Annotated in this window: 71 protein-coding genes and 1 riboswitch (1 of these 72 running past the window's edge); of the genes, 42 read left to right on the top strand and 29 right to left on the bottom strand. The window is 38.8% G+C overall.

What is annotated here, in order from left to right; translation table 11 throughout:
* Positions 1 to 837 precede the first annotated feature (837 nt).
* The 7 genes from I6F40_RS10715 (at position 838) to I6F40_RS10685 (ending at position 6,918) form a co-directional block, all read left to right on the top strand.
* The gene (locus I6F40_RS10715) at positions 838 to 1,608 is read left to right on the top strand and encodes a DUF3450 domain-containing protein (protein WP_166377645.1); all 771 of its coding nucleotides are present in this window, start codon (positions 838 to 840) and stop codon (positions 1,606 to 1,608) included.
* A 6-nt stretch (positions 1,609 to 1,614) separates the two neighbouring features.
* Positions 1,615 to 2,979 (top strand): MotA/TolQ/ExbB proton channel family protein, encoded by a 1,365-nt coding sequence (locus tag I6F40_RS10710; protein ID WP_166377646.1) that lies wholly within the window; start codon positions 1,615 to 1,617, stop codon positions 2,977 to 2,979.
* Entirely contained in the window at positions 2,979 to 3,503 is a 525-nt protein-coding gene (locus tag I6F40_RS10705; protein WP_002961709.1) for a MotA/TolQ/ExbB proton channel family protein, read from the top strand. The genes I6F40_RS10710 and I6F40_RS10705 overlap by 1 nt, the downstream gene beginning before the upstream one ends.
* 14 nt (positions 3,504 to 3,517) lie before the next feature.
* On the top strand, positions 3,518 to 3,922 hold the full coding sequence (locus I6F40_RS10700) for an ExbD/TolR family protein (protein ID WP_007583867.1): 405 nt from the start codon (positions 3,518 to 3,520) through the stop codon (positions 3,920 to 3,922).
* The gene (locus tag I6F40_RS10695; RefSeq protein WP_007583869.1) at positions 3,922 to 4,539 is read left to right on the top strand and encodes an energy transducer TonB; all 618 of its coding nucleotides are present in this window, start codon (positions 3,922 to 3,924) and stop codon (positions 4,537 to 4,539) included. The genes I6F40_RS10700 and I6F40_RS10695 overlap by 1 nt, the downstream gene beginning before the upstream one ends.
* 11 nt (positions 4,540 to 4,550) lie before the next feature.
* The gene (locus I6F40_RS10690; RefSeq protein ID WP_166377647.1) at positions 4,551 to 5,810 is read left to right on the top strand and encodes a tetratricopeptide repeat protein; all 1,260 of its coding nucleotides are present in this window, start codon (positions 4,551 to 4,553) and stop codon (positions 5,808 to 5,810) included.
* Positions 5,811 to 5,871: 61 nt separating this feature from the next.
* Positions 5,872 to 6,918 carry a hypothetical protein gene (locus I6F40_RS10685; protein WP_166377648.1) on the top strand — a complete coding sequence of 349 codons (1,047 nt, stop codon included), beginning with the start codon at positions 5,872 to 5,874 and terminating at the stop codon, positions 6,916 to 6,918.
* Between the two features lie 16 nt (positions 6,919 to 6,934).
* Here I6F40_RS10685 and I6F40_RS10680 read toward each other — a convergent pair whose 3' ends face one another.
* Together I6F40_RS10680 and I6F40_RS10675 are read right to left on the bottom strand one after the other, a co-directional pair.
* The gene (locus I6F40_RS10680; protein WP_166377649.1) at positions 6,935 to 7,261 is read right to left on the bottom strand and encodes a TraR/DksA C4-type zinc finger protein; all 327 of its coding nucleotides are present in this window, start codon (positions 7,259 to 7,261) and stop codon (positions 6,935 to 6,937) included.
* 61 nt (positions 7,262 to 7,322) lie between these two features.
* Positions 7,323 to 8,303 (bottom strand): tRNA-dihydrouridine synthase, encoded by a 981-nt coding sequence (locus I6F40_RS10675; protein ID WP_166377650.1) that lies wholly within the window; start codon positions 8,301 to 8,303, stop codon positions 7,323 to 7,325.
* A 225-nt stretch (positions 8,304 to 8,528) separates the two neighbouring features.
* Here I6F40_RS10675 and I6F40_RS10670 point away from each other — a divergent pair, with 225 nt between their 5' ends.
* The 10 genes from I6F40_RS10670 to I6F40_RS10630 all read left to right on the top strand — a co-directional run bounded on the left by I6F40_RS10670 (position 8,529) and on the right by I6F40_RS10630 (position 18,146).
* Positions 8,529 to 9,062 carry an HvfA family oxazolone/thioamide-modified RiPP metallophore gene (locus I6F40_RS10670; RefSeq protein ID WP_166377651.1) on the top strand — a complete coding sequence of 178 codons (534 nt, stop codon included), beginning with the start codon at positions 8,529 to 8,531 and terminating at the stop codon, positions 9,060 to 9,062.
* A gap of 67 nt (positions 9,063 to 9,129) precedes the next feature.
* The gene (locus tag I6F40_RS10665; protein ID WP_166377652.1) at positions 9,130 to 9,987 is read left to right on the top strand and encodes an HvfB family MNIO-type RiPP peptide maturase; all 858 of its coding nucleotides are present in this window, start codon (positions 9,130 to 9,132) and stop codon (positions 9,985 to 9,987) included.
* Between the two features lie 36 nt (positions 9,988 to 10,023).
* Positions 10,024 to 10,776, top strand: a complete 753-nt coding sequence (locus tag I6F40_RS10660; RefSeq protein ID WP_166377653.1) for an HvfC family RiPP maturation protein — start codon at positions 10,024 to 10,026, stop codon at positions 10,774 to 10,776.
* A 72-nt stretch (positions 10,777 to 10,848) separates the two neighbouring features.
* On the top strand, positions 10,849 to 10,971 hold the full coding sequence (locus I6F40_RS19815; RefSeq protein ID WP_002962301.1) for a hypothetical protein: 123 nt from the start codon (positions 10,849 to 10,851) through the stop codon (positions 10,969 to 10,971).
* 169 nt (positions 10,972 to 11,140) lie between these two features.
* Positions 11,141 to 11,686, top strand: coding sequence for an adenine phosphoribosyltransferase (gene apt, locus I6F40_RS10655; RefSeq protein WP_007584093.1), 546 nt, complete (start codon positions 11,141 to 11,143; stop codon positions 11,684 to 11,686).
* A 3-nt stretch (positions 11,687 to 11,689) separates the two neighbouring features.
* Positions 11,690 to 14,215: a DNA polymerase III subunit gamma/tau gene (gene dnaX / locus I6F40_RS10650; protein ID WP_166377654.1), complete on the top strand. Its 2,526-nt coding sequence runs from the start codon at positions 11,690 to 11,692 to the stop codon at positions 14,213 to 14,215.
* 60 nt (positions 14,216 to 14,275) lie between these two features.
* Positions 14,276 to 14,602, top strand: coding sequence for a YbaB/EbfC family nucleoid-associated protein (locus I6F40_RS10645; RefSeq protein WP_002962306.1), 327 nt, complete (start codon positions 14,276 to 14,278; stop codon positions 14,600 to 14,602).
* Positions 14,603 to 14,609: 7 nt separating this feature from the next.
* Positions 14,610 to 15,218, top strand: coding sequence for a recombination mediator RecR (gene recR, locus I6F40_RS10640; RefSeq protein WP_008165968.1), 609 nt, complete (start codon positions 14,610 to 14,612; stop codon positions 15,216 to 15,218).
* Between the two features lie 296 nt (positions 15,219 to 15,514).
* Positions 15,515 to 17,416, top strand: a complete 1,902-nt coding sequence (locus I6F40_RS10635) for an MFS transporter (protein WP_166377655.1) — start codon at positions 15,515 to 15,517, stop codon at positions 17,414 to 17,416.
* A gap of 4 nt (positions 17,417 to 17,420) precedes the next feature.
* Positions 17,421 to 18,146, top strand: a complete 726-nt coding sequence (locus I6F40_RS10630) for an RluA family pseudouridine synthase (protein WP_166110715.1) — start codon at positions 17,421 to 17,423, stop codon at positions 18,144 to 18,146.
* Between the two features lie 19 nt (positions 18,147 to 18,165).
* On the opposite strand, the gene agaR is transcribed toward I6F40_RS10630, so the two are convergent.
* The 6 genes from agaR to I6F40_RS10600 form a co-directional block, all read right to left on the bottom strand.
* Complete coding sequence (agaR, locus tag I6F40_RS10625; RefSeq protein WP_166110718.1) at positions 18,166 to 18,936, bottom strand: transcriptional repressor AgaR; 771 nt, start codon at positions 18,934 to 18,936, stop codon at positions 18,166 to 18,168.
* A 289-nt stretch (positions 18,937 to 19,225) separates the two neighbouring features.
* Positions 19,226 to 19,720 carry a TlpA family protein disulfide reductase gene (locus I6F40_RS10620; RefSeq protein ID WP_166110721.1) on the bottom strand — a complete coding sequence of 165 codons (495 nt, stop codon included), beginning with the start codon at positions 19,718 to 19,720 and terminating at the stop codon, positions 19,226 to 19,228.
* On the bottom strand, positions 19,720 to 21,822 hold the full coding sequence (locus tag I6F40_RS10615; RefSeq protein ID WP_166110724.1) for a glycoside hydrolase family 36 protein: 2,103 nt from the start codon (positions 21,820 to 21,822) through the stop codon (positions 19,720 to 19,722). The genes I6F40_RS10620 and I6F40_RS10615 overlap by 1 nt, the downstream gene beginning before the upstream one ends.
* 46 nt (positions 21,823 to 21,868) lie before the next feature.
* Positions 21,869 to 22,963 (bottom strand): amidohydrolase family protein, encoded by a 1,095-nt coding sequence (locus I6F40_RS10610; protein WP_166110727.1) that lies wholly within the window; start codon positions 22,961 to 22,963, stop codon positions 21,869 to 21,871.
* A gap of 16 nt (positions 22,964 to 22,979) precedes the next feature.
* Positions 22,980 to 23,864, bottom strand: coding sequence for a DMT family transporter (locus tag I6F40_RS10605; protein WP_166110730.1), 885 nt, complete (start codon positions 23,862 to 23,864; stop codon positions 22,980 to 22,982).
* Between the two features lie 125 nt (positions 23,865 to 23,989).
* The gene (locus I6F40_RS10600) at positions 23,990 to 26,728 is read right to left on the bottom strand and encodes a TonB-dependent receptor (RefSeq protein WP_197192910.1); all 2,739 of its coding nucleotides are present in this window, start codon (positions 26,726 to 26,728) and stop codon (positions 23,990 to 23,992) included.
* A 311-nt stretch (positions 26,729 to 27,039) separates the two neighbouring features.
* On the opposite strand from I6F40_RS10600, the gene I6F40_RS10595 reads away from it, so the two are divergent.
* The 5 genes from I6F40_RS10595 (at position 27,040) to adk (ending at position 33,815) form a co-directional block, all read left to right on the top strand.
* Positions 27,040 to 28,341: a D-tagatose-bisphosphate aldolase, class II, non-catalytic subunit gene (locus I6F40_RS10595; protein ID WP_166110736.1), complete on the top strand. Its 1,302-nt coding sequence runs from the start codon at positions 27,040 to 27,042 to the stop codon at positions 28,339 to 28,341.
* Positions 28,342 to 28,344: 3 nt separating this feature from the next.
* Positions 28,345 to 29,496, top strand: a complete 1,152-nt coding sequence (locus tag I6F40_RS10590; RefSeq protein WP_166110739.1) for an SIS domain-containing protein — start codon at positions 28,345 to 28,347, stop codon at positions 29,494 to 29,496.
* Positions 29,497 to 29,524: 28 nt separating this feature from the next.
* Positions 29,525 to 30,463 (top strand): N-acetylglucosamine kinase, encoded by a 939-nt coding sequence (locus tag I6F40_RS10585; protein WP_166377658.1) that lies wholly within the window; start codon positions 29,525 to 29,527, stop codon positions 30,461 to 30,463.
* A gap of 589 nt (positions 30,464 to 31,052) precedes the next feature.
* Positions 31,053 to 32,966 carry a molecular chaperone HtpG gene (gene htpG, locus I6F40_RS10580; protein ID WP_166377659.1) on the top strand — a complete coding sequence of 638 codons (1,914 nt, stop codon included), beginning with the start codon at positions 31,053 to 31,055 and terminating at the stop codon, positions 32,964 to 32,966.
* A 204-nt stretch (positions 32,967 to 33,170) separates the two neighbouring features.
* Positions 33,171 to 33,815, top strand: coding sequence for an adenylate kinase (gene adk / locus I6F40_RS10575; RefSeq protein ID WP_010553395.1), 645 nt, complete (start codon positions 33,171 to 33,173; stop codon positions 33,813 to 33,815).
* A gap of 88 nt (positions 33,816 to 33,903) precedes the next feature.
* Here the strand turns inward: adk and tpx are convergent, their stop codons facing one another.
* On the bottom strand, positions 33,904 to 34,485 hold the full coding sequence (gene tpx / locus I6F40_RS10570; RefSeq protein ID WP_166377660.1) for a thiol peroxidase: 582 nt from the start codon (positions 34,483 to 34,485) through the stop codon (positions 33,904 to 33,906).
* A 220-nt stretch (positions 34,486 to 34,705) separates the two neighbouring features.
* Between tpx and I6F40_RS10565 the strand changes: the two genes are divergently transcribed.
* Together I6F40_RS10565 and I6F40_RS10560 are read left to right on the top strand one after the other, a co-directional pair.
* Positions 34,706 to 35,710: a response regulator gene (locus tag I6F40_RS10565; RefSeq protein WP_166377661.1), complete on the top strand. Its 1,005-nt coding sequence runs from the start codon at positions 34,706 to 34,708 to the stop codon at positions 35,708 to 35,710.
* A gap of 3 nt (positions 35,711 to 35,713) precedes the next feature.
* The gene (locus I6F40_RS10560) at positions 35,714 to 36,685 is read left to right on the top strand and encodes a sensor domain-containing diguanylate cyclase (protein ID WP_166377662.1); all 972 of its coding nucleotides are present in this window, start codon (positions 35,714 to 35,716) and stop codon (positions 36,683 to 36,685) included.
* 100 nt (positions 36,686 to 36,785) lie between these two features.
* Here the strand turns inward: I6F40_RS10560 and I6F40_RS10555 are convergent, their stop codons facing one another.
* From I6F40_RS10555 to I6F40_RS10540, 4 genes are all read right to left on the bottom strand, one after another.
* Positions 36,786 to 38,300: a SpoVR family protein gene (locus tag I6F40_RS10555; RefSeq protein WP_166377663.1), complete on the bottom strand. Its 1,515-nt coding sequence runs from the start codon at positions 38,298 to 38,300 to the stop codon at positions 36,786 to 36,788.
* Positions 38,301 to 38,319: 19 nt separating this feature from the next.
* Positions 38,320 to 39,603 (bottom strand): YeaH/YhbH family protein, encoded by a 1,284-nt coding sequence (locus I6F40_RS10550; RefSeq protein WP_197192909.1) that lies wholly within the window; start codon positions 39,601 to 39,603, stop codon positions 38,320 to 38,322.
* Between the two features lie 31 nt (positions 39,604 to 39,634).
* Positions 39,635 to 41,557 (bottom strand): PrkA family serine protein kinase, encoded by a 1,923-nt coding sequence (locus tag I6F40_RS10545; RefSeq protein ID WP_197192908.1) that lies wholly within the window; start codon positions 41,555 to 41,557, stop codon positions 39,635 to 39,637.
* Between the two features lie 210 nt (positions 41,558 to 41,767).
* Complete coding sequence (locus I6F40_RS10540; RefSeq protein ID WP_024611616.1) at positions 41,768 to 42,349, bottom strand: superoxide dismutase; 582 nt, start codon at positions 42,347 to 42,349, stop codon at positions 41,768 to 41,770.
* Positions 42,350 to 42,615: 266 nt separating this feature from the next.
* Between I6F40_RS10540 and I6F40_RS10535 the strand changes: the two genes are divergently transcribed.
* From I6F40_RS10535 to I6F40_RS10520, 4 genes are all read left to right on the top strand, one after another.
* Complete coding sequence (locus tag I6F40_RS10535) at positions 42,616 to 42,954, top strand: Grx4 family monothiol glutaredoxin (protein WP_197192907.1); 339 nt, start codon at positions 42,616 to 42,618, stop codon at positions 42,952 to 42,954.
* A gap of 687 nt (positions 42,955 to 43,641) precedes the next feature.
* A complete protein-coding gene (locus I6F40_RS10530; protein ID WP_166377667.1) occupies positions 43,642 to 44,436 on the top strand; it encodes a 2OG-Fe dioxygenase family protein in 795 nt (264 codons plus the stop codon).
* A gap of 643 nt (positions 44,437 to 45,079) precedes the next feature.
* Positions 45,080 to 49,537 carry a glutamate synthase large subunit gene (gene gltB / locus I6F40_RS10525; RefSeq protein ID WP_197192906.1) on the top strand — a complete coding sequence of 1,486 codons (4,458 nt, stop codon included), beginning with the start codon at positions 45,080 to 45,082 and terminating at the stop codon, positions 49,535 to 49,537.
* Positions 49,538 to 49,546: 9 nt separating this feature from the next.
* A complete protein-coding gene (locus tag I6F40_RS10520) occupies positions 49,547 to 50,962 on the top strand; it encodes an FAD-dependent oxidoreductase (RefSeq protein WP_197192905.1) in 1,416 nt (471 codons plus the stop codon).
* A 60-nt stretch (positions 50,963 to 51,022) separates the two neighbouring features.
* Here I6F40_RS10520 and I6F40_RS10515 read toward each other — a convergent pair whose 3' ends face one another.
* Positions 51,023 to 51,559, bottom strand: coding sequence for a hypothetical protein (locus I6F40_RS10515; protein WP_197192904.1), 537 nt, complete (start codon positions 51,557 to 51,559; stop codon positions 51,023 to 51,025).
* Between the two features lie 348 nt (positions 51,560 to 51,907).
* Between I6F40_RS10515 and I6F40_RS10510 the strand changes: the two genes are divergently transcribed.
* The gene (locus tag I6F40_RS10510; protein WP_197192903.1) at positions 51,908 to 52,846 is read left to right on the top strand and encodes a GGDEF domain-containing protein; all 939 of its coding nucleotides are present in this window, start codon (positions 51,908 to 51,910) and stop codon (positions 52,844 to 52,846) included.
* Between the two features lie 25 nt (positions 52,847 to 52,871).
* Here I6F40_RS10510 and I6F40_RS10505 read toward each other — a convergent pair whose 3' ends face one another.
* The 4 genes from I6F40_RS10505 to nadK form a co-directional block, all read right to left on the bottom strand.
* The gene (locus I6F40_RS10505) at positions 52,872 to 53,192 is read right to left on the bottom strand and encodes a hypothetical protein (RefSeq protein WP_197192902.1); all 321 of its coding nucleotides are present in this window, start codon (positions 53,190 to 53,192) and stop codon (positions 52,872 to 52,874) included.
* 62 nt (positions 53,193 to 53,254) lie between these two features.
* Entirely contained in the window at positions 53,255 to 54,928 is a 1,674-nt protein-coding gene (gene recN / locus I6F40_RS10500) for a DNA repair protein RecN (protein WP_197192901.1), read from the bottom strand.
* Positions 54,929 to 55,003: 75 nt separating this feature from the next.
* Positions 55,004 to 55,561: a hypothetical protein gene (locus tag I6F40_RS10495; RefSeq protein WP_197192900.1), complete on the bottom strand. Its 558-nt coding sequence runs from the start codon at positions 55,559 to 55,561 to the stop codon at positions 55,004 to 55,006.
* Between the two features lie 271 nt (positions 55,562 to 55,832).
* On the bottom strand, positions 55,833 to 56,717 hold the full coding sequence (nadK, locus tag I6F40_RS10490; protein WP_004335384.1) for an NAD(+) kinase: 885 nt from the start codon (positions 56,715 to 56,717) through the stop codon (positions 55,833 to 55,835).
* A gap of 154 nt (positions 56,718 to 56,871) precedes the next feature.
* On the opposite strand from nadK, the gene I6F40_RS10485 reads away from it, so the two are divergent.
* The gene (locus tag I6F40_RS10485; protein ID WP_197192899.1) at positions 56,872 to 57,837 is read left to right on the top strand and encodes an HrcA family transcriptional regulator; all 966 of its coding nucleotides are present in this window, start codon (positions 56,872 to 56,874) and stop codon (positions 57,835 to 57,837) included.
* Between the two features lie 58 nt (positions 57,838 to 57,895).
* Positions 57,896 to 58,507 carry a nucleotide exchange factor GrpE gene (gene grpE / locus I6F40_RS10480; RefSeq protein ID WP_007375833.1) on the top strand — a complete coding sequence of 204 codons (612 nt, stop codon included), beginning with the start codon at positions 57,896 to 57,898 and terminating at the stop codon, positions 58,505 to 58,507.
* Positions 58,508 to 58,541: 34 nt separating this feature from the next.
* Here grpE and I6F40_RS10475 read toward each other — a convergent pair whose 3' ends face one another.
* Complete coding sequence (locus I6F40_RS10475) at positions 58,542 to 59,744, bottom strand: Bcr/CflA family efflux MFS transporter (protein WP_010553412.1); 1,203 nt, start codon at positions 59,742 to 59,744, stop codon at positions 58,542 to 58,544.
* Between the two features lie 197 nt (positions 59,745 to 59,941).
* Between I6F40_RS10475 and I6F40_RS10470 the strand changes: the two genes are divergently transcribed.
* On the top strand, positions 59,942 to 60,739 hold the full coding sequence (locus I6F40_RS10470; protein ID WP_197173854.1) for a M48 family metallopeptidase: 798 nt from the start codon (positions 59,942 to 59,944) through the stop codon (positions 60,737 to 60,739).
* Positions 60,740 to 60,811: 72 nt separating this feature from the next.
* Here I6F40_RS10470 and I6F40_RS10465 read toward each other — a convergent pair whose 3' ends face one another.
* The 3 genes from I6F40_RS10465 to I6F40_RS10455 form a co-directional block, all read right to left on the bottom strand.
* Positions 60,812 to 61,828, bottom strand: a complete 1,017-nt coding sequence (locus I6F40_RS10465; RefSeq protein ID WP_197192898.1) for an alpha/beta fold hydrolase — start codon at positions 61,826 to 61,828, stop codon at positions 60,812 to 60,814.
* 161 nt (positions 61,829 to 61,989) lie between these two features.
* Entirely contained in the window at positions 61,990 to 62,778 is a 789-nt protein-coding gene (locus tag I6F40_RS10460) for a nucleoside-binding protein (protein ID WP_197192897.1), read from the bottom strand.
* 135 nt (positions 62,779 to 62,913) lie between these two features.
* On the bottom strand, positions 62,914 to 64,227 hold the full coding sequence (locus I6F40_RS10455) for a Na+/H+ antiporter NhaC family protein (RefSeq protein WP_007584540.1): 1,314 nt from the start codon (positions 64,225 to 64,227) through the stop codon (positions 62,914 to 62,916).
* Between the two features lie 372 nt (positions 64,228 to 64,599).
* Here I6F40_RS10455 and dapB point away from each other — a divergent pair, with 372 nt between their 5' ends.
* The 9 genes from dapB to grxB all read left to right on the top strand — a co-directional run bounded on the left by dapB (position 64,600) and on the right by grxB (position 76,162).
* On the top strand, positions 64,600 to 65,403 hold the full coding sequence (gene dapB / locus I6F40_RS10450) for a 4-hydroxy-tetrahydrodipicolinate reductase (protein ID WP_024592675.1): 804 nt from the start codon (positions 64,600 to 64,602) through the stop codon (positions 65,401 to 65,403).
* A gap of 362 nt (positions 65,404 to 65,765) precedes the next feature.
* Positions 65,766 to 66,902, top strand: coding sequence for a glutamine-hydrolyzing carbamoyl-phosphate synthase small subunit (gene carA, locus I6F40_RS10445; protein ID WP_007375827.1), 1,137 nt, complete (start codon positions 65,766 to 65,768; stop codon positions 66,900 to 66,902).
* Between the two features lie 16 nt (positions 66,903 to 66,918).
* Complete coding sequence (carB, locus tag I6F40_RS10440) at positions 66,919 to 70,137, top strand: carbamoyl-phosphate synthase large subunit (protein ID WP_197192896.1); 3,219 nt, start codon at positions 66,919 to 66,921, stop codon at positions 70,135 to 70,137.
* A 48-nt stretch (positions 70,138 to 70,185) separates the two neighbouring features.
* Entirely contained in the window at positions 70,186 to 70,662 is a 477-nt protein-coding gene (greA, locus tag I6F40_RS10435; RefSeq protein WP_024610351.1) for a transcription elongation factor GreA, read from the top strand.
* A 334-nt stretch (positions 70,663 to 70,996) separates the two neighbouring features.
* Positions 70,997 to 72,055, top strand: coding sequence for a S66 family peptidase (locus tag I6F40_RS10430; protein ID WP_197192895.1), 1,059 nt, complete (start codon positions 70,997 to 70,999; stop codon positions 72,053 to 72,055).
* Positions 72,056 to 72,135: 80 nt separating this feature from the next.
* Positions 72,136 to 72,313: riboswitch (FMN riboswitch) on the top strand.
* A gap of 247 nt (positions 72,314 to 72,560) precedes the next feature.
* On the top strand, positions 72,561 to 73,214 hold the full coding sequence (gene ribB, locus I6F40_RS10425; protein WP_197192911.1) for a 3,4-dihydroxy-2-butanone-4-phosphate synthase: 654 nt from the start codon (positions 72,561 to 72,563) through the stop codon (positions 73,212 to 73,214).
* A 461-nt stretch (positions 73,215 to 73,675) separates the two neighbouring features.
* Positions 73,676 to 74,167, top strand: a complete 492-nt coding sequence (locus I6F40_RS10420) for a cupin domain-containing protein (RefSeq protein ID WP_007584521.1) — start codon at positions 73,676 to 73,678, stop codon at positions 74,165 to 74,167.
* An 8-nt stretch (positions 74,168 to 74,175) separates the two neighbouring features.
* A complete protein-coding gene (locus I6F40_RS10415; RefSeq protein ID WP_197192894.1) occupies positions 74,176 to 75,312 on the top strand; it encodes an L-dopachrome tautomerase-related protein in 1,137 nt (378 codons plus the stop codon).
* A 217-nt stretch (positions 75,313 to 75,529) separates the two neighbouring features.
* The gene (gene grxB, locus I6F40_RS10410) at positions 75,530 to 76,162 is read left to right on the top strand and encodes a glutaredoxin 2 (RefSeq protein WP_197192893.1); all 633 of its coding nucleotides are present in this window, start codon (positions 75,530 to 75,532) and stop codon (positions 76,160 to 76,162) included.
* Between the two features lie 186 nt (positions 76,163 to 76,348).
* On the opposite strand, the gene I6F40_RS10405 is transcribed toward grxB, so the two are convergent.
* From I6F40_RS10405 to I6F40_RS10380, 6 genes are all read right to left on the bottom strand, one after another.
* A complete protein-coding gene (locus I6F40_RS10405) occupies positions 76,349 to 77,002 on the bottom strand; it encodes a nitroreductase family protein (protein WP_007581884.1) in 654 nt (217 codons plus the stop codon).
* 89 nt (positions 77,003 to 77,091) lie between these two features.
* A complete protein-coding gene (locus I6F40_RS10400) occupies positions 77,092 to 77,868 on the bottom strand; it encodes a glycine betaine ABC transporter substrate-binding protein (RefSeq protein WP_197192892.1) in 777 nt (258 codons plus the stop codon).
* Complete coding sequence (locus tag I6F40_RS10395) at positions 77,865 to 78,419, bottom strand: thioredoxin family protein (RefSeq protein ID WP_165725892.1); 555 nt, start codon at positions 78,417 to 78,419, stop codon at positions 77,865 to 77,867. Before I6F40_RS10395 ends, I6F40_RS10400 begins: the two co-directional genes overlap by 4 nt.
* A 52-nt stretch (positions 78,420 to 78,471) precedes the next feature.
* Entirely contained in the window at positions 78,472 to 79,578 is a 1,107-nt protein-coding gene (locus tag I6F40_RS10390; protein WP_197192891.1) for an L-dopachrome tautomerase-related protein, read from the bottom strand.
* 212 nt (positions 79,579 to 79,790) lie between these two features.
* Entirely contained in the window at positions 79,791 to 80,081 is a 291-nt protein-coding gene (locus I6F40_RS10385) for a putative quinol monooxygenase (RefSeq protein ID WP_007581888.1), read from the bottom strand.
* A 27-nt stretch (positions 80,082 to 80,108) separates the two neighbouring features.
* Positions 80,109 to 81,134: a zinc-binding alcohol dehydrogenase family protein gene (locus I6F40_RS10380; RefSeq protein WP_197192890.1), complete on the bottom strand. Its 1,026-nt coding sequence runs from the start codon at positions 81,132 to 81,134 to the stop codon at positions 80,109 to 80,111.
* 133 nt (positions 81,135 to 81,267) lie between these two features.
* Here I6F40_RS10380 and I6F40_RS10375 point away from each other — a divergent pair, with 133 nt between their 5' ends.
* Positions 81,268 to 82,206, top strand: coding sequence for a LysR family transcriptional regulator (locus I6F40_RS10375; protein WP_197192889.1), 939 nt, complete (start codon positions 81,268 to 81,270; stop codon positions 82,204 to 82,206).
* Positions 82,207 to 82,218: 12 nt separating this feature from the next.
* Here I6F40_RS10375 and I6F40_RS10370 read toward each other — a convergent pair whose 3' ends face one another.
* A protein-coding gene (locus tag I6F40_RS10370; protein ID WP_197192888.1) for a dienelactone hydrolase family protein crosses the window boundary here: on the bottom strand, positions 82,219 to 82,651 show its 3' portion. Its footprint extends 458 nt past the window's final position; only the last 433 of its 891 coding nucleotides appear in the window; its start codon lies off the right edge, out of view; the stop codon is at positions 82,219 to 82,221.

The following is an 82,651-nucleotide window of genomic DNA, read 5'->3' as shown; positions in this document are numbered from 1 at the left end:
CAAACACTTCTTTATATGCTGCGTAAAAATACAGTAATCGATTGAACCAAAATAGGAACTCAGCTATGGTTTGTTTATCAATAAAAACAAATAAAAAACGAGTTAATCTACAGGCTCGTTAGGCTTAATTTATAGTTCATTATTATTAAAGTAGGGCAGCTTTTTTATTAACTTAGTTACTAAATAAATTCAAGTGTTAAATAGTATTAATGAATACCCTAAAGCGGTAAATATAACTCGTCTAATTATTCATATCTATTTAGCTATATTAGGCCTTGCTGAAAGAAACTTATTATTAAGATTATTATTACTATTTATGGGAAACACGTTTTATAAATGGCTTTAGACATTGCGTTCATAAAGTGAGGGGGGGTATTAGAGATTATCCAGTGTTGTTTTTTTGTGCGACAAATGGTTTGTTTTTTCAGATGAAGTGTTATTGGAGAGATAAAATGTGCTGAAATCGTTTAAAAAATAACTTTTGTTATATCTATTTATATTTTTTTTAGTTTTTTTTAAGTAAAAATTCAGCTTTAGCTAAATGTTGCAATAATGTTGTTTTATGTCAGTGCAATGCGAATAAATACACCCCCTAAAAGGCTTTACTTGAAATATTAAGAACAAACTTGGTTGCAATAATGTTAACAGTTGTGTGCTAGTACTTTTGTTTAAGTATAACTTAGCGATTTATTTACTGGGATTAGTAAACATCAAGTTGACAGCGCTAATTGCATTTAGCATTATTGGAAGGTTGATATCTATTAAAAGATATCAGGGTTGTTCTCTTCGGAGGATAATTAAATTATAAAAGTAACATTACTTAATTGGTTGGGAACTATGTCTGTTAAAATCAGAAAGAGTCTTGTAGCAACTGCGTTGGTTGGCGCATTTGCATTTGCAAGCAGCAATGTGATTGCAGATCCTTTGAATGACGTGCAAAAAGCAGGTCAAGAAATTCAAAAGGCTGCGGTTAAGTCTCAAACTAAAATTGACAATGTATACGGTCAAACTCAGGAGTTAATCGCTGAGTACCGTAGCGTCGTTGATGAGACTGAACTTATGAAAGTGTATAACGATCACGTGTCGCGCTTGGTAGATAGCCAAAACGCTTCTATAGAATCGTTTGATCGTCAAATCGCAACGATTGATAGCACTAAACAAAACGTTGTGCCTCTGATGTATCGCATGATCGATACGCTTGAGCAATTCATCAAAGCGGACGTTCCATTTAATCTAGAAACACGTTTAGGACGTGTTGAAAGACTACGTGAAATCATGGTTTCTGCGTCTGTAACGACGTCTGAAAAATTCCGTCAAGTACTCGAAGCTTACACTATTGAAACAGCATACAGCTCACTTGTATCTGCTTCACAAGGTACACTAGAAGTTGATGGCAAAAGCATTAACGTTGATATCGGTCAGTTAGGTCGTATCACTTACGTTGCTCAGTCTTTTGACTTGAAACATGCTTGGGTGTGGGATAACAACACTAAACAGTGGAAAGAATTAGGTGAAGAATACCTAAAACCTGTTAAAGAAGTTATTCGTATGGCGCGTAAGCAAGCGACATTAGAACTTGTTAAACTACCTATCTTTGGCGCGGAGTAATCAATAATGAAGAAACTATTTAAAGGTTTTGCTGTTGCAGCAGTACTAACTGTTTCTGCAGGTACCGCGCTTAATGCACATGCAAATACTGGAGCTCTAGATAAAATACTTGAGCAAGTAAAGCAAGAGCGTATCTCTGAAGGTAAAATTAATAAGCAACGTGAGCAAGAGTTCTTATCAGAACGTGCTGACAAGCAATCTTTACTTAACAAAGCTAAAAGCGAACTTGCTTCAGAGAAGTCTCGTGGTGAAAGCTTAGCTAAGCAGTATGCACAAAATGAAAACACTTTAGCTGAAAAAGAAGCTGCTCTTCAAAGTGCTCAAGGTACTTTGGGTGAGATGTTCGGTGTTGTACGTCGTGCAGCTCAAGACGCTATTGGTTCTATCGAAGCATCACTAGTAAGTGCTGAGAAACCTGGCCGTGCAGAAATCTTACGTTCATTAGCTGCTGCTAAAGAACTTCCAACTGTTCGTGAACTTGAAGAACTTTGGATTTCACTTCAAACAGAAATGACTGAATCAGCTAAAGTTTCAACTTTTGAAACTGAAGTTGCTGGTCTTGACGGTAATCCGTCAATGAAGAAAGTAACGCGTATTGGTAACTTTAACTTAGTTACAGATGATGGTTACTTAATTTACTCACCAGAAACTAAGTCTATTCAGCCTCTAGGTAAACAACCAGATAGTTATATTTTAGACGGTATCGCTGATCTTGAAAATACATCATCAGATAACTACGCTGGTGTTTATATAGATCCGACTCGTGGTGCTATCTTACGTATCAACACTCAAAAAGCGACACTTATGGAATATTTCCATCAAGGTGGCGTAGTTGGTTATATCATTACAGCTTTACTAGCTTTAGGTATGCTAATTACTCTAATTCGTTTTGTTGACCTTACACTTACTACTAGTAAGATTAAGAGCCAGCTTAAAAATGTTGCTACACCGAATACAAATAACCCTCTGGGTCGTATTCTTAAAGTGTACCATGACAACAAGAACCAAGATGTTGAAAACCTTGAGCTTAAACTTGATGAAGCGATTCTACGTGAAACGCCGCGCATCGAAGCTGGTATCAATATAATCAAGATTCTTGCTGCAATCGCACCGTTACTGGGTCTATTAGGTACAGTAATCGGTATGATCTTAACGTTCCAAACAATCACATTGTTCGGTACGGGTGATCCGAAGATCATGGCAGGTAACATCTCTCTAGCACTTGTAACTACAGCGCTAGGTCTAATTGCTGCATTACCACTAATTCTACTTCATGCTCTTGTAGCTGGTCGTAGTAAGTCGGTATTACACATCCTTGATGAGCAAAGCGCGGGTATCGTTGCTACTCACGCGGAGAAGGAGAAAGCCTAATGCTAGTCCTGATGGAGATATGGGAATCTATCAGGGATTTTGTTGGCACAGGCGGCCAGGTTTTATACGTGGTCGCGATAGCACTCTTTCTGATGTGGGTTTTAATGATTGAGCGCTATTGGTTCCTACTTGCAGAATTTCCTCGCACAGCGAAAGAAATTGTAGCAAAGTGGGATGCCCGCCAAGACACTACGTCTTGGTACGCACACAGAATCCGTGAAGCATGGATTTCTGAAGCGTCTGAAAAATTAGATCAGCGTATGTTGTTGATTAAGACATTAGTAGCTGTTTGTCCTTTAATAGGCTTACTTGGTACTGTTACTGGTATGATCTCGGTTTTTGAAACCATGGCCAACCAGGGTACGGGTAATGCACGTTTAATGGCGTCAGGTATTTCAATGGCAACAATCCCAACAATGGCTGGAATGGTTGCGGCATTATCTGGAGTATTTTTTAGCTCACGTCTTGAGACAAAAGCTAAAATGGTGAAAGCCAAACTTATTGATAGTATGCCTCATCACTAGAGAGAGAATTAAATATGGCACGTAAACAACGTTTTCGTGAAGAAGAAGAAGCTGCGGTTGATATGACGCCAATGCTTGACATCGTATTTATCATGCTTATTTTCTTTATCGTAACTACATCGTTCGTTAAAGAGGCTGGTATCGAGGTCAATAAACCAAAAGCTGCCCAAGCTACTAAGCAAAAAAATGCTAACATTTTTATTGCTATTCGTAGTAACGGCGAGATCTGGGTTGATAAACAACAAATTGATGTTGAACGTATTTCAGCAAAAATCGAAAGTTTATTAGCAGAACAACCTACTGAAGTTGTGATTATACAAGCTGATAAAGAAGCTAAACACGGCACAGTGGTTAAAGTTATGGACCAGATTAAAGCGACGGGTGACAACCTTAGAATTTCAATAGCTGGAGATCAGTAATGATTCGTTTTCTGTTTTCACTGATTGCAGGTGGGGCAGTTACTTTCGGCTTGTTCTACTTCATGGCCTTCCTCATCTCTGGTGGGGCTGACCGTAATACGGAACAAAAAGAGCAGATCATAGTCGAAATAATGACGAATCCGCCTGAATCTAAGGTGCAGGAGAGGAAGCGTGTACCGCCTCCTCCACCACCACCGCCAAAGCAGCCGCCTAAGCCGCAGCCGCCACAGCCGGAAAATAATAATCCAAACCCTGGTGCTATGTCATTTAATATGGGTAGCATTGATGTTGGTAGTTCAGCTGGTGGACTAAGTGGTCCTGGTGCATTTGGACGAGATGGTGATGCGACACCTATCGTTCGTATAGAACCAAAATATCCAACGCAAGCAGCACGTGATGGTAAAGAAGGTTGGGTTCAACTTTCATTCACTATCGACGAGTTAGGTGGAGTAACTGACGTTGAAGTAATTGACGCAGACCCGAAACGTATCTTTGACCGTGAAGCTAAACGTGCACTGCGTAAGTGGAAGTACCGTCCTAAGATCATTGACGGAAAACCACAGAAACAACCAGGTTTACAAGTTCAATTAGACTTTAAACTTAACCAAGGCAACTAAGGAGGCGAGTAATGAGAAATTTTTCTAAAGTAACTGCTCTTGCGATTCTTATGTCTGTGACTGGTGCTACTTTAAGTGCATCTGTTTTAGCGGCGCCAGATTACGCAAAGATTGAAGAGCGTAAAAAAGCAAAAACTAAAATCATGGGCGAGCGTACTGGTAAAAAGGTAATTAAAGCATTTGACTTGTACAATGAAGAGAAAGTTGATGAAGCAATTGTTTTGCTTAGAGAGATCGATGCTTCGAATGACTTTGATAAAGCGACTGTAAATCGTTACTTAGGTAGCATGTACGCGCAAAAAGAAAAGTATGACGAAGCAATTAAATATTCTAAACAAGCAGTTGCCCCTGATATTTTAAACTTTGCTGATCAAGAACAAACTTTAAAGCTGTTAGGTGATTTATATGCTGGCACAGAAAAGTATCAAGAAGCCAAAAAAGCTTATGTTACTTGGATGGATTTTACCGGTGAAGAAGATCCTACGGTTTACACGCGTATTGCTCAAGCTAACTATCAGTTAGAGCAATTTCGTGATGTTTTTGAACCAGCAGATAAGGCAATAAAACTTCAAAAAGAACCTAATAAAGGTCCTTACCAACTAAAACTTGGTGCATACTTTGAACTTAAAGATTATGCAAACATGGTTAAAATTGGCGAAGAAATTGTTCGTGTATGGCCTGATGATAAAAAAGCTTGGGTTAGCTTAGGTAAGTATTACCTACAAACCGAGGATTATTCTAAAGGTTTAGCAACTATGGAAGTTGCATATAAGAATGGTTACTTTGAAAATGAAGTTGAATATAAAGTCTTATCTAACTTTTACTCTCTTAATGAGATCCCTTTTAAAGCAGCTGTAACGCTAGAAAAGGCCGTTAAGAGTGAAAAAGTAGAACGTACAAAGCAGAATGTTAGTGCGATTGCTAGTAACTACCATCGTTCTAAGGATCTAGAAAAAGCTGCTAAGTATTATGAAGAAGCTGCTAAATTTGATGAAGATGCTGAACTTTACCGTAAAGCTGGTTCATTACTTTTACAATCTGAAAAATTCAGTGCTGCTGTTGTTCGTTTGAACAAAGCATTAGAGCTTGGCTCTGACAAAAAAGGTACTATTTATTCAGATTTAGCTGAAGCGTATTACTATCAAGGTAAGTATAAGCAAGCATATGCTGCAATTACTAAAGCTATGGATGACCCTCGCACACGTAAGTTTGCAAAGGGTTGGTCTACATATATTAAAGATAAAGCCGCTCGCAACGGTGTTAAAATTTAATTTTAATTAGCTAAAGCAACTTATAAAAAGCCCCTCTGGGGCTTTTTTTATTGGAACTACTATGTATAAAAAGCTCTCTTTTTCATTACTACTGTGCTTATTTTTAGCTGCATGTTCAAAGCAGCCTCAACCTTATGAGTCATTTGAAGACGCACAAGTTGCTTTAAAAACTTTAAACATGGCACTTGTACTACAACCAGACGCTAAAAAAATCGATAGGATTACTAAAGAGCAATTGGTCTTTTCTGATGCGTATTTAGTTAAACGTCATACTATTTATCAGAACTTAATGGGTATGGAGCTTAATCTCAATCAAATTGCACAAGTAAACTACTTGGTTATTGCAGAGCGTTTTCCTGCGCGCTATTTTAGTTGGCCGGCTCAAGTAGACGTATTAAAAAACATGCTTGCTTTTGAGGGGTCAAAAAGTACGCCGGATAATATTATTACTTGGCTTAAGTTAACCCAAGATACGCTAGACAGTGCTAAACAAAGCAATTTAAAGCTGAATAAAATTGAGCTCACACTACTACAAAGCTATGTATTGAGTGCGATAGGTAGTAATGACGTTCAACCAGCGCTTAAGAGTCATATAAGAGCTTTTAGCGATTATTTAGCTAGTTACAAGCCTAGAGGTAGTGTTGGTCTGAGAGGCCTGCCAAATGGGTCACAGTGGTATCAGAGCAAACTTAATTACTTTAGCGGCGAAGTACATTCACCGCTAGAGTGGGTTACTCTTTTAAATGAAAATATAAAAGTATTAGATCGTGTTGCATTCGATAGTAAATTGTCTATTTCTCATAAAAAATCGTTTTTAGTGCAGTATCTATCGGATGAAAAATTAATTGAAGGGCTTGATTGGCAGGCTGATTATCAAGACTTACCTGCAATGGCGAGCAATACGAACATGTCTGATAAAGACAAAACATTGATGCTTGCAATGATGGAATCAGATATTGGCATTCATTACCATGCGTGGACTTTGCCACAGGCGAAGGTAAACCTTATGAAACGCTTAGAAATCACCCAAGAAGAGGCTCAATATTTAGTTGAAGATATAATACTCTACCCAGGGCAATCATTTAGCTTTATACAACAAATTATATAATGATTTGAAAGTGCGCTTATTGTGCGCACTTTGTACACCGTTGAGTTGCGGGGTCTAGTTCAAGTGATTTGGCTGGTATTTTTTCTTCACAGTCGCAGCAGTAGCCATATTGCCCAATTTCTATTTGGCTGACCGCCGCTTCTAATTTAGTCATGCGACTTATCAAAAACGCATACTCAGGACCTAGCTTCTCTGTTGCACAGTCTAACCATTCATTGTTTGCTGTATTATCTAAAACTTGTATTAAATGCTGATGTGTAGGGTAGGCTGATTTAGAAAGCATAGTTAATATATTTAATTTAATTTGTGCTATTTCATCGTTTAGTCTTTTTTGATGATGCATTATCAGTACAACCTTATTAAATTGGCTTCACGTTATACTGATATTATCTAGAGGCTTTAAGTTAGCCGTTATGATTTGAATCAAGTTGCGGTGCTTTGGCGTATTTATTTAATATGCTTGCCACATCTTCTTTACTTTTTAAACGCCTGATTTCATCAAATAAATCGATCGCTTGCGGGTATTGGCGTTTAAGGTAACCTAGCCATTGCTTTGTACGAGAAGCAAAGTACTTTTCATCTTTTGCAGGGTCTTGATGAATAGCAGAGTGAATTAAGTGATAAATAATATGCTCCCATTGAAGGCCATCATATTGTTCATTATTTACATGAGCTTTAATTTTTTTTGCTAAATCAGGGTGCGAAAGGGCACCACGACCAAGCATCAAATCAGTACATCCACTTCGTTTTTGGCAAAGCATTGCGTCCTCAACTTGCCAAATTTCACCATTGGCAACAACGGCAATATTTTTATCTTTTATTATTGGTGGAATTTTTTCCCAATAAGCTGGCGGGTTATAACCATCACGTTTGGTTCTGGCGTGTATAGCTACACTATTTGCGCCTGCGCTTACCACAGCATCAACAATTTCTTGGCTGTTACTGTCATCATCAAAGCCTAAGCGAATTTTTGCACTTACTTCATGTTTATCATCTACAGCATCTCGGACTGCTTTAATAATCGTATACATGTGGTCAGGATCTTTAAGCAGTACAGCACCCCCTCGACTACGATTAACGGTTTTTGCTGGGCAACCAAAGTTAAGGTCGACCCCATGAGATCCTAAAGCAATTGCTCTTACTGCATTTTCGGCTAACGGATTTGCTTCTTGGCCGAGTAATTGAACACGCACAGGAGTACCTGCTCGCGTAAATCCATTATTATGTAGCTCAGGGCAAAATCGATGAAAAACTTTATCAGGTAAGCATGTTTCAACCACTCTTACAAACTCGGTAACGCACAAATCGAACCCACCAATGTCTGTGAGTAATTGGCGCATTTTAAAATCAACGACACCTTCCATAGGTGCTAAAACAAGTTTCATAAAGTGATTAATTTTGATAAAAAACTGGACGCATAGTTTACCTGTAAATCACACATTGATAAATCTGTAATTACCAACCATATTTAATGTAGAAACCGCAAAAGTAAATATTATGAAAATAAATGAAAGTTTTTATTCTTGTACAGGTCTACTTAAGCATACAAGCAATTTAAAATACATTTTTATTGCTGAGATTTACAATACTTGATTAAAGAGAGTCACAAAATGAATACAGTTAAAAAAAATACAATCGCGTTAACTTTAGGTGCAGTAGTTGTTGGCTCTGCAAGCTTTGTATCTGCAGATGTACAAGCCAACCCATTTGAGTTTCAACAATTAGTGACAGGTTACCAACTAGACGCTAAAGAAGGTAAGTGTGGTGAAGGTAAATGTGGCGGCGATGCAAAAGATGCAAAAGCTAAAACAGAAGGTAAGTGCGGCGAAGGTAAATGTGGCGGCGATGCAAAAGATGCAAAAGCTAAAACAGAAGGCAAGTGTGGTGAAGGTAAATGTGGCGGCGATGCAAAAGATGCAAAAGCTAAAACAGAAGGCAAGTGTGGTGAAGGTAAATGTGGCGGCAACGCAAAAGATGCAAAAGCTAAAACAGAAGGCAAGTGTGGTGAAGGTAAATGTGGCGGCGATGCAAAAGATGCAAAAGCTAAAACAGAAGGGAAATGTGGTGAAGGTAAATGCGGCGGCGATGCTAAAAAAACTAAAAAAGAAGGTAAGTGCGGCGAAGGTAAATGTGGCGGTCGTTAATATCTTATTCTAAATAAGTTATGCTAAAAGGGCCTTAAGGCCCTTTTTTGATAAGTTAGAGGTAGTTATGACACAAATCCAGAGTACAGATTTCGGGATGGTGGGCCTTGGCCTACGACGAGAAATGCTTGATGAACTGCTTGAACACGTACCTAATCAAGTAGATTTTTTGGAAGTTGCACCAGAGAACTGGTTAAAACTAGGTGGACGCTTTAAAAAGCAATTTAGAACATTAACAGATGCAAATAATTTTGTGTGTCATGGATTATCACTGTCTATCGGTTCACCCGAACCACTGGATGTTGAATTTGTTAAATCTTTAAAAGTTTTTTTTGAAGAGCACAATATAAAAATTTTCAGTGAGCACTTAAGTTACTGTTCCGGTACAGGCCATATGTATGACTTAATGCCTATTCCGTTTACACAAGAAGCTATAGCACATGTTGTCCCTCGTATTAAACAAGTACAAGACATACTTGGGCAGCAAATTGCGATAGAAAATGTTTCTTACTATGGCGCTCCTGGACAGCAATTATCAGAGCTGGAATTTACAAATACCATTTTAGAGCAGGCAGACTGCAAGCTTTTACTGGATGTGAATAACATTTATGTGAATTCGATTAATCATGGCTATAACGCACAATCGTTTTTAACTGGGCTGCCTTCTAATCGTATTGCCTATGGGCACGTTGCAGGCCATTATAATGAGGCTGATGACTTAATAGTTGATACACATGGTGCTGATGTCATTGATCCTGTGTGGGAGCTACTGGATAAAGCATATGAAGTGCATGGCGTATTTCCAACCTTGCTTGAGCGCGATTTTAATATCCCTACCATGAATATTTTAACCAAAGAGTTAGATATAATTCATGAGCTACAAGCTAAACACATTACTTCAACGGTTTCAAAACAACGAGCTTAATATAAGCCTTTATAAATATTAAAAGAGTGCCTGGTTATGAGCTTTATTGAAATACAAAACGAATTTATGGCGCATATTCGCGAGCCTAAAAAAAATAAAAAGCCCAGCGGTATCGAAGACAGACGTATGGCCATTTATCGCGACCTATTTTTTAATAACATTGAAGGTTTTATATCATCAGGCTTTCCGGTATTAAAAACCTTATATACAGACAAGCAATGGCTGGTTCTTGTACGCCAGTTTTTTAGCGAATATGATTGTCATTCACCGTACTTTTTAGATATAGCAGGGGAGTTTATTAATTACTTATCAAGTGATTATAAAATGAAAAGATACGATCCCGTGTTTATGCTAGAACTTGCACACTATGAATGGGTAGAGCTAGATGTATCAATTGCACACGAAGATGAGCAAGAGCAAAAATTACAAACAACAGCGCTTACTAGTTCTGCTTTGTATTTATCGAAAACGGCAAGAAATTTAAGTTATCAATTTCCAGTTCAAAATATTAGCAATCGCTTTAAACCAAAAGAGCCATCACCTCAGCCTAATTATTTTGTTGTATATAGAGATGAAGATGATGACGTTCAATTTCTGGCTACGAATGCGATGACTGCTTTGTTGCTATCAACTATTGAGGCAAGTGATGGAGCGACATTTGACGACGTGTGCCAACAGGTATTCGCTCATGCACCACAGTTTAATGCAGATCAAATTGCTCAAGGCGCATTGGTTACCCTCAATGCAATGGTTGAACGCGGTGTAATTGTGACAAAAAATCAAGATTAAGGTCTTTATTGATGATTTTACATCGTCTATTATGGCAGCCTTATTTGTCGTGCTTAATAAAAGGTTGTACCAATGTCAGATGATAAAGACTTTAAAGATCCGTTCAACGCTACTTATTTTCTTGCTTTCTTAGCTGTATTTGCAGGGATTGGTTGTTTAAATGCAATATTAGGCTGGATCACTAGCTTAACTTAAAATGCATAGCGTTTATTAAGGCTGTTGCTTACTTCAGCCTTGAACCACTTTATTTTAATTACCCCCCATAGTTAATACTTCTTTTATAGTAACGCCAAACTCGCAATTAAAGGTTAGTTAAGGTTATAATCACCTGCTTTGTAATATAAACAATTGAGCAGTTAAAATTATGACTCAAGTAACACCAGCAATTATCAAAAACAGCATAACTACAATTGCTGATTATCCAAAGCCGGGCATCATGTTTCGCGATGTAACCACTTTAATGGCAAATCCAGAAGCCTTTAAAGCAACTATTGACGCGTTTATCGCAGAATATAAAGATCAGGGTTTTACTAAAATAATCGGCACAGAATCACGTGGCTTTATTTTTGGTGCGCCACTGTCTTACGCATTAGGCATTCCGTTTATTCCAGTTCGTAAACCAGGTAAGTTACCACGCGAAGTTATTCGTCAAGATTACTTACTTGAGTATGGTGAAGACACGCTAGAGCTGCATGTTGATGCAATTGTACCTGGCGATAAAGTATTATTAGTTGATGACTTATTAGCAACTGGCGGCACAATTGAAGCCACAGCTAAATTAGTTCATAAACTAGGTGGCGAAGCCACAGATGCTGCATTTGTTGTATCACTACCAGAACTTGGTGGCGAGCAGCGCATCAAAAAAATGGGTATTAAAATCCTAAAATTGGTTGAATTCGAAGGCGAGTAATCGATGAGTTATCAGGTTCTAGCGAGAAAATGGCGTCCTCAAACCTTTCATGAATTGGTTGGGCAGTCTCATGTTAAGCAAGCGCTTGTAAATGCGCTTACACAAAATAGACTGCATCACGCTTATTTATTCACTGGAACCCGCGGTGTAGGTAAAACGACTATTGCGCGTATTTTTGCTAAAAGCTTAAATTGCGACGAAGGTATATCTGCAAATCCGTGTGGCCAATGTAGCAGCTGTTTAGATATAGAAGCAGGGCGCTACATTGACTTACTCGAAATAGATGCGGCTTCTCGTACAAAAGTAGAAGACACCCGTGAAATACTCGATAACGTTCAATATGCACCAACACGTGGACGTTATAAAGTATACCTAATCGATGAAGTTCACATGCTTTCTAAGCACAGCTTTAATGCGCTTTTGAAAACGCTTGAAGAGCCACCAGAGCATGTGAAATTTTTATTGGCGACGACCGATCCTCAAAAACTACCAGTTACTATTTTATCTCGCTGTTTACAATTTAACTTAAATGCCTTGTCGCAAAGTGAGATTAAAACACAGCTTGAACACGTACTTACTCAAGAGCAGCTTAGCTTTGACACTGATGCACTTAGTATTATTTCAAAAGCCGCTGATGGCAGTATGCGTGATGCGCTTAGCTTAACCGACCAAGCTATTGCACAAACAAATGGTGATATTAATAATCAAGCAGTACAAACTATGCTTGGTTTAATGGATACTCATTATAGCCAAAGCTTGCTTGCAGCATTACTTGCACAAGATGGCGCTGCGCTAATGGATGAGATTGCGCAGGTGGCAAGTCGTAATCCTAATTATGTGGCATTGCTTGATGATTTAATTGCACTTACGCATTTGACTCAACTAACCCAGTTAGTGCCAGAAGCGGCAGGGCTAGATGAAAAAAATGTAGATTATATTGCTCATGTTGCACAACATACGAGCCCACAACAAATTCAAATTTATTATCAGTTACTGTTAAATGGTAAAAAAGATTTACAATGGGCACCAGAGCCTCGCTTAGGTTTTGAAATGATAATGCTAAGATTATTAGCATTTAAGCCTACAGACGCTCAACAAACTGTACACACAGTAAACGAAGAGCCGGCCCCAAATAAACAAGGCCGCGCAAATGCACTGCGAGATATATTAAATAAAAATAAAACATCGCAAAACACTGTAGCTAGCCAAAGTAGTGTCCCTGTAAATAATACTAAGCCAGTTAGTAATACAGAGCAGCCTAAATCCCTTGAGATAGAGCCTTTACCAAATGTTGCCGCTCAGACATCGAATAATGATGTCGTACAAAGTAATAATGAGCCAACCCAAGTTGCAGTAGAGCAACCGCTTCAAGAAAGTGAAAACGCTTTTGAACAACAGGCTTCAACTAATGATCAACCACAAACCAATGTTGTTTCGGATGCTCAAGCCCAGCGCCAAAGTGAAGATGAAGCTTACATGCAACATAGTGATGCTGAGCAAACGTTAGCTTCGCAGTTTGATGATATAATGAGTAGCGCTGTAGATCAGGGTTTTAAACCTGCACCTACTGCAAACTCAGAGTCTTCACCAGAGCCCTTAGCAAATCACAATGCAAGTACGCCAATAGCTGAACAAGAAGCGCAGGCGCAATCTGCCATTGCTCGTATTTTACGTGACAGAAACATATCGGGTGCGGGTAGGTTATCAGGCAAGAGTACAAGTACATCTGCAAATAATGTAGCAGTGCAGCCAAGCCAAGCGCCTGCTAAAAAGCCAGAACAGCATCCAAGAATGCCTAAAGCCCAAAGTGTTCATCAAGGTAGTGCAGATACAAGTGCAAGTGAGCTTAATAGCCCTTCAAGTACTGGGTCTGGCGATATCCCTCCTTGGGCAACTGATAGCGAAGGTGAGAGTGAAAAAAAGCATGAGCTCCCAGTAACAGGGGGCCAAACTCAGGCACATAATCACTCCAACATAAAGCCAACTAGTAAGATTGATTTTAAAGCAAAGCACCAAACAATTACTGAAAATCTTGCGCCAGAATTACTTGAGCAAATAAACCCTCAAAAAGCGCCTGAAATAGTGCCAGAGGAAGTAAGTATTCCTGCCCCTGATGATTTTCAAAGCCCAATTAGTGAAATTAGATTTGCACATCAACAAGATGAATGGGCTTATTTAATTAAACGTATGGGACTGGGTGGTCGTATGCGCCAATTTGCATTGCATTCAATATTTACCAAGCAAGGCAACAGTTTACATATAGACGTTGATGAATCACAAAAGCATTTAGATACACCGATGCTTCGCCAAAGATTAGATGCCGCATTGTCGAGTATTTATGAGCATAACGTGTCGTTAAGTATTAATTTTGCTAAGGGAGTTATTGACTCTCCTTATCTTATTCAGCAAAAAATTGATGCAGGTCGTCATCAACAAGCAATCGATGTGATCACATCTGATGAAAACATAGTACAATTTCAGCAAGTATTTAGCGCCGAAATTGACGAAAACAGTATTCAGGCATTGTAATTACTTACAATCGCCCTTATGTTCATGTTAATTAATGTATTAAAAGAAAGAGAGAAAGTTATGTTTAAAGGTGGAATGGGCAACATGATGAAGCAAGCGCAGCAAATGCAAGATCGCATGCAAAAAGCCCAAGACGAAATCGCAACATTAGAAGTTGTTGGCGAAGCCGGTGCCGGTTTAGTTAAAGTAACCATGCTTGGTAACCACAATGTACGTCGTGTTCAGCTTGATGAAAGCCTTATGGAAGACGACAAAGACATGATTGAAGACTTACTTGCAGCAGCATGTAACGATGCTGTACGCCGTGTTGCAGAAGAAACACAAGAGCGCATGGGTAAAGTAACTGGCGGTATGCAATTACCACCAGGTATGAAAATGCCGTTTTAAGTAAATAATGCAACTTTCAGATAGTTTAAATCAGCTTATAGAAGCACTGCGCTGTCAACCGGGCATTGGTCCAAAGTCAGCGCAACGTATTGCTTTTCACTTGCTTGAGCGCGACCGAAAGGGAGGCACTCAGCTGGGCAATGCATTGACTAAAGCAATGACAGCCATAGGGCATTGTCAGTCTTGTCGTACTTTTTGCGAACAAGCTCAGTGCGATATTTGTTTAAGTACAAAACGCCAAGACAGCGGCATATTATGTGTTGTTGAATCGCCTACTGATGTGCTTGCCATTGAGCAAACAGGTCAGTATTTAGGGCTATACTTTGTTTTAATGGGTCATTTATCGCCAATTGACGGTATCGGCCCTAAAGAAATTGGCTTAGACGTTTTAGAGCAAAAACTTGCTCAAGGCGGTATTAATGAGGTTATTTTAGCGACTAACCCTACCGTTGAAGGCGATACTACGGCTCATTATATTGCTCAGCTTTGTCATAAATATAAAGTAGGTGCTTCGCGTATTGCTCACGGTATTCCTGTGGGAGGCGAGCTTGATTTAGTAGATGGTAGAACGCTTATGCATGCTTTTAGCGGCAGGCGTTTAGTTACACAAGACTAACTCTAAGTCACTATTTGAAAAGATATTATAAAAGCCTACATGATTAAATTATGTAGGCTTTTTTGTTTTTAAGGTAAGCTTAGAAGCAATCTAATACCAATCCGCAATAATACTTAATCATTTTGCGGGGCTAAACGTGTCGCTACCTGCGTTAAAAAATTCTCATTTAGAACAACTAAATAGCGAGTTTTTTGCCTAGCTATCAACACGTTTTCCCGCCCTCAAAATAGATCATTTAATTAAACGAATTGGTATAATATATTTTTGGGCTATGTCTCTAATTAGTAAGGAATACAATGAAAGATAATCAACCCTACCAAGGTACATTACTGGGTAGTAAGCGTTTTTTACCGCTTTTTATTACGCAGTTTTTCTCAGCAATAAACGATAACGTGTATAAGCAATCAGTGCTTATTCTATTGATATTTCAGGCTGCAACGCTTGCTGATGGCGCACTTTATTCAAATATTGCTGCTGGGTTATTTATCCTACCTTTCTTTTTATTTTCAGGGATGGCGGGGCAGCTAGCTGAAAAAACAGAAAAATCCAAACTAATTAGAATCGTAAAACTATGTGAAATCCCTATTATGGTTGTAGGGGCTGTCTCGATTTTAACGCAGTATGTTTGGCTGATGTTAGCCACCGTATTTTTAATGGGCGTACAAAGTACGTTTTTTGGTCCATTAAAATACTCTATTTTACCACAGCACGTAGCCCCTAACGAATTAACAAAAGCGAATGGCTTGGTTGAATCAGGCACGTTTGTGGCGATACTAATAGGTACAATTTTTGGCACCTATTATATTACTCAATCAGTAGGCCCTACGCTTATAAGTATTGCCGTATTAGTACTGGCCGTTATGGGGTATGTGAGCAGTCGCTTTATACCCATTAGTGAGGCGAACGAGCCTAACTTAAAATTTACCTATAATATATTTTCATCCACGAAAAACGTATTTTCAGCACTTAATTCGCAAACAGAATCGGTTGGTAAATCAGTACTTGGGATCAGTTGGTTTTGGTTAATTGGCGCAATTGTTTTAACCTCCTTACCAAATTATGTAAAACACACAATGGGCGGCGATGAACTGGTTGTAACTAGCGCGCTTGTTGTGTTTTCACTAAGTATTGCTATTGGTTCGTTATTGTGTGAAAAGCTTTCTCGCTCTCGAATAGAATTAGGAATTGTGCCTTTTGGCGCCATTTTAATTACCGTGTTTTTATACTTACTGAGCCAAGAGAGCGCTATTAGCTCTTATTTACCTCAAAACCTTGAATTATTGACGCTTGATCAGTTATTAAAAACAGGCGACATGGTGTGGCATTTTGTATGGATGGCAGGCATTGGTATTGGCTCTGGTTTTTACACTGTACCGCTGTATGCGCTTATTCAACAGCGCACTGAAGAATCTAGTCGCTCACGAGTTATAGCCGCTAACAATGTCTTAAATGCGTTGTTTATGGTGGGCAGTGCTATTTTAAGCATTGTTACGTTGTCTATTTTAAAGTGGAGTATTTCAGAACTTCTGTTGTTACTTGCTGGTTTAAATCTACTTATCTCTATTTATATCTATACAAAAGTCCCTGAGTTCTTTTTACGTTTTGTTATTTATATTTTGGCTATTTGTATGTACAGAGTGCGCACAAAAGGGGAGAGTAATATTCCGGATGAAGGCGCTGCTGTTGTTGTGTGTAATCATGTCAGTTTTGTCGATTGGATGTTTATTTTAGCAACATCACCAAGACCAATCCGATTTATGGTATTTGCCCCTATTTATTATTCACCAGCACTGCATTGGTTATTTAAAATGGCTAAAGCTATTCCAATTGACAGTGAAAAAACCAACCCTAAAGCGTTTAAAAAAGCCTTTGACGAAGTTGCATCCGCGCTTGATAAAGGCGAGCTCGTTGGTATCTTCCCAGAAGGGAAGCTAACGAGTGATGGCTCAGTGGATATTTTTCGCCGTGGAATAGAACGTATTATTAAGCGCTCACCCGTACAAGTTATTCCGGTGCATTTAGGTGGGTTATGGGGGAGCATGTTTAGTCGAAAAGCTAAGTGGCAATTACCCCGATTAAAATGGTCTTTAGTGTCTGTTACCGTAGGTGAAGCTATTGCCGCTGACAAAGTAACTGCTGATGATTTGCGCGAGCAAGTTTTGGCTTTAAAAGCGCTTCATTCTAAAGGTATTGATTAACTTAATGATTAACACAACACCTGAGTCTAACTTGATAGATCATATTATTATTGACGACTTTGTAGCGCCTAAATGCGATGGGTTTATTGACATATTATATCAAGATGATGATATTTTGCTTATTAATAAACCCAGTGGGCTATTGAGTTTATCGGGCAAAAACCCGCTTAACTGGGACTCAGTACATTATCGTTTAGTGCATGGTCAAAAGGGATTAACAGCCGCTTTTCCTGAAGCGAAGTTACCGCACCGATTGGATTTGGGTACGTCTGGCATTATGATTGTTGGGCTAAACGGTGCAGCGTCAAAGCACCTTAATAAACAATTTCAGGCACGCATAATTCATAAGCGTTATGTAGCGATGCTAGAGGGAAGCTTGGCTGTTGATGAGGGGCAAATTACTGCACCAATAGCGAAAGACAAGCTGCTTTTTCCGCGTGTTAAAATTTGCCAAACTACGGGTAAAGCTGCAGTGACTGAATACAAAGTGCTTGAGAGATTCAAACAACCATACAGAACCCTAGTACAATTTACACCCGTGACTGGGCGCACTCATCAATTAAGAATACACAGCCAGTTTATAGGTCATCCTATTTTAGGCTGTGATTTGTATAAAAGCGCGCAAAGCGAACACATGGCAGAGCGCTTGCAGCTGCATGCGAGCGACTTACATTTTGAACATCCAACCAGCGAAAAACGCATTCATGGTCAATGTCCTTGTCCGTTTTAATTATCTAATGTAATAATCGTTAAACGATTATTACATTAATACCAAGGCGTTTAAGCCCCTCTAAATAATTGTTTGGTATATTGCTGTCGGTAACCACGGTGGTGACTGCTGCCGGTTCAAGAATTTTATGTAGGCAAACATGTTCGAACTTAGATGAATCAGTAACAATTATTATTTCAGACGCGATTTTACACATCACTCTATTCAACACTGCTTCAGCTTCAAAGTATGTGGTAATACCGCGTTCCATATGAAAACCATCAACGCCTAAAAATAGTTTATCAACATGTAAATCTTCTAAGCACTTTTCAGCTGAGCTGCCAAAAAAAGACATGTTTTTACGTCTTAATGTACCGCCAAGTAACATAACGTCTATTTCGTCATACACCGACAGCTTATTCACTACATTTAAACCATTAGTAATAATAGTCAAATCTTCTTTATCTTTTAAGTGCGCCGCAATTTGAATGGTGGTCGATCCCGAATCTAAAATGATTGAATCACCAGAGTTAATTAATTGGGCTGCGGCTTTACCAATACTGAGTTTTTCTTCAGCATGGAGTGTTTGCTTTCGGTCTATGGCGAGTTCGGTTTCAATTACATTTGTTTCTTTCAGCATTGCCCCCCCGTATGAACGAGTTGCAATACCTTGCTGTTCTAAAAAACGCAGGTCTTTTCTTATTGTAACAGTTGATACGTCATACTTTACGGCGAGGTGAGGAACTTGTACGCTGCCTATTTCCTTTAACATTCGACTAATTTGCTCACGTCTTTGGCTAGTGTCGCGCATAATTTCCCTTTTATAAAAAGTTTCAAACTTAAATAATGAAGCCTGATTATATATGAAATGAAACATTTTACCAATAAAGCCTTTCGGTTTTATAAATAATTAGAAAAATAATATGCGCTATAAATTAAAGTATAGCGTGATGATTCGCCTACCTATCTTTTCAAGTGTATCAGTAAGAGGGAGAAACTTATTTAATGTAAAAGCCACTCGAGATGTGAGTGGCTTGGTATCAAAAAGAAGTCATAAAGAGTATCGTTTTATTTAACAATTACTTGTTTAAACCCTTCGTTTAAAACTCTGAAACGAGCTTGTCGACAACGGCCTCAAGATAATCTTTTTGTGCAGTATTAAACCCCATATGTTTAACCCTTATGTTCCCATCCTTGCCTATTAGATAGGCTGTTGGCATAGCTATAATTTCGTAATCAGTGCCCACTGTACTGTTATAGCCAGCTACAACAGGGTATGAAACAGGGTGTTGAGTTAAAAACGCATTAGCAGCCTCAGACTCTTGCTCTAAGTTTATTGCAATTACCTCAAAGCCTTTGTCTGTATACTCTTCTCGCAGCGCATTTAAAAAAGGAAATGAGCGGCGACATGGTACGCACCATGACGCCCAAAAATCAACATACACTACTTTGCCTTTATAATCGGATAGGGTGATCGTGTGTTCATCGTTTAATAACGGTAAAGAAAATGCTGGTGCAGTATCTTTTACCGCTAACGGCTGAGCTATACAAAAAGAGCACCCTATATACAACAATAAATAGATAATTGACTTCATTAATTAATCGCCTTTGTTGGCGTCAACTCTAATAATAAGTAACCTTTAAATTGAGTATTTAACTTAGCGTTAGTACCTGAGGTTGTGCCTAAAATTTTATTATTCACATAGTCTTTTATTTGATACTCGCCTTGTTCTAACCCTCTTAGTTCCACTTCGCCATCCCAGCTATCGGCATAAAATGCGTAATACATATTAGCGCCTTTTTGTATTGCATGGGTTTCTGGGAGGTCAAAACCAATATCGTATAACTCCCCTAAATAGATACCTTTAGGCAGCATTTTTTCTTTGTATATATCAATCCATTTTTTCCATGTTTGTTCTGTTTCTTTATCTAAGGCAAATTCAGCGGCAATACCCGTTGAGTTAGGCATGGTAAATTTTGTACCAACAATGCCTCCAATGCCAACTGATGAAGCAAAGTCATTGGCATTATCACTAAGCTCAACATGATCTCCATAATAAGGTGATGATTCGCCCATTAAACCTTTTAGCGTTTTTCCCTTGTGGCGTATTTGCCAAGACGATAACGGATCTGAGCTAACAGTTTGATTCATAAAAGGCAAGTTATGGAAAGCGTAAGATGTGCCGCAAGGACAAATTTCAATCACCGCATCGGGTTTTACTTCTTTTGCTGTTTTAAATATTTCTTCCCAATACTCGGCTAACTTTTCTACAGACTCTTCTGGGTATGCATGATTGTGTGCAGGGTTATAACAAGGCGCAACGCCGTTGAGGTGTTGTCCGTCAATCTTAAGCCCTTCATATCCCCATTCCCCCAGCATTTTGCGAACAAGTGCTTTACTGTGCTCAATTGTGTCTTTGTAGGCAGGGCAAAGGTAAAAACTATTCCACCATGTTACGTCTTGAACAGCTCCATTTTCATCAAGTAATAACATGTCGGTGTGTTCGTGTAATAAGTCGGTGCCAGGATCTACCGCTAAAGGAGCCCACCATAATTTTGCTTTTAGCCCTGCTTCGTTTATTTTAGATACAAAGGCTTTCATATCTTCATCGCCATTAGGGAACTTTTTACGGTCTAAGTACCAATCACCTTCAGCTGTCTGCCAGCCATCATCGAGAACAGCCCATTCTAAACCCATTTTTTTAGCGGTTTCTAATGTACCAAGTACTTCATTTACGTCAAAGTTACGGTCGTAACCCCACGCACACCAAATTGGCTCGTATGCTGAGTCGGGTACATCAGCCATTTTTAACCCTTTATCAGCCATTACTTTGCGGTAGCTTTTAAGTGTGGCGTAATAATCGTTATTATGGACGTTAACAAAGGTTTGAATGGTATTAAGTGTTTCACCTTTTTTGAGTTCATTTCCTTTCTCAAGCTCAACGTGAATTGTTGCACCGTTATCTGTTTTTGTATAATTAAGTGGTAATGAAACTAATTTAGGCGATGTTTCGGTATGACCGACGGCAATACCTATATCTTTTCGCCATAAATCGACTATTGCAGTGCCGCCGCCGTAATCTGATGAGTTCATACCCATGTAATTTTTCTGGCTATAACCAGGTGTGATTGGGGTTATCCAATCTCTTCGATCTTCATAAGAAGCGCCCTGATAAGACCAGTAGGCGGGCTGCTCGGTTTGAACCGTTTTATTGTCTGAAAGTGTGTAGTCGTTATTAACCCATTTAACAATTTTAATATTAGCGTCAGTTGTATTCGTGTAACTCACATTAAAAAATGCCATAGTCGGGTAGCGTTTATATACACTCACAACAGTTTTTTTAAGCAGTCCTTGTGATGATATACCGCTTAGCTCTACTTGGGTGCCGTAGCCTAATTCGTTTTCTATTGGCTGCACTTTTTTTTCAATAAAGTTAAAGTCGCTAATCACGTTTTTATCAAGTGTCACCACATATTCACTAGGCTTAATGTCGCCTAACGCTATTTGGTTTCCGTTTACATTCCCGACAATATGACTATGCAGTAAATTATTAAATTCTAAAGAAAGAGCATCTGTTTTTACGGTGTAAACTATATCATTGTTGATAGTTGAGTTAATTGCTTGTTTAGAGCAGCTTACAAGTGAAAAAGTGCTAATGGCGCAAATGAGTAAGTTAGAGGTGTAATTTTTTTTCATTATTTAACCTTTAAAATAATATATGTTGAAAGTGCAAAGCTAACGATTAGTTTGCACTTATATTGAAAAAACGAACGGCGTTGTTAGCATACAAATTATCAACAACGCTTTTTGGTAATGCCAAACCCACGATATCGCCATCCACTTCAGGCACACTTAATGACTTATCTGTATTTAGATACAGCCAGTCTTCAGTCCATTTTTTATGAGCTTCTTTTTTAAGCTGCATATCAGTAGCGTCAGGAGCGTGAGTTAAATCAGTCGCATATAAAATACGAGTTTGATATTTAATAAAAAATTCACGTACTTTCTGTTTATCGAGTTTTGATTGATACTGAATTTGCCCCATTCTTGCTGCCAAATCGACAACTGCATTTGGGTAGGTATCTAAAAATAAGGCTATTTCATCAACGCTCCACTCTAAACTTGCTAAGTGTGCTCCCATAAAATGCATATTAGGGTGCTTATTAAGCATATTGTTACGAACTTGCATTTGTTGCTCATAGCTTGGCATTTCAGGGTGTAAATACATATGGTATTGCGGATGAGCTGCAAAATATTGTTTATCATTATTTACCGTCATTTTACTCACAGGTAACCAGCAATTTTTAGGCTCGCCTTGATGACCAATCAATGGAATGTTTTTATTGGTTAAATGGTTAAAAATAGGATCGAAAAGAGGATCGTCAATCATTACCAAATTTTGCTTTTGGTTTTTAAAATCCATCCCTATGTTTTTCCATACTTTTACTGCTTTAGCGCCTTTATTTATTGCCAAATCAATGCGTTTAATTACATTGTTTTTCCATTGGGGTGTGTCTGCACCTTGCATTGAAAACGTGGTAACGAAATAAAAATTAAGCGGGTATTTTTTCGAAAGTAACTGCGCAATACTCGCTTGTTTATCAATACTAGGAAAGTCGGGGTAGTCGACGTTTATTGATAGTAACTTTATGTTGTCTTTTTGCGCTTGCTCAATAAAAGCCGCAGACGTGTTATTGGCATGTACATGAGCGTCAATTTTATTTACTGAGTAGTAATCGCTCATTGTGTAGTGTGCGTTGTTAGCTTTATCACTTACGCCTGAGCAACCGGTTAGAGAAAATGCGAAAATAGAAATAGCGCCAATGTGTTTTTTCATAATAGCCTCTCAAAAATTAGTTACTTGATTTGTTATCTTCAGGTTCTATAGCCAATAATATTGCTGCGATAATGGCGAGTATGATGCCTAAAATCTTAAATTCATTCGGGATAATTCCAATAAAAAGAATACTTAATATTGAAGAGATTAAAGGGGCACCTGCGTTTGTTAAAGGCGACACTACCATTGCTTTACCATAACGAAATGCATAAACCAGGCATAAAGCACCAATAGAATTTAGGATTTGAATACCTGCAATTGATGGGATTGTACTAAAATCAAAGTCTTTTAATGATTGTGTATCAGTCATAAAGTAAGCAACAGGAATTAATAGAAGCGCTGTAATTGTCATGTAAAAAAAGATGCTTTCGGCGTTCATGTGGTTATTAGAGAACTTCATAAAAAAAGCTTGTAGCCCCCATGCAGCCATCACTGAAATAGCGAGTAAGAACCATACTAAATTGTGTGTACTTGATTCATCGCCTTGTGAGTATTCAAATAATGGCAGTGTTATTAGCGCTAAACAAATACCAATAGTGCCTAGCTTGCCAGTACGTTCTTTGAGTAATAAAAAAGACAAAACGATAGTGATGAGTGGCGACAATGAAACAATGGGGAAAATAAGGTAAGCAGGGCCGGTATCTACAGCATGGAACAACAGCATTTGACCACCAGAGCCAAGAAACCCAATTGTACACCCCAGTAAAATTGAGTATTTATCAGTTGCTAATTTCCAGCCGACTAATTTAAGCGCAATAACACAAGGTATGACCATCGTCACAGCCCAAATAGAATAAATAATTGTTGAAGGAGTACTGCTTGCGAGCATTGCGGTCAATGCACCCCATAATCCCCACATAACGGTAACAGCGACCGCGAAAAGTAACCAAGGTTTTTGCATTTTATATATCTCTTATTATATTGGTGATATCTTTTTATCGTATTTATATGATGTGAAGTTATATGTAAACGTTGTTATCGAATGCCTATATATTTTATATAGGCATTCGTTTTTAGCACTAAAACTTAAAAAGATGCACGTACGCCTAAGCTAAGTGTTCTTCCATATAATTGAATAGAACCGGGCATATCATCTCGACCTTGAAATGTTTGGTTTGATTCATCAAGCAAATTTTGTGCTTCAACAAAGACTTGAAAGTTTTCATCAATGTTATATTGCAATGACGCGGAAACAATATATTGCTCATCCATAGATGTTTGATAATCATCACCAAGAGGGCTAAATGAGTCAGTTACGTAGTCATCGGTATAATCGAGTGCTATTTGGGTGCTGAATTTATCATCTTCATAAATGAATGAAACAGAGTATGAGTTATCAGCAACGCCTGTTAACGGACCCGCATCTACCCCATCGATTGTTGTACTAGTGTCTGTATAGGCATAGCTTGCGGTAAATCCAAAGCCACTTTCGAAGAATTTCTGTACACTTAGTTCAGCACCTAAAACTTCTGCTGAATCGCCGTTAATAGGCTGAGTTACTTGGAATGTTTCGGATGCAATTTCTACTTGAGTGGTATTTATTGTAATAAAACCGTCTAAGTCTTTCCAAAATATAGCACCGGCTAACATTCCACCTTCTTCAAAATACCATTCTAGAGAAAGATCGGCTTGATCTGAAAATACCGGCTCAATACTTGGGTTGCCACTAATCGCCATAGTGAATAACCCCGACTGTGCGTTATCGGTCGTAAGTGGAGCCAATTGATCTAAAGTTGGTCGCGATAATGACTGTGCTAATGCGCCACGTAACAAAAGATCTTCGCTAAGGTAAAGGCCCGCATTTATTGCTGGGAGCAATTTGCTATAGCTTCCTTGTGCTTCTTGGCCGGCACTGTCTGAATAGGTAACATCCCAAGATGGATTCGCTGCGTCGGGGTTAACGATTTGTATAGACTGAATAGAGTTATAAGAATATTTAGACGACACTTCGGTTTCAATCCAACGTAAACCAACATTGGCAAACCATTCTTCGCCGGCTAAATCGGCTTGAACATAAATTGCGGTCGTATCTTCTGTAATATCATAAGAATTTACAGGGTTAAAAATAGGTGACCATAAATCAGACTCATTCTCGCCAAATGTTCTTTCATTCCCTAAATAGTCTGTAATTGTTTGACCATCTGATGCCGCTAAACCGGCCGCATAATCAGGGATACTAAAAATCGGAAAAGAGCGGGGGATATTTGCAGAATCACCAGCAAAAAAATCATCATAAGGGAATTCTCTGGTAACATCAGCGCCCACTTCGCCAAAAGTGAACGGATAGCCACAATAATTACAGGCGCCTAGTTCATAGTTATCGTAAGCGGTATTTGTTTTATCTCTTGATGTAAACGCAGCACCAAACTGTACTTTTGGCATGTATTTATAATCGAGAAGTAGCTCCGCATCTAATGAAACACCGGTAACGGTGTCTTTAATGTCGCTGCCATCACGAGCAGCCCAGTGCGGTGAAAAATCGTCATTCCCAAAGTCGTCAGATGTTCTACCTTGTGTCCAGTTTGCAATGTAATCAGGTAAACCGCCAGAATTAGATTCGTAATGACCAGTATGCGCACCAGGCGCACCTGCAACAACGTAAGTGTTTTTACCGCCGGAGTCACGCTCAGAACTTGATTGGTAAATATCACCTTTAATAGTCAAGTCATCGGTCGCATTAAAAGTACCACTTAAGCCAAACATTTTGGTATCAACAGTTCTGTGTTCATCCAATGTGATTAATTCCATCGATACATCTGCAATATCCATTGCTGTTACAACATTACCATCGAGAACAATATTAGATAATCGATTTTGTGCAGCGCTTTCGTCTGCCATATAAAAAGACTGCGAGTATCCAGTTGCATCAGATTCTAGTTTGGTAAGCATTACATCGGCAACAAGTTCAAAACGATCGGATACTTTCCATTCAATCGAAGACGTAACACCGGTGCGTTTAAAGTCAGTCGCATAAACACCGAGTGCGTATGAACCAGGCATAACAAGGTTGGTTTCATCAGATGTGATATTTCCATCATTGTTTACATCGTATGATATTTCATCATCGACACCAAAGAAGAAATTATCAAACATCTCATCGGTGCGTCGAGTGCCTGTTGAGTGTGATAAGCCAAAAATGAAGCCAACGGTATCATCAGCGAACGTATTACTATAAATAGCATTTAATTTTTTACCGGTATCTTCTGATAAATCATTGTAATCAGCGGTAGCAGAAAAAAGCATTTGCTGGCCTGGGTTATCAAAGGCACGCGCTGACTTAAGGTTAACAGCACCACCAATACTGCCTTCTATATTTTTGGCTTCTACTGATTTCCATACATCCGCGCCACTTATCATTTCAGAAGGGAGTACATCAAATGCAAAGTTACGACCGCCATCGTCGGTTGCTAAAATTCTGTTGTTAAGTGTTACAATACTAAATTCTGGTCCTAGTCCTCGAATATTTACATATTGAGCTTCACCACCACGTGTTCGGCTAACTGTAATCCCCGAAATGTGAGAAAGGGAATCCGCTACATTATTATCAGGAAACCGACCCAACTCTTCGGCGGCAATTGAATCAACTAAAGATTTAGCCTCTTGTTTTATATCTGACGACTTAGCAAGACTGCCACGTACACCTGTAATACTAATTACTTCAATGTCTGTACTTTCTTGCTTTTCTTGAGCTAGCACTTGTTGATGACATGCGCCAAATATTGCAATCGTCAATAAGGTTTTTTTAAAGCTGATCCTGTTGTTCATAATATTCACCTGTTGGATTTTTTATTGTAATAAATATAGAAATCATTCTACTAAACCGCACAATCATACTGGAGGACATTGAAACTACTGTCAAACGAAAAGTGACAATAAAATGAAATTAAATTAAAGTAATATTAACAATTGAGATTGATTTGCAATCTAAATGCATCTTTTTATTTAACTTTAGTGTTTTTAAATTCAAAGTGAAGCTAAATGAAACTAAAAGTTGTTTACTTGTTTCTATGTTTGTTTCATACTCAGCTCAGTTATTTAAAAACATTTCAGTTTTAACTGCTTTATTAGGAGGTCAATTGAAAGTATTACTAGATTTAATTCAACAGCATAAAATGGGTAAACAAAATGGATTATATTCAGTGTGTTCATCACACCCATTAGTGCTTGAGGCTGCTATGAAGCATGCATTAAGTAAGGGTGAACATCTGATAGTTGAGGCAACGTCTAATCAAGTGAATCAAGACGGTGGTTATACGGGGAAAACACCGAGTGATTTTTATGATCTAATCCATGTTTTAGCTAATAAAGTAGGTTTACCTCTTAATAAAGTTATTTTGGGTGGAGATCATTTAGGCCCAAATTGTTGGCAGGATTTATCCGCTGATGAAGCGATGGCTAAATCAGATGTACTTATAGATGCTTATGTTAGTGCTGGTTTTAGAAAAATTCATTTAGATTGTTCAATGTCTTGTTCAGATGATCCTGTTCCCTTGGGGGATGCTGATGTTGCTAAACGTGCGGCTCGGTTGTGCGCTGTAGCTGAAAAAACATGGCAGAAAGTAGGCGGTGAACCACCAGTGTACGTTATAGGTACAGAAGTGCCGGTTCCAGGTGGAGCGCAAGAAGGGCTCGATTGCTTAGAAGTTACATCGCCTGAAGCGGCGAATGAAACAATTAATGTGCATTATGACGCGTTTAATAAAGTGGGCTTAAAAGATGCTTGGGAGCGTATTATTGGTTTAGTTGTTCAGCCAGGTGTTGAGTTTGATCACCATAAAGTAATTGCCTTTGAGCCAGAAAAAGCGGTCGTATTGAGTCAATTTATTGAGTCAAATAAAAATATGGTGTTTGAAGCACATTCAACTGATTATCAATCCGTTGGGCATTTGAGTGAATTAGTAAAAGGGCATTTTGCCATATTAAAGGTTGGTCCGTGGTTAACATTCGCGCTTCGCGAGGCCGTTTGGGCTTTAGATGCTATTGAAAAAGAGTGGATAGACTTAGAATCACTCTCAAATGTAAAAAGTGTCATTTTAGAAGCAATGCATGAAAATCCAGTCTATTGGAAAAAGTATTATGCAACAGAGGCAAAACAACAAGCCTTAGATTGCCAGTACAGCTTAAGTGACCGAGTTCGTTATTATTGGCCTACGCCAAAAGTTGATTTTGCATTAGATCTATTGATTAATAATCTTCAGCTTTCTCCACCGCCTTTAACGCTACTTAGCCAGTTTATGCCCGAGCAACATCAAGCTATTAAAGATGGAAAACTAAAAATGAATATACGTGAATTAATTTTTCATAAAATTTCTCAAGTATTAGAGCAGTATTCTGTTGCTTGTAATACAGCTGTTAACGCTCAAAAAAAGGACGCTTAACCTATGACTTACTTAAACTATTCTCAAGATTTATTAAAAGAGAAAGACGCGTATTGGACGGCAAAAGAGATTCAACAACAGCCAGCGTGTTGGGATAAAGTGCTGTCTAATTTAATACAAGTTCAGCCTAGTATTGATGCATTTTTGAAACCTATTTTAGCAAAGCCTAATTTACGTATTATTTTTACAGGCGCAGGCACATCTGCTTTTGTTGGCGAGAGTATTGCCCCTGCGGTTTGTGCTAAGTTAGGTAAACGAGTAGAGGCGATAGCTACAACTGATTTAGTATCAAATCCACATGATTATTTTCAATCGGATATACCGACTCTTTTAGTGTCGTTTGCTCGCTCAGGAAATAGCCCAGAAAGTGTTGCATCTGTTGACTATGCTGATTCATTAGTTAAAGAGTGTTACCAGTTAGCAATTACATGTAACGAAGAGGGCGAGTTGTATAAGCGTTGCTCTGGTACTAATAAATTTGCTTTATTAATGCCTCCAGAAACAAACGACATAAGCTTTGCAATGACGTCGAGCTTTAGCTCGATGATGTTATCTGCATTGTATGTATTTTGTCCGGTAGAAAATTTCAAATTACAATTTGAAAAAAGCATGGCCGCTACAGAGTCGTTAATAACGCGCTATGACCAAATAATAAAAACAGTTGCAAATAAAAAGTACGAACGCGTTATTTATCTTGGAAGTGGGATATTTAAAGGGCTTGCTCGAGAAGGTGCATTAAAATTACTTGAGCTTACCGACGGTGTAGCAGTGTCGAGCTTTGATTCTCCGTTAGGATTCAGGCATGGACCAAAAGCAATTGTGAATGATAAAACGCTCGTTATATTATTTATTTCAAATCACCCGTTAACGCGTAAATATGATTTAGATTTACTCACTGAGCTAACCGGTGACTCAGAAGTAGGTGAGATTATTGTCGTTGATGCTAAAGCAAGTGAAGAACACACTGGTTTTGAATGTTTGTCTTTATCAGGAATGGAAAATGCAGAAGATATATTTTTGCTTTTCCCTTATATTGTTTGCGTGCAAATGTATGGTTTTGAGCATGCCTTAGCGATCAATAATACACCCGATAACCCTAGCTCATCTGGAACAATAAACCGTGTTGTGCAAGGTGTAAATATCTATGCTTTATAAGCAAAGATAATTGAACAGGAGAAACAATATGTATTATTTAGGTGTTGATGGCGGTGGAACAAAAACGGCGTTTACATTACTTGATCACGCACATAATGTAGTAGCAAGCCATGAATCTGGAACTTGTTACTATGTTGAAGTTGGCTTAGATGGCGCACAATCGGTTTTAGAGTCGGGTGTTAAAGCACTGCTTGAGCAAGTGAACGGTTCAGTAGATGATATTACTTTTGCTTTTTTTGGGTTACCCGCATATGGCGAAGACAGTAAGTTAATTGATGAAATTAATGCTTTGCCGTCACACTTTATGCGCTCTGATAAGTATCATTGTGATAATGATATGGTCAATGGTTGGGCTGCTGCATTTAATGGTGCTGACGGTATTAACATTGTTTCAGGGACTGGTTCAATCGCTTATGGCGTGAGTAAGAATCAAAATGCTCGCTGTGGTGGTTGGGGGGAGCTTTTTAGTGATGAAGGCTCTGCTTATTGGATTGGCTGTAAAGGACTGCAAGTATTTACAAAAATGAGTGATGGGCGCTTAGCCAAAGGGCCGCTATACTTTTTATTAAAAACGACGTTTTATATTGAAAGTGACCTAGATATTACAGGATTAGTGCTTTGTGATTGGAATGGGGATAGAAGTAAAGTGGCTTCTATTTCTACTTTAGTTTGTAAGGCTGCTTCAGAGGGCGACAAATACGCCATAGCCATTTTAGATGATGCGGCTAACGAATTAGCTGAAATAGTTGAAGGGGTTCGTAAAGTATTACCGTTCGCTGAAGATGAAGAGGTTAAGGTATCTTATTCTGGCGGTGTGTTTAATGCTGGGGCATTAGTGCTGTTTCCTTTTATTAATGCATTAAAGCGTTTTTCGAGCAACTATAAACTTTATGAGCCACTTCATAGCCCCGTTGTTGGTGCTGCTTTATACGCTAAGCGCTTAGCTAATTTAAAAAATATAAAATAAAAATGAAATAATGATTGGGGCGTGTTGATCTTTGGTGGCTGAATTTACAGCGGTGTGCTTGGTATTTAAGCAAGGCAGAGCCTATGATGTGTGGTTGTTCCCCATAAATAGACGATAACGCGGTATAAAGGCAATGCATGCACAGCCCTTTGGGTTCTTTTAGGACTCAAAGGGTGCAGGTAAGCGGCGTGAGCAGGACGCGGAAGCTTTGCTCAATTTTTATTTATTCTTATATGGATGTAAGTCAATAGAATAACGCTGGAGCAGTTATCGAGCCCGCCAGATTACAAACCTCGCGCCGTGATCAAATCGCCCCTTGATTGAACAAATTCCAATTCACAAAGAACAACACACCCTAAGGTAATTTGCTTTTATAGCCTACACGGATGCAGGCTATAAGAATAACGAAAGGGCTGTTTCCTATGTCAAATTATGATTCTCCTGTAATAAACACCTGGGTGAGCAATAAATTAAATAGCTTCTTTTTACTTTTTCTTATCAAAAAAATATTTGTTTTCCCTTGAAGTTCTAACACCTCACCCCATATTAAGTGCATAACGCAGACACTTTGCAAATTGGAGATATATAAATGACTGCAGCACAAAAAGAAACATTAGGCTTTCAAACAGAAGTAAAACAATTATTAAACTTAATGATTCATTCTCTTTATTCTAATAAAGAAATATTTTTACGCGAGCTTGTGTCAAATGCATCAGACGCAGCAGACAAGTTACGCTTTTTAGCGCTATCTCAAGGCGACCTTTACCAAGGTGATGCCGATTTACGTGTACGTATTAGCGCAGATAAAGAAGCAAATACCATTACTATTTCTGATAATGGTATTGGTATGACGCGCGATGAAGTAATTAGCTCATTAGGTACTATTGCAAAGTCAGGTACTGCTGATTTTTTCAAAAATTTAACGGGTGATCAAAGTAAAGATTCACAGCTAATTGGTCAATTCGGTGTTGGTTTTTACTCAGCATTTATTGTTGCCGATTTAGTGACTGTTCGTACACGTAAAGCAGGCGAAACAACGGCTTACGAGTGGGAATCTCAAGGTGAAGGTGAATACACGCTTCAAGAAATTGAAAAAGAAGGCCGTGGTACCGACATCATTCTACATCTTCGTGATGAAGAAAAAGAATTTTCTGACGATTACCGCTTACGTGGCATTGTTACTAAATACTCAGACCATATTTCAACACCAGTACAAATGTTTAAAGCAGAAGTACCAGAGTCTGAAGGCGAAGATGGCGAAAAAATCGCTGCAGTACCCGGTGAGTGGGAAAGCATTAACCGCGCAACTGCATTGTGGACACGTGATAAGTCAGAGCTTTCTGATGACGAATACAAAGAGTTTTACAAGCACGTAAGCCACGATTGGGAAGATCCACTTAGCTGGGCACATAATAAGGTTGAAGGTAAAACTGAATACACTAGCCTTTTATACATCCCTAAAAAAGCACCTTTCGATTTATGGAACCGTGAACGTCAAAGTGGTTTAAAACTTTACGTACAACGTGTATTTGTAATGGATGATGCTGAGCAGTTTATGCCAAGCTACCTTCGCTTTGTAAAAGGTTTATTAGATTCAAACGATTTACCGTTAAACGTATCTCGCGAAATTCTACAAGATAACAAAGTAACGCAAGCTATTCGTAAAGGGTGTACATCGCGCATTATTAAAATGCTTGAGCGTATGGCTAAAAACAAAGCTGACGATTACCAAGTATTTTGGAACGAGTTTGGTCAAGTAATGAAAGAAGGCCCAGCTGAAGATGCAGCAAACAAAGAAGCTGTTTGTAAGTTATTACGCTTTTCTTCTACTCATACTGATTCAGAAACGCAAGATGTGTCGCTTGAGCAATATGTTGAGCGTATGAACGAAGGCCAAGACAAAATTTACTACGTTGTTGCTGATACATTTACCTCTGCGAAAAACTCACCACATTTAGAGATTTTCCGCAAAAAAGGTATTGAAGTATTATTGTTAAGTGACCGTGTTGATGAGTGGATGATGAGCCACTTAACTGAATTTGCTGATAAGCAACTGCAGTCAATTACACGTGGTGATTTAGATTTAGGTAAGCTGGACGACGAAGAGACTAAAAAAGCGCAAGAAGAGTCTGAAAAAGAGATGGCTGGGCTTGTTGAACGTATTAAAACAGCACTAGGTGATGACGTTAAAGAAGTACGCTTTACGCACCGCTTAACAGACTCTCCAGCATGTGTTGTAAGCGACGACAACGACATGAGCTCACAAATGCAAAAGCTAATGGAATCTGTTGGTCAAGCAGCCCCTGAAGCGAAACCTGTGTTTGAGCTAAACCCAGAGCATCAACTTGTTAAGCATTTGAATGACGAACAAGATGAAGATAAGTTTTCACAGTGGTCACATGTTTTACTAGACCAAGCATTACTTGCAGAGCGCGGTACACTTAAAGATCCAACAGGATTTGTGACTCGCTTAAACAAGCTTATGCTTGAACTAAGCAAATAGTCAATTAGCTACTTAACTTAGTCCTGAATTTGGACAAGAAAGTATAAACTATATACTTTAAATAAAAGGGAACGTGTGTTCCCTTTTTTAATGCGCTGTAAATACACCTGCAACTCATCAATTAGTATAAGTTGCTTGAGTATCGGCGGCGCTTGTGGAAGAATTCAGGCTTTAAAATAATTATCCATACTAGAGGACAATAATATGCGCATTATTCTTTTGGGCGCGCCGGGTGCAGGTAAAGGTACTCAAGCTCAGTTTTTAATGGACAAATACGGTATTCCACAAATTTCTACTGGCGACATGTTACGTGCAGCAATTAAAGAGGGCACGCCATTAGGCTTAGAAGCAAAAAAAGTAATGGATGCTGGTCAACTAATTTCTGACGATATTATTATTGGTTTAGTAAAAGAGCGTATTACTAAAGCTGATTGTGAGAAAGGTTTTTTACTTGATGGCTTCCCACGCACAATTCCTCAAGCTGATGCGATGAAAGAAAATGGCGTAGTGGTTGATCACGTTATTGAATTTGACGTGGCTGACGAAGTGATTGTTGAACGTATGGGCGGACGTCGCGTTCATCCAGGTTCTGGTCGTGTTTACCATATTGTATATAATCCACCAAAAGTGGAAGGTAAAGACAACGAAACTGGGGAAGACTTAATTGTTCGCGCTGATGATACTGAAGAAACAGTACGTAAACGTTTAGGTATTTATCACGAGCAAACTATGCCATTAGTTGATTACTACCAAGCAGAAGCTGCTGCTGGTAATACTCAATACCACAAACTAGATGGTACACAAGCTGTTGAAGCTGTAAGTTCACAACTTGGTGAGCTTTTAGGTTAATTATAAAAGCACATTAAAAAACCGCCAATTGGCGGTTTTTTGTTTTGAGGCTATGTAGCATTGCTTAATCAGTGCTATTTAATCGGCTTTAAAGCGTTTTAAGTTTCTTAATTACGCTGTTGTATTCTGGTTCAGTTGAAAGGCTACTAACTAATTGTTTATAAATGACGTTATGGCTTTCATCTAAAATAAATACAGTTCGCGTTAATAAGCCCATATCTTTAATAATCAATCCGTATTTTTGGCCAAAATCGCGCCAAACAGAATCTGATAACGTAGTGATTTTATCGATATTTTCAGCTTTGCAAAAACGCTTTTGAGCAAATGGTAAATCAGCACTAATTGTTAGCATTACAACACTTGGAAATTGCGAGGCTACTTTTTCATTAAAATGCTTAGTTTGCAGGCTGCAAATACCTGTATCAAGACTTGGCACTACACTTATCAATACAGCTTGGCCTTTGTAATCCTCAAGCGTTACCGGGATGAAGTTGTCATCAACTACTTTGAAATTTGGCGCACTATCTCCTAATGAGATACCTTGACCTAATAAAGTAACTGTTTTGCCTTGTGCGGATACTTTTCCTGCGTCTAGCGTGTTTTCTGGATAGTCGGCTGCTATAGCCACGGCGCAAAACGCACTTAAAGCAAAGGCAAGTGAACGTAACATAAGGTATTTCCTTTTAAATTAACGCAATGGGCCTCAGTGTATTATACTGCACAATAGTAACCAAGCGATTATGGTCCTAATGGAGTAGGAATCAGTTCTGGGATATGAATATTGTAACTGAGATAACCTTTGATTAACATGAAGTTACAAAAAATCTTGAATAATAAAAACCTTTAAGATCATTAAATACTTATGACGGGTTTATAAATAGAGAGATAATATGCCAACATCGGTATTAATATGTGATGATTCAAAATTAGCGAGGCGGCAGCTAGCTCGCTCATTACCTGAAGATTGGGATATCGAAATTGAATTTGCAATTGACGGCGTTGATTGCATAAAACAAATAAAATCAACTGAACCAGAGATACTGTTTCTCGATTTGAATATGCCTGAAATGGACGGCTATGAAGTATTAATCGCCATAAAAGAACTTGGGCTTAATATACTCACGGTTGTGGTTTCTGGTGATATACAACCAAGTGCACATCAAAGAGTGCTTGAACTTGGTGCTATCGATTTCATTCAAAAACCATGTTCCCCCGAAAAACTAGCCAGCATAATTGAACACCATGGAATAAAAGACAAAGCTATTCGTGAGCGACTTTCTAACTCATTAGGCGAGCAAATTGATCCCGATGTCCGTGATATATACCAAGAATTAACTAATATTGCCATGGGACAAGCTGGGGATTTACTTGCTCGTCTTCTCAATGTGTTTGTAAAACTCCCTATTCCTAACGTTAATATATTAGAAGTTAGTGAGCTAGATATGGCGCTACGTTCTATTGACAATAATGTTTCTACCTCCGGTGTTTGCCAAGGGTTTATAGGTGGAGGCGTATCGGGCGAAGCGTTATTACTCTTAAATGATTCAAGTTTCAAAGAAATAGCTTCGTTGATGAATTATGACGGCGAGTTAAACGATAAAGTTGAACTTGAGCTGCTTATGGATATTAGTAATATTTTGATAGGCGCTATTTTAACTGGCCTTTCAAAACAGCTCGATATGTCATTTAGCCAAGGGCACCCAATAGTACTTGGTCAGCACAGAGAGGTCTCCGAATTAGTCAAAGCCAACAAGTCGCATTGGCAGCGCACGCTTGCTATAGAGATTAGTTACGGTATTGAAAACCATGATATAAATTGCGACCTCATGCTGTTATTTACTGAAGATTCACTTAAAACTTTGAAATACAAAGTTGCTTACCTATTAGAAGATTAAGTTATGGCTGCAGATTTAGAAATGAATGAGATCCATTGGCTTATGGATATGTTTAATACTGTTGATGTAGGCCTTGTAGTGCTCGATAGAGATTATAAGGTGTGTGTATGGAATGGTTTTATGGAAAACCATTCAGGGCTTCTACCAAGCGCAGTAAAAGATAAAGACCTATTTGATTTATTTCCAGCAATAGACGAAAAATGGTTTAGAAGTAAATCTGAATCGGTTTTTGTGTTAAAAAATCGCTCATTTACTATTTGGGAGCAGCAGCCTTATATATTTCGCTTTAAAAATTACCGTCCAATTACAGGCAAAGCTGAATATATGTACCAAAATGCGACATTTATTCCATTGACTAATATAAGGGCTGAGGTGAGTCATATTTGTATTATTCTGTATGATGTAACTGATATTGCAGTAAATAAGAAAGAATTAGAGGATTTGAATAAAGAGCTTGAGAGAATGAGCCAAATCGATAATTTAACGCAGTTAGCAAATCGAGGTCATTGGGAAGCTCTGCTAAAGCAAGAATACTTACGTACAAAACGCAGCGAAGGCTGTAGCGCTTTATTAATGTTCGACATTGATCACTTTAAAAAAGTTAATGACAAATATGGACATAGCTGTGGTGATGAGGCTTTACGCCATCTTGCTAAATTATTACGCTCAGCACTACGGGAAACAGACATAGCGGGGCGCTACGGTGGTGAAGAATTTGTAGTAACATTATTGGATACAGATAAAGCAGGTTCAGTTATATTTGCTGAGCGCTTAAGACAATTGATCGAATCAAATCCTGTAATTTACAAAAATATAAAGGTTGAGATGACTGTAAGTATTGGCTTGGCTTGTTTTAGCCATGAATTTAAAAATCATGAGCGCTGGATAGAGGCTGCAGATAAAGCACTGTACCAATCTAAAAATACAGGGCGAAATAAAGTAATAGCCTACGAAGATATAAAAAATGACGCTTAAGCGTCATTTTTTATATCCAGAATTTAGGGTTAAATAATAGGGTGTTTTTTTATAACCTGCTGAGCAAACCCAATCAGTATGAAAATTTTATTGCTCTTCATTATTGTGTTGTGTGTCGAGAGTCATCTATTGGGCATTGACCAATCATTGAAACCTCACCAGAATTTGACTCTTGCTCTAGTTTTACTTTAAAGCCCCATAATCTGTAAAGATGCTTAAGCACTTCCTCGTGCGAGTTTGCTAAAGGAATATTGTTATGAGGTACATAGCGTAGGGTTAGTGAACGGTCACCTCTAATATCAACGTCATATACTTGAATGTTGGGCTCATGATTACTCAAGTTGTACTGCGCTGAGAGTGCTTCTCTTACTGCTTTATAGCCGTTGTCGTTATGTATTGCGCCAATTTCTAAATGGGGATTATTAGTATGATCAATAATAGTAAATAATTTAAAATCACGAATTAACTTAGGCGATAAAAACTGGCTAATAAAACTCTCATCTTTAAAGTTTTCCATTGCAAAATGCAGTGTATCTAGCCAATTACTGCCTGCATATTCAGGAAACCAGCGTTTATCTTCTTCAGTTGGGTGCTCACATATTCTGCGAATATCAACCATCATATTAAAGCCTAAAGCATATGGGTTAATGCCTGAATAATACTTACTGTTATAAGGTGGCTGATAAACTACGTTGGTATGGCTTTGTAAAAACTCTAACATAAACGAGTCGGTAAGTTTTCCCTCATCGTATAAGTGATTAAGGATGGTGTAATGCCAAAAAGTTGCCCAACCTTCGTTCATTACTTGAGTTTGTTTTTGTGGATAAAAGTATTGCGAAATTTTACGTACAATACGTATCACTTCACGTTGCCAAGAGTCGAGTAATGGGGCATTTTTTTCAATAAAATACAAAATATTTTCTTGGGGTTCAGAAGGAAAGTGGCGTACTTTCTTTTTGGTTTCTTGCTGTTGCTCAGGAATAGTTCGCCATAGTTCGTTTACTTGCGATTGAAGGTAGTCTTCGCGCTCTTGTTGGCGTTTTTGCTCTTCAAATAGCGATATTTGTTGTGGACGTTTGTAGCGATCGACCCCGTAATTCATTAATGCATGACATGAGTCGAGTAGAGCTTCTACTTGTGTAATACCGTGCTTCTCTTCACAGCGGCTTATGTAGTTTTTAGCAAATACCAAGTAATCAATAATTGAGCCAGCATCGGTCCAGGTTTTAAATAAGTAATTACCTTTAAAAAATGAGTTATGTCCGTAACATGCATGCGCCATTACAAGCGCTTGCATAGGTAGGGTATTTTCTTCCATTAAGTACGCAATACAAGGGTCTGAATTTATCACTATTTCGTAAGCGAGACCCATTTGTCCGCGCTTATAATTTTGCTCTGTTTGAATGAACTTTTTACCGTAAGACCAATGACTATAGCCAATAGGCATACCAACGCTTGAATAAGCATCCATCATTTGCTCTGCGGTTATCACTTCAATTTGATTAGGATAGGTGTCTAACCTGTAGTGAGCTGCAACACGGGCAATTTCACTTTGATATTCATTTAATAAACCAAAGGTCCAATCTGGACCATCACTCAATCGTTTATCATTCATAATGCTACCTCGCTTTAGGCTATGCAGAGTTTTGCTGTTGACGACCTTTTTTAAATAGCTCCCTAAAAATTGGGTAAATATCTTCAACGCTTTGAATATGTTGTATGGCGAAATTATTATGGCTGTGTGTTATAGATTCATATTCGCGCCATAGGCTTTGATGAGCACGAGTGGTTATTTCAATATAAGCAAAATAACGTACTGCGCTTAAGAGCTTATTACGTAAAATTTCACCACACTGCGGGGTGTCGTCCGCCCAGTTATCGCCATCAGAGGCTTGTGCGGCGTATACATTCCACTCGTTTGCGTGGTAACGCTCTTTTATTATTTCGTTCATTAATTTAAGAGCACTTGAAACAATAGTGCCGCCAGTTTCTTGGGAATAAAAAAATTCTTGTTCGTCTACTTCTTTTGCTTGTGTGTGGTGGCGAATATAAACAACTTCTATGTCTTTATAGCTGCGTGTTAAAAATTGATAGAGCAAAATATAAAAACGCTTTGCCATGTCTTTTGTTGGCTGATCCATTGAGCCTGACACATCCATAATACAAAACATCACCGCTTTGCTGGTGGGGTGAGGGCGCTTTTCGTAGTTACGAAAACGCAAATCGTAGTTATCAATAAACGGAACCGACTTAATTTGCACTTTTAATGCTGCAATTTCTTTTTGTAATAAAGCAATTGCCGCTTTATCGTTATGTGGACCAGCAAGCAGCAGAGCAAGTTGTTCTTCGAGCTCTTTTAAACGGCGTTTTTTACCTGCACTCATGGCAACACGGCGTGCAAGCGAGCCTTGTAATGAGCGGACAATATCAATATTGCTTGGCATGCCGTCGCTACAAAATCCTGCGCGATGGGTTTTCATTTGCACTAACTTATCAAGCTGGTTTTCTTGTAAGTTAGGGAGCTCTAAATCTTCAAACAGTAAATCAAGGTATTCATCTTTTGATATTGAAAATACAAACTCATCTTGTCCTTCGCCCGAATCGCTGGCATCACCTTCACCGGCACCGCCGCCTTGTCCGCCTTTAGGGCGCTCAATTTTATCACCTGTAGAAAACTGATCGTTACCAGGGTGAATTTGTTCTCTATTCCCGCCTTGCCCTTGATGAAACGTAGGTTCGCTGATATCGCGTTGTGGAATAGAAATACTCTCACCAGAGCTTGAATTTGTAACGCTGCGTTTGTTAATCGCATCTGAAACTGCTTCTTTAATTTGCTTTTTATAGCGCCTAATAAAGCGCTGGCGATTAAGCGTACTTTTGTTTTTACCATTTAAACGCCTATCTATAAAATGCGCCATATTGACCTCCTATATACTACGACTATGAAGGTTATTGCGATTTTCTAACCCGTAAATACCACTCAGAAAGCAAGCGAACTTGTTTTTGTGTATAGCCTTTTTCGACCATACGGTTCACAAAGTCTTCGTGCTTTTGCTGATCCTCTGCAGACGTTTTAGTATTAAACGAAATAACAGGGAGTAAATCTTCGGTATTAGAGAACATTTTTTTCTCAATTACCGTGCGTAGTTTTTCGTAGCTTGTCCATAGTGGGTTTTTACCGTTGTTGTGCGCACGGGCACGCAATACAAAGTTTACTATTTCATTTCGGAAATCTTTAGGGTTAGAAATACCCGCCGGCTTTTCTATTTTTTCAAGTTCGGCATTAAGTGCCTCACGGTCAAATAGTTGTCCTGTATCAGGGTCGCGATATTCTTGGTCTTGTATCCAAAAGTCTGCATAAATAACATAACGGTCAAAAATGTTTTGTCCGTATTCTGAATACGATTCTAAATAGGCGGTTTGCAGTTCTTTGCCTATAAACTCAACATATTGCGGAATTAAATAGCCTTTTAAAAAGCTTAAATAACGCTCTTCTATTTCGCTTGAAAATTGTTCGCGCTCTATTTGTTGCTCAAGTACATAGAACAAGTGCACTGGGTTTGCGGCAACCTCAGTGGTATCAAAATTAAACACGCGAGATAAAATCTTAAACGCAAAGCGGGTAGAAAGTCCCGTCATACCTTCATCAACACCTGCGTAATCACGGTACTCTTGATACGATTTTGCTTTAGGGTCGGTGTCTTTTAGAGTTTCGCCATCGTATACCCGCATTTTTGAATAGATACTTGAATTTTCTGGATCTTTTAAACGTGATAGCGTCGTAAATTGCGCCAATGTTTTAAGTGTACCTGGTGCGCATGGCGCGTTGTATAGCTCGCTGTGCTCAAGTAATTTGTCGTAAATTTTAATTTCTTCGGTTACACGTAAGCAGTAAGGTACTTTTACAATATAAACACGGTCTAAAAATGCTTCGTTGTTTTTATTGTTTTTAAAAGTTTGCCACTCAGATTCATTAGAGTGAGCGAGGATCATGCCATTAAAGGGCAGGGCACTAATGCCTTCTGTGCCGTTGTAGTTACCTTCTTGGGTTGCGGTAAGTAAAGGGTGCAGCACTTTAATAGGCGCTTTAAACATTTCTACAAATTCCATCAGCCCTTGGTTAGCTAAACATAAAGAGCCCGAGTAGGCGTATGCATCAGGATCGTTTTGGGCAAAGTGCTCAAGCTGGCGAATATCGACTTTACCCACTAGCGCCGAAATATCTTGGTTGTTTTCATCTCCAGGTTCGGTTTTGGCAATGCCTATTTGGTTTAAAATAGAAGGGTAGCGTTTAACCACTCTAAACTGGCTAATATCACCATTGAATTCTTTTAAGCGTTTGCCAGCCCAAGGCGACATAATGGTTTTTAAGTAGCTCGGTTTAATACCGTATTCTTGCTTAAGTACGTCGGCGTCCTCTATTGGGTCAAATAATGCAAGAGGATGGTCGTTTACCGGAGAGCCTTTAATTGAATAAATAGGCACTTGTTGCATTAAATATTTTAGTTTTTCGGCAATGGATGATTTACCCCCACCAACAGGTCCAAGTAAATAAAGCACTTGTTTGCATTCTTCAAGTCCTTGGGCGGCGTGTTTTAAATAAGAGACTATTTGCTCAATGGCGTCTTCCATACCATAAAAATCAGTAAAGGCAGGGTAGCGCGCAACTACTCTATTAGAAAATAACCGGCTTAGTCGTGCATCCGTTGCGGTATCTACCATGTTTGGTTCGCCAATTGCCATGAGTAGGCGTTCTGGTGCGCTGGCGTAGGCAGACTTATCGGTTTTACAAATCTCAAGAAATTCAGCGATACTGTATTCTTCTTCCTGTGCCGCTTCGTATCGTGCTTGGTAATGCTCAAAAATCGTCATAATAACCTCCGAAACCCGCTGTAAAAAGGTGCTTACCTTTTAAAGTCTAGTCACGAATGTGTATTTTTGTGCAATAAAATTAAAAATTTAAGTGAAAAAAGATCATGTTACTAAAAGTGTTTTATTAAATGGTAAGGCGCTTGGGTGTGATAAATAAGAAACAAAAAAAGACGCCTAAGCGTCTTTTTTACATTAGCGTTTAAAGGCTAATTAAGCGAAGTTAGCGTTCGCGAATTCCCAGTTAACAAGCGACCAAAAACCTTTAAGGTAATCTGGACGAACGTTACGGTAATCAATGTAGTAAGCGTGTTCCCATAAATCCACTGTAAGGATTGGAGTAACGCCATCATCAGTTAATGGTGTAGCAGCGTTAGATGTATTAACGATGTCTAGTGAACCATCAGCAAGCTTAACTAACCACGTCCAGCTTGAACCAAAGTTATTTACTGCTTTGTCATTTAATGCAGCTTTAAACGCATCAAAAGAACCCCATTTAGCGTTGATTGCATCAGCAACTGCGCCAGTAGGCTCGCCGCCGCCGTTTGGAGATAAGCTGTTCCAGTAAAAAGTATGGTTCCAGATTTGTGCTGCGTTGTTAAATACGCCGCCTTCTGATGAACATACGATCTCTTCTAGAGATTTGTTTTCAAACTCAGTACCAGGGATTAAACCATTAAGCTTAACCACGTAAGTGTTGTGGTGTTTGCCATGGTGAAACTCTAGTGTTTCTTTTGAAATATGTGGCTCAAGTGCGTCGATTGCATATGGTAGTGACGGTAGTTCAAATGCCATTTTTTTATCTCCATCTTCTTTGGTTGATAGTCCATTTGGTAATACGTAATGCCTGTTGGAACAGACCAGTTACCTATACCAAGCGGTAATATAGTGTTACTATAATTGTTGAGTATTTTACTCAAGTTTAAGCAAACAGCAATGCTATTGCGAAAGACTATTTCAATTGCGGCTTTATTTGCCCATATTAAGTTATATATTTGTGGTCACGATGAGTTATTTTCAAGACCTAAATATATTTAGCTATCGTTACTTTGAGGTTGTAGATGGAAACCATTGATAAAATTAAACAGCAAATTTCAGAAAACCCAATAATCCTTTTCATGAAAGGGTCACCAAAATTACCTAATTGTGGTTTTTCTTCACAAGCATCGCAAGCGTTAATGTCATGTGGTGAACCATTTGCATACGTTGATATTTTACTTAATCCAGAGATTCGTGCTGAGCTTCCAGCATATGCTAATTGGCCAACATTCCCACAACTTTGGGTAGATGGCGAATTAGTTGGTGGTTGTGACATTATTATCGAAATGTTTCAACGCGGTGAATTACAGCCGTTAATTACAGAAACTGCTGCTAAATATAAAGAAGCTGACGCAGAGTAATTTATTACTCAACCTGAACTCAGGTTATTAAGCTCTTTGAACACAAAGCCACTTTTAAAGTGGCTTTGTTGTTTTTAAAAACGCTTGTTTTTATAAATGAGGTATTACCAGCACTATATTTTTACTATAAACCTTTACTTAGCTCACTTGGTTACAAGTCTTACGCCGCAATTAAATCGCCCCTTGATTGAACAAATTTAATCCGCAAGGTTCAACAGACCCTAGTAAATAAAGTTCATTACTACAAAAATAACACGCTTAGTATCAATTTCATCTATACCCAAACCACACTCAAAGTGTAAGTTTTAACACCAACCCTTTGGCGTTTCACAGGCACTTACTTTCGGCGTTTTGCTTCTTAAAAGGATCACCTTGATATTAAGCCCCTGTGAGACGCTGCGCTCTGCATCTCTAGGTGGTTTCGGTATATGATGCTTTGCATAACTATCTATATACAACTTATTTTTTATCAACTTCTTATACCTGCTTGAATAAATATTTTGACAAACGAAACAGTGCTTTAATTGAATGAATTTTAACCCACGCAGAACATCAGATCTTACCGCTTTACTGTCGTTTTTTATTTTTTGTACCTTTTATGTAATAAAATTCACAGCGTTAATTTTAAGTTAACACTGTGAACTTTAGATAAGCAATGTTGCTTGTCATCTATATAAGTGGGAAAAAATGAAAAACATTAATTACGAACACGTAAGAGTAACAAGTGTACAACCTCTACCGAACTATTACTCATACTGGCCACAACATGTAACCCAAGATATTTTGCAAAGAAGTTGGAGTAAAGTAGATATCAATGAGCATATTAACTTAGCTGAATGGCAACGTTACCTAGAAGACTTACCGAGAGATAGTTATGTTGACGCGCGGTGGAAGAGGATGTCGTGGATTTACTTGGATCAATCAGGCGAAATTAATACCCTTGATGGTTGCCCTATGGCGCAAGGTGGAAGCTATAATGATGCACAAACAATGGCAGACAAATTACGGTATTATCCGGCTTTAGATAGGGGTTTTTTAGCGCGAAATGATGTGCAATCATTTGTAAAAGCATGGGCTGCGCTTTGGGGTATTAATCCCAAAGAACCAATTTTAATACAGATAAATGGTATAAAAGGGGCGACGTCGATTGATCCTCTTCAAGGTCAAGGCACTCACCAAGATGGTAGTCATTTTTTAAGCATACTGGTGGTAAGCAGAGAGAATGTAACTGGAGGGGAGAATACGCTTTATGAGGATAAAGCTGGACAGCGTAAAATAACCCACACAACCTTAGTACCGGGTGAAATAATGCACATTAGAGATAATGAAGTCTTTCATAATGTATCATCTATAAAGCCTTTAAAAGATGATATCCCTTTTGAACGGTTTGTTATTATTATAAATTGCCGTTTCAACGACTCTTTCCAAAATAAGATATTACGCCAATATTTCCCAGATGTTGTGCTTAATCAAGTTAGTTAAAAAGTTAGTAAAGTTGGCTAGTAAAGCTAAGCTAACGATCTCTAAATAGTGTATTTCTATTAATAGGGATACACTATTTAAATAGCATATTGGTCATGTGAATAATATCTCAACTTAGATTTGTGTGTTAAATAATTGAAATTTATTTTTAATATGAATTTAGGGCTATAGCTGAACTTTTTAAATTTACTTAGTAAATAAAAATTTATTATTAATAGATTAAAAATGCCGCAAATTACAGTAACTATACTCATCATCATCAAAATAGGGGGAGGTTAAACCTAAAATTTACAAAAAGAGAATAAAACTATCTAAATGTTAACTGAATAGCTTATCTGTAATTGAATACTTATTCACTTACGCCCTGCTTTACGTTTACGTAAGCTGTCACTATGAAGGCTCTTGTTTTTACAATATGTTAAACTTGACACCAGTGTCATGAAAAAATAGTGGTTAAAATAACGCTAAATGTTAAAAATAATGATAAAAAGAAATCTTGCTATGAAGTGAGAAATATTCAAGAATGTGAATATGTATTCAAAGTGCTATTGACTCTATTTAAGATAGAGGCTAGTTTTGTCCGTCTGTTAGCAAATCGTCGAGCAGTTCATCCACGCTAACAGTGCAGCAAGGGGAGGGGTCTATGTTATACGACTCAAAGTTAGAAAAAGAAAATTGTGGCTTTGGCTTAATTGCCCAAGTTAATGGCCAGGCTAGTCATAGGCTTATACGTACTGCTATTACAGGGCTGGATCGCATGCAGCACCGTGGTGGTATATCTGCCGATGGTAAAACAGGTGATGGCTGTGGTTTATTATTACAAAAACCAGATAGCTTTTTCCGTGCTATTGCTAGTGAACATAACTGGCACTTAGGCAAAAACTACGCAGTGGGAATGATATTTTTAAATTCAGACCCTGTCTTAGCACAGGCTGCAAAACAAATACTTAGCGAAGAATTAGAAAAAGAAACGTTAAATATTTTAGGTTGGCGCGTTGTGCCAACCGACCCATCTATGTTGGGTCCTATTGCTGTACAGCAATTACCAGGTTTTGAACAAATTTTTGTTAGCGCGCCAGAAGGTTGGCGTTCTAAAGACTTAGAGCGTCGCTTATATGTAGCACGCCGCCGCGCTGAAAAGCGCATTGTTGATGACGAAGCTTTCTATATTGCAAGTCTATCTGGTTTGGTAACTATCTATAAAGGCTTAATGATGCCTGCAGATTTACCAAATTTTTACCTGGATTTAGCTGATATTCGTATGACGAGTGCGATTTGTGTTTTCCATCAACGCTTTTCTACTAATACTCAGCCGCGTTGGCCTTTAGCTCAACCTTTCCGCTATTTAGCACACAATGGTGAAATTAATACTATTGAAGGTAATCGCCAGTGGGCACGCGCACGTTCATACAAGTTTGCGTCACCGCTTATTCCTGATTTACAAAGCGCAGCGCCGTTTGTAAACGAAACCGGTTCTGATTCATCAAGCCTAGATAATATGCTTGAACTATTTTTAGCTGGTGGCATGGATTTATTCCGCGCTATGCGTATGCTCGTACCACCTGCATGGCAGAAAAACCGTGCAATGGACGACGATTTACGTGCATTTTACGACTTTAACTCTATGCATATGGAACCATGGGATGGCCCGGCAGGTATTGTTATGTCGGATGGTCGTTTTGCGGCTTGTAACCTTGACCGTAATGGACTTCGCCCAGCGCGTTATGTAATTACACAAGATGGCTTTATTACGCTTGCATCAGAAGTGGGTATTTGGGATTACACTGCCGATGAAGTAGTTGAAAAAGGCCGTGTTGGTCCAGGTGAATTATTAGTTATTGATACTAAGCTTGGCAAAATTTGGCACTCAGATGAAATCGATCAAGATTTAAAATCTCGCCACCCTTACAAGTCATGGCTTGAAGAAAACGTTAAGCGTTTAGTTCCATTTGAAGAACTTACTGAGCAAGACGCCGGTAATCGCTCATTTGATGACGAAACGTTAGTTAAATATCAAAAAATGTTTGGTTATACCAACGAAGAGCTTGATAGCGTTATTCGTGTAATGGGTGAAAACGGCCAAGAAGCAACCGGCTCAATGGGTGATGACACACCATTTGCTGTGCTTAGTGAAGGGCATCGGTCGTTGTATGATTACTTCCGCCAAAAATTTGCGCAAGTAACAAATCCACCTATCGATCCACTGCGTGAAAACCATGTAATGTCGCTTGCGACATGTATTGGTAGCGAGCAAAATGTATTTAACGAAACAACAGGCCACGCTAAGCGCCTACAGTTTGATACGCCAATTTTAATGTACGCAGACATGCAGCAGCTATTAAATGCTGATGAAGCGCATTACAGCTACTGTAAAATTGATATTACCTACACAGTTGAAGAAGGTTTAGAAAATGCGGTAACGCGTATTTGTGACCAAGCACAAGAAAAAGCAGCCGCTGGTTGTATCATGCTTATTTTAACTGACCGTAACTTTGATGAAGCAAATTTGCCGATTCCAGCAGCTATGGCTGTAGGTGCGGTACAAAAACGATTAGTTGATAACAATCTTCGCTGTGAATCAAACATTATCATTGAAACTGGTAGCGTGCGTGATGCGCACCAGTTTGCTGTGTTATTAGGCTTTGGTGCTACGGCAATTTATCCATACCTTGCGTATGAATCGTTAGTTGCGATGAGCGACAGCAAAATTATTAATAAGTCGTATTGCGAAGTAACTCTTGCTTACCGTAAAGCCATTAACAAGGGCTTATACAAAATCATGTCTAAAATGGGCATAAGTACGGTTGCGTCATATCGTTGCTCAATGTTGTTTGAAGCGGTTGGTTTATCTGACGCTATTGTACAAATGTGCTTTAAAGGTGTGGCAAGTCGCATACAGGGCGCATGCTTTACCGACTTTGATGACGATCAGCAAAGCTTACACAAACTCGCTCTAAGTAAGCGTAAATTATTAAGCCACGGCGGCTTGTTTAAGTACGTACATGGCGGCGAGTATCATGCTTATAATCCTGATGTAATCCAAACCCTGCAAAAAGCAGTTCGTTCTGGTGAATACAGTGATTACAGTGAATATGCAAAACTTGTTAATACGCGTCCTATTGCCACTTTACGTGACATGCTTGCGCTTAAAATTCCAGAGCAAGGCATTAGCATCGATGATGTAGAGCCTGCAGAAAACCTATACAAGCGTTTCGATTCAGCAGCAATGAGTATTGGTGCATTATCGCCAGAAGCGCATGAGGCGCTAGCAATTGCAATGAACCGCTTAGGCGGTTGTTCAAACTCTGGTGAAGGCGGTGAAGATAAGCTGCGTTATGGTACCGAGAAAAACTCGCGAATTAAGCAAGTTGCTTCAGGTCGATTTGGCGTAACGCCGCATTATTTACGTAGTGCCGATGTTATTCAAATTAAAGTAGCGCAAGGTGCAAAACCAGGCGAAGGCGGTCAATTACCGGGTGAAAAAGTAACTCCATATATTGCTAAGCTTCGTTATTCTGTTCCAGGTGTTACGTTAATTTCGCCACCACCACATCACGATATTTACTCAATTGAAGATTTAGCGCAGCTAATTTTCGATTTAAAACAAGTAAACCCTAAAGCACTTATTTCTGTAAAATTGGTTTCAGAACCAGGCGTAGGAACCATTGCGACAGGTGTTGCTAAAGCGTATGCCGATTTAATTACTATTTCTGGCTACGATGGCGGTACAGGCGCAAGCCCACTTACTTCAGTTAAATATGCAGGTAGCCCATGGGAGCTAGGACTTGCTGAAACGCAGCAAGCCCTTGTTGAAAATGGACTGCGTCATCGTATTCGCTTGCAAACAGATGGTGGCTTAAAAACGGGTTTAGATATAATTAAAGCGGCAATTTTAGGTGCAGAAAGTTTTGGCTTTGGTACCGGCCCAATGGTTGCGCTTGGTTGTAAATACTTACGAATTTGCCATTTAAATAACTGTGCGACCGGTGTTGCAACACAAGACGAAACACTTCGTCAAAAGCATTACCACGGCTTACCAGAAATGGCGATGAACTACTTTAAGTTTATAGCGCAAGAAGCACGTGAAATCATGGCTAGCTTAGGTGTTGTAAACTTAACTGATTTAATCGGTCGTTTAGATTTGCTTGAAGCAATTGAAGGCAAAACAGCAAAACAGAAGAAAATTGATTTATCTTCAGTAATTGCTCAGCCTAATAACCCAACTGGCGAAACGCTTTATTGTAGCGCGCCTAATAGCTCACATTATTTAGGAAAACTTAATGAGAGCCTACTTGCTAAGGCGCAAGACGCAATTGATGCTTCAAGCGGTATTTCACTAGTAAGTCGTATTTGTAATACGGACAGATCGGTAGGTGCAATGCTTTCTGGCTATATTGCTGATAAATATGGCAACCAAGGTATGGCGGCAGATCCTGTAGCAATTGAGCTACACGGTACTGCGGGTCAATCATTTGGTGTGTGGAATGCCGGCGGCCTTGAAATGACACTGGTTGGCGATGCAAACGATTACGTAGGTAAAGGCATGGCGGGCGGTAAGCTAGTTATTCGTCCACCACTTGGCTCGTCGTTCGAAAGTCACAAAGCCACAATTGCAGGCAACACATGTTTATACGGTGCAACAGGCGGCAAACTGTTTGCTGCAGGTTGTGCAGGCGAGCGCTTTGCAGTTCGTAACTCAGGTGTGCAAGCGGTTGTTGAAGGTGTAGGTGACAACTGTTGTGAATACATGACCGGTGGCGTTGTATGTGTACTGGGCAATGTAGGCGTTAACTTTGGTGCGGGTATGACAGGTGGTTTTGCTTATATTTTAGATGAGCGAAATGATTTTGAAAAACGCATTAATCCAGAGCTTGTCGAAATAGTAACACTAGACGAATTAACGTCGCATCAAGAACATTTACGCGGCTTAATTGCTGAGCATTTAGAGCTTACGGGTTCGTGCAGAGCAGAAAGTATTTTGGCTAACTTTGAATTGTACTTACCGATGTTCAAATTAGTAAAACCAATATCAAGTGACGTAAAAAGTTTACTCGGGCATCGCGCTCGCAGTAGTGCCGAACTACGTGTTCAGGCGCAATAAGGGGGCAGTATGAGCGAAAATGTATATCAATTTATAGACGTGCAGCGTGTAGACCCACGCAAAAAACCAATCTCGTCACGTAAAAAATCTTTCGTAGAAATTTACGAACCCTTTTCAGAGAATCAGGTTAACTCACAAGCTGACCGCTGTTTAGATTGTGGTAACCCGTACTGTGAGTGGAAATGTCCAGTACATAACTACATTCCACAATGGTTAAAGTTAATACGCACGGGCCGTATTATAGAGGCGGCTGAGCTTTCTCATCGTACAAATAGCTTACCAGAGGTTTGTGGGCGTGTTTGCCCACAAGACCGCTTGTGTGAAGGCTCGTGTACGCTCGATGAAGAGTTTGGTGCGGTTACAATTGGTAATATTGAAAAATACATTACTGATGAGGCATTTAAAATGGGCTGGAAGCCTGATATGTCTTATGTAACATGGACTGACAAAAAAGTAGCCATTATTGGTGCAGGCCCTGCAGGTTTAGGGTGTGCTGATATTTTGGTGCGCAACGGTGTTAAACCAGTGGTGTTTGATCGTCACCCAGAAATAGGTGGACTACTCACATTTGGTATTCCTTCTTTTAAACTTGAAAAATCAGTAATGCAAAAGCGCCGTGAAATTTTCACTGAAATGGGCGTAGAATTTAAGTTAAATGTTGAAGTAGGTGTTGATATTACACTTGATCAAATTTTAGCTGATTACGACGCTGTGTTTTTAGGGGTTGGTACGTATAAGAGTATGCGTGCAGGTCTTGAAAATGAAGATGCAGTGGGTGTTCACGATGCATTGCCGTTTTTGATTGGTAACACGAACCGTGTAATGGGCTACGACGAGACAAAACAACCGTGTATTGATATGGCTAATCAAAAAGTAGTTGTACTTGGCGGTGGTGATACGGCAATGGACTGTGTGCGTACGTCTATTCGACAAAATGCTGCAAAAGTAACGTGTGCTTATCGTCGTGATAAAGAAAACATGCCGGGCTCTAAACGTGAAGTTAAAAACGCGAAAGAAGAAGGCGTGATATTTACGTATAACGTTCAGCCTAAAGGCATTGTATTGAACGATAAAGGTAAAGTGACCGGCGTTAAAATGGTTAAAACTAAATTAGGTGAACCTGACGCAAAAGGCAGAAGCCGTGCTGAAGAAGTACCTGGTTCAGAGCATGTTATTGAAGCAGACCAAGTTATTATGGCGTTTGGTTTCCAGCCTCACAAAATGGATTGGTTAGAAAAATACGATGTAGAAATAAACAACTGGGGCGGTATTAACGCACCAGAACAAGGTGAGTTTACACATCAAACTACTAACCCTAAAATATTTGCTGGTGGCGACATTGTACGTGGTTCAGATTTAGTGGTAACTGCTATTTTTGAAGGACGTAACGCTGCAGAAGGTATTATGGATTACTTAAAAGTTTAATTGTTTGTATTGGCAAAATGATACTTAAAGCAAGCCAAGTGGCTTGCTTTTTCATTTGTTTTATTCGAATGTAATGTCAACGTAATTGGTGACAAATGGGACTATATTAATATCACCTGTTGCATAGCTTTCTTTAGCAACACCTTCCGTTCTTGCCTTCATATAGTAACTACCAGAAGGAACTACCTTGTCATAGTGGGTTGTTCTTGTTTCGAGCCAAATACGGTTGCTTTGGGCATCTATTAACCAGCCTTGAGGGCTAATCTCATACATATAAGCTTTACATTTCACTTCACCTACACGAGGATGTAAACATCTATTTATAGCTACTCTAGTTTGCTTTTTTGGATTTTCAGCAGTGCTTGCTAACGAGATCTGACCAAAGTTTCTAGATTCTTTAGTTGCTTTATACGCTAAAACTTTTGTTTGCGTCGCTGTATAAGCACTTTGATTTGAGGAACTAATTGATTGGTTGCTAGAGCTAGACACACTATTTACTGCTCCGTTAATACCATCTTTAACTGCGCGAGTTATATCATTACTTTTACAGCCACTCAGTACTACTAGTGCAGGAACAAGAAAAGCAAGTTTATTCATTTTTAATCCTTAACGTTATTATTTTATCCTGGGCCTCATTACTTTCAATAAAGCGTATTAGCATCATGGAATCTTACATTGCAATAACCGTGTTCATCCCTGATAAAGGTAAATAATGACTAAAATATAAATTTTTATCAACCCTACATAATGAATATTAGTAGTTGATTTAAATATAAACTAGGTTCATTATTGCACGCTGTTTACGATTTGCTTACTTTTTATCTATAAGTTGGCTTTTATATAAAAATAAAATAAATAGAAATTATGTACGAATACTCAAACAATTCAGAAAGGAAGCTCATTGTTCGATTTTTCTCTTCAATAGGCTTTATAGCAACGTTTTCGATGGCTAGCTTGGCATTTATTAATAGCGGCTATTTATTAGCGTTTACTTTGGTTGTTTCTTCGTTTGTTTATGTGTCTGCATTTAATATAGCTAGAGGTCTAGAGAAGTCAGCAACTGTAATTTTATATAACCTATATGCACTCATGTTTTATTTGGTCCTTACTGGTGGAGCGCAAGGGACTGGGCCTATATGGATATTTATAGTGTCTCCCGTTACTTATTCAATACGCGGACTTAAGCGTGGGACTTTTGATATCGTTTTATTTTTATTGGCGATTATTTTAGGTTTTTATTGTGCTGATACATTTAATATATATGACTATAACCCGGAACAATTCCCAATTCGAATTCTCCTTGCTTTTATAATTGTCGCATCACTGAGCGGCTATTATGAATTCTCAAAAGAAAAATACAGCAGTAAAATAATTGCTTTAAGTCAAAAAAATGAATTTTTAGCAACTATAGATCCACTTACTAACCTGCCAAACCGTCGTTTTACTATGAATAAGCTTGTGACTTTTAAAAACGAGCTTAAAAATAATAATATTCCGTTTGTAATTTTATTAGCTGATGTAGATAATTTCAAAAAAATCAATGATCAATACGGTCATGATTTTGGCGATGAAGCACTTATTCATTTAGCTAAAGCGTTTGAGAAAAGTATCCCGCAAAATGCGATTGCATCACGTTGGGGCGGTGAAGAGTTTTTAATTGTTATTCCAAATGCAACAGTTGATGAGGGGGAACAAATTGCAGAAAAAATTCATAACCTCCTTAAAATTTCAGCTGTAAGTTTATTTTCAGATAGTATAAATATGACGCTAAGTATTGGTATCACATCAGCAAATGCTGAGCGATCTATCGACCTTGATATTAAGTGTGCTGATGAACTACTTTATAAAGCAAAAGAGCAAGGAAAAAACAGAACTTGCTCTTAACAATGATTTTATTCTATAGCTAACATTAATCCATAGAAAAGAATTCCAGAGATGGCCTTATTTTAGCTGTACGACGTTTTACACTTATATAGCAAAACAAAATACAGAGCACTTGTATAGCTAAAAGAATCCAGTAACTTCTACTTATATTACCAGTATTATCTGGAACACTGACTGCAAATAATGTACCTACCAATACTTGTACTATAAAAACCAAATTTAAAAAACGAAATAAATGTTGTTTAAATTTAGTGTGTTTAAAACGGCTAAACAATGTAAAAACAATACTTATTACTAATAATAACCAACTCACACCTAAACATATGAAAAGTATATTATCTTGCATTTTATTCATCCTTAGTAATTACTGAGAAACAAAAGTAAGTTAGCCAGTAACAATATTATACTTTAAGCGTGAGCCATTATTAGTTCTTTAGCATTTGCTTTAGCTGTTTTGCTTATATTGTCGCCGCCAAGTAAACGGGCTATTTCATTAATACGGCCATCTTTATTTAAAGGCAGCATATGAGTAAACGTTTCGCCTTGTGCTATTTCTTTAGCTACAAAAAATTGCTGATGTGCACTACTGGCAACTTGCGGTAAATGAGTAACGCAAATCACTTGAGTCGACTTACCTAATTGACGTAATAACTTACCTACAGCAGATGCCGTTGGGCCAGAAATACCTACATCAACTTCATCAAAAATAAGAGTTGGGGTTGTTACTTTTTGGGCAATAATTACCTGTATAGCAAGACTTATACGAGAAAGCTCACCACCAGATGCTACTTTAGCTAATGGCTGAAGTGGCTGCCCCGGATTAGTTGATACTAAAAACGACACGGTATCAAAGCCTAAGCTGTTTGGTGTACGATTACTCTCTTGAGTTAGGGCTATTTCAAATACGCCGTTCTCCATTGATAAATTAGCCATACTTTCACTTATTAGTGTGTTAAGTCTATTGGCATACTCGCAGCGGCTTTTACTTAATTCATCAGCAGTTTGCTTATAGCTAATTAACGCGTTTTCTATTTCTGACTCAAGTTGCTCCAGACGATTACTATTATTACTTATTGATTCAAGCTCTTGAGCAATCGATTGATGAAACTCAACCAACTGCTGTGGTTTTATATGATGCTTACGCGCTAAATCCATCGCACCACTTAGCCTATTCTCTACTTCAACTAAGCGGGCCGGGTCTAAATCTGCTTGCTCAGTATAGTTTCTAACTTCTCGGCTTGCTTCTTCAACTTGCACAGCGGCTTCGCTAAGCAGTGCGGCGACGCTTGCTAAGCTCTCGTCGTATTGAGCCAGCTCAGTAAATTGCTGAGCACTGTGTTGCAGTAAAGAACAAGCATTTTGCTCATCACTTTCATACAAGTGTTGTAACTCACGTTGGCACGATTCTAATATTGTTTGGCTATTACTAAGTTTGTAATGCTCAGCCTCAATTAAATCAAACTCACTTTCTTGTAACGCAAATTCATCAAGCTCAGCAACTTGATACTCTAACAATTGTTTTTGCGCTGCTTGTTGTTGCTGTTGTTGTTCTAAGTGTTTAAATTCTTTTTGTAAGTTAGCAAACAGTTTATAGTTTTTATTTACTGAGTTTACTAAGTGGTGATGCCCTGCATAGGCATCTAAAAGCTGTAACTGATGCTCAGCTTTCAATAAATGTTGGTGGGCATGTTGTCCATGAATAGATATTAAATATTGACCAAGTTCTTTTAATTGCGATGCAGTAACCGCACTACCATTAATATAGCTTTTACTACGGCCATTTTTGCAGACAACACGACGTAATAAGCACTCGTTGTCAGAAGTGCTTAGCATATGTTGCTCTAAAAATGCTTGAGCAAGTGGTAGATCTGTTAAGTCAAATTGTGCACATACTTCTGCTTTATCAGAGCTTGGGCGAACTGCTGACGCTTCAGCGCGCTCACCTAAGCATAGCGATAGGGCGTCAATAGCAATAGACTTACCAGCACCAGTCTCACCTGTGATCGCGGTCATTCCACTGCACCATTCAGTGCTTAAATTACTTACGATTGCAAAATTTTTAACTTCTAAACCAATTAACATACTGTTTATCCATCCAGTCAATTAACTGTTAATTTATACAGTGTTTTCGATTTTTGCAAATTAAATTTTTATTATCTACACAACGCTTACATCATGGTTTAATGTTGTATCGGAGATTATATGCAAGTTATTTTTATTGTTTTTATCAATATCAAAGGGTTGCGTGTAACTTTTGGATTCAAGCAGAGCTATCAGCATAGGTAATGTATTTATATAAAACTCTCTATTATAGTGGATTCCTTGCTGAGGTAATTCTGCTACAAAACGCTCCATGTTATCAATTAATGGCTGAATAAAGCTTGTTTGATTAGTTTTAATTAACTCATGAGATAAAGTATTTATTAGTAACCTTGTCGTATCTTCAAGTCGCTGTAAGTTTTCTTCTGTATATGTTTGAACAACAAAAAAATTATTTACAATAGCTTGGATGCGAGAAATGTATTTAGGACGAATCAATTTAGCATCCAGCAATTCATTAAGCTTTGCTTTAAGGCAGAGGTTCACGTGAGTAGCACGTTCATGAAAGAGTTTTCTTTTTGCTTCGATTACCTTTTTACGATTACTTTCGATTTTTATATAACTAGCTAAAAGTGTAATTAATAGTAGTAAAGCAAAGAATACGGCATAAGCCATTGCTATTTGTTCCGGAAACAGTTCATTATTGTTTTTAAGTCAGCATTTTGCTCTATTGCTTAACTTTTGGCAATAAAGTTAGAGGAATTTGCATTTCAGGTTGAATTTTTCGTTGTGTATTTTCTCTTCATATTAGGCATAACGTAAATAGCGCGGTGCCCATCAGTAATCGGTTTAACGGTAAGCATGTGCTGCTAACTATTTTTCTGAGACGATTATCTTTATGTTGACTGTCTAAATATAAGCCGGCCACCGAGCTTGTTGAAGAAGTCTAATATAAACGACTACCCCAATTTAGTTTTGTACGTAAAACGTTGTAGTAAGAGTAATTTTTTGGATGAATTAAGCGCAATTGTTTATCGGCTTTTTTAATTACTACCTCATCGCCGGGTAATACGGCAAGCACGACATGGCTGTCGCAACTTACCTGTAGGCTATCTGTATTTTCTAGGCTTAGCTTTAAACGAACTTCATTATCGGCATCTACCACTAAAGGTCTACTAGATAAGGTATGAGGAAACATAGGTACTAACGATATTGCATTTAGTTCTGGCGTTAATATTGGACCGCCACCTGAAAGTGAATAAGCCGTAGAGCCTGTCGGGGTTGATACTATTAAACCGTCAGAGCGCTGAGAAAACACAAAGTCATTATTTATAAAAGCTTCAAATTCAATCATATGCGCTACTTTATCAGCATGAAGTACCGCTTCGTTAACTGCTGAGTTTGCACTCTTTAATTCGTTGTGGCGATATACTTCTACTTCTAATAAAAAACGTTTTTCTTCAAGGTATTCACCACTGAGTACTTGCTCTAAGCTCGCTTCAAACCCTTCAGGGTTTAAATCAGTTAAAAAGCCAAGGTTGCCTCTATTTACACCAATTACAGCAATGTTAAAGCGCGCAAGTACGCGTGCTGCGCCAAGCATGTTACCGTCACCACCTACAACAATGGCTAAATCGGCTTGTTCACCTAAGTCGACTAACTTAACAAGTTTGTCATGCGGAATATCGTCTAACTGACTCCCTGTACGTTTTTCTACTATTACCTCAAAGCCAAGCGCAAGTAAAAAGGTATGTAAACGCTGCAGAGTAGCCGCTGCTCCCGGGTGATTAGGTTTGCCAATTAGGCCTATGGTGTTAAAAGGAGAGTCCATAATGTACGCACAAAGAGATTTAATAATAGTAGAGTAACTCAAAACAGAAGTGTTTGAAAATACAGATTATAGCAATATTATAAACCTTCAATTTTATTCGCAGTGAGTTAGCTGCACGACTTGAAAAAGAACTAAACGCCCCGATATCTCTTTCATGCAACAAGATGTAGATACCATGAAACTAAACCCACGAGATCAGCAAATTTTTTCAGCTGTTATGAACATGTACTGTAATGGTGAAGGCTTGCCTGTTCCATCAACAAAAATTGCCAAGCTCAAAGGCATGGCAGTGTGTTCGGCTACAGTTCGTAATGCTATGGCTCGCTTAGAAAAAGTGGGCTTATTGTATTCACCTCATACATCTGCAGGGCGAGTGCCGACAAATGAAGGGTTTGATTATTGGTTTGACGAATTTTTTGTGCTTGCTGATATTGCTAATTATTGGCAACCACTGCAGTCACAACTCGTTGAGCTAGCGCATGGCTTGAGCCAGAAATATCAAGTGTGTTGTTGTGTTGGTTTACCTCAAGCCAGTTCACAGCAAGTGTTTAGAGTAGAAGTACTTGATTTTGATTCTACCGACTGGCTTATTTTACTAATAGATAGGGCAGGGCAGAGTCACAATATTTGTATTGATAAACCTCATGATTCGTCAGACTCTGTTCGTTATCAATTTGCCACGTGGTTGAATACTGTATTTAGCCAACAAACCTTAATGGAAGGTTTGTACCGTATGCAAGCTATGGCAAATACAGCGCCTAGAAATTGTCATGATTCGCTTAATCAATGGACGCGACAACTAAGCCAAAAATTAGGCTCAGATAACAGTATTGTTGTTGGTGAAAATTACCTTTACAAACAAATAGACTGCGAACAAAGTTTAAATATTGGTGTTTCGTTTTTAAATTATGTAGAAGATAAGCTTGCTTTTAAAAATGGTGTATCGGTACTTAATAGCGAAAAATTACCTTTTACTGAGTGCGATGAATTAATTGTAATAAGCGTGCCGTACTTTCAAAATCAAGAATATCAAAGCCGTTTTTGTATAATTTGTCCTAAATCAGCGCAGATTGAAGAAATAATTCAAGAATTTAAATTAATTGAGACATCTAACTCTTGAATCTTTTTATTCAATCCCCATAATTACCGCAGTTGAAAAGAATTGGAGCACGTATTTTATGTCTGAGCAGACACAAAACCCTGAGCAAGAAGTAGAATTAAACGAAGAAATTTCTAAAATGCAGGCTGATGTAGAAGCAGCAGTAGAAGCCGCTGATCAGCATGCAGAACAAGAACAAAGCCCTGAAGCAGAAATTGCGATGTTATACGCAGAGCTTGAAGCTGCAAAGCAAACAATTGCTGATCAAAAAGACGGTGTTGTTCGTGCCGCAGCAGATGTAGATAATATTCGTCGTCGTGCAGCACAAGATGTAGAAAAAGCGCATAAATTTGCACTAGAAAAATTTGCTAACGAATTACTACCTGTAATTGATAACCTTGAACGTGCTATTGAATTTTCTGATAAAGAAAATGAGACACTAAAGCCGTTGCTTGAAGGTATCGATATGACGGTCAAGAGCTTTAATGACGCTGTTTCTAAATTTGGTGTTGAAATTGTAAACCCACAAGGTGAGCAGTTTAATCCAGATTTTCATCAAGCAATGTCAATTCAACCAAGTAACGATGTAACACCTAATACAGTACTTGCTGTTATGCAAAAAGGTTACACATTGAATGGTCGTTTATTACGCCCTGCGATGGTTATGGTTTCTAAAGCTGCTGACGCTTAATTAATTTAAGATTATTAGCTTTGATAAAAATGCCTCATATTGAGGCATTTTTTTTGTCTTTTTTATAGTGAATTAGCTGTACGAGCATAGTGAGTAACACAGCACTAAACATTAAACTTGAAAATGGCACTGCGCTTTTTGCATGCATAATGGCGAGTAGCGGGCCAACTAATGCACCACTACCAAAACGAAGTGTGCCAATTACGGCCGTTGCCGTACCTGTGTTTCTTTCAAACTTCATTAATATTAGCGAATCAGCATTACTTGCAGTGACACCTAAACTCATCATTAATGGCGCAATAGCAGCCACAATATAATAAAGTGATAAGTGCAATAAGCTAAATGTTAACAGCGCAAGCCCCGATACAAACCCACATACAAGCCCAATATAGAGCATTTTTCGAGAACCCAGCCTTGGTACAATTCGCGTATTTAAAAAGTTACCAAACATCAGCGCCATTACATTAAACGCAAATAACACACCAAATAATTGTTCTGACACTTCATATAAATCTAAATAAATAAATGGTACTGAGGTCAAAAAGCAAAAAAATCCAAACGATACAAACATAGAACTGAGTATATCCGCACGTGCGTCTTTATTACTGAGTACTGTTTTATAGCTATCAAAAAATAGAGCGAGGCCTTTTTTCTCATTTTTATGAATAGGTATATCTATTAAATACACTTGTACAAACGCTAATATTAAAAAGCTATATCCAGCAAGGACCAAAAATATGGTTGACCAAACAGAAAATCCTAAAATAAACGAACCAACAGAGGGGGCTACTAACGGTGCTACCATCATGATCATCGACACATACGACATTCCCTTAGCTGTATTTTGCTGATAAATATGGCGAATAATACCCGGTACGACTACGGTTGCTGCCGCTCCGGTAAATGCTTGCACTGCTCTAAGAGTCCAAAACGCATGGATTTCGGTTGTAAATGCGAGTGCAAGTGAGCTTGCGCCAAATAGGGTTAAGCCAATACGTGCGAGCTTACGGCGGCCAATTTGATCGGCAATAGGGCCAAAAAATAACATACCTAATGAATAACCCGCTAAGTAAATACTTAACGATATTTGTACATTTGGCATATTAGTTTGTAAATCGCTTGCAATTACCAGCATGGCGGGCAAATACATATCAATAGCCAAAGGAGTAATCGCCACGATACTGGCTAATAAAGGCAATAAAATACGGGTATTAAAAGACGAGGCTGAGGCGTCCATGTGTAAACTCAACAATCACTAAAAACAAGGGCTATAGTGTAACAGGGCATTGTATTTGGATAAACTTAGTTTGCCTGCTAAGTTTATCGTCTTATCGGATCCTTTTAATATAAAGGTATATAAAGCAAATATTTTAAATTGATACTGTGTTTGCTATTCTACAAGCAATAAAAAATTCATTACTTAAGAGAATTATCATGAAAAAACTAGTACTTGCAGTATTAGCGACAGCCGTTTTAGCCGGTTGTAAAACGTCACCAACAGGGCGCACTCAAATAGCGCTTTACTCAGATCAACAAATGAGTGAAATGGGCACTGCTAGTTTTGCAGATATGAAAAAAAGCCAACCAATTAATAAAGATGCAAAAACAAATGCATATGTAAATTGCATTGCTGAAAAAGTAGTGGCTGTATTACCAAAAGAATACGCGTCGCAAAATTGGGAAGTAGTTGTATTTGAAGATGAATCTGCTAACGCTTTTGCACTACCTGGTGGTTACATTGGGGTTCATACGGGCTTATTAAAAATAGCCACCAATCAAGACCAACTAGCAACCGTACTTGGACACGAAGTAGGGCACGTAATTGCTGAGCATTCTAATGAACGTGTTTCACAGAGCTCTATTTTAGATACCGGTATGCAACTTGGTAGTGCAGCACTTGAAATGGGTAACATTCAATACCGTAATGAAATTATGCAGGGTCTAGGCTTAGGCGCACAGTATGGTGTTGTTTTGCCATTTAGCCGTTCGCACGAGTCAGAAGCTGATGAAATTGGCTTAGATTTAATGGCGGAAGCAGGCTTTAATCCACAAGAATCAGTGACCCTTTGGCAAAATATGAGTGCAGCAGGTAGTGGTACAACACCTGAGTTTTTATCAACTCACCCTGCGCCAAGCAGTCGTATTAAAGACTTACAAGCACAAATGAGTAAAGCACTTAGTGAGCAAAGTACAGCTAAAGCACAGGGTAAAAACCCACAATGTAAGCTGTAATCTAGTTTAATTACTAAATAAAAACCCCTGTGAGTAATTACTTACAGGGGTTTTTGTATTCAGTACTCACCTTTATTTAGTTGTAAGCGCTTTTTGTAATACATTTTTAAAGCGTTCAAAATCTTCAATGTGCGGCAGATGCCCTAAGTTATCTAGTTCGAATAATTGTGCGTCAGGAATAAGTGTTGCAGCGTGTTTGCCTAATTTATCGTATCGACCAAGCTCGTAATCAACGCCCTCTTTTTTCCAGTTACGGCCTGGGCCGGTTCTGTCGCGTGTACCAATAATTAATTTAACCGGAACAATTAAATCTTTAAATTCGGTTATTACAGGTTGAGTGAAAATCATGTCGTATGTTTTAGCGTTTACCCATGCCATTTTTTCTTTATCTGGACCTTGTATTTGCCCTGTTATAAAGTCAGTTAAAGCTGAATATGTTGCATTCCACTTCCCATCATAATAATTTTTTTGTTGATACTTTCTTACGCCTTCCGGTGTTTTTGAAAGCTCGTTTTTATAGAAAAAATTAGTATCTTTATAATCAACATACTGCAGGTAGTTTTCAAGCCCAATAGGGTTTAATAAAATTAGCTTTTTAGTTGTATTTGGATACATTAATGCAAAACGACTCGCTAGCATCCCGCCCATAGAGTGCCCAAGTACAATCGACTCTTTAATATTAAGTGAATCTATTAACGCGTGAGTATGATGAGCAAGCGTCGCAAACGAATACTGGTAATTAGTTGGCTTAGACGACTTGCCAAAACCAATTTGGTCAGGGATTAATACCCCATAACCTAAAGATTGCAGATATTGAGCGGTTGTAGTCCAGTAGTCAGCATTAAAATTTTTGCCGTGCATAAGTGTAACTGTAGGCATACCGGCTTTAGTAGGCTTTAAGTAAATATAAGCCATTTTTAATGATTGTTTTTGCGACTCAAGTGCAAAGTAATTTACCTTAAAATCGTATTCGTAATTGCTTAATAGTGCATCATAAGAAAGGGCGGATGTATCTTGAGAAGTGCCAGCTAAGGCATTGTTTGTTAGTACTAATAAAGTAGAGAAACAAATAACTTTAATCGACGACATTCAGTTACTCCTATTAAAGGCGAACGCTTGGCTTAAAAAGAAGTACAACAATAACTAAGTATTTAAACCTGTTCAATTAAATGTTTTACGTGGACGAAAAAAAGCGAAGCTAAAATTGTGCTTCGCTTATTATTACTGAGTAAAGAGCTGATTGTAAAAGTTTAAAATGTCCACTCAATATGGATTTGAGGTACCGATTCAGTGACTTCAGTACCTAATTTATTGTGCCAGTATTGTAATTCCATACCCAGCAGTAATGTGTTCTCTTTCATTTGAAGGGCGTTACCCATATCCCACACTAAAATAGGTTGAGCGAGTATCCACGCCTCTACATTATTGCCAAACTCATCTTCACGCTTTGCAATGTACTCAGCGTGGCCTTTAAAGCTAAATTTTTGCGAGCCAATAGTGAAAGGGTATTCAAAAGCTACATCAAGCATCCAGCTATTAGTTTCAATAGGGGCGCCGCCTTTTGCTACACCTTCGCTGTCGTCAATATAGGCAGTTATTAGTGTTTGAAAAAAGTTAAACCCTGATACATCCCAGCTTAATTTAACGCCGGGTAAGTACTTAACCATTTTTGCATCGTGGGCAACATTAATACCGGCTGTTAAACCAACATCTAATAAATTGCCAGTACCCACTTTTTCATCATAAAGAGCAGACATGCTAACTGTAGTGTAAAATTCGCCATAAAAGTCATCGTCTTGGTAACCATCGTCTTTAAGATCATTACTGTAATCAATAAAGAAAAAGTTATCACCAAATTCATAACCGGAAGCATGCTGAATAGAATAAACGGTTGTATTTGATTTCTTTTCGGTAAACGGGTTTTTTTGAAAACCATTATTAAGGTGTAGCGCTGTACTGCTCCAGTTTGCTGCAAAAGCAGATGACGATAAAGCAATTGACGCAAGGCTAACGAGGGAAAGTGATTTTTTAAATTTCATAACTGTTTAATTAACTATAATTTTAATGACAGGCGGAAGCAAAGATTATAGCAGGAGTAATTGATTTATAGAGTGTTAATTTTAACAAATGTTGCAGCCTACTTAATAAGCTGCAACATGTAATGACTCAATTTATTACGCTTTATTACGGCGTAAACAAATAATAGTAATCGCCGTAAATGCTAAAATAAAACAGTAATAAGAAGACGTTGATACTTCCCACGGGCTAATTTTAAACGTAGCGCCTAACAGTAGCGCTTGTGCGCCATAAGGAAGTGAGCCTTGCGTTACACAAGCAAATATATCAAGCAAACTTGCAGAGCGTTTACCGCTTATTTCACCATCATCTGCCAGCTTTTTAGCAATAGGGCCAGCAACAATAATAGATACGGTATTATTAGCAATACACATATTACTTGTCATAACCAATGCTGCAATACCTAATTGATCGGCCACTTTACGGTGCCATTTTGCGATGATTTTAGTTATGGCTTGAATTTTTTGGGCAATGAAATCAAGGCCACCGTTAATCCGAATAAATTCAGATAAGCCACCAATAAACATTGATAGTAAAAATATTTCCTGCATATCGGTAAAGCCTTTGTAAATATCTTTTACGAAGCTTGCGCCTTCATAACTTCCTGTAAAGCCCATTAATGCAGCAAAAATAATACCGCTAAACAACACGACAAATACGTTCAAGCCAGCAACTGCTAACACTAAAATAAAGGCATAAGGAAGTACTAACCAAATATCGTAATCTTTGGTCTCAACTACTTGTGCTGCAGGTGTTAAGTAAAACAACAAGCCAATAGTTAGTATTGCAGCGGGTACTGCTATTTTAAGATTCTCTTTAAACTTGTCTTTCATCTCACAGCCTTGTGTACGAGTGGCTGCGATAGTGGTATCGGAAATAATTGATAAGTTATCGCCAAACATAGCGCCAGATACAATCGTACCGGCCATTAACGCAGGGTCGATACCTGTTTTGATGGATACTGCATAAGCAATAGGACCAATAGCACCAATTGTTCCCATCGACGTACCCATTGCAGTAGATACAACCGCTGCAATTAAAAATAAACCAGGAAGTAATAGCGAAGGTGGAATAAGTGATAAGCCAGCATTTACTACCGCATCTACACCACCGGTTGCACTGGCAACGGCAGAAAACGCACCTGCAAGTAAGTAGATTAAACACATGGTAATAATATTGTTGTGTCCGGCACCTTTAATAAAGGTTTCTACACATTCGTTTACTGTGCCTTTATTTAAAATAAACGCAAGCATAATGGCGGGTAATATAGCCACTGGAGCAGGAAGTTGATAAAAAGCGTAGTCAACCCCTTGCGATTGTAAATATAAACCAGAGCCCAAAAATAGTGCTACAAAGGTTAAAAGGGGTAGTAAAGAAAGTATTGCTTTATTTTTGTTAAATGATGGCTGCATCATAATCCTCGAAACCAGTTAATTTACAACAGCCAAAAATTCCTCTTTTAGCTGAATTTAGCAAATCTACCTACTATGTTAATCATTAACAAAATTAGGAGAGTGCAGCGCCCGCAAGCCAAAGACCAAATCGACGCGAAAGAGAAGTTTAAATGTATAGATGGCTAAAGTAAACTGGTATTGTTATTATTATTAAATTAAAAGGTCACCTGACTATTGCATGACTTTTAGATAATATCTACAAAGTAACGTTATTTTCAGCGATTAATATTTGTCCAACTGCATAAAAATGCCCAAGCGCGTATTTGCTATGCTCCGGATATATACTCAGATTAGTAAAAAACGGATCCAAATTTAAATTAGGTAAAAACAATGACTACAAATCGAATAGGCGTTTTTGGTGCTAATGGAAGAATGGGCTTAGCTCTATTAGAAGCAGCGACAATTAAAGAGCAAACACAACTTACGGGTGCATACGTTCGTAGCAGTTCATCGTTATTAGGTATTAATGTAAATCAAGTAAATAGCGCAGCCGATAACAGTGTTAGCTTTAGCGAAGAAACCACAATAGATAATGTAGATGTTTTAATCGACTTTACGCTTCCCGCTGGTATGAAAAACCATTTAAAAACCGCTGTAGCACAAAAAATTCCTATGGTTATTGGTACAACGGGCTTAACAAGCGACGATATGGCACTTTTACACGATGCCGCTAAGCATATTCCTATTGTATTTGCGCGAAACTACAGTGTAGGAGTCAATGTACTACTGAACCTTGTGCAAACCGCAGCGACCAAATTTGGTGACGATTTAGATATTGAAATATTTGAAGCGCATCATCGTCATAAAATCGATGCGCCATCGGGCACAGCATTAGCCATTGGCGAATCAATTGCACAGGCTAAAGGTTGGGACCACGACGAGGTTGCTGTATACGACCGCAGCCAAGTGGAGACTGCTAAATCGCAAAATGAAATAGGTTATTCGGTACTAAGAGGGGGCGATATAGTAGGTGAACACACCGCATACTTCGCCACAATGGGCGAAAGACTCGAATTAACCCATAAAGCAAGTTCAAGAATGACATTCGCTCTAGGTGCTGTAAGGGCTGCAAGCTGGTTGAAAAATAAACCTGTAGGACTTTATGATATGCAAGATGTACTAGATCTGAAGTAGTTTAGTTACTTTTTTAACTGTTTGGGTCTAATTTTGCCTACAGTGACTTGTTTGTAACAATTTACTAAATAATATTAGACCTAAAAGCTAACTTAATGTAATATGCAGCCAATTTGCCAAAAATTACTAAATGCGTGTTTCCAATTATACCCAAGTGGCTAGTAAATCCGGGGTTTCAGTGGGAATAAAAATAGTTTTAGGCAAGAAAAAATGATTGAAGGTTGAATGCTTTACATCTGCATCATTTAAGACTGCGTAAAACAATTTAAGCTCACAGAAATCTGGTTTTGACGATCCCTCTGGGTATTGGCGGGGTGTTAAGCAATTGCTTACTCCCGTTTTTTACTGTTAGGAGGTTTAACTTGACTAAATCCGCTCTGTTAGTCCTAGAAGACGGCACAGTGTTTCGCGGTACTGCAATCGGCGCTGACGGCATGTCAGTCGGTGAAGTAGTATTCAATACGTCTATGACTGGTTATCAAGAAATTTTGACTGATCCATCATACGCGGAACAAATCGTAACTTTGACGTACCCACATATCGGTAATACGGGTACCAACAGCGAAGACGAAGAAGCGAATCAAATTTGGGCTAAAGGCCTAGTGATCCGTGATTTGCCACTGCTAGCAAGTAATTTTCGTAACGAGCAATCGTTAGATGATTACTTAAAAGAACGTAATATTTTAGGTATTGCGGACATCGACACCAGAAAGTTAACTCGAATTTTGCGTGATAAAGGCGCACAAAACGGGTGTATTATTGCTGGCGACGAGCTAGACGAAAATAAAGCGCTACAAGCCGCGCAAGCCTTCCCAGGTTTAAAAGGTATGGATTTAGCAAAAGTTGTCTCAACCAAGGAAAATTTTGAGTGGCGCGAATCAAGCTGGACATTAGGCGAAGGATTTAAAACCCTTGATGCTGCTGATGAAAAGTTTCATGTTGTTGCCTACGACTTCGGTGTAAAGCGTAATATTTTACGTATGCTTGTAGACCGTGGTTGTAAACTTACAGTAGTACCAGCGCAAACCTCTGCCGCTGACGTACTGGCTTTAAACCCTGATGGTATCTTCCTATCTAATGGCCCTGGCGATCCTGAGCCATGTACTTACGCTATTGATGCAATTAAAACCTTTTTAGAAACCGACACACCAATTTTTGGTATCTGTTTAGGTCATCAGTTATTAGCCCTTGCCTCAGGTGCTAAAACAGAAAAAATGAAATTTGGCCACCACGGCGCTAACCACCCAGTTAAAGACCTAGACCGCGATGTAGTTATGATCACAGCTCAAAACCATGGTTTTGCAGCTCAAGAGTCAAGCCTGCCAAGTACGCTTCGTGCCACGCACAAATCGTTATTTGACGGAACGCTTCAAGGTATTCATCGTACAGATAAACCTGCGTTTAGCTTCCAGGGTCACCCTGAAGCAAGCCCTGGTCCGCACGATGCAGCCCCATTATTTGACCACTTCATCGATTTGATGCAAGCGCGTAAACACTAATTTAACTGGAGTAATAATGCCAAAACGTACCGACATAAAAAGCATTCTTATCTTAGGCGCAGGCCCAATTGTAATTGGTCAAGCTTGTGAATTTGACTACTCTGGTGCTCAAGCGTGTAAAGCACTTAGAGAAGAAGGCTACAGAGTTATATTAGTTAACTCAAACCCTGCAACTATCATGACCGACCCTGATATGGCTGATGCAACATACATCGAACCAATTCACTGGGAAGTGGTAGAAAAAATTATTGAAAAAGAAAAGCCAGATGCAGTACTGCCTACAATGGGTGGTCAAACGGCATTAAACTGTGCGCTTGAACTAGACAAGCACGGTGTATTGGCTAAACATGGTGTTGAACTAATTGGTGCAACGGCTGATGCAATCGACAAAGCAGAAAACCGTGAACGCTTTGACGTAGCAATGAAAAATATTGGTCTTGAATGTCCTCGTGCTGAGATTGCTCACTCTATGGATGAAGCCAAAGACATCATAACGCGCATTGGTTTACCATGTATTATCAGGCCTTCTTTTACTATGGGCGGCACCGGCGGCGGTGTGGCGTATAACTTAGAAGAGTTTGAAGAAATTTGTGAACGTGGCTTAGATTTATCGCCAACGAACGAATTACTAATTGATGAATCACTGATTGGTTGGAAAGAGTACGAAACAGAAGTTGTACGTGATAAAAACGATAACTGTATTATTGTTTGTACCATTGAAAACTTTGACCCTATGGGTGTTCACACTGGCGATTCAATCACCGTTGCACCAGCGCAAACGCTAACCGACAAAGAATACCAAATTATGCGTAACGCCTCTATGGCAGTATTACGTGAAATTGGTGTAGAAACTGGCGGTTCTAACGTACAGTTTGGTATTAATCCTGAAGATGGCCGTATGGTTATCATTGAGATGAACCCACGTGTATCACGTTCATCTGCATTAGCATCAAAAGCAACGGGTTTCCCAATTGCTAAAATTGCAGCAAAACTAGCAGTAGGTTACACGCTTGATGAACTTCAAAACGACATTACTGGTGGAAAAACCCCCGCGTCTTTTGAGCCTTCAATCGATTACGTTGTTACAAAAATTCCTCGCTTTAACTTCGAAAAATTTGCAGGTGCTAACGACCGTTTAACTACGCAAATGAAATCAGTTGGCGAAGTAATGGCAATTGGTCGTAACCAACAAGAGTCGTTACAAAAAGCATTACGTGGTCTTGAAGTGGGTGCAACGGGATTCAACCCGATAGTTGCCCTTGATGACCCTAAAGCAAAAGAAAAAATAATTCGTGAACTACGCGAGCCAGGCGCTGAGCGTATTTGGTACATTGCTGATGCAATGCGCCATGGCATGAGCGTTGATGATGTTTACGAACTGACTAAAGTTAACCGCTGGTTCTTAGTACAAATAGAAGACATTTTAAAAGACGAATCAAAAATAGCGAAAGTAGGCATGGCGGGTTTAAATGCTGACTTCCTGCGTAAACTTAAGCGCAAAGGCTTTGCAGATCCGCGTATAGCAGAAATTGCAGGTGTATCTGAAGCTGAAATTCGTAAAAAACGTCATTTATTAAACATCGTGCCAGTATACAAACGTGTTGATACGTGCGCTGCAGAATTTAGCTCAGACACTGCTTACATGTATTCAACTTACGATGAAGAATGTGAAGCTAACCCAACAGATCGTGATAAAATCATGGTTATTGGTGGTGGTCCAAACCGTATCGGTCAAGGTATTGAGTTTGATTACTGTTGTGTACATGCCTCGCTTGCGCTTCGCGAAGACGGTTACGAAACTATCATGGTTAACTGTAACCCTGAGACGGTATCTACCGATTACGATACATCTGACAGGTTATACTTCGAGCCAATTACGCTTGAAGACGTACTCGAAATCGTACGTGTTGAAAAGCCAAAAGGCGTTATCGTGCAGTACGGTGGTCAAACACCACTTAAACTAGCGCGTGAGCTTGAAGCAAATGGCGTACCAGTGATTGGTACTTCACCTGATGCGATTGACCGTGCAGAAGACCGCGAACGCTTCCAACAACTTGTTGAGCGTTTAAACTTACTTCAGCCAGAAAATGCAACAGTAACTTCAACCGAAGAAGCCTTACTTAAGTCAGTTGAAATTGGCTTCCCACTAGTTGTACGCCCGTCGTATGTACTAGGTGGTCGTGCAATGGAAATTGTATACGACGAAGATGATTTACGTCGCTACATGACCGAAGCTGTACAGGCATCAAACGAAGCACCTGTATTACTGGATCGTTTTTTAGATAACGCGATTGAAGTTGACGTTGACGCAATTTGCGACGGCGAACAAGTAATCATCGGCGGTATTATGGAGCACATTGAGCAAGCGGGTGTTCACTCAGGTGACTCAGCCTGTTCATTACCTGCACATTCTTTATCACAAGAAGTGCAAGACGTAATGCGCAAGCAAGTAACCGACATGGCGCTTGAGCTTGGTGTTGTTGGCTTGATGAATACACAGTTTGCAGTAAAAGAAGACAAAGTGTATTTAATCGAAGTTAACCCACGTGCTGCACGTACTGTACCGTTTGTATCTAAAGCAACCGGTGTTGCGCTTGCAAAAGTAGCTGCACGTTGTATGGCTGGGCAGTCTTTAGCAAGCCAAGGTATTACTAAAGAAGTGATCCCTCCTTACTACAGCGTTAAAGAAGTTGTTTTACCATTTGCTAAGTTTCAGGGTGTGGATCCAATCCGTGGTCCTGAAATGCGTTCAACAGGTGAAGTGATGGGTGTTGGTGATACTTTCGCCGAAGCATTCGCAAAAGCACAATTAGGTGCAAGCAATACTTTACCACGCGGTGGTCGCGCGTTATTATCTGTTCGTAATAGCGATAAGCCACGTATTGTTGAATTAGCCAAAATCATGACCGACTTAGGTTTTGAACTTGACGCAACTGGTGGCACGGCACAAGCTCTTGAAGAAGCTGGCATTGAAGTACGACGTGTAAACAAAGTATATGAAGGCCGCCCACATATTCTTGATTATATCAAGAATAAAGAGTACAGCTATATCGTCAATACCACCGAAGGTCGCCAAGCGATCGAAGATTCGAAGGTGTTACGTCGTGGTGCATTGCAAAATAAAACCAACTATACGACAACCTTGAACGCGGCATTCGCTAACTGTACTGCTAACAAAGCAGATGACCGTAGTAAAGTGACGTCAGTTCAAGAGCTACACCTGCGATTGAACTAAGGAAATGTGCCAAGGCCAACTAAGGCCTTGGTGTAAAGTGAGAAAAGTATGCAATCAATTCCGATGACAGTTCGTGGCGCAGATTTACTGCGTAAAGAGCTTAACGAATTAAAAACAGTTACCCGTCCAAAAATTATCGCCGACATTGCTGTTGCGCGTGAACACGGTGACTTAAAAGAAAACGCTGAGTACCACGCTGCGCGTGAGCAACAGGGTTTTTGTGAAGGTCGTATTCAAGAAATTGAAGCTAAACTTTCAAATGTTCAAATAATTGACGTAACTAAAATGCCAAATACCGGTAAAGTTATTTTTGGCACTACGGTAACTATTGTAAATGTAGAAACCGATGCTGAAGTAAAATACCGTATTGTGGGCGATGATGAAGCAAGTATTAAAAACAACTTAATATCTGTTAACTCACCGATTGCACGTGGCTTAATTGGTAAACAAATGGATGATGCAGTGTCTATTCAAACGCCAAAAGGTATTGTTGAGTTCGAAATCATTGAAGTTGAGTATCTTTAACGTATAACTCACTTTAACGTTTTAAATAAAAACCGATGTAATTACATCGGTTTTTTTATGTCTGTAATTTAACCTTTAATGGTAAACGCGCTCGTACAGTATTCATATTCTATAAATATGGTCTATGTTGGTATAGTAGGTACTTATACCGATATTGTTAAAGACGTATATATTCTAGCGCATTGAATAACTTACTAGCGGCGATAAAAATTATTTATATTGAACAGCTATATGTCATGATTTTCGCCTTGTTAATGAGCTATTTTCTTTTCGCTAAAATAGATCACTAATCTAACGTAATTGGTATTAACATATTCTCTAAAAAGGAAAAAATATGGCTAATATACTCTATCCAGCACCCTTAAATGTAGGATCAAAAATAGCAGTGTGCTCGCTTTCTGCGGGTGTAAAAGCTAAATATCATGAACGGTTAGACATAGTTATAAATGGACTCAAACATCGAGGATATAAGGTTGTTGAAGGCGAGTTTTTACGACAAAACAAACCAAGAGCGCAATTAAACGCAAAAGCCCATGCAGATCAACTAATGGGCTTTTTATTAGATGATGAAATAGACGCCATAATGCCTCCTTTTGGTGGCGAGTTAGCAATGGAAATATTACCCTTTCTTGATTTTAACGCCATTAAAGAAGCAAAGCCTAAATGGTTAGTTGGGTTTTCTGATGTAAGTACTATTGCATGTGCACTCACGGCTAAATGCCAATGGGCAACGCTACACAGCGCTAATCTAATGCAACTCCACCCAAACGAAAAAAGCCCTTATTGCCTGCAAATATTTGAAACACTAAGCTACGAAGCTGGCAGCAAGTTTGAGCAAGCTCCGTCATCTCATTATCAAAAAAACAGACCTGATTACGCACAAAATCCCAATACATTGTTTGAACACACTGAGGTTACTCAGTGGCAGTGTTTAAATTATTTTGATGAACGTACTATTGAAATGTCAGGACGTTTATTTGGTGGGTGTCTTGATACTGTAGGGTTATTACTCGATTCTCCATTTTTGGCAATACATGAATTTAAAAAAAATAGCGGACCCGAAGGGCTTATTTTATACCTAGAAAACTCAGAGCTGACGCCAACAACCGTTGCACGGTTTTTACTTTCATTAAAATTAGCAGGTATATTTGACGATATAAACGGTATTATTATTGGTCGCAGCGTGATCACTCAAGGTCAAGATGCTTCTTTTGATTACCGCCACGCGCTTGATGTTGCACTAGGTGGGTGTTTATTTCCTGTGATTATTGATGCCGATATTGGTCATGCTCCACCTAACTTAAATTTAGTAAACGGCGCTACTTGTACAATCACCGCTGACATAAATGAAGGTAAAGTAGTCAAAGCCTCATTAAATACCGAGCTTTGTTAGAAGTTTATTCACTTACCTTTGATAAGTAATTAAGTTAAAGGGTATAATAAGCCCGCTTTTATAGCGCTTTAGTTATAAAAGTACATTCTCAGGGCGGGGCGAAATTCCCCACCGGCGGTATGTTTAATGTTATTTATAACTTAAACGAGCCCGCGAGCGCTTTATTTAACTTATTTTTTAACTAGGTTAAGTAAAGGTCAAGCAGATCTGGTGAGATGCCAGAGCCGACGGTTACAGTCCGGATGAAAGAGAATATGGCTTATTATACTAATATCAATTTTATTAAAGACACGATCATTGTATCGCGTTAAGTGAGCTATTTTTCTAGCGTTATAATAGGTCACTAATTTAATGCCGTTGGTATAACACTGTGCGCCGCTTTTTGCTGCGTGCTTTTTGTTATTTTATTTAAGCTATTTTGGTAGTGATCGTTTTAAATTTAAAGCGATATATTACTGATCCTTTCACAGTCCTGAATCTATTATTTTTTATTTGGAATATAATGATGATTCAGTCTCTACTTACTCAATTCGGCGAAAGCCATATCCGCGTACAAAGCGCAATTGCTGCACTACAGCAAGGGCAAGGCGTACTTGTTGTTGATGATGAAAACCGTGAAAATGAAGGCGACTTTGTATTTTCAGCTGAGCATTTAACGACTTCTCAAATGGCCGAAATGATCCGCGAAGGCAGCGGTATTGTTTGCTTGTGTATGGGGGAGGAGCGCATTAAACAGCTCGACTTACCGCAAATGGTAACCCACAACACAAGTCAAAATAACACCGCTTATACAGTCACTATTGAAGCTAAGCATGGCGTTACAACAGGCGTGTCTGCTGCTGATAGAGTAACTACTATAAAAGCAGCGACTGCCGATAACGCTAAGCCAAGTGATTTATCGCGCCCTGGGCATGTATTCGGTTTAAAAGCACAAACGGGCGGAGTATTAGTTCGTCGTGGTCATACCGAAGCATCCGTTGATTTAATGCAGCTTGCCGGCTTAAAACCATTTGGCGTAATTTGCGAACTAACAAATCCAGATGGTTCAATGGCGCGCCTACCTGAGGTGAGTGATTATGCTAATAAACATAATATGACCGTGGTTTCTATTGAGGATTTAGTGCAATATATTCAGGCTGCACAGCTTCAAGTAGGTTAAATCACTTTGTGCTAGGGTCTGTTGATCTTTCAAGGTTAAATTTGCAGCAGTCTGTTTGGTATTTAGGCAAGGCAGAGCCTATGTAGTGTGGTTATTCCCCATAAATGGGCGATAACGTAGCATTAATGCCAAACAGGCGCTGCCCAAAGGGTTCTTCCTAGGGGCTATTTACTCTTTGTTGCTCGGTTTTTACTTAGCCCACTAGGTTACAAACCTCGCGCCGCGATTAAATAGCCCCTAGTTTGAACAAATTTTAATCCGCAAAGATCAACAGACCCTAGTACCCATTTTATTATAAAACCCCGCATTGACGCTGGGTTTTTATTACTAATAAAAAAGTTATTACTCGTTTTTATTTGAAAATGTTTCTCGCCAATGCGGGTTTTTCAAAAATTTATAGCCTGTAAACTTTACCTCAATAGTTAGTGCATCAGCACATAGTTTATTATTTAGGTGAAATTATGAAAATTAACACGTTATTGCTAGCAACTTCTCTTTTAGGCGCAAGTTCGTTTGCTGCAAAGGCAACTATTGAAGATCAAATAACATCCGCGCCGGGCATGGGAATATTTGCAAACTACAACGAACATATCACTAACACGCCATTTTTACTCAATCTTGATAGCCAACCTAAAGAGCAGATGGGGCCGTATTTAACACGTCAATATTTTCATGGTACACAATCTACGTTTGTAAAATGGGTGGCTAAAAAAGGCGGTAAGGTGCCTTTACATAAACACCCAAACGAGCAAGTAACGTGGATCATTTCTGGCGAGGCCAAAGTGTTCTCTGGTGGCAAACAATATCTTATGAAAGCAGGCGATATGATGGTAATACCTGCTAACGTACCGCACGAGTTTCACTTCAGTGAAGATACTGTAGATATCGACTTTTTTGCCCCAGCGCGTCAAGACTGGATAGATGGTACTGCTAATTACATTCAACAAAAGTAGGGTAAGTTATGTTTTTAAATAAATCTAAATTAGGCTTAACGGCAATTGCCATACTTGTAAGCTCAACGGTAATGGCTGAGCCTGAAACGGTTAAGTCAGAGATTTACGCACAAACAGATGCCGCAGTAGGCGGTATTACATATACGCAAAATAAGCGCTTTATTTTCAGCTATCATCCATTTTATAACCCCAAGGTTAAAGTAGGCGAGCTTTTAAAAAATGGTGATGTAGTGCCATTTCCTAATGCGCAAATGCAAAACGCATATAAAAGTGATGGCAGTTTAAAAAATCCTGCTGATTACTTAAATTGGGTACTCGGTGTAAGAGCCGACGATACTGGTAATGTGTGGATATTAGACTCTGGTCAAGCACTGCCGCGTACAACACCAAAGTTGATAGCGTGGGATGCGATAAGCAATAAGTTAAATAAAATTATTTACTTACCAAGCCCTATCTCTTTGCCACAATCGCAACTTAATGACTTAGCTATTTCTAGCAAATACCATACATTAGTCATTGCAGACGAAGGCATTGCTGATGGTGCAAATGGCAAGGAAGCAGCACTGATTGTGGTTAATACACAAACAGGAGCGAGTCGCCGTGTGCTGCAAGGGCACGATAGTGCTTTACCCGATTACTCAATGCCAATAATAATAGATAAAGGTACGAGTGAACAAAAGCAACTTGATGCCTTTATTGGTGCCGATGGCATTGTGCTTGATAACGCACAACACTGGCTTTACTTTGCTCCACTTAATAAAAAATATGTTTACCGTATTAAAATGGCTGATATTGCCAATGAGCAATTAACCGATAAACAAATAGGTGAGCGCGTAGAGCAATACGCACAAAAACCAGTAAACGGTGGTTTGAGCATAGATGCAGACAATAACCTGTACTTAACCATTGTTGGTGAACGTACGGTCGGTGTTATAGATGCTAAAACGCGCCAGTATCGCGATTACACCTATGACAAAGAGATGATATGGCCTGATGGTGTAAGTATTGGTCCTGAGGGTTACATGTACACAGGTGCAGCGCAGTTACCGTTATCAGCACAACTCAACAATGGAAAGGCAGAAAACAAAGCCCCTTATTATATATTCAGATTTAAACCTTTAGCTGAGGGAGTAATAGGGCGCTAAGCACTATTACCAAAGCTAAATACTTACTTTATTAAACACGCTTAGCAGCGTGTTTTTTTATGCGACTTAAAGTTGAATAACGACTGAGCTAGTGTGTGTGGTATTTACTGGGGATTATCAATTAAATCATGATAATGTTTCAATCATTAGCGCGTTTTTCGCTACTCAATAGTTCGTTATATTACACATACCTTATTACTGACCCTTGGCATATACCATGAAATTATATACTTACTCACATTGTCCATTTTGTGCGCGTGTGAGCTATATAGCAGGAAAACTCAATATTAAGCTTGAAGAAGTTATTATTGATTATGACGACATTGAAACACCAACAAACTTAATTGGTAAAAAAATGGTACCTATTCTTGAAAAAGACGACGGCTCAATAATGGCTGAAAGTAATGATATTATTCGCTATTTTTTACAACAAAAAAATGTTGATGAACCAATGGAGCCATCAAAAAATAGTCTTCAATGGCAAAGCAGTGCTTTTTTACCGCTACAACAAATTGGTTATCCTCGCTGGCCGTTGCTTAGTCTAAATGAGTTTAAGACTGAGTCTAGCCGGGTGGCTTGGGAAGATAAAAAGCAAACAATTGATCTTAATTTTGTCCAACTATTAGCATCGACAAGTGACATTGTTTCTCAAGTAAACGCATTTTTAATCGGTAGTGAAAAGCTGCTTAATATTGAAGACGGAAAAAGTAATATTTCGTTGTTTGATAGTGCCATTTATTTTTCTATTCTAAGAGGCTTGTATTGTGAACCAACAATTACATGGCCGCAGCAATTAAATGTGTGGATGAATAATGAAGCACTAGATTCAGGCGTTCATTTATTGAAGTAATAAGCCCATTTTTATAAATAGTGCGACTCCCTTCGTATAGCGTTTCAGGCCAGTGACTTTGTTACTGGTCTTTTTTTGTTTCAAAAAATATTAGGCAACAAAAAGCCACTTTAAATATAAGTGGCTTAGTTTGTTTTGATTTTGTGAATGCTAACCTTTGTTAGCCTTCACAGCTTTAAAAAAAGCTTATAGAACTTGGATTATTTGCTCTTTTGCTAAACGTGATTTAGGCAGTTTGGCGTTATAATCTTCAGAGTCATCATGGTAGCCAAGCACTAAAGCTACATCACAAATATAGCCATCCAGCTCTTTTTCAAAGATTTCACCAATAAGTTCAGCGTCTACGCCTTCCATTGGGGTTGAATCAATACCTAAACGTGCTGCTGCATGCATGGTGTTACCTAGCGCAATGTAAGTTTGTGCTTTAGTCCATGTTGCATTGTTACCTTGCTCATCGGTATTCATATCAACAAAGGCAAATGCACCAAAAGCCTGTTCGCGGTTTTCTGCTTTTGTACGACCATTTTTAATATCAGCATCAATGATTTGTGCGTAATCTTCGCGTGTATATTTAGGGTTGTGAGCAAATAAAATAACGTGCGACGCTGTTTTAATATGAGGCTGATTAAATTGAAACTTATTAGCAAAGGTATTATGCATACGCTCTTTTGCTTCGTCAGACTCAATAACAATAAATTTCCAAGGTTGTGAGTTAATAGATGAAGGAGAAAGACGCATAGCTTCAAAAACTACGTCTAGGTCATCTTGAACAATACGCTTGGTTGTATAACGTTTAGTTGTGTAACGTTTTTCTAAATCACTAATAATTGGGTGAGTCATTTGTTTCTCCGTTAAGTGGCCTGTTTGACCGATGTTTACTATATTGAGCCGTTTTATTAAAAACAAAGCCCGTATAACTATTTAATTACTTACTGGTTGAGCCACTGGCGCGTTACGTCATCAAGTACTTGTCGCTCTTTGCTAACTTTATAATCAAGTGCGGCAATTATGTCGTTTGAAAAGTGTAATTTATCAAGTGTGTCTAATTGAGCTTGACTAAAGAGCGCTTGTTTATCATCACGCAGCAATAAAACTGCTCTATCAACGCTGCCAAGTAAACCTTGTGGATCGGCAAGTTCACGTATTTTATGTTTATGGTGTAAAAATTGAGGTTTCCAAAGGGGAACTACGCACCATGTGTGAGTTGCAACGGCGTTTTCAAAAGCGCTAAAGCAATCATCTTCTGTGCCAGTTAAAAATTCATAGCCAGCTTGAGATAACCCGTACTCTTTCATCATGTTAATTGAAAAGCGCGTAATGCCAGCACCGGCATTTATGCCCTGAATCGTTTTTTGCATTTTGGCAAGGACATCAGGTTTCAGTAAGTCGCTAATTTGGCTTACGGCATGCTCTGGTATGTAATCGGGTACGCCCCAGTGAGCATAAGGCTGGTAATGTAAGCCAAGTTCAATAAGTGGCATAACCAGCTCCACATCAGCTTTATAAATACCGTGGCTTGACGGAAGCCACGCAGAAGCGAGTAGGTCTATCTCACCTGATTTTAAATTTTTAAAGTTATCTTGATGCGGCGCGTAAATACGCTCAACGCTAAAGCCCATATCAGTTAAAACATGGCTGATAATTGAAGCGGTAACTCGATGAAATGATAAATCGGTTACACCTAATTTTAAATGTGGTGTACTCATAATGTATTACTCCATTTAATAGAGCAGCCCATGCTAGGTGTTTGCTGCTGAGGGCCTTTGCCTGTTGCGGCAATTTGGCGCATTGCATTAACTAACTCAGGGGTACGATGTGTGGTGCCATTCATTTTTGTATCGTCTAAGCGGCCACGGTATTGCAGTTGCCCATGCTTATTAAAACCAAAAAAGTCAGGTGTGCATACCGCGCCATAGGCTTTGCCTACGCGCTGGTCTTCATCAACCAAATAGGGAAATAAAAAGCCATGTTGTTTAGCAAATTTTTCCATATTGGCAGGAGAGTCTTCTGCTACATATTGGTAGTCGTTTGACATGATAGCTAATACATTAATGCCTTCACTAATAAGTGTCGCGGTGTCTTGGCTCAAGCGATTGGCTATACGTTGTACATAAGGGCAGTGGTTACAAATAAACATAATAAGTAAGCCATTTTCACCCAGATTATCGGCTAATGAAAACGACTCACCTAATGGGTTTTTTAGTGTGAAGCTAGGGGCTTGCCAGCTAAAATCACAAATTGGTGTATCTAATAACATACGTTAACTCCTAAAAAGCCAGCCCGTATGGCTGGCTTATAAAAATAATTAATTATTTTTGATTAAAGCGAAAACGCGTTAATACGTAAGGCGGTTTTGCATTACCAAAGCCTTGGCTAAATGCAGGGTGTTGGTGGAGTTGATCTTGTGTTACATAAATCCAACCATTGCTTACTGCTAGGCTGTCAGGCCATGATAATCGTTTATCTTGAACAATTATTTCGTAGTGGCCTTTAGTGGTTAAGCCAATCGCATTGTTTTCAAGGTCGGTTACCAAAATGCCGCCGCCAGGAACGTAGGTCATGCCATCGCTTGGATTTTTAGGGCCAAACACTTCAATATTCTTTGCTTTTTTAGTGTCGGAGTAACTGTTATTAGCCAATACTTTTGCTGGGATACGGTAAACCTTAGTGCCAGTAAATGAGCCAAAGTAAACCCATTCGTTATTGTCATCAATCGTTATTGGGTTTAAACCAAAGCGAAGATTAGTGGTTTTTCCTTCAGGTGATTTAGATGCAACTGGTGAGGCTTCAATAATTATATCGCGCTCCTGTGGCATTAGTGTGGCACTGCCTTCGAGTACGCGAGTAGACTCACCTGTGTTTAAATCAACCACAATAAAGGCGGGCTTGGTTGCGCCCATAAAATTACCAAATGACATATCAGCTATGTAAATTTTGTTATTAAGTTCATCAATTACAAAGTCTTGTAAGAATGAATTAGCAAGTACCGCCGATTTATTTAGTTTTATTGTGTTTACTAAGCTGTTATTTACGCTATCCCAAGCTATAAGTTTAGGGGTTACTTTTTCGCTCCCCATATCTAAAATCCACACAACGCCTTTACTGTCGCTGTGAATGCCGATAACTGCCGCAAGGCCTACCTCGCCAATTTCTGGGCCGTCTGCCCAATCGATAGTTGGAAATGGTTGCTGTACGCCATTAGCCATAATTTCAACAACGCGTGTTTTTGGGTTATCTAGCGGATGCATACTTACTAGCATCCTGCCTGCAGGTGTAATTGTTATACCTGCACCGCGATATTTAGTAAACGTAGTGACGGTTTCAAGTGGGCCGACTTCTAAGGCGTTAGCATTTGTTAAGGCGCTTGCTACTAGTGAAAGCGTTGCTATGGCTAAAGTACTTTTAAATTTTTTCATTTTTTGCTACTCGCAGTATTTATCTGAATTTGAAGTGGTATAAATCACTTGCTCATTTATGAGCAGCTTTATTACTTGAGTGAATAATAAGCGGATATTAAAAAGCAATAAACAGCGTAATAATTGAATCTTTATCAAATAATAATAGATAATAAAAATAGCCAATAAAAAAACACCAATCTAAATTGGTGTTTTTATTAAAATCGCCACTTTTAACGAATAGTGGTTAGTTCATTAATAGTAAAAGAAGCAATGCAGCCTTCAACTTTTGCTAAGTAGTTTTTGATGCTTTGTGCTTCCATATGTTGTTGCCATAGTTCATAACTTTGCCAGTTCTCATAAAACACAAAGTGAGCATCATCTTGATTATTTTGATGCAAGGTATATGTAACACACCCAGGCTCTTTTTGTGTTTGTTCAACAAGCAATAAAAGTGCACTTTTTACCGTGTCTATTTTATCGGTGTTAGCAAAAATATTAGCGATTATAGTAAGCTGAGTCATAACTTCCCTTATAATGAAAAATGGTATTTAAAAGCCTTCAAGTACAATTTTACCGATTGATTTACCCGCTTCTAGCTCTTCGTGAGCAATACGTAAATTGGCCGCATTAATAGTGCCTAAGTTTTTACCAATCGTGGTTTGAATGTAGCCTTGGTCAATCAAATCGGCAACATGATTTAATAACTTACTTTGCTCAATTAAATCTTTGGCGTTAAACATTGAGCGGGCAAACATAAATTCCCAATGTAGAGATAAACTCTTCATTTTTAATTTACTTACATCGAGTGACTCAGGATCGTCAATCATTGCGATTTTACCAAATGGTGCAAGTACGTCTGTATATGCTTCTAAGTAAGTATCAGTACTGTGCAGGCTTGCTACATGTGTTACCGAGCCAATGTTTAATGCGTCAATTTGAGCGGGTAATGGTTTTGTATGATCAACGACATAATCAGCACCTAGTTTTTTAACCCATGCTTGAGAGCTTTCGCGCGATGCAGTGGCAATCACCGTTGCGCCAGTAATCGCTTTAGCAATTTGAATAAAAATAGAGCCAACGCCGCCTGCGGCACCTGTTACTAAAATAACTTCGTCTGATTTTGTTGTTGCATCAGCAGCTTGTTTTACAATGTTTAAATGCTCAAATAATAATTCGTACGCTGTTATTGCGGTAAGGGGTAATGCAGCAGCTTCAGCATCGTTTAAGCTCTGCGGTTTAAATCCTACAATGCGCTCATCCACTAATTGAAATTCTGCATTACTACCTGGGCGAGTAATATCACCAGCGTAATAAACCGCATCACCGAGTTTAAATGCCGTTACAGCATCGCCGATTGCAACAACTTCACCAACGGCATCCCAACCAATAACTTTTACTTCACCCTCAGCAGGGGGCATAGATGCACGCACTTTGTAATCTACTGGGTTAACTGCAATAGCTTTAACTTTTATAAGTAAATCGCGACCTGTTGCAACTGGCTGTGGTAATTCAACATCAATTAACGATTCAGGATTAGTAACAGGAAGAGATTTTTTATAACCAATGGCTTTCATAATAAATGTCCTAATTTGTTTACGTATAAGATGTAAGCCATGCTTTGGCTAGCTGATGGATATATAGTAGACCTTGCTTTAATGTAAATAAACCGCATAATCGTTGAATCATTATCAAATATAAATAGATAATATGAACATAGAAGATTTAAAACTTATTTTAAAAGTCGCTGAGTTTAGAAGTATTACGCTCGCAGCTGCTAAGTTAGATATGCGTACAGCCACAGCAAGCGCCGCTATCAAACGCGTGGAGTCAGCGCTAGGTAGCGAACTGTTTGTTCGTACAACACGTCATTTGAGGTTGTCGGCTGCTGGGGAGCGCTACATACCACAATGTGAACAGGCTCTAGCAGTGCTTGAACTCGCAAAGCAAAATCTAAAAGGCGAACACGGCGAGATAGAAGGAAGGCTGCGTGTTGCACTTTCATCTGATTTAGGACGTAACTTGGTGATCCCATGGATTGATGAACTCATGGATAGTTACCCTAAATTAAGTTTAAGAGTGCATATAAGTGATAGTAATATCGACTTTTATCGCGATTCAGTTGATATAGCACTTCGTTATGGCTCGCCTAGTGATGCAAGTGTTTATGGTTTTAAAATTTGTAATGTACCGCGCTTGTTGTGTGCTAGCGAAGAATACCTGCTACAAAATGGAAGCCCTGTGCATCCCGATGATTTAGCGTCGCATCAAGGTTTGTTTTATCAGTTGCAGGATATTATAAATAATACGTGGGAATTTAGTGATGGTGAGTCAAAATATAAAGTTAAAATGGATGGCAGGCGCGCCTCAAACGATGGCGATTTAGTCAGGCGCTGGTGCGTTGCGGGTAAGGGCTTAGCTGTAAAGTCGGCTCTTGATATGGCTGATGATTTACTCAATGACAGGGTGGTTACTGTAATGCCAAATTATCAACATGTTAATGGTGAGCTTTGGCTTATTTGCCCAAGTAGGCAGTCAATAACCCCTGCGGTGCGTTTACTACGTGATGTATGCAGAGCAAAATCCCAAGCTATTCTGCAGCAGTTGGTCAATAAAGGCATTATTGATAAAAGCGTATTAAAGGATTAATACGCAATCAGATCAACTTAGCTTTTTATTAAAAAACTCAACGGTACGTTGCCATGCAAGCTCGGCATTGTCTTTATCATATCGACCTGTTGAGTCGTTATGAAAACCATGATTTGCCCCTTTATACATATGCATAGTGTATTCAACATTATTAGCTTTTAAATCTTGTTCGTACTGTGGCCACGACGCGTTTACACGTTTATCCAGCTCGCCTAATTGAATCATTAACGGTGCTTTAATATTTTTACGTAAACTTTCACTGGCAGGAGTGCCGTAAAAAGGTACGCCGGCACTGAGTAAGTTGCTATCTACTGCCGCTAAATAGTTAACAATGTAGCCGCCAAAACAAAAGCCCACAGCGCCTAATTTACCGTTACTGTTAGCATGCGATTTTAGAAAGTGTGCTGCGGCTACAAAATCGTTTTGAATTTTAGCGCGATCCATG

Source organism: Pseudoalteromonas sp. SWXJ133, assembly GCF_015864365.1.
In the GTDB taxonomy this organism is placed as follows: Bacteria; Pseudomonadota; Gammaproteobacteria; order Enterobacterales; family Alteromonadaceae; genus Pseudoalteromonas; species Pseudoalteromonas arctica.
This window is presented reverse-complemented; position numbering and strand designations above follow the sequence as displayed.

Coding starts and splice junctions, on each gene's coding strand:
- I6F40_RS10535 (WP_197192907.1), top strand. CDS start 42,616: ATGGAAACCATTGATAAAATTAAACAGCAAATTTCAGAAAACCCAATA.
- I6F40_RS10670 (WP_166377651.1), top strand. CDS start 8,529: ATGAATACAGTTAAAAAAAATACAATCGCGTTAACTTTAGGTGCAGTA.
- I6F40_RS10510 (WP_197192903.1), top strand. CDS start 51,908: ATGGCTAGCTTGGCATTTATTAATAGCGGCTATTTATTAGCGTTTACT.
- I6F40_RS10505 (WP_197192902.1), bottom strand. CDS start 53,192: ATGCAAGATAATATACTTTTCATATGTTTAGGTGTGAGTTGGTTATTA.
- I6F40_RS10495 (WP_197192900.1), bottom strand. CDS start 55,561: ATGGCTTATGCCGTATTCTTTGCTTTACTACTATTAATTACACTTTTA.
- I6F40_RS10635 (WP_166377655.1), top strand. CDS start 15,515: ATGAAAGATAATCAACCCTACCAAGGTACATTACTGGGTAGTAAGCGT.
- I6F40_RS10430 (WP_197192895.1), top strand. CDS start 70,997: ATGGCTAATATACTCTATCCAGCACCCTTAAATGTAGGATCAAAAATA.
- grxB (WP_197192893.1), top strand. CDS start 75,530: ATGAAATTATATACTTACTCACATTGTCCATTTTGTGCGCGTGTGAGC.
- I6F40_RS10560 (WP_166377662.1), top strand. CDS start 35,714: ATGGCTGCAGATTTAGAAATGAATGAGATCCATTGGCTTATGGATATG.
- I6F40_RS10405 (WP_007581884.1), bottom strand. CDS start 77,002: ATGACTCACCCAATTATTAGTGATTTAGAAAAACGTTACACAACTAAA.
- htpG (WP_166377659.1), top strand. CDS start 31,053: ATGACTGCAGCACAAAAAGAAACATTAGGCTTTCAAACAGAAGTAAAA.
- I6F40_RS10685 (WP_166377648.1), top strand. CDS start 5,872: ATGTATAAAAAGCTCTCTTTTTCATTACTACTGTGCTTATTTTTAGCT.
- I6F40_RS10390 (WP_197192891.1), bottom strand. CDS start 79,578: ATGAAAAAATTTAAAAGTACTTTAGCCATAGCAACGCTTTCACTAGTA.
- I6F40_RS10380 (WP_197192890.1), bottom strand. CDS start 81,134: ATGAAAGCCATTGGTTATAAAAAATCTCTTCCTGTTACTAATCCTGAA.
- I6F40_RS10620 (WP_166110721.1), bottom strand. CDS start 19,720: ATGAAGTCAATTATCTATTTATTGTTGTATATAGGGTGCTCTTTTTGT.
- I6F40_RS10695 (WP_007583869.1), top strand. CDS start 3,922: ATGATTCGTTTTCTGTTTTCACTGATTGCAGGTGGGGCAGTTACTTTC.
- I6F40_RS10565 (WP_166377661.1), top strand. CDS start 34,706: ATGCCAACATCGGTATTAATATGTGATGATTCAAAATTAGCGAGGCGG.
- I6F40_RS10715 (WP_166377645.1), top strand. CDS start 838: ATGTCTGTTAAAATCAGAAAGAGTCTTGTAGCAACTGCGTTGGTTGGC.
- I6F40_RS10385 (WP_007581888.1), bottom strand. CDS start 80,081: ATGACTCAGCTTACTATAATCGCTAATATTTTTGCTAACACCGATAAA.
- I6F40_RS19815 (WP_002962301.1), top strand. CDS start 10,849: ATGTCAGATGATAAAGACTTTAAAGATCCGTTCAACGCTACTTATTTT.
- I6F40_RS10645 (WP_002962306.1), top strand. CDS start 14,276: ATGTTTAAAGGTGGAATGGGCAACATGATGAAGCAAGCGCAGCAAATG.
- I6F40_RS10460 (WP_197192897.1), bottom strand. CDS start 62,778: ATGAAATTTAAAAAATCACTTTCCCTCGTTAGCCTTGCGTCAATTGCT.
- I6F40_RS10675 (WP_166377650.1), bottom strand. CDS start 8,303: ATGAAACTTGTTTTAGCACCTATGGAAGGTGTCGTTGATTTTAAAATG.
- I6F40_RS10470 (WP_197173854.1), top strand. CDS start 59,942: ATGAAAAAACTAGTACTTGCAGTATTAGCGACAGCCGTTTTAGCCGGT.
- dnaX (WP_166377654.1), top strand. CDS start 11,690: ATGAGTTATCAGGTTCTAGCGAGAAAATGGCGTCCTCAAACCTTTCAT.
- I6F40_RS10540 (WP_024611616.1), bottom strand. CDS start 42,349: ATGGCATTTGAACTACCGTCACTACCATATGCAATCGACGCACTTGAG.
- agaR (WP_166110718.1), bottom strand. CDS start 18,936: ATGCGCGACACTAGCCAAAGACGTGAGCAAATTAGTCGAATGTTAAAG.
- I6F40_RS10550 (WP_197192909.1), bottom strand. CDS start 39,603: ATGGCGCATTTTATAGATAGGCGTTTAAATGGTAAAAACAAAAGTACG.
- I6F40_RS10400 (WP_197192892.1), bottom strand. CDS start 77,868: ATGAGTACACCACATTTAAAATTAGGTGTAACCGATTTATCATTTCAT.
- I6F40_RS10530 (WP_166377667.1), top strand. CDS start 43,642: ATGAAAAACATTAATTACGAACACGTAAGAGTAACAAGTGTACAACCT.
- nadK (WP_004335384.1), bottom strand. CDS start 56,717: ATGGACTCTCCTTTTAACACCATAGGCCTAATTGGCAAACCTAATCAC.
- I6F40_RS10485 (WP_197192899.1), top strand. CDS start 56,872: ATGCAACAAGATGTAGATACCATGAAACTAAACCCACGAGATCAGCAA.
- I6F40_RS10710 (WP_166377646.1), top strand. CDS start 1,615: ATGAAGAAACTATTTAAAGGTTTTGCTGTTGCAGCAGTACTAACTGTT.
- recR (WP_008165968.1), top strand. CDS start 14,610: ATGCAACTTTCAGATAGTTTAAATCAGCTTATAGAAGCACTGCGCTGT.
- I6F40_RS10630 (WP_166110715.1), top strand. CDS start 17,421: ATGATTAACACAACACCTGAGTCTAACTTGATAGATCATATTATTATT.
- I6F40_RS10690 (WP_166377647.1), top strand. CDS start 4,551: ATGAGAAATTTTTCTAAAGTAACTGCTCTTGCGATTCTTATGTCTGTG.
- apt (WP_007584093.1), top strand. CDS start 11,141: ATGACTCAAGTAACACCAGCAATTATCAAAAACAGCATAACTACAATT.
- carB (WP_197192896.1), top strand. CDS start 66,919: ATGCCAAAACGTACCGACATAAAAAGCATTCTTATCTTAGGCGCAGGC.
- I6F40_RS10615 (WP_166110724.1), bottom strand. CDS start 21,822: ATGAAAAAAAATTACACCTCTAACTTACTCATTTGCGCCATTAGCACT.
- I6F40_RS10545 (WP_197192908.1), bottom strand. CDS start 41,557: ATGACGATTTTTGAGCATTACCAAGCACGATACGAAGCGGCACAGGAA.
- I6F40_RS10375 (WP_197192889.1), top strand. CDS start 81,268: ATGAACATAGAAGATTTAAAACTTATTTTAAAAGTCGCTGAGTTTAGA.
- I6F40_RS10700 (WP_007583867.1), top strand. CDS start 3,518: ATGGCACGTAAACAACGTTTTCGTGAAGAAGAAGAAGCTGCGGTTGAT.
- recN (WP_197192901.1), bottom strand. CDS start 54,928: ATGTTAATTGGTTTAGAAGTTAAAAATTTTGCAATCGTAAGTAATTTA.
- greA (WP_024610351.1), top strand. CDS start 70,186: ATGCAATCAATTCCGATGACAGTTCGTGGCGCAGATTTACTGCGTAAA.
- I6F40_RS10590 (WP_166110739.1), top strand. CDS start 28,345: ATGACTTACTTAAACTATTCTCAAGATTTATTAAAAGAGAAAGACGCG.
- I6F40_RS10520 (WP_197192905.1), top strand. CDS start 49,547: ATGAGCGAAAATGTATATCAATTTATAGACGTGCAGCGTGTAGACCCA.
- tpx (WP_166377660.1), bottom strand. CDS start 34,485: ATGTTACGTTCACTTGCCTTTGCTTTAAGTGCGTTTTGCGCCGTGGCT.
- I6F40_RS10665 (WP_166377652.1), top strand. CDS start 9,130: ATGACACAAATCCAGAGTACAGATTTCGGGATGGTGGGCCTTGGCCTA.
- I6F40_RS10600 (WP_197192910.1), bottom strand. CDS start 26,728: ATGAACAACAGGATCAGCTTTAAAAAAACCTTATTGACGATTGCAATA.
- ribB (WP_197192911.1), top strand. CDS start 72,561: ATGATTCAGTCTCTACTTACTCAATTCGGCGAAAGCCATATCCGCGTA.
- I6F40_RS10585 (WP_166377658.1), top strand. CDS start 29,525: ATGTATTATTTAGGTGTTGATGGCGGTGGAACAAAAACGGCGTTTACA.
- I6F40_RS10555 (WP_166377663.1), bottom strand. CDS start 38,300: ATGAATGATAAACGATTGAGTGATGGTCCAGATTGGACCTTTGGTTTA.
- adk (WP_010553395.1), top strand. CDS start 33,171: ATGCGCATTATTCTTTTGGGCGCGCCGGGTGCAGGTAAAGGTACTCAA.
- I6F40_RS10515 (WP_197192904.1), bottom strand. CDS start 51,559: ATGAATAAACTTGCTTTTCTTGTTCCTGCACTAGTAGTACTGAGTGGC.
- I6F40_RS10680 (WP_166377649.1), bottom strand. CDS start 7,261: ATGCATCATCAAAAAAGACTAAACGATGAAATAGCACAAATTAAATTA.
- gltB (WP_197192906.1), top strand. CDS start 45,080: ATGTTATACGACTCAAAGTTAGAAAAAGAAAATTGTGGCTTTGGCTTA.
- dapB (WP_024592675.1), top strand. CDS start 64,600: ATGACTACAAATCGAATAGGCGTTTTTGGTGCTAATGGAAGAATGGGC.
- I6F40_RS10420 (WP_007584521.1), top strand. CDS start 73,676: ATGAAAATTAACACGTTATTGCTAGCAACTTCTCTTTTAGGCGCAAGT.
- I6F40_RS10395 (WP_165725892.1), bottom strand. CDS start 78,419: ATGTTATTAGATACACCAATTTGTGATTTTAGCTGGCAAGCCCCTAGC.
- I6F40_RS10455 (WP_007584540.1), bottom strand. CDS start 64,227: ATGCAGCCATCATTTAACAAAAATAAAGCAATACTTTCTTTACTACCC.
- I6F40_RS10465 (WP_197192898.1), bottom strand. CDS start 61,828: ATGTCGTCGATTAAAGTTATTTGTTTCTCTACTTTATTAGTACTAACA.
- I6F40_RS10610 (WP_166110727.1), bottom strand. CDS start 22,963: ATGAAAAAACACATTGGCGCTATTTCTATTTTCGCATTTTCTCTAACC.
- I6F40_RS10415 (WP_197192894.1), top strand. CDS start 74,176: ATGTTTTTAAATAAATCTAAATTAGGCTTAACGGCAATTGCCATACTT.
- I6F40_RS10705 (WP_002961709.1), top strand. CDS start 2,979: ATGCTAGTCCTGATGGAGATATGGGAATCTATCAGGGATTTTGTTGGC.
- I6F40_RS10605 (WP_166110730.1), bottom strand. CDS start 23,864: ATGCAAAAACCTTGGTTACTTTTCGCGGTCGCTGTTACCGTTATGTGG.
- I6F40_RS10475 (WP_010553412.1), bottom strand. CDS start 59,744: ATGGACGCCTCAGCCTCGTCTTTTAATACCCGTATTTTATTGCCTTTA.
- grpE (WP_007375833.1), top strand. CDS start 57,896: ATGTCTGAGCAGACACAAAACCCTGAGCAAGAAGTAGAATTAAACGAA.
- I6F40_RS10660 (WP_166377653.1), top strand. CDS start 10,024: ATGAGCTTTATTGAAATACAAAACGAATTTATGGCGCATATTCGCGAG.